The sequence below is a fragment of the Streptococcus sp. bf_0095 genome, from assembly GCF_004166885.1.
Taxonomy (GTDB): Bacteria; Bacillota; Bacilli; order Lactobacillales; family Streptococcaceae; genus Streptococcus.
Genome location: NZ_RCYU01000001.1, coordinates 171,558 through 286,900 on the forward strand (window position 1 = coordinate 171,558; position 115,343 = coordinate 286,900).

The 115,343-nt window shown below is 41.7% G+C and carries 106 protein-coding genes, 1 pseudogene, 1 riboswitch and 1 other annotated feature (2 of these 109 cut by a window edge); of the genes and pseudogenes, 97 read left to right on the top strand and 10 right to left on the bottom strand.

From position 1 onward, the window contains the following. From EAI95_RS00905 to EAI95_RS00960, 12 genes are all read left to right on the top strand, one after another. Nucleotides 1-393 carry the 3' end of an ABC transporter ATP-binding protein gene (locus tag EAI95_RS00905; RefSeq protein WP_129821918.1) on the top strand. The gene continues 1,476 nt to the left of window position 1, outside the view, so 393 of the gene's 1,869 nt are visible here — the last part of the coding sequence; its start codon lies beyond the left edge, outside the window; it ends in the stop codon at nucleotides 391-393. 393 nt (nucleotides 394-786) lie between these two features. Beyond that, nucleotides 787-1,164 carry a YbgA family protein gene (locus EAI95_RS00910; protein ID WP_129821919.1) on the top strand — a complete coding sequence of 126 codons (378 nt, stop codon included), beginning with the start codon at nucleotides 787-789 and terminating at the stop codon, nucleotides 1,162-1,164. After that, on the top strand, nucleotides 1,165-1,530 hold the full coding sequence (locus EAI95_RS00915) for a TIGR02328 family protein (protein WP_129821920.1): 366 nt from the start codon (nucleotides 1,165-1,167) through the stop codon (nucleotides 1,528-1,530). 196 nt (nucleotides 1,531-1,726) lie between these two features. After that, complete coding sequence (locus tag EAI95_RS00920) at nucleotides 1,727-4,795, top strand: DEAD/DEAH box helicase family protein (RefSeq protein ID WP_129821921.1); 3,069 nt, start codon at nucleotides 1,727-1,729, stop codon at nucleotides 4,793-4,795. Continuing rightward, entirely contained in the window at nucleotides 4,795-6,399 is a 1,605-nt protein-coding gene (locus EAI95_RS00925) for a class I SAM-dependent DNA methyltransferase (protein ID WP_129821922.1), read from the top strand. The genes EAI95_RS00920 and EAI95_RS00925 overlap by 1 nt, the downstream gene beginning before the upstream one ends. Beyond that, nucleotides 6,392-7,615, top strand: coding sequence for a restriction endonuclease subunit S (locus EAI95_RS00930; protein ID WP_129821923.1), 1,224 nt, complete (start codon nucleotides 6,392-6,394; stop codon nucleotides 7,613-7,615). The genes EAI95_RS00925 and EAI95_RS00930 overlap by 8 nt, the downstream gene beginning before the upstream one ends. 1 nt (nucleotide 7,616) lies before the next feature. Further along, a complete protein-coding gene (locus tag EAI95_RS00935; RefSeq protein ID WP_129821924.1) occupies nucleotides 7,617-8,594 on the top strand; it encodes a hypothetical protein in 978 nt (325 codons plus the stop codon). Next, the gene (locus EAI95_RS00940; protein ID WP_129821925.1) at nucleotides 8,594-9,169 is read left to right on the top strand and encodes a hypothetical protein; all 576 of its coding nucleotides are present in this window, start codon (nucleotides 8,594-8,596) and stop codon (nucleotides 9,167-9,169) included. Before EAI95_RS00935 ends, EAI95_RS00940 begins: the two co-directional genes overlap by 1 nt. 128 nt (nucleotides 9,170-9,297) lie before the next feature. Continuing rightward, the gene (locus EAI95_RS00945; protein WP_023027033.1) at nucleotides 9,298-9,636 is read left to right on the top strand and encodes a type II toxin-antitoxin system RelE/ParE family toxin; all 339 of its coding nucleotides are present in this window, start codon (nucleotides 9,298-9,300) and stop codon (nucleotides 9,634-9,636) included. Further along, a complete protein-coding gene (locus EAI95_RS00950; RefSeq protein ID WP_023027032.1) occupies nucleotides 9,629-10,711 on the top strand; it encodes a HigA family addiction module antitoxin in 1,083 nt (360 codons plus the stop codon). Before EAI95_RS00945 ends, EAI95_RS00950 begins: the two co-directional genes overlap by 8 nt. Nucleotides 10,712-10,908: 197 nt before the next feature. After that, nucleotides 10,909-11,760, top strand: coding sequence for a VOC family protein (locus EAI95_RS00955; RefSeq protein ID WP_023027031.1), 852 nt, complete (start codon nucleotides 10,909-10,911; stop codon nucleotides 11,758-11,760). A gap of 148 nt (nucleotides 11,761-11,908) precedes the next feature. Then, nucleotides 11,909-12,448 carry an NADPH-dependent FMN reductase gene (locus tag EAI95_RS00960; protein ID WP_023023759.1) on the top strand — a complete coding sequence of 180 codons (540 nt, stop codon included), beginning with the start codon at nucleotides 11,909-11,911 and terminating at the stop codon, nucleotides 12,446-12,448. Nucleotides 12,449-12,488: 40 nt separating this feature from the next. Here EAI95_RS00960 and EAI95_RS00965 read toward each other — a convergent pair whose 3' ends face one another. Then, nucleotides 12,489-13,184 (bottom strand): VIT family protein, encoded by a 696-nt coding sequence (locus tag EAI95_RS00965; RefSeq protein ID WP_129821926.1) that lies wholly within the window; start codon nucleotides 13,182-13,184, stop codon nucleotides 12,489-12,491. Nucleotides 13,185-13,413: 229 nt separating this feature from the next. Between EAI95_RS00965 and EAI95_RS00970 the strand changes: the two genes are divergently transcribed. The 12 genes and pseudogenes from EAI95_RS00970 (at nucleotide 13,414) to trxA (ending at nucleotide 27,886) form a co-directional block, all read left to right on the top strand. Then, complete coding sequence (locus EAI95_RS00970; protein WP_129821927.1) at nucleotides 13,414-14,022, top strand: hypothetical protein; 609 nt, start codon at nucleotides 13,414-13,416, stop codon at nucleotides 14,020-14,022. A gap of 325 nt (nucleotides 14,023-14,347) precedes the next feature. Then, the gene (locus EAI95_RS00980) at nucleotides 14,348-15,385 is read left to right on the top strand and encodes a M42 family metallopeptidase (protein ID WP_129821928.1); all 1,038 of its coding nucleotides are present in this window, start codon (nucleotides 14,348-14,350) and stop codon (nucleotides 15,383-15,385) included. 490 nt (nucleotides 15,386-15,875) lie between these two features. Then, nucleotides 15,876-17,231, top strand: coding sequence for an anthranilate synthase component I (gene trpE, locus EAI95_RS00985; RefSeq protein WP_129821929.1), 1,356 nt, complete (start codon nucleotides 15,876-15,878; stop codon nucleotides 17,229-17,231). Further along, entirely contained in the window at nucleotides 17,228-17,794 is a 567-nt protein-coding gene (locus EAI95_RS00990; protein WP_129821930.1) for an aminodeoxychorismate/anthranilate synthase component II, read from the top strand. The genes trpE and EAI95_RS00990 overlap by 4 nt, the downstream gene beginning before the upstream one ends. 64 nt (nucleotides 17,795-17,858) lie before the next feature. Then, nucleotides 17,859-18,863, top strand: coding sequence for an anthranilate phosphoribosyltransferase (gene trpD, locus EAI95_RS00995; protein WP_129821931.1), 1,005 nt, complete (start codon nucleotides 17,859-17,861; stop codon nucleotides 18,861-18,863). Continuing rightward, nucleotides 18,860-19,627 (top strand): indole-3-glycerol phosphate synthase TrpC, encoded by a 768-nt coding sequence (gene trpC, locus EAI95_RS01000; protein ID WP_129821932.1) that lies wholly within the window; start codon nucleotides 18,860-18,862, stop codon nucleotides 19,625-19,627. The genes trpD and trpC overlap by 4 nt, the downstream gene beginning before the upstream one ends. Continuing rightward, nucleotides 19,614-20,195, top strand: coding sequence for a phosphoribosylanthranilate isomerase (locus EAI95_RS01005; protein ID WP_129821933.1), 582 nt, complete (start codon nucleotides 19,614-19,616; stop codon nucleotides 20,193-20,195). Before trpC ends, EAI95_RS01005 begins: the two co-directional genes overlap by 14 nt. Beyond that, nucleotides 20,192-21,394: a tryptophan synthase subunit beta gene (gene trpB / locus EAI95_RS01010; protein WP_129821934.1), complete on the top strand. Its 1,203-nt coding sequence runs from the start codon at nucleotides 20,192-20,194 to the stop codon at nucleotides 21,392-21,394. Before EAI95_RS01005 ends, trpB begins: the two co-directional genes overlap by 4 nt. A gap of 2 nt (nucleotides 21,395-21,396) precedes the next feature. Further along, nucleotides 21,397-22,182: a tryptophan synthase subunit alpha gene (gene trpA, locus EAI95_RS01015; RefSeq protein ID WP_129821935.1), complete on the top strand. Its 786-nt coding sequence runs from the start codon at nucleotides 21,397-21,399 to the stop codon at nucleotides 22,180-22,182. A 109-nt stretch (nucleotides 22,183-22,291) separates the two neighbouring features. Beyond that, a complete protein-coding gene (locus EAI95_RS01020; RefSeq protein ID WP_129821936.1) occupies nucleotides 22,292-24,292 on the top strand; it encodes a peptide ABC transporter substrate-binding protein in 2,001 nt (666 codons plus the stop codon). A 114-nt stretch (nucleotides 24,293-24,406) separates the two neighbouring features. Next, a pseudogene (locus EAI95_RS01025) lies at nucleotides 24,407-27,477 on the top strand (CocE/NonD family hydrolase). Nucleotides 27,478-27,571: 94 nt separating this feature from the next. Further along, complete coding sequence (gene trxA, locus EAI95_RS01030) at nucleotides 27,572-27,886, top strand: thioredoxin (protein ID WP_006595996.1); 315 nt, start codon at nucleotides 27,572-27,574, stop codon at nucleotides 27,884-27,886. 364 nt (nucleotides 27,887-28,250) lie between these two features. Here trxA and EAI95_RS01035 read toward each other — a convergent pair whose 3' ends face one another. Further along, nucleotides 28,251-29,702, bottom strand: coding sequence for an alpha-amylase (locus EAI95_RS01035; protein WP_129821937.1), 1,452 nt, complete (start codon nucleotides 29,700-29,702; stop codon nucleotides 28,251-28,253). A 443-nt stretch (nucleotides 29,703-30,145) separates the two neighbouring features. On the opposite strand from EAI95_RS01035, the gene EAI95_RS01040 reads away from it, so the two are divergent. The 3 genes from EAI95_RS01040 to EAI95_RS01050 all read left to right on the top strand — a co-directional run bounded on the left by EAI95_RS01040 (nucleotide 30,146) and on the right by EAI95_RS01050 (nucleotide 34,206). Then, entirely contained in the window at nucleotides 30,146-31,720 is a 1,575-nt protein-coding gene (locus tag EAI95_RS01040; protein WP_129822340.1) for a M20/M25/M40 family metallo-hydrolase, read from the top strand. A 106-nt stretch (nucleotides 31,721-31,826) separates the two neighbouring features. Beyond that, nucleotides 31,827-32,570 carry an ABC transporter ATP-binding protein gene (locus tag EAI95_RS01045; protein WP_023027015.1) on the top strand — a complete coding sequence of 248 codons (744 nt, stop codon included), beginning with the start codon at nucleotides 31,827-31,829 and terminating at the stop codon, nucleotides 32,568-32,570. After that, the gene (locus tag EAI95_RS01050; RefSeq protein ID WP_129821938.1) at nucleotides 32,560-34,206 is read left to right on the top strand and encodes a hypothetical protein; all 1,647 of its coding nucleotides are present in this window, start codon (nucleotides 32,560-32,562) and stop codon (nucleotides 34,204-34,206) included. Before EAI95_RS01045 ends, EAI95_RS01050 begins: the two co-directional genes overlap by 11 nt. A 365-nt stretch (nucleotides 34,207-34,571) precedes the next feature. Here EAI95_RS01050 and EAI95_RS01055 read toward each other — a convergent pair whose 3' ends face one another. Continuing rightward, nucleotides 34,572-35,414, bottom strand: a complete 843-nt coding sequence (locus EAI95_RS01055) for a DegV family protein (RefSeq protein ID WP_129821939.1) — start codon at nucleotides 35,412-35,414, stop codon at nucleotides 34,572-34,574. A gap of 127 nt (nucleotides 35,415-35,541) precedes the next feature. Between EAI95_RS01055 and EAI95_RS01060 the strand changes: the two genes are divergently transcribed. Then, complete coding sequence (locus tag EAI95_RS01060) at nucleotides 35,542-36,120, top strand: TetR/AcrR family transcriptional regulator (RefSeq protein WP_006596003.1); 579 nt, start codon at nucleotides 35,542-35,544, stop codon at nucleotides 36,118-36,120. A 26-nt stretch (nucleotides 36,121-36,146) separates the two neighbouring features. Here the strand turns inward: EAI95_RS01060 and EAI95_RS01065 are convergent, their stop codons facing one another. From EAI95_RS01065 to coaA, 3 genes are all read right to left on the bottom strand, one after another. Then, entirely contained in the window at nucleotides 36,147-36,677 is a 531-nt protein-coding gene (locus EAI95_RS01065; RefSeq protein ID WP_129821940.1) for a DNA topology modulation protein, read from the bottom strand. Between the two features lie 65 nt (nucleotides 36,678-36,742). Then, a complete protein-coding gene (gene rpsT, locus EAI95_RS01070) occupies nucleotides 36,743-36,991 on the bottom strand; it encodes a 30S ribosomal protein S20 (RefSeq protein WP_023027010.1) in 249 nt (82 codons plus the stop codon). A 106-nt stretch (nucleotides 36,992-37,097) separates the two neighbouring features. After that, nucleotides 37,098-38,018: a type I pantothenate kinase gene (gene coaA, locus EAI95_RS01075; RefSeq protein ID WP_126404462.1), complete on the bottom strand. Its 921-nt coding sequence runs from the start codon at nucleotides 38,016-38,018 to the stop codon at nucleotides 37,098-37,100. A 95-nt stretch (nucleotides 38,019-38,113) separates the two neighbouring features. Here coaA and EAI95_RS01080 point away from each other — a divergent pair, with 95 nt between their 5' ends. From EAI95_RS01080 to EAI95_RS01115, 8 genes are all read left to right on the top strand, one after another. Next, entirely contained in the window at nucleotides 38,114-38,707 is a 594-nt protein-coding gene (locus EAI95_RS01080; RefSeq protein ID WP_129821941.1) for a class I SAM-dependent methyltransferase, read from the top strand. After that, nucleotides 38,704-39,981, top strand: a complete 1,278-nt coding sequence (locus tag EAI95_RS01085; RefSeq protein ID WP_129821942.1) for a pyrimidine-nucleoside phosphorylase — start codon at nucleotides 38,704-38,706, stop codon at nucleotides 39,979-39,981. The genes EAI95_RS01080 and EAI95_RS01085 overlap by 4 nt, the downstream gene beginning before the upstream one ends. A 23-nt stretch (nucleotides 39,982-40,004) precedes the next feature. Beyond that, complete coding sequence (deoC, locus tag EAI95_RS01090; RefSeq protein ID WP_129821943.1) at nucleotides 40,005-40,667, top strand: deoxyribose-phosphate aldolase; 663 nt, start codon at nucleotides 40,005-40,007, stop codon at nucleotides 40,665-40,667. Next, nucleotides 40,654-41,043, top strand: coding sequence for a cytidine deaminase (locus tag EAI95_RS01095; RefSeq protein ID WP_129821944.1), 390 nt, complete (start codon nucleotides 40,654-40,656; stop codon nucleotides 41,041-41,043). The genes deoC and EAI95_RS01095 overlap by 14 nt, the downstream gene beginning before the upstream one ends. A 78-nt stretch (nucleotides 41,044-41,121) precedes the next feature. Then, on the top strand, nucleotides 41,122-42,177 hold the full coding sequence (locus tag EAI95_RS01100; RefSeq protein ID WP_129821945.1) for a BMP family protein: 1,056 nt from the start codon (nucleotides 41,122-41,124) through the stop codon (nucleotides 42,175-42,177). A 137-nt stretch (nucleotides 42,178-42,314) separates the two neighbouring features. Further along, nucleotides 42,315-43,847, top strand: coding sequence for an ABC transporter ATP-binding protein (locus EAI95_RS01105; protein ID WP_129821946.1), 1,533 nt, complete (start codon nucleotides 42,315-42,317; stop codon nucleotides 43,845-43,847). After that, nucleotides 43,840-44,895: an ABC transporter permease gene (locus EAI95_RS01110; RefSeq protein WP_129821947.1), complete on the top strand. Its 1,056-nt coding sequence runs from the start codon at nucleotides 43,840-43,842 to the stop codon at nucleotides 44,893-44,895. The genes EAI95_RS01105 and EAI95_RS01110 overlap by 8 nt, the downstream gene beginning before the upstream one ends. A gap of 2 nt (nucleotides 44,896-44,897) precedes the next feature. Beyond that, nucleotides 44,898-45,854: an ABC transporter permease gene (locus tag EAI95_RS01115; RefSeq protein ID WP_006596014.1), complete on the top strand. Its 957-nt coding sequence runs from the start codon at nucleotides 44,898-44,900 to the stop codon at nucleotides 45,852-45,854. 58 nt (nucleotides 45,855-45,912) lie between these two features. Here the strand turns inward: EAI95_RS01115 and EAI95_RS01120 are convergent, their stop codons facing one another. After that, nucleotides 45,913-46,803, bottom strand: a complete 891-nt coding sequence (locus tag EAI95_RS01120; protein WP_238662878.1) for a polysaccharide deacetylase family protein — start codon at nucleotides 46,801-46,803, stop codon at nucleotides 45,913-45,915. A gap of 248 nt (nucleotides 46,804-47,051) precedes the next feature. On the opposite strand from EAI95_RS01120, the gene EAI95_RS01125 reads away from it, so the two are divergent. The 26 genes from EAI95_RS01125 (at nucleotide 47,052) to EAI95_RS01250 (ending at nucleotide 78,755) form a co-directional block, all read left to right on the top strand. Beyond that, a complete protein-coding gene (locus tag EAI95_RS01125; RefSeq protein ID WP_129821949.1) occupies nucleotides 47,052-48,338 on the top strand; it encodes a homoserine dehydrogenase in 1,287 nt (428 codons plus the stop codon). Between the two features lie 2 nt (nucleotides 48,339-48,340). After that, nucleotides 48,341-49,216, top strand: a complete 876-nt coding sequence (gene thrB, locus EAI95_RS01130) for a homoserine kinase (protein WP_129821950.1) — start codon at nucleotides 48,341-48,343, stop codon at nucleotides 49,214-49,216. Between the two features lie 156 nt (nucleotides 49,217-49,372). Beyond that, entirely contained in the window at nucleotides 49,373-50,299 is a 927-nt protein-coding gene (locus EAI95_RS01135; RefSeq protein ID WP_006596019.1) for a hypothetical protein, read from the top strand. Between the two features lie 134 nt (nucleotides 50,300-50,433). Then, nucleotides 50,434-51,336, top strand: a complete 903-nt coding sequence (gene murB, locus EAI95_RS01140; RefSeq protein ID WP_129821951.1) for a UDP-N-acetylmuramate dehydrogenase — start codon at nucleotides 50,434-50,436, stop codon at nucleotides 51,334-51,336. Nucleotides 51,337-51,541: 205 nt separating this feature from the next. Beyond that, the gene (locus EAI95_RS01145) at nucleotides 51,542-52,699 is read left to right on the top strand and encodes an ABC transporter ATP-binding protein (RefSeq protein WP_129821952.1); all 1,158 of its coding nucleotides are present in this window, start codon (nucleotides 51,542-51,544) and stop codon (nucleotides 52,697-52,699) included. Further along, nucleotides 52,680-53,486 carry an ABC transporter permease gene (locus tag EAI95_RS01150; RefSeq protein WP_048687974.1) on the top strand — a complete coding sequence of 269 codons (807 nt, stop codon included), beginning with the start codon at nucleotides 52,680-52,682 and terminating at the stop codon, nucleotides 53,484-53,486. Before EAI95_RS01145 ends, EAI95_RS01150 begins: the two co-directional genes overlap by 20 nt. After that, nucleotides 53,483-54,256 carry an ABC transporter permease gene (locus EAI95_RS01155; protein WP_048716861.1) on the top strand — a complete coding sequence of 258 codons (774 nt, stop codon included), beginning with the start codon at nucleotides 53,483-53,485 and terminating at the stop codon, nucleotides 54,254-54,256. The genes EAI95_RS01150 and EAI95_RS01155 overlap by 4 nt, the downstream gene beginning before the upstream one ends. After that, complete coding sequence (locus EAI95_RS01160) at nucleotides 54,253-55,323, top strand: ABC transporter substrate-binding protein (RefSeq protein ID WP_129821953.1); 1,071 nt, start codon at nucleotides 54,253-54,255, stop codon at nucleotides 55,321-55,323. Before EAI95_RS01155 ends, EAI95_RS01160 begins: the two co-directional genes overlap by 4 nt. Before the next feature lie 275 nt (nucleotides 55,324-55,598). Then, entirely contained in the window at nucleotides 55,599-58,586 is a 2,988-nt protein-coding gene (locus EAI95_RS01165; protein ID WP_129821954.1) for a CocE/NonD family hydrolase, read from the top strand. Nucleotides 58,587-58,734: 148 nt separating this feature from the next. Continuing rightward, nucleotides 58,735-59,445, top strand: a complete 711-nt coding sequence (locus tag EAI95_RS01170) for a glycosyltransferase family 2 protein (RefSeq protein WP_129821955.1) — start codon at nucleotides 58,735-58,737, stop codon at nucleotides 59,443-59,445. A gap of 1 nt (nucleotide 59,446) precedes the next feature. After that, nucleotides 59,447-59,776 carry a DUF2304 domain-containing protein gene (locus EAI95_RS01175; RefSeq protein ID WP_129821956.1) on the top strand — a complete coding sequence of 110 codons (330 nt, stop codon included), beginning with the start codon at nucleotides 59,447-59,449 and terminating at the stop codon, nucleotides 59,774-59,776. Beyond that, on the top strand, nucleotides 59,766-61,049 hold the full coding sequence (locus EAI95_RS01180) for an oligosaccharide flippase family protein (protein ID WP_129821957.1): 1,284 nt from the start codon (nucleotides 59,766-59,768) through the stop codon (nucleotides 61,047-61,049). Before EAI95_RS01175 ends, EAI95_RS01180 begins: the two co-directional genes overlap by 11 nt. Next, entirely contained in the window at nucleotides 61,039-61,821 is a 783-nt protein-coding gene (locus EAI95_RS01185; protein ID WP_129821958.1) for a glycosyltransferase family 2 protein, read from the top strand. Before EAI95_RS01180 ends, EAI95_RS01185 begins: the two co-directional genes overlap by 11 nt. Nucleotides 61,822-61,830: 9 nt before the next feature. Then, a complete protein-coding gene (locus EAI95_RS01190) occupies nucleotides 61,831-63,309 on the top strand; it encodes a DUF2142 domain-containing protein (protein ID WP_129821959.1) in 1,479 nt (492 codons plus the stop codon). 82 nt (nucleotides 63,310-63,391) lie between these two features. Further along, nucleotides 63,392-64,321 carry a glycosyltransferase family 2 protein gene (locus EAI95_RS01195; RefSeq protein ID WP_129821960.1) on the top strand — a complete coding sequence of 310 codons (930 nt, stop codon included), beginning with the start codon at nucleotides 63,392-63,394 and terminating at the stop codon, nucleotides 64,319-64,321. After that, the gene (locus tag EAI95_RS01200; protein ID WP_129821961.1) at nucleotides 64,318-66,219 is read left to right on the top strand and encodes a hypothetical protein; all 1,902 of its coding nucleotides are present in this window, start codon (nucleotides 64,318-64,320) and stop codon (nucleotides 66,217-66,219) included. Before EAI95_RS01195 ends, EAI95_RS01200 begins: the two co-directional genes overlap by 4 nt. Nucleotides 66,220-66,284: 65 nt before the next feature. Continuing rightward, nucleotides 66,285-67,136, top strand: a complete 852-nt coding sequence (gene rfbD, locus EAI95_RS01205) for a dTDP-4-dehydrorhamnose reductase (RefSeq protein ID WP_129821962.1) — start codon at nucleotides 66,285-66,287, stop codon at nucleotides 67,134-67,136. A 59-nt stretch (nucleotides 67,137-67,195) separates the two neighbouring features. After that, nucleotides 67,196-68,233, top strand: a complete 1,038-nt coding sequence (locus EAI95_RS01210; protein ID WP_173018593.1) for an acyltransferase family protein — start codon at nucleotides 67,196-67,198, stop codon at nucleotides 68,231-68,233. A gap of 154 nt (nucleotides 68,234-68,387) precedes the next feature. Then, nucleotides 68,388-69,536 (top strand): glycosyltransferase family 1 protein, encoded by a 1,149-nt coding sequence (locus tag EAI95_RS01215; RefSeq protein WP_129821964.1) that lies wholly within the window; start codon nucleotides 68,388-68,390, stop codon nucleotides 69,534-69,536. Continuing rightward, nucleotides 69,533-70,474: a glycosyltransferase family 2 protein gene (locus EAI95_RS01220; RefSeq protein WP_129821965.1), complete on the top strand. Its 942-nt coding sequence runs from the start codon at nucleotides 69,533-69,535 to the stop codon at nucleotides 70,472-70,474. The genes EAI95_RS01215 and EAI95_RS01220 overlap by 4 nt, the downstream gene beginning before the upstream one ends. Beyond that, nucleotides 70,474-71,280: an ABC transporter permease gene (locus EAI95_RS01225; RefSeq protein WP_048716888.1), complete on the top strand. Its 807-nt coding sequence runs from the start codon at nucleotides 70,474-70,476 to the stop codon at nucleotides 71,278-71,280. Before EAI95_RS01220 ends, EAI95_RS01225 begins: the two co-directional genes overlap by 1 nt. Then, the gene (locus EAI95_RS01230) at nucleotides 71,280-72,503 is read left to right on the top strand and encodes an ABC transporter ATP-binding protein (RefSeq protein ID WP_129821966.1); all 1,224 of its coding nucleotides are present in this window, start codon (nucleotides 71,280-71,282) and stop codon (nucleotides 72,501-72,503) included. The genes EAI95_RS01225 and EAI95_RS01230 overlap by 1 nt, the downstream gene beginning before the upstream one ends. Before the next feature lie 12 nt (nucleotides 72,504-72,515). After that, nucleotides 72,516-73,865 (top strand): glycosyltransferase family 2 protein, encoded by a 1,350-nt coding sequence (locus EAI95_RS01235; RefSeq protein ID WP_129821967.1) that lies wholly within the window; start codon nucleotides 72,516-72,518, stop codon nucleotides 73,863-73,865. Between the two features lies 1 nt (nucleotide 73,866). Further along, on the top strand, nucleotides 73,867-75,615 hold the full coding sequence (locus EAI95_RS01240) for a rhamnan synthesis F family protein (protein ID WP_129821968.1): 1,749 nt from the start codon (nucleotides 73,867-73,869) through the stop codon (nucleotides 75,613-75,615). Next, nucleotides 75,615-78,137: an LTA synthase family protein gene (locus EAI95_RS01245; RefSeq protein ID WP_129821969.1), complete on the top strand. Its 2,523-nt coding sequence runs from the start codon at nucleotides 75,615-75,617 to the stop codon at nucleotides 78,135-78,137. Before EAI95_RS01240 ends, EAI95_RS01245 begins: the two co-directional genes overlap by 1 nt. A gap of 129 nt (nucleotides 78,138-78,266) precedes the next feature. After that, nucleotides 78,267-78,755 carry an EbsA family protein gene (locus EAI95_RS01250; protein ID WP_006596041.1) on the top strand — a complete coding sequence of 163 codons (489 nt, stop codon included), beginning with the start codon at nucleotides 78,267-78,269 and terminating at the stop codon, nucleotides 78,753-78,755. On the opposite strand, the gene EAI95_RS01255 is transcribed toward EAI95_RS01250, so the two are convergent. Next, nucleotides 78,752-78,949 (bottom strand): ferredoxin, encoded by a 198-nt coding sequence (locus tag EAI95_RS01255; protein ID WP_129821970.1) that lies wholly within the window; start codon nucleotides 78,947-78,949, stop codon nucleotides 78,752-78,754. The genes EAI95_RS01250 and EAI95_RS01255 overlap by 4 nt on opposite strands. Before the next feature lie 45 nt (nucleotides 78,950-78,994). Here EAI95_RS01255 and EAI95_RS01260 point away from each other — a divergent pair, with 45 nt between their 5' ends. The 21 genes from EAI95_RS01260 to EAI95_RS01360 all read left to right on the top strand — a co-directional run bounded on the left by EAI95_RS01260 (nucleotide 78,995) and on the right by EAI95_RS01360 (nucleotide 96,238). Next, nucleotides 78,995-79,435, top strand: a complete 441-nt coding sequence (locus tag EAI95_RS01260) for an SAG1386/EF1546 family surface-associated protein (protein WP_129821971.1) — start codon at nucleotides 78,995-78,997, stop codon at nucleotides 79,433-79,435. Between the two features lie 10 nt (nucleotides 79,436-79,445). Further along, nucleotides 79,446-80,129 carry a (d)CMP kinase gene (cmk, locus tag EAI95_RS01265; protein ID WP_129821972.1) on the top strand — a complete coding sequence of 228 codons (684 nt, stop codon included), beginning with the start codon at nucleotides 79,446-79,448 and terminating at the stop codon, nucleotides 80,127-80,129. A gap of 20 nt (nucleotides 80,130-80,149) precedes the next feature. Then, nucleotides 80,150-80,280: a sequence feature (ribosomal protein L20 leader region), on the top strand. 15 nt (nucleotides 80,281-80,295) lie between these two features. Continuing rightward, complete coding sequence (gene infC / locus EAI95_RS01270) at nucleotides 80,296-80,826, top strand: translation initiation factor IF-3 (RefSeq protein ID WP_006597373.1); 531 nt, start codon at nucleotides 80,296-80,298, stop codon at nucleotides 80,824-80,826. 33 nt (nucleotides 80,827-80,859) lie between these two features. Then, a complete protein-coding gene (gene rpmI, locus EAI95_RS01275) occupies nucleotides 80,860-81,060 on the top strand; it encodes a 50S ribosomal protein L35 (protein ID WP_003003453.1) in 201 nt (66 codons plus the stop codon). A gap of 49 nt (nucleotides 81,061-81,109) precedes the next feature. Next, nucleotides 81,110-81,469, top strand: coding sequence for a 50S ribosomal protein L20 (gene rplT / locus EAI95_RS01280; RefSeq protein ID WP_000124834.1), 360 nt, complete (start codon nucleotides 81,110-81,112; stop codon nucleotides 81,467-81,469). Nucleotides 81,470-81,602: 133 nt separating this feature from the next. Continuing rightward, nucleotides 81,603-82,070 carry a cytidine/deoxycytidylate deaminase family protein gene (locus EAI95_RS01285; protein WP_129821973.1) on the top strand — a complete coding sequence of 156 codons (468 nt, stop codon included), beginning with the start codon at nucleotides 81,603-81,605 and terminating at the stop codon, nucleotides 82,068-82,070. Between the two features lie 310 nt (nucleotides 82,071-82,380). Next, nucleotides 82,381-82,809, top strand: a complete 429-nt coding sequence (locus EAI95_RS01290; RefSeq protein WP_023026979.1) for a hypothetical protein — start codon at nucleotides 82,381-82,383, stop codon at nucleotides 82,807-82,809. A gap of 135 nt (nucleotides 82,810-82,944) precedes the next feature. After that, nucleotides 82,945-83,436: a hypothetical protein gene (locus tag EAI95_RS01295; protein ID WP_023026978.1), complete on the top strand. Its 492-nt coding sequence runs from the start codon at nucleotides 82,945-82,947 to the stop codon at nucleotides 83,434-83,436. A gap of 407 nt (nucleotides 83,437-83,843) precedes the next feature. Further along, nucleotides 83,844-84,293, top strand: a complete 450-nt coding sequence (locus EAI95_RS01300) for a hypothetical protein (RefSeq protein WP_123160391.1) — start codon at nucleotides 83,844-83,846, stop codon at nucleotides 84,291-84,293. A gap of 192 nt (nucleotides 84,294-84,485) precedes the next feature. Beyond that, nucleotides 84,486-85,061 (top strand): hypothetical protein, encoded by a 576-nt coding sequence (locus EAI95_RS01305; protein WP_123160390.1) that lies wholly within the window; start codon nucleotides 84,486-84,488, stop codon nucleotides 85,059-85,061. A gap of 194 nt (nucleotides 85,062-85,255) precedes the next feature. After that, on the top strand, nucleotides 85,256-86,446 hold the full coding sequence (metK, locus tag EAI95_RS01310; RefSeq protein ID WP_129821974.1) for a methionine adenosyltransferase: 1,191 nt from the start codon (nucleotides 85,256-85,258) through the stop codon (nucleotides 86,444-86,446). Nucleotides 86,447-86,753: 307 nt separating this feature from the next. Next, nucleotides 86,754-87,188, top strand: coding sequence for a CopY/TcrY family copper transport repressor (locus EAI95_RS01315; RefSeq protein ID WP_117744382.1), 435 nt, complete (start codon nucleotides 86,754-86,756; stop codon nucleotides 87,186-87,188). Then, nucleotides 87,185-89,413 carry a heavy metal translocating P-type ATPase gene (locus tag EAI95_RS01320; RefSeq protein WP_129821975.1) on the top strand — a complete coding sequence of 743 codons (2,229 nt, stop codon included), beginning with the start codon at nucleotides 87,185-87,187 and terminating at the stop codon, nucleotides 89,411-89,413. Before EAI95_RS01315 ends, EAI95_RS01320 begins: the two co-directional genes overlap by 4 nt. 48 nt (nucleotides 89,414-89,461) lie before the next feature. Next, nucleotides 89,462-89,668: a copper chaperone CopZ gene (copZ, locus tag EAI95_RS01325; protein WP_042361420.1), complete on the top strand. Its 207-nt coding sequence runs from the start codon at nucleotides 89,462-89,464 to the stop codon at nucleotides 89,666-89,668. Between the two features lie 251 nt (nucleotides 89,669-89,919). After that, nucleotides 89,920-91,182 carry a UDP-N-acetylglucosamine 1-carboxyvinyltransferase gene (locus tag EAI95_RS01330; protein WP_129821976.1) on the top strand — a complete coding sequence of 421 codons (1,263 nt, stop codon included), beginning with the start codon at nucleotides 89,920-89,922 and terminating at the stop codon, nucleotides 91,180-91,182. A 12-nt stretch (nucleotides 91,183-91,194) separates the two neighbouring features. Continuing rightward, complete coding sequence (locus tag EAI95_RS01335; protein WP_117744379.1) at nucleotides 91,195-91,746, top strand: GNAT family N-acetyltransferase; 552 nt, start codon at nucleotides 91,195-91,197, stop codon at nucleotides 91,744-91,746. Continuing rightward, nucleotides 91,739-93,016: a CBS-HotDog domain-containing transcription factor SpxR gene (gene spxR / locus EAI95_RS01340; protein ID WP_123160387.1), complete on the top strand. Its 1,278-nt coding sequence runs from the start codon at nucleotides 91,739-91,741 to the stop codon at nucleotides 93,014-93,016. Before EAI95_RS01335 ends, spxR begins: the two co-directional genes overlap by 8 nt. Before the next feature lie 17 nt (nucleotides 93,017-93,033). Continuing rightward, entirely contained in the window at nucleotides 93,034-93,894 is an 861-nt protein-coding gene (locus EAI95_RS01345; protein WP_129821977.1) for a methionyl aminopeptidase, read from the top strand. Nucleotides 93,895-93,980: 86 nt separating this feature from the next. Further along, complete coding sequence (locus EAI95_RS01350) at nucleotides 93,981-94,949, top strand: YihY/virulence factor BrkB family protein (protein ID WP_129821978.1); 969 nt, start codon at nucleotides 93,981-93,983, stop codon at nucleotides 94,947-94,949. 120 nt (nucleotides 94,950-95,069) lie between these two features. Further along, the gene (locus EAI95_RS01355; protein ID WP_023026968.1) at nucleotides 95,070-95,534 is read left to right on the top strand and encodes a MarR family transcriptional regulator; all 465 of its coding nucleotides are present in this window, start codon (nucleotides 95,070-95,072) and stop codon (nucleotides 95,532-95,534) included. Continuing rightward, complete coding sequence (locus tag EAI95_RS01360; RefSeq protein ID WP_129821979.1) at nucleotides 95,531-96,238, top strand: phenylalanine--tRNA ligase beta subunit-related protein; 708 nt, start codon at nucleotides 95,531-95,533, stop codon at nucleotides 96,236-96,238. The genes EAI95_RS01355 and EAI95_RS01360 overlap by 4 nt, the downstream gene beginning before the upstream one ends. Before the next feature lie 201 nt (nucleotides 96,239-96,439). On the opposite strand, the gene EAI95_RS01370 is transcribed toward EAI95_RS01360, so the two are convergent. Further along, nucleotides 96,440-96,877, bottom strand: coding sequence for a GtrA family protein (locus tag EAI95_RS01370; protein WP_023023611.1), 438 nt, complete (start codon nucleotides 96,875-96,877; stop codon nucleotides 96,440-96,442). Between the two features lie 28 nt (nucleotides 96,878-96,905). Continuing rightward, a riboswitch (PreQ1 riboswitch) is annotated at nucleotides 96,906-97,042 on the top strand. Between EAI95_RS01370 and EAI95_RS01375 the strand changes: the two genes are divergently transcribed. The 4 genes from EAI95_RS01375 (at nucleotide 97,040) to pulA (ending at nucleotide 103,148) form a co-directional block, all read left to right on the top strand. Continuing rightward, nucleotides 97,040-97,549, top strand: coding sequence for a QueT transporter family protein (locus EAI95_RS01375; RefSeq protein ID WP_006596069.1), 510 nt, complete (start codon nucleotides 97,040-97,042; stop codon nucleotides 97,547-97,549). It overlaps the preceding riboswitch by 3 nt. A 289-nt stretch (nucleotides 97,550-97,838) precedes the next feature. After that, nucleotides 97,839-99,797, top strand: a complete 1,959-nt coding sequence (ligA, locus tag EAI95_RS01385; protein ID WP_129821980.1) for an NAD-dependent DNA ligase LigA — start codon at nucleotides 97,839-97,841, stop codon at nucleotides 99,795-99,797. A gap of 8 nt (nucleotides 99,798-99,805) precedes the next feature. Then, nucleotides 99,806-100,774 carry a diacylglycerol kinase family lipid kinase gene (locus EAI95_RS01390; protein ID WP_129821981.1) on the top strand — a complete coding sequence of 323 codons (969 nt, stop codon included), beginning with the start codon at nucleotides 99,806-99,808 and terminating at the stop codon, nucleotides 100,772-100,774. A gap of 76 nt (nucleotides 100,775-100,850) precedes the next feature. Next, on the top strand, nucleotides 100,851-103,148 hold the full coding sequence (gene pulA / locus EAI95_RS01395) for a type I pullulanase (RefSeq protein ID WP_129821982.1): 2,298 nt from the start codon (nucleotides 100,851-100,853) through the stop codon (nucleotides 103,146-103,148). A 451-nt stretch (nucleotides 103,149-103,599) separates the two neighbouring features. On the opposite strand, the gene EAI95_RS01400 is transcribed toward pulA, so the two are convergent. Further along, nucleotides 103,600-105,786 (bottom strand): LTA synthase family protein, encoded by a 2,187-nt coding sequence (locus tag EAI95_RS01400; RefSeq protein ID WP_129821983.1) that lies wholly within the window; start codon nucleotides 105,784-105,786, stop codon nucleotides 103,600-103,602. 243 nt (nucleotides 105,787-106,029) lie between these two features. Between EAI95_RS01400 and EAI95_RS01405 the strand changes: the two genes are divergently transcribed. The 10 genes from EAI95_RS01405 to pheA all read left to right on the top strand — a co-directional run. Beyond that, nucleotides 106,030-107,190: a class I SAM-dependent rRNA methyltransferase gene (locus EAI95_RS01405; protein WP_129821984.1), complete on the top strand. Its 1,161-nt coding sequence runs from the start codon at nucleotides 106,030-106,032 to the stop codon at nucleotides 107,188-107,190. After that, complete coding sequence (gene aroD, locus EAI95_RS01410; RefSeq protein ID WP_048716962.1) at nucleotides 107,190-107,867, top strand: type I 3-dehydroquinate dehydratase; 678 nt, start codon at nucleotides 107,190-107,192, stop codon at nucleotides 107,865-107,867. Before EAI95_RS01405 ends, aroD begins: the two co-directional genes overlap by 1 nt. Then, on the top strand, nucleotides 107,857-108,732 hold the full coding sequence (gene aroE / locus EAI95_RS01415; protein ID WP_129821985.1) for a shikimate dehydrogenase: 876 nt from the start codon (nucleotides 107,857-107,859) through the stop codon (nucleotides 108,730-108,732). The genes aroD and aroE overlap by 11 nt, the downstream gene beginning before the upstream one ends. Before the next feature lie 101 nt (nucleotides 108,733-108,833). Continuing rightward, the gene (gene aroB / locus EAI95_RS01420; RefSeq protein ID WP_129821986.1) at nucleotides 108,834-109,898 is read left to right on the top strand and encodes a 3-dehydroquinate synthase; all 1,065 of its coding nucleotides are present in this window, start codon (nucleotides 108,834-108,836) and stop codon (nucleotides 109,896-109,898) included. 20 nt (nucleotides 109,899-109,918) lie between these two features. Then, the gene (aroC, locus tag EAI95_RS01425; RefSeq protein ID WP_129821987.1) at nucleotides 109,919-111,085 is read left to right on the top strand and encodes a chorismate synthase; all 1,167 of its coding nucleotides are present in this window, start codon (nucleotides 109,919-109,921) and stop codon (nucleotides 111,083-111,085) included. A gap of 12 nt (nucleotides 111,086-111,097) precedes the next feature. Beyond that, on the top strand, nucleotides 111,098-112,204 hold the full coding sequence (locus tag EAI95_RS01430) for a prephenate dehydrogenase (RefSeq protein ID WP_129821988.1): 1,107 nt from the start codon (nucleotides 111,098-111,100) through the stop codon (nucleotides 112,202-112,204). A 99-nt stretch (nucleotides 112,205-112,303) separates the two neighbouring features. Beyond that, nucleotides 112,304-112,642 carry a YlbF/YmcA family competence regulator gene (locus EAI95_RS01435; protein ID WP_061564079.1) on the top strand — a complete coding sequence of 113 codons (339 nt, stop codon included), beginning with the start codon at nucleotides 112,304-112,306 and terminating at the stop codon, nucleotides 112,640-112,642. A gap of 117 nt (nucleotides 112,643-112,759) precedes the next feature. Then, nucleotides 112,760-114,043 (top strand): 3-phosphoshikimate 1-carboxyvinyltransferase, encoded by a 1,284-nt coding sequence (aroA, locus tag EAI95_RS01440; protein WP_129821989.1) that lies wholly within the window; start codon nucleotides 112,760-112,762, stop codon nucleotides 114,041-114,043. Further along, nucleotides 114,036-114,521, top strand: a complete 486-nt coding sequence (locus EAI95_RS01445) for a shikimate kinase (RefSeq protein WP_129821990.1) — start codon at nucleotides 114,036-114,038, stop codon at nucleotides 114,519-114,521. The genes aroA and EAI95_RS01445 overlap by 8 nt, the downstream gene beginning before the upstream one ends. After that, on the top strand, nucleotides 114,512-115,343 hold the 5' portion of the coding sequence (pheA, locus tag EAI95_RS01450; RefSeq protein ID WP_023026959.1) for a prephenate dehydratase. It continues 23 nt past the right edge of the window; 832 of the gene's 855 nt are visible here — the first part of the coding sequence; the start codon lies at nucleotides 114,512-114,514; its stop codon lies beyond the right edge, outside the window. Before EAI95_RS01445 ends, pheA begins: the two co-directional genes overlap by 10 nt.

The following is a 115,343-nucleotide window of genomic DNA, read 5'->3' on the forward strand; positions in this document are numbered from 1 at the left end:
GCTCGCATTGCCAATGTGGATTCCTTTGTCAAACATTTGGACCAAGGCTACGATACTGTCTTGAGCGATGATGGAGCTGGTCTATCCAACGGTCAACGTCAGCTGATAGCCATTGCGCGTGCTGCCTTGGCCAATGCGCCGGTCTTGATCCTTGATGAAGCGACCTCCTCGATTGACTCACGGACAGAGAAGATGGTTCAAGAGGGGATGGATCGTCTGATGGCCGGACGGACCGTCTTTGTCATCGCCCACCGTCTCTCTACCATTGTCAACTCGGACGTGATCATGGTCATGGACAAGGGACGCATCATCGAGCGAGGCAACCATGCTTCCTTGATGGCAGAACGCGGGACTTATTACCGCCTCTACACCGGTGGTCTTGAAATTGATTAACACAAAAAAAAGTCTGAGCGTTGGCTCAGGCTTTTTGCTTATGGATAATGTTGTCTTTGAAACTTTCCTTAGGTGAGATCAGACGTCAGCGAACTTCGAAGAAGTTCCATGACTTAGTTTTGAACCTGTAGTTTCAAAATTTCCGTGAGGCTGGGACAAAAGTTCTAGCCTCTAAATTGTCTTTGGATTGTTGATCAAGACGCAGTGGTTGAGTGGGCTCTACAACGCTGATTTCATCAGCTTTTATAGTCCTACTCAACTGTGCGGAGGTGGGACGACGAAATCGAATTCTAACGAATTACCGATTTCTGTCCCACTCTCTTTTTATGACTTCACTCATTTCCATGGTATAATGGGGGGACTATTCATAGAGAAGATCAAAAGGAGACAAGAGTGGATCAAAAACATCACTGTCAAGTCCTATGGGCGAAAAATAAATACCTGGTACTGAGTCGTTCTAGTAATATCTACAAGGAGATCCGAGAATACCTTAAGCAAGACCAGGTGGAGGTCAGCCACGTCGAGGACCTGATCCAGCAAGCTCTGGCCTTGCCGGAAAATCGTGGCCAGGTCTCCAATGCCTTTCAGCATATCTGGGGTTATTTCAAAAAGCAGGCGACTGCAGAGGAAAAGGCGGACTTTATGTTGCTACTTGAGAAGTACCAGCATGGGCAAGCTCGCCAAGAGGATCTTATCAAGGGAATCCAAAATCTCCTTGAGCGCTATCCTAATCGCTATTTACAAGATTCGACGCTACTAGGAGGTCAATAGATGAGACTCTGGCACCAAGACTTGATTCCCAAACTCCCTCGTCCCCAGCTCCTGGGCCAACACCGGGAATGCTGCGCCCTAAGGGGCAATGGCTGGGGCAAGAAGCACGCGACGGTCAACTATGTCTTTGACTACTCGCCTTATCGCCTCTATGCCTATCACCGTTTGATCATGGAGGAGATGACCATTCGTGGATACAAGGTCAGCCAAGAGTGGTGGGATCCGACCTACCGAGGCAAGACCTGCCCAGCCTATCCAGAACTGGAAAAGGAAGCTTTGAGTGCCCCCATCTATCCTGAGCACCAAGCTACTTACCTCCAAGAATGCTTGGAGAATCTAGCAGAAAAGGGAATTCAACTAGACTAAGAAAAACGAACCAGACCAGGTTCGTTTTTTTGCGCGAAAAACCAACAAAATGCTTTGAAAGCGTTAATTTCTTTCCCAAACATGCTATAATAATAGGAGATTATGCACAGGAAAAGGATAGACGGATGAAGGCAGTAGCAACTCCAGAACTTGAGATTGAAAGAGCGGAGTAGCACAGCTTTAATAGGATGATGATATGAAAAGACAAAAAGATTTTTCTGAACTAACCAGGGTACAAATCCCAGCAGCCCTGCACCTCATGCGTATGGGCTATACCTATCTTCCACGCAATGGGAAGGAGATTGCAGAAAGAGATCCAGATACCAACATTCTTGTATCTGTTTTTAAGGAGCAATTTTTAAAATTTAACAACTACTTGACAGAGGATGACTTTGAGAGAGAACTAGCCAATATCAAGTTGGAACTGGATCAAAACGACTTGGGACGTTCTTTCTTTAAACGTCTGCAAGGTCAGGAAGATGCCATTTATATTGATTGGGAGTATCCTGAAGCCAACACCTTCCATCTAGCCCTTGAAGTTACTTGCCAAAATGGTCAGGATGAATTTCGCCCAGATATCGTTATTTTTGTCAATGGTCTGCCTCTTTCTTATATCGAGGTTAAACAGCCCAACGCTATCCGTGATGGGAAGACTGGGATACAGTCAGAGCAGGACAGAACCAGATACCGTTTTGAAAACCGTAAGTTCCGTCGTTTTAACAATATCACCCAGTTGATAGCCCTCTCTGATAACTTGCCCTATATCAGTGGACAAGGTCAGCAAAAACAGGGTTCTTATTACGGTTCAAACGCCTATTCAAAAACCAAATTTAATGCTTTCAAGGAAGAAAGAGAAGAAGATTTCCTTCATTCCCTTACTACACTAACCGAGGAGCAAATCGACTTTGTTCTAGAAGACATGAATCGCTTTGCTCTCAAGTCCCAGCCAGAGTTTACTACAAACCTAAACTCTGATACCCCATGTAATGCTTTCCTGACTTCTTTATGCCAGAAGGAACGCCTGCTTTTTATGCTTCGTTTTGGTCTGGTCTATGTCGAAGAAGAAAGCAAGGATGGTCAGATACAGTTGCAGAAGCACGTCATGCGCTATCCTCAGTATTTTGCGACACGTGCCATCGAAGAAACGATCGCAAAAGGTGTTAAGAAGGGAGTTATCTGGCATACCCAAGGTTCAGGTAAGACTGCCTTGGCTTTCTTTAATATCCGCTATCTGACCAATTATTTCTCAAAAGAGGGAATCGTTCCTCAGTTTTACTTCGTCGTCGATCGTTTGGACTTGGCAGACCAGGCCTTTAAGGAATTCACCAAACGAGGCCTCAAGGTTAAGCGCATCAATAACCCACAAGAACTGAATCAAAAACAAGACGGTTATGATGTCGCTGTGGTCAATATTCAGAAATTCAAGGATGATTCGGATCTGACAGACCGATCTGGCTATGATCTCAATCGTCAAAATATCTACTTTATTGATGAAGCCCACCGTTCTTACAATGAACGAGGTTCCTATCTGCCAAATCTCTATCAGGCAGATACCAAGGCCATTAAGATTGCCTTGACGGGAACGCCATTGATCACCTATAAGAAAGATGGCAAGACCAAGGAAAGTCATGTGACCACGCGTGATATCTTTGGGGACTATATCCACAAATATTACTACAACCAGTCTATCGATGACGGCTTTACCCTACGCTTGATGCGAGAAGATATCGAGACTTCGTATAAAGATAATCTTAGATCTATCAACGAAGAAATTCAACGTGGCGACCTATCCAAGGAAGATATATTTGCCCATCCGCATTACGTAGAACCTATGTTGGACTTTATCATCGAGGACTTTAATCGTGCGCGTGATCTGGTCTTTGATGATCAGACTATTGGTGGCATGATTGTCTGTGATTCGTCCAAGCAGGCACGTGAGCTTGAAAAGCAATTGGAAGAACGTCGTCAAGCTGGTTCAACCAAGTTGACTTCGGCTCTTATCCTTCACGATGAGGGTGACAAGGAAGAGAAGAAAGATAAGGTAGACGCCTACAAGGAAGGCAAGATTGACCTTATCATCGTCTATTCCATGCTCCTGACAGGTTTTGATGCCCCTCGTCTCAAGCGCCTCTATCTAGGGCGCAAGATCAAGGCTCACAATCTTTTACAGACTCTAACCCGTGTCAATCGCCCCTACAAGGACTATCTCTTTGGCTATGTCATCGACTTTGCGGATATTTCCAAGGAGTTTGACAAGACCAACCGCGCCTATCTGGAAGAGCTCAATCAAGAGTATGATGTGACTCTGACAGGAGAAAAGGGTGAGGATGTTTTTGGCTCTCTCTTTGTGTCAGCAGAAGATATTTCTGAAGAGTTGAGCAAGACCGAGCATATCCTCATCGACTATCCAACGGACAATCTAGAGTACTTCTCCCAAGCCATCAACGATATCAAGGATAGGAAGCAGTTAATCGATCTTCGTAAGGCCTTGGAGTCTATCAAGCAGTACTACAATATCGCACGGCTCCTTGGCTACGAACACCTGCTCCAGCAGATTGACATCGCTCAGATTGCAATCCTGCTCAATATCCTCTCTAGACGGATGCTGACACTGTCTCTGATAGATAAACCAGATGATTTCTCAAGTCGGACACTCTTAAATCTTGCCATGTCTGAAACTAGCTTTAGCTTTGTTAAGATTGCAGAAGAAGAACTTCGCCTAGCAGCCAATGACCTAGAAGATTGGAGATATCGGGTAGCTGGTAGGATTAAAAAACAGCGTGATGAAAAGGATCCTGAGTGGGTCTCTCTCTACGAAGAATTCCAACGTATCATGCAAAAACATTTTATCTATGGTCAAGAAGGCTATACAATGGAGAATATCAAAGAAACCCAAAAAGACTACGAAGAACTCTTTAAGTCCGTGGAGGATTATCATACTCGTATGAGACGTCTAACCATGAACTTTAATGGAGATAAGATGGCGGCTCGTTCCTACAAACACGTGACCAAGTCGACTATGGTCAGTGAATTTCCAGCTATTTACCATGTTATCAAAGATTCTAAGGTTAAATTAGACCATAGAATCGGTCAAAATCAAGGGATTCTAGATAATGAGGAATATTTAAAGCGAATGATTCGTGAGCAAGCACGCAAAGAGATGAAAAGTACAGAATCAGCTGGAAACGAAAAGTTGACAAAACAAGACTTCAACAATCTTGTTGAAGCTTTATTTGAAGAATATGAACAGGAATACCAACACTAATGAATGAAACATACAAAGTCCAAGTCCAAGGCTTGGTAGATGATTTGAAAGCTGTCTTTACTCATGCGGGACTAGGAGGAGAAGCGGGTGAGTACAAACTCCTCACCCAGTCCTTCCTCTACAAATTTTTAAATGACAAATATTTGTATCAAGCCAAGGTCCTAGATGAGTCCAACACCTATGAAAACTTGTTGGCTATGAGTGAGGAAGACTACGAATGGCTCTTGGAGGATATCGGTACCAGCACGGCTTGGCTCAAGCCAGACCAGTTGATCGAAACCCTCCATCGTCAGCAAAATGAGCCGACTTTTTACGAAACTTTTGAAAATACCCTCAACCAAATCGCCATTGACAATAACGATATCTTCTCTGTGCATACAGAAGGAGACACAACTGTTCGTCTCTTTACGGAGCGTCTGATTACCGATAACATCTCAGATAGTAGTAAGCGCAACGAAGTTGCCAAATCCATCATCAATCTTCTTGCACGCGTCAAGTTTGATGAAGCTATTTTTTCACAAGGTTTTGACTTTTTCTCTACCCTCTTTGAGTATATGATCAAGGACTACAACAAAGATGGTGGGGGGACCTATGCTGAGTACTATACACCTCACTCAGTAGCTAAGATTATCGCGGATATCTTGGTGGGAAATGACCAACCGTCAAACGTGCGTATCTATGATCCGTCAGCAGGTTCGGGTACCTTGCTTATGAATCTAGCTAGTCGTATTGGTGTGGAAAAAACTACAGTCTATAGCCAGGATATCTCGCAAAAGTCCTCTAATCTCCTCCGTCTTAATCTGATTTTGAATGGATTGCAACACTCCATCCATAATATCGTTGAAGGAAATACCATTCTGCGGAATCGTCATCCTGAAAAGATGGACTATATCGTGTCGAACCCTCCTTTCAAGCTGGACTTTTCAGAGTGGCGTGACCAAGTGGAGATCTTGCCAGAAGCTAGCGAGCGATTCTTTGCAGGAGTGCCAAAGGTTCCAGCCAAGTCTAAGGACAAGATGGCTATCTATGAGCTCTTTGTTCAGCATATCATCTACTCCTTGAAACCAGATGGTAAAGCAGCTGTTGTCTTGCCGACAGGCTTTATCACTGCCCAGTCAGGGATTGATAAGGCCATCCGTCAACACTTAGTGGACAATCAAATGCTGGCAGGTGTTGTTTCCATGCCGTCCAATATTTTTGCGACGACAGGAACCAACGTTTCTATCCTATTTATTGATAAGAAAAATAAGGGTGATGTCGTCCTCATCGATGCTTCAAATCTCGGAACCAAGGTCAAGGAAGGCAAGAACCAAAAGACTGTACTGTCTCCTGAGGAAGAGCAAAAGATCGTCGAGACCTTTATCAAGAAAGAAGCCGTCGAAGATTTTTCTGTTACTGTCTCTTATGAGGATATCAAGGAGAAAAACTACTCTCTCAGCGCAGGTCAGTACTTTGACATCAAAATCGACTATGTAGATATCACAGCAGAAGAGTTTGAAGCCAAGATGACCGCCTTTCAAAACAAACTCTCAGACCTCTTCCAGCAATCGCATGCATTGGAGCAGGAGATTGAAGAGCAAATGAAGGGGATCAAGTATGAGTGAGTGGAAATCATTAAGTAGTATCACTTCTAAAATTGGAAGTGGATCAACTCCGAGAGGTGGGAATTCTGTCTATTCTGATAGTGGAATATCTTTTATCAGGAGTCAAAATGTTCTGGATATGGATTTTTCTACAGAAAATTTGGCTTTCATAAATGATGAACAAGCAGAAAAGTTAAATAATGTAATTGTAGAAAAGAATGATATATTATTAAATATCACTGGTGACTCTATTGCAAGATGTACAGTTGTTCCAGAAGAAATATTACCAGCTAGAGTAAACCAACATGTTTCGATAATTCGATGTAAGAATACAGAGGAATCTAAATATGTCATGTATTATCTTCAATACATGAAAAAGTACTTATTACAGATATCTAAAGTTGGTGGAACTAGAAACGCTTTGACCAAAGAAGCAATAGGGAAATTACCGATAAAAATATCTGATGATTGTAATAAAATTTCAAAAATATTAGATAATATTGACCAAAAAATCCAAACCAATAACCAAATCAACCAAGAGTTGGAAGCCATGGCTAAGGCACTCTATGACTACTGGTTTGTGCAGTTTGATTTTCCAGACCAGAATGGCAAACCCTACAAATCATCAGGCGGAAAGATGGTCTATAACCCAGAACTCAAACGCGAAATCCCAGAGGGGTGGGGAGTGGAGAAGTTGGGGGATATTACAATATGCCATGACTCAAAAAGAGTTCCATTATCTAGTAATGATAGAGAGCTTGTAAAAGGGAAAATACCGTATTATGGTGCAACTGGCATAATGGATTATGTCAATGATTATATTTTTGACGGAGATTATGTTTTAATGGCTGAAGATGGTTCTGTAATGACAGAGACAGGAACCCCTATTTTACAACGTATTTCAGGGAAAAATTGGGTAAACAATCACGCTCATGTTCTAGAACCAGTTAAGAATCATAGTTGTAAACTTCTTATGATGCTATTGAAGGATGTTTCAGTTATGAAAATTAAAACAGGTTCAATTCAAATGAAAATTAATCAAGAAAATATGAACAAAATTGTAGTCCCTGCAATTCCGTTGGAATTATTATTTGAGATTAATCAAAAATTAGAAGTAATTGATAAACAGCAACTTAATTTAATCGAAGAGAATAAACAACTCACCCAACTGCGCGATTGGCTCTTGCCAATGCTGATGAATGGACAGGTGAAGGTGGAGTGGGGGAAAGAGGCATAAATTGATTCCAATAAATATTAATGATGAAAAAAACGGGTTGGCTTCTTTTAGTCAACAACCAGATTTTGATGAATATGTTAAGATTTTTCTAATTAAAATTAAGAAAAATGAGATTTTTTTATATAAACAAGATGCTGATAAAAAAACTAAAGAAACTGTGATAAAATCAATTATTGAAAGTATGGGTCAATCTATTTTTAGTAATCGAGAAATAAAACCATATGATCCGGTCGTAACGCATAAGAATGTACATGAGCAAGTAGAGGTGTCGAACTACGGAAATATTCAATCTGTAATTTCAAAATTTAATGATGAACAACAACATCTACTTAGTTCGAGTAGTGAAACTGAAAAAACATTACACAATTATTTGGTTGTCATAAAAAAGGATGATTTAATTAATCTTAAATTCATTGGTTCGTTTGTAAATGCATTTCAGTTAGAAAAAAAGTGGATTATTGGTAATTTTACGGATAGTAAAATTGAATTAAGGGAACAAAATAATCTATTTGGTTTAAACAAGAAGATTGATTTGATGATCGTAAATGATGAAAAAATTTTAATCAATCAAGCAGAATCAAAATTTGATTCTATATTTGGAATGAATCAAAAATTTGCTGAGCAAGCAACAGAAATTCTAAATACTGATGCAAATATAAAAACTATATTTGAACAAGCTTCGATTAATTTTTTGAAAACAAAAGTGATCAATGGTAAAAGACTTGCTACGAGGTTAATTAAAATTGTTTCTGATACGAATCGTTTTACAGAAACAGTTAAACATATTGACAAAATACAAACTATAAAAAATGATCCTAATCATAAATTTTATAAAGAAATTGAAGATGTTACGTTCAGTAATGGAAAGTTAAGTATTACTGATGAGAAAAATTGTGTTCAATTGATTAATGCTATATCAGATGCATTTGTGAAAGCTTACATTTCTGAGATTGAAACTGTTGAAGAAGGACGTATGTAATGCAACGAGATCTTTTTTCTAAATGGTCATTGTTTATCACCTCATATCTACCACTATACTTATGGCTTCTTTTTAGTAATATTAATTATTCCAAATTCTCATTTGAGAGATTAATAGCTCTTGATTTCAATCATAAATTGATTCGTGCAGTTTTTGTTGTTCTAATTTTTATTTCAATTATTAAATTATGGAAATTATTTAAGTTTGACGGTAAGGAAAGTATCAAAATACCGAGAAAAATGGAAATATCACCGGAAAGTGATTCATTGATGAACTACATTGTTACGTATTTTACTCCGTTACTGTCTTTTGATATGAATAATACAACTAGTATTATCATGAATTTATTGTTATTTCTTTTGATTGGATTAATGTATGTTGGTAGTAATGCAAGTTATCTAAACCCTGTTCTAGGAGTTTTTGGGTTTAAGATATTTGGAGTTACAGGTTTTCCTCACGCTCATCATATCATAACAAATCTCTCGTTTGATGATATAGAAACAGCGAGAGCAACAGATGTAGAATTAACTAGTTATAGATTAGGTGATGGAATTTACATTTTAAAAAGAAAATAAGTAACATTTCTTATTCTAAATTAATAACTATAATCCCAGCCAAGTCAAGCTTTGGCTGGCTTTTATTGTTCATTCATGTTATAATTAAATTACCTAAAAGGTAATTTAATTATAACAGAAAGGAACTTATGAAGCTTATCTATACAAACAAAACTGTTAAAAAGCAGTGCACAGAGCTGAGACAGGCGAAAAAGGATTTTTCGGATAAGATTGCGGTAAAGTTGCATCAGTTGATTACCTTTTTGGAAGCAGCGGATTCTTTGGCCAGTGTGACAGCTTTTCCTAAATATCACTTTCACCCACTCAAGGGAAAGAGACAGGGGCAGTTCGCTTTAGATATAGATGGTCGAAAAAGTTCCTATCGTTTGATTGTCGGTTTTCTTGAAGAGGATCTAGAAAAGGTATTTCCTAGTCCTGTTGAAATCGAAATCCTAAAAATAGAGGAGGTCAGCAATCACTATGAGTAATAAAATTGTTGAATACAAAGACCTGATTGCTTTTCATCCAGGTCAGTATGTTGAAGAGTTGATTGAAGATTATAATGTAACGCAGAAAGAATTTTCGGAGCGTTTGGGAGTTTCAGCAAAGACTGTCAGCAAGCTAGTCAATGCTGAGGAGTCCATTAGTAAAGAGACAGCTCATAAGTTAGCCAAGCTAAGCGGAATTTCCATGCAAACTTGGCTTAATCTTCAAAATGCTTATGATGTAAAAGTTGCAGAGATTGTAGAACAAAAAGAGCTAGAAGAAGGTAGCGAGAAAGAAATCTGTGAGATGATTGATTTCAAATATTTTAAGGCAGAAGGCTACGTTCCAGATAAACGCTATAGCTTGAAGGAGAAGATTGTCGAGCTTCGCAAGATTCTCGGTGTGGCAAGTTTAGAAAACCTTACATCTTTTAACCATCTAGTCAGCTATCGGAATACGCGTGAATTCACGACCAAAAGTATAGTTAACTCCAATATCATGCTGGAGTTGGCGTCTAAAAAAGCGCGTGATGTAACGAGTACTAAGCTCAATCGCAGAAAGCTTGAGAGAAGCTTACCTGCTTTGAGAAAGTTGACCAGACAAGACCCAGAAGTCTTTCCTCAGTGCTTGTCTGATATCTTGTTAGACTGTGGTGTTGTTTTAGTCGGTCTACCTGCGTTGCCAAATGCTAATCTGAATGGAGCGACTAAAAAATTCAGTAATGGTAGTGCCTTGCTTTTACTCACTGATCGAAATAAAGTATCCGATATTTTCTGGTTCTCACTCTTTCATGAGATAGGACATATTCTGGAGAATGATTTTTCATCTGATGATGGAAATAGTGAATCCTACCGTCGTTCTGAGGAACGGGCAGACCAGTTTGCAAAAGATCTCTTGATTAGCCCAGAAGACTATCAAGTTTTTGTTGAAAAAGGAAACTTTGATAAGTCAGATATCCTTCGCTTTTCTGAGGAGATAGATATTCATCCTAGTATTGTTTTAGGAAGATTGCAGAAGGATCAGTATCTTGGATATGAGCAGTTCAGAGAGTTGAAGGTGAACTATTACTTTGTTTAAGTAAATGGTGACTGAATAGGATTTTGTGTCTTGATGTGACTGTAAACTGTTTAGTTAAGGATTATCATAACTCACCCTCCTTAGTTTTCTAAGGAGGGTTTTTTGTCGAGTTGTTTTTCTTGCTTCTTTTATGAAAGAGTGTATAATGATGTAATACAAAATATTACAACCAAAATAGAACCGAAAAGGAGAAACCTATGACCTACGCCTACAATAGTAAGATTTATTTGGCAGAAGTAGTGCTGAATGTGAAGGATCTGGCTCGCCAAACCGCTTTTTACACGCAGATTCTAGGTTTGGAGATCCAATCTCAGACGGAGGAGGAAGTCCTTCTTGGGGCTGGAGGCAAGCCCTTGGTGCGTCTCATCCAAACGGATCGGACTGAGGCTCTTAAGGCCAGTTATGGTCTCTATCACATGGCCATTCTCCTACCTAGTCGGGAGGACTTGGCGGATGTCTTCAAGCATATGGCTGAGCTGAACGTTCCCTTTGTCGGGGCTGCGAATCATGGCTACAGTGAAGCCCTCTATCTCGAAGATCCAGAGGGCAATGGCATCGAGCTCTATCGGGATAAGCCAGTGGCGGAGTGGGATATCCGTGAGGATGGTCGCATCATCGGGGTGACAGAAGAACTCTCTGCTCAAGAGATCTATGAAATGGGGCGCAAGGTGGAACCCTTCCAGATAGCGTCCGATACCCGCATGGGACATGTCCACCTCTCTGTTAGAGATAGCCGAGCAGCGTCCACCTTTTATCAAAAAGTGCTGGAATTAGCTGATAAGTTTACGGTTCCATCTGCCAGCTGGATTGCCTCTGGAGACTACCACCATCACCTAGCAGTCAATGAGTGGGCTGGCAAGCACTTGGCCAAACGGGAAGCCCACCTTCCTGGTCTTGCCTATTACGTCGTTCAAGTAGAAAAGAAAGAAGACCTGGTTGCCATCGCAGAGCGAGCAAAAGAGCAGGAGGCAGCTGTCAACTGGTTGACCTCAAGTGAGCTCGAGTTTACAGACCCGGATGGGATTGTCACCCGTGTCAGAAAGGGTTAGAAAACTTGATAAATCTGTCTTTTTGAGAGAAAAAATAAAAAAATAGTAATAACTAGTAATATTCAAGATGTAATTCTTGACTTTACATCTGGGTCGTGTAGAATAGTACTTGTAACAAATGATATTACAACAGAAAGAAGAAACATCTATGAAAAACATTTTATTTATCGTCGGATCTCTTCGTCAAGGATCATTCAACCAACAAATGGCTGAGAAAGCAGAAAGCCTTCTTGAAGGAAAAGCAACAGTGACGTACTTGGACTACAAGGACATCCCTATGATGAACCAAGATTTGGAAACTCCAACCTTGCCAGCAGTGCAAGCGGCGCGTGATGCAGTCCTTGCTGCGGACGCCATCTGGATCTTCTCACCAGTCTATAACTTTGCCATTCCAGGTGTGGTGAAAAACTTGATCGACTGGCTCAGCCGTGCCCTTGATCTTTCAGAAACTCGTGGCCCATCTGCTCTTCAAGACAAGATCGTAACAGTCTCTTCAGTTGCTAATGCTGGACACGAGCCAATGTTTGCAGCCTACCAAGCCCTCTTACCATTCGTTCGTACCCAAGTAGTGGGAGACTTCACAGGAACAACCGTTAACCCAGAAGCCTGGGCAACAGGCGAATTGGTCTTGACAGACGAAGCAATCGCAGGATTGGAAAAACAAGCCCAGGCCCTATTGGAAGCATAAAAAAAGTATAAAAAAAGTTGAGACAGAAGTCTCGGCTTTTTTAAATACTAAACAATTGTCCAAAGAGGTAGGTTACACCCATGGTAAGTAGTCCAATGACCAAGTTACGGATCATGGCTTGCTTGGTTGGGGCTTTTCCTAGCTTGGCGCTGGTGTAGCCAGTAAAGAGAAGGGAAAGGGCTACGATGATCACCGTTGCGGGAATTCGGATTTCTTTGGGAAAGAGAAGGATGGACAGCATGGGAGGAAGAGATCCGAGGACAAAGGCAACAAAGCTAGACATAGCCGCATGCCATGGATTGGTAAACTCTTCAAACTCTAGGCCATACTTTTCTTCCACCAAGGCCTTGAGAGGGTGTTTGAGAAAGGCCCGCTCGGTCATGATTTGAGCAGCTGTTTCGCATTCCCCATTTTGAATATAGGCTGCGTAGAGGGAGTCGCGTGCAGCTTTTGGATCGCGGTCCAAAAGGGCTTGTTCTCGACTCACAGCGGCTTCTTCTGTATCCTTTTGAGTCGATACAGACACGTATTCACCACCTGCCATAGAGAAGGCACCAGCTAGAATTGCAGAAAGGCCAGATAGAAAGATGATCCAGAGGTTACTGGTCGCACTGGCAACCCCAATGACAACTCCAGCGATTGAGATAATGCCATCATTGGCACCGAGCACTCCAGCCCGTAAGATATTTAAGCGGTCGTTAAAAGAGGTATCAACCCCATGTTTTGTTTCAGTCATACTTTTCTCCTGATTTCTTATTTAGAATGATTATAATTAAATGTTTATCAGTTTGCAAGTCTTTTGTCCCAAATGATAAAAGTCCGACAATTTAAGAAAAGTCTAATGACCATTTAATCCTGAGTTAATCCTAAGGTAAGAGAGGGAAATATAGATATTATAGTGTTTTGACATTCGAAATAATTTTAGATATAATTTACAAAAGTAAAAATATTTATAGGAGAGAACCATGAAAAAATTAGTCGCAAGTGGAATCACTTTGCTTTCAGTCTTGACCTTGGTCGCATGTTCGGGAAATCAAACTGCAAAACCAGAGGCTTCTTCAGAGAAATCTTCTAGCAAGGTGGAAAAGAAATCTTCTTCCTCTAAGAAAACATCCTCATCTAAGAAGAAATCATTTTCATCAAAGAAATTTGAATTGACGGATGATACAAGTAGCTCTTCCAGCCAGTCTTCATCAGGCTCTGGCGCTCAAGCAACAGCCCCAGAAGTTGTTTTGGTAACGGATCAAGAAATTGAAAATGCGAAAACCATTGGGGAAATCAAGGCGCTTTATGCTAAACTAGCTGAAAATTATAAGAAGCATGCCAATGAATTGGGAGAAAAGTTGCCAAAATCTGAACAAGAATCTTACTTCAAGACCATAGAACCTGGTATCAAGAAGATGGATGAAGAGTTGGCTTCTGTGAATGAAACACTTGCTCAATTTGGAGATGATACAACGCTATTCCCAGAAGAGCACCGTGCTGCCTTTATCGAGGCCTTCAAAGCAACCCGTGATACCATGACAAATGCTTTGGTAACTGCTTATAAGTTTGTTGGAGGTTTGAGTAGCTAAGGCCTCTGTCTTCTCTGTGGGGACTCAGTTTCCTCAGCTGTAGATTGGATCTGAAAAGAAATAAAGAAAGAGAGAGTGGGACAGAAATCGGTAATTCGTTAGAGTTCGATTTCGTCGTCCCACCTCCGCACAGTTGAGTAGGGCTGTAAAAGCTGATGAAATCAGCGTAGTAGAGCCCACTCAACCACTGCGTCTTGCTCGACAATCCAAAGACAATTGAGAGGCTAGGACTTTTGTCCCAGCCTTTTTTTGCTATCTATCTGAGCTAGTCTTTTAGGGGCAGTCGTGCTATAATCGTACTAGCAGATTATTGAAGGAGAAATTCATGAATCAAACAGTTGAATATCTAAAAGAACTCACAGCCATCGCATCACCGACAGGGTTTACAGAGGAAGTGGCCAACTACCTGGTCAAGACCTTGGCGGACATGGGCTACAGCCCTGTTCGGACAGCTAAGGGGGGTGTGACAGTCGTCCTCAAAGGGGAAAATGACGAGCAACACCGCTACATCACGGCCCATGTGGATACGCTTGGAGCGATCGTACGGGCAGTTAAGCCAGATGGCCGTCTCAAGCTGGATCGTATCGGTGGCTTCCCTTGGAACATGATCGAAGGGGAGAACTGTACCGTCCATGTAGCCAATACCGGTAAGACCCACTCCGGTACCATCCTTGTCCACCAAACCTCTTGCCACGTCTACAAGGATGCAGGAACAGTAGAGCGGACCCAAGACAATATGGAAGTGCGCTTGGATGAAAAAGTGACCTCTGAAAAAGAAACGCGTAACTTGGGGATCGAAGTGGGAGATTTTATCAGTTTTGATGCTCGGACTATCGTCACAGATACGGGCTTTATCAAGTCTCGTCACTTGGACGATAAGGTCAGCGCTGCTATCTTGCTCAACCTTCTCCGCATCTACAAAGAAGAATGCGTGACCCTTCCAGTAACGACTCACTTTGCCTTTTCTGTCTTTGAAGAAGTGGGACATGGGGCTAACTCTAGCATCCCAGCTCAAGCGGTTGAATATTTGGCAGTAGACATGGGAGCTATGGGAGATGACCAGCAGACAGACGAGTACACGGTTTCTATCTGTGTCAAAGATGCTTCTGGTCCTTACCACTATGGTTTCCGCCAGCACTTGGTGGCCTTGGCCAAGGAGCAAAACATCCCTTACAAACTAGACATCTATCCTTTCTATGGCTCGGATGCCTCTGCAGCCATGAGTGCAGGTGCAGAAGTCAAGCATGGTCTTCTCGGAGCAGGGATCGAGTCTAGCCACTCTTATGAGCGGACGCACGTGGATTCTGTGGTGGCGACAGAGCGTATGGTCGATGCCTACCTCAAGAGCGACTTGGTCAAATAAGCTTCGTTTTCAAGGTTAAAACATAGGATTGAATCTGCCTGGTCGAGTTGACTGGGTAGATTTTTTAGGATAAACTGTCAAAAAATTCTTGACAAGCCAAAAAAATGTAGTAAAATATGTAGTAAATCAGAAAGTAACTAGTCTAAGATTTTCAGGGAGCCTGCGGGTATTGTGAGCAGGTAGTCGGGGTTAGTGAACATTGGGCTGATTGTTTAGAGTAGGAGAAGATAACACATATTCTTCTCGGTAGGCACCCCTTATCGTGCGACTCCTTGTTAGAGGAGATAGAGATAATGGTCGCTTTCTACCCTTTTGACCATTAACTGAGGTGGTACCGTGTTAAACCCGATTTAATGCCCTCACAGAGTGTTACTCTGTGAGGTTTTTTGTATTCTGTTGAAGTTGGTCAGCTTGCTAACTTCGAAGAGGATTGGATGTGCTTGGATCAGGACTTGCATCGCTTCGTCCCTAGGAAAAGAAAGGAATTCCTATGAAAAAAATTTTACCAGCTGATACCTTAACCCCCATTCTAGCCTACATGCGTGTCAAAGGTGACCATAAGGTCATCCTTGAGTCGATCCCGCGTGAGAAGGAGAATGCCCGCTTTTCTATCGTGGCCTACAATCCAGTATTTGAGGTGACCTATCAGGATGGCATCCTTTATGAGAATGGCAAGGTGCTGGAGCAAGATCCTTTTGACTACCTCCACCAGGTAACGGTCAAGGGGCTGACGTCTGATCTTCCTTTCGCTGGTGGGGCCATCGGTTTTGCAGGCTACGATATGATCGGAGTCTATGAGGAGATTGGCTCCATTCCTCGGGATACCATCGGGACGCCAGATATGCATTTCTTCATCTACGAGTCCTATTTGATTTTTGACCACAAGAAGGAAAAAGTCTATGTGGTGGAAGACAATATCTACTCTGGTCGAAGCAATGATGCGGTCCGCCAATCACTGGGGCAAGTGGTGACCAATCTGCAAACCCAAGCACCCAACGAGTTCACCCCTCAGGCCTTGCAGGCCCTGCACTTCACCAACCATATCGAGAAGGAAGTCTTTATGGAGATGGTTGCTAAGGCCAAAAAGCTGATCCGTGAAGGCGATATGTTCCAGTGTGTCCTCAGTCAACGCTTCTCAGCAGACTTCGAGGGAGATCCCTTGGATTATTACCGAAATTTGCGCGTGACCAATCCGTCCAACTATCTTTATTTCTATGACTTTGGAGACTACCAGATCATTGGGGCCAGTCCGGAAAGCCTGGTATCGGTGAAAAAAGGAGAGGTGACGACTAATCCAATCGCCGGAACTCGACCTCGTGGAGCGACGGAAGAAGAGGACCAAGCTCTGGCTCATGAACTCCTTCACGATATCAAGGAAACTGCCGAACACCGTATGCTGGTGGATCTGGGACGCAATGATATCGGGAAAATCGCCCAAAATGGGACGGTCGAAGTGACCAAGTATATGGAGGTCGAGTATTTCCGCTATGTCATGCACCTGACCAGTGTGGTCAAGGGGCAACTCCTTCCTCACCTAACAGCCCTGGATGCCCTTAAGGCTACACTACCAGCGGGAACAGTCTCTGGAGCTCCTAAGATTCGGGCCATGCGTCGGATCTATGAGTTGGAACAGGAAAAACGTGGAGTCTATGCAGGTGCAATCGGCTATCTCTCCTCGACAGGGGACATGGACTTTGCTATTGCAATTCGGACCATGATCCTCAAAAATCAAAAGGCTTATGTCCAGGCAGGAGCAGGGATTGTCTATGACAGTGTTCCGGAGAATGAATTTTACGAGACGATTAACAAGGCAAAATCGATGACAAGAATAGGAGATGTTCAATGATTTTATTAGTGGATAATTACGATTCCTTCACCTATAATTTGGCCCAATACTTGGGAACTTTTACAGAGGTTGAGGTCTTGCGAAACGATGACGAGCGCTTGTATGAGCAGGCGGAGGTGGCAGATGCCCTCGTCTTCTCCCCCGGTCCAGGCTGGCCGGCAGATGCTGGGAAAATGGAAGCCATGATCAAGGACTTTGCAGCTAAAAAACCTATGTTGGGGATTTGCTTGGGTCACCAGGCCCTGGCGGAGACTTTTGGTGGCAAGTTGCGCTTGGCTAAGAATGTCATGCATGGCAAACAAAGCCAGATTACCTTTGAAACGCCATCTCCCATTTTCAAAGATATTGAGAATGATGTACCCATCATGCGTTACCATTCTATCGTCGTTGACCAAATGCCAGAAGAATTTGAAGTTACGGCCATTACCACGGACGACCAAGAAATCATGGCCATTCAACACAAGAGCCTGCCCATCTACGGACTTCAGTATCATCCTGAGAGTATCGGCAGTCCAGATGGTCTAAAAATGATCGAAAATTTTGTGAAGCTCGTCCTAGACTAGACCGGCAGTTCCAAGCAGATAAAATTTCAATTGAATCGTGTAGAAAAGACAAGAGGAAACCCTTATGAAAGAATTATTCTTACAAATCTCTAATCGCCAAGACTTGACGCAAGAGCAGGTCCAAGAAGTCTTTGATCAAATCTTGCAGAACCAACTATCAGAAAGTCAAATCGCTGCCTTTTTGATGGGACTCAAAACCAAGGGGGAAACAGCGGACGAAATTACGGGGATCGTTCGCGCCTTAAAGGCCCATGCGACGGTATTGCCCGAGACTTTTTCAGATGCTATGTGCAACTGTGGGACTGGTGGCGATCAATCCTATAGCTTTAACATTTCGACGACCGTTTGCTTCGTTTTGGCTGCTGGAGGGATCCGCATGGCTAAGGCCGGCAATCGCTCTGTTTCTTCTAAGTCAGGGTCTGCAGATGTCCTAGAAGCGCTGGGCATCAACGTGGCTGCCTCACCAGAGACTCTCTCTAAAGCCTTGGACGAGGTTGGCTTGGCCTTTATCTTTGCGCAGACCATGCATCCGGCTATGCGCTTTATTGGCCCTGCTCGTCAAGCTATGGGGATTCCAACTATTATGAACCTGGTTGGTCCGCTGGCCAATCCACTGGATCTTGAAACCCAACTCATGGGGCTCTATCGTGTTGAGTTGCAAGAGATTGTCGCGCGTGCCATCCAGCAGTTGGGACGCAAACGTGCCGTCGTCATCACAGGTCCTGACAATATGGACGAAGCGGCTCTTTATGGAACCAATACCTACACCCTGCTAGAAAATGGCAAGATCAGCCAGCATACATTCACCTATGAAGATCTGGGGATGGACAAGGTGGAGCTGTCTGAAATAACTGGTGGCGATGCCAAGGAAAATGCAGAAATTCTCCTCAGTGTCTTGAAGAATGAAGCCAGCCCTTATCTGGAAACAACAGTTCTCAATGCTGGTCTTGGCTTTTATGCCAATGGAAAAGTCGCAAGCATCAAAGAAGGTGTGGAGTTTGCGCGTCAATTGATAGCTGATGGTTCTGCCCTTGCTAAATTGCAACACTTACAAGAGGTTCAAGTATGAGTAAAGCCTTTCTACCGACGATCCTAGAACAAAAAGAAAAAGAAGTGGCGCAACTGGTCATGGAAGACCTCCAGCCTCTTCGTCAGACCTACCGTCTCTATGATTTTCTCAAGAGCCATCAAGAGCACTTGCAGATTATCGCTGAGGTGAAGAAAGCCAGCCCTAGTATGGGGGATATTAACTTGGATGTGGATATTGTCGCTCAAGCCAAGACCTATGAAGAAAACGGGGCAGCCATGATCTCAGTCCTGACGGACCAAGTCTTCTTCAAGGGAGATCTAGACTACCTTTGTGAGATTTCTTCCCAAGTGTCGATTCCAACCTTGGCCAAGGATTTTATCATTGATGAGAAACAAATCGTCCGCTCTCGTAATGCCGGAGCGACGGTCATTCTCTTGATTGTCGCAGCATTGCCAGAAGTCCGGATTAAAGAACTTTACGACTTTGCGACGGGGCTAGGTTTGGAAGTGCTTGTAGAGACCCATAACTTAGCTGAGCTCGAAATCGCCCATCGGATCGGGGCGGAGATTATCGGGGTCAATAACCGGAACCTGGTCACCTTTGAAACGGATCTAAATACCAGTCTTGAATTGTCCACACATTTCAAAGACCAGCCGGTTTATATATCGGAGTCCGCTATTTTTAATGGGTCAGATGCGGCTCTAGTCGCTCCCTACTTTAATGGGATTTTGGTAGGGACTGCCCTCATGACAGCAGGAGATGTAGCAGAAAAGGTCAAGGAGTTACAAATTGACAAAGGTTAAAATATGCGGCCTGTCTACAGCGGAAGCCGTGGAGACGGCTGTCCTAGCAGGAGCAGACTATATCGGCTTTGTATTCGCTAAGAGCAAGCGGCAAGTCAGTCTGGAGCAAGCCCAGGAATTGGCAAAACGGGTGACTGGTAAAACCAAAATTGTCGGAGTCTTTGTCTCACCGAGTCTAGAGGACTTAGAGTTAGCGATTGGTCGGGTTCCCTTAGACATGGTTCAGATTCATGGAACCTTTGATGAAGCGCTGATACCAAAGACTTCAGTTCCCGTCATTCGCGCGATCCAGCTCAGTGCTCAGGAAGCCCAAGTGTCAAGCCAGGCAGATTATCTACTCTTTGATGCTCCAGTAGCTGGGAGTGGGCAAACCTTTGATTGGGACTTGCTGAAAGATCAGAAGATCCGGCAGGACTTCTTTATTGCAGGGGGCTTGACAGTGGACAATGTCCGCCAAGCTCGAGAGACCTTTCAGCCCTATGCCCTGGATGTCTCTTCAGGGGTCGAAACAGACGGACACAAAGATATAGAAAAGATAAAAGCATTTATAGAAGGAGCGAAAGCATGAACTATCAACTACCGGATGAAAAAGGGTTTTATGGAAAATTTGGGGGCCAGTTTGTCCCAGAAACCCTGATGACAGCCGTGATCGAACTGGATAAGGCGTACCGAGAAGCCAAAGCAGATCCAAGCTTTCAAGCGGAATTGGATGACTTGCTCAAGAATTATGTAGGACGGGAGACTCCTCTATACCACGCCAAAAGCCTCTCCAAGCACATCGGAGGAGCACAAATCTACCTGAAACGAGAAGACCTCAACCATACAGGGGCCCACAAGATTAACAATGCCCTTGGTCAGGTCTTGCTGGCTAAACGGATGGGCAAGAAGAAGATCATCGCGGAGACAGGGGCTGGTCAACACGGAGTTGCGACAGCGACGGCAGCAGCACTCTTTGAGATGGAGTGTACCATTTATATGGGAGAAGAAGATGTCAAACGCCAGGCCCTCAATGTCTTTCGGATGGAGCTCTTGGGAGCAAAAGTCCATAGTGTGACAGACGGATCGCGCGTGCTGAAAGATGCGGTCAATGCGGCCCTTCGTGCATGGGTAGCTGGGATTGATGATACTCACTACATCATGGGATCTGCCCTTGGACCAGCTCCTTTCCCAGAGATTGTCCGAGATTTTCAATCTGTGATTGGTAAGGAAGCCAAACGTCAGTTTGCAGCAATCTCAGGTGGAAAACTTCCTGACGCGGTCCTAGCCTGTATCGGTGGGGGCTCCAATGCCATTGGCATGTTCTATCCTTTCGTAGAAGATGAATCAGTAGCCATGTACGGAGCAGAAGCTTCTGGTCTTGGTTTGGATACGGACAAACACGCGGCGACCTTTGCCAAAGGTCGTCCAGGAATTCTTCACGGAGCCTTGATGGAAGTGCTTCAAGATGCCCATGGACAGATCATGGAAGCTTTCTCTATCTCTGCTGGATTGGATTATCCTGGTGTGGGTCCAGAACATTGCTATTTTAATGAAATTGGCCGGGCAAGCTATGATTCCATCACGGATGAAGAAGCCCTCGAAGGATTTAAGTTGCTTTCTCGTTTGGAAGGGATCATTCCAGCATTGGAGTCCAGTCATGCTATCGCTCTAGCGCAAAAAGTCGCAGCAAAAATGACTCCGGACCAACATCTCATCATCTGTCTATCTGGTCGTGGAGACAAGGATGTCATGCAGGTGAAAGAACGGTTTGAAGCAGAAGGGAAGTAGAGATGACCAAAACACTAACTCAGCATTTACAAGCTATTAAAGACAGCAAGCGTGGAATTTTTGTCCCTTACATCATGGCGGGGGATCATGAGAAGGGACTAGATGGGCTTTTTGAGACAATTCAGCTCTTGGAGGAAAGTGGGGCATCGGCTATTGAAGTGGGGATTCCCTGGTCGGACCCTGTAGCGGATGGGCCAGTCATCGAGATGGCTGGGCAACGCAGTTTGGCCAAAGGAGTGACCTTAACCGCTATTGTAAAAAAACTCCAAGAACAAGAGACCAAGATTCCCCTGGTCATCATGACCTATATCAATCCAGTCTACCAATATGGGATTGAAGCCTTTATAAAAGAATTGGCTTCTACCTCCGTCAAAGGCTTGATCATTCCCGACTTGCCAAATGAGCATGCGGATATGATAGCACCTTACTTGGAAGGGAGTGATATTGCCCTTGTTCCCTTGGTCAGTTTGACCACAGGCATCGAACGCCAAAAGGCCTTGATCCAAGAAGCAGAAGGCTTTATCTATGCGGTAGCCATCAATGGGGTTACTGGAAAGATGGGCAACTACCGGGACGACTTGGATCAGCACTTAGCGACCTTGAGAGACTTGGCCACTATTCCAGTTCTGACAGGATTTGGGGTCTCCACCCAAGAAGATATCCAACGCTTTAATCAGGTATCAGATGGTGTCATCGTGGGGTCAAAAATTGTTCGGGACCTTCATGAGGGCAAAACCAGCGATGTTAAGGCTTTTGTAGACTATGGTTCACACTTTAATAAATGCTAAGGATAAGAAAAATTACAAAATTTAATAAATTTTCAGAAAATTACTTCTCTTCTGAAAATCTTTGTGGTATAATCTTAAGACAACCTTAAAAATTTATTAGGAGTAAACAATGAAAAAAAGAAATGTCATTGCTCTTGCAGGAGTAGCTCTTCTTTCAGCAGGTATTCTTGCAGCATGTTCTGGTGGTTCTAAATCATCAAGCTCAAGCTCAAAATCAAGTGAGTCAGGTCAAAAATTCTCTTACGTCTATGAGACAGAACCTGAAAACTTGAACTACATCACATCTGGTAAAGCTGCAACCCACGAAATCACAGGAAACTTGATTGATGGTTTGTTTGAAAACGACAAGTATGGGAATTTGATTCCTTCACTTGCTAAAGATTGGACAGTTTCAGAAGATGGCTTGACTTATACTTACAAACTTCGTGATGATGCCAAATGGTATGATTCAGAAGGGGAAGAGTATGCGGATGTGACAGCAGATGACTTCGTTGCAGGGATCAAGTATGCCGCTGACCACAAGTCTGAAATGCTCTACATCATTCAAAACTCTATCAAGGGCTTGAATGATTATGTTGAAGGTAAGACTTCAGACTTCAAAAATGTAGGCATTAAAGCAGTTGATGATCATACCCTTCAAATCACTTTGAACCAAGCAGAGCCTTTCTGGAATTCTAAGTTGACTCTTGGAATCACTTTCCCAATCAACGAGAAATTCGTTGAATCAAAAGGGGATAAATTTGCCCAAGCAAGTGATACTAGCTCTCTTCTTTACAATGGTCCATACATCTTGAAGAGCTTCACTTCTAAATCATCTATCGAGATGAGCAAGAATGAAAACTACTGGGATAAGGACAATGTTCACATCACAGATGTTAAGCTCGAGTACTATGATGGTCAAGACCAAAGTAAATTGGCGAACTCATTTGAGGACAACGCTCTTAGCCTTGCTAAATTGTTCCCAACTGGACCTGGATTTACAGACCAAGCTAAGAAATTTAAAGATGAAATCATCTACACTCCTCAAGATGCCAGCACCTTCGTTATCGGTGTGAATATCGACCGTCAGTCATACAAGTACACTGCAAAAACAACAGATGAAGAAAAATCATCTACTAAGAAAGCTCTTTTGAACAAAGACTTCCGTCAATCCATCAGCTTTGCCTTTGACCGTGAAGCCTATGCTGCCCAAGCAAATGGGAAAGATGGAGCAAGCAAACTGATCCGTAACTTGTACATCCCACCTACATTCGTTCAAGCTGATGGCAAGACCTTCGGTGAGATGGTTAAATCTGAGTTGGTGACTTATGGAGACGAGTGGAAAGATGCAAATCTTGACGATGGTCAGAATGGTCTTTACAACGAAAAACAAGCCAAAGAAGAGTTTGCCAAAGCGAAATCTGCACTTGAAGCAGATGGCGTGAAATTCCCAATCCACTTGGATATGCCAGTAGACCAAACGACTCAATCTAAGGTTCAACGTGCTCAATCCTTCAAACAATCGGTTGAAAGTACGCTTGGAAAAGAAAATGTCGTTGTCGATATCCATATGGTATCCAAAGAAGACCTCTTGAACGTAACCCTCTTTGCTGCTAAAGCAGAAGACGAAGACTGGGATATCTCAGATAACGTTGGATGGAGCCCTGACTATCAAGACCCATCAACTTACCTTGATATCTTGAAAGCTTCTTCTGGTGAAAACACTCGTACCTTCCTTGGATTTGACCCAAGCGAAAACAATGAGGCAGCTAAGAAAGTTGGCTTGTACGACTTTGAGAAGATGGTAACAGAAGCAGGAGCTGAAACACAAGACCTTAACAAACGTTATGAGAAATATGCTGCAGCTCAAGCTTGGTTGACAGATAGTGCTTTGGTCATCCCAACCACTTCTAAGACTGGTCGTCCATTCTTGACTCGTGTTGTACCATTCTCAGCACCATTTGGCTGGACCGGTGGTAAAGGGAAGGACAACGTTGTCTATAAAGGTATGGAACTTCAAGACAAGGCTGTAACAACCGAAGACTACAACAAAGCTCTTGAAAAATGGAAGAAAGAGCAAGCAGAGTCTAACCAAAAAGCTCAAGAAGAATTAAAAGATCATGTGAAATAAACATCTTTTGATCGAGGCAAATTTGCCTCGATTTTTTTCTTGTTTAGAATTTGCTATAAAAGCGCTTACATAGTATAATAGCTGTATTGATTACAAAATAGTGAGGTCTCTTTTATGAAAAAGAAAACAGTGGTGTCCATGGTGGCTTCAAGCCTGCTACTAGCTCCCTTTGTCTTAAATCAAGTGGTGGCAGCAGATGAGAACCTGCCAGAGCTTGCTCCAACGAAAGAAGTCGTGACTCAGGTGGCTCCTGAGCCTGTAGCATCTGAAGGAGTAGCTTCCCAGAGTCAGGCAGATCCGTCTGCATCCGCTCCAAGTGTGGATCCTAAGAAGGAAGTAGAGACTTCTGAAGCTGCAGGACCGAGTCCAATTGCTCCGGCAGAGACGGAGAAGGCTGACCAGCCAGTTGGACAAGAAAAGACCGTGACGGTAACTGAAAAAACAAACCTCTCACAGGCACCTCAGGGGGCAGGTGTCCCAGCTAGTCCGGCGGCTTCGACGGGAACATCAACTCCAGCAACAGGACAAGCTTTAACCTCGTACACAGGAAGCTTGGCAAATAGTGAGCTCAAGGATAAGGAATTAACGGTTCAAAATGCTGTTGATGAATTGCTTCAGTGGGCTGCGACGGATTCCAAACAGGTCGGTCAATCGGTGCGGATCGGGAACGCTTTGCTAAGAGTCTAGGAATGATCAGTACTCAAGAGGACTTGAACCGCAAGGTCAGTCAAGAAGAGCTGACCAATATGTATAGCATTGCTAAGAAACTCTATGATGCCTATCGCTCTGAAAAGAAAGCTCCTCTCTTTTTAAATGGGCGGGCTCAACCCATCTTCCCTTATACAAGTGGGGAAAAATCAGATGAAAACTATCACTATGAGGATAGCGAAATCGTCCGCTTCCCAGTCTATGTGGAGACCGATTACGATACAGATGCAGATGGCAAGCTGGACCTAGTCAAGGCTATTGTCCAGTTGCCTAAGGCAGTTGCCAGGGGAGACTTTAAGGCGGCGACCATTCTGGAAGCACGTCCTTATGTAGCAGGAACCTTGGATGAGAACTATGTGACCCTTGAAAGCTTGGGCTTGCCGACAGATGGCTCCTATGATATGAAGAAGCTGCGGGAGCAACCAGCTAAACGACAAGCTGTAGGAAACTCATCAACTGTAGATGCGGCTAAGAAGGCTAAGGCTTCGGATTGGTATTACTACAGTCCCTACGAGTATATCTATGACTACGAAAATCTCAACTGGTACGACTATTTCTTGGTCAGAGGCTATGCCTTTATCTCTAGTGCAGGACTTGGTACCAAGGGATCAGAAGGATTTAACACCACAGGGTCTGACCTCGAAATCAATGCCTTTAAGAATATTATCGAGTGGGTCAATGGCAAACGCAAGGCCTACACCGATAAGACCAGCAATGTCGAAATCAAGGCAGACTGGGCTACAGGAAATGTTGCCATGACCGGTCTATCTTGGGCTGGAACCACGACCTTTGGTGTGGCAGGTACAGGAGTCGAAGGTCTAAAGACCATCGTACCAGCTGCTGGGATTGCTTCTTGGTATGATTATTTCAATAGTCAAGGAACAGCCTATGGGAACCCACCATATAGTGATTTATCTTGGTTATCCCTCTATGTCGGGACTCGGATTCTAGATGAAAAAGACTGGGCTGGTATTTGGCAAAATTATGCCAACTATATCAACCAGCTCAACAAGGATCAAAATGCGCACGAACGCAATTACAGCGATGTCTGGAAGGAACGGGATTATACCCTTCATCCTGAAAAATTCAAGACCAGCGCCCTCTTGGTTCACGGCTTGAATGATGACAACGTTAAAACCAAGCATTTTGAACTCATGTACGATGCCCTCAAGAAGGCAGGCCAAGATGTCAAGCTCTATCTCCACCAGGGAGACCACGTCTATCCAGCAGCCATGTCTCGTGGTTATGGTATCCAGGCCAATGGCCAAGATTTCTATGACCTGCTCAATACCTGGTTGACCCATTACCTCTATGGCGTGGACAATCACGTCGAAAACTTGCCAGCGGTTCTAGCTCAAAACAACTATGACCCAAGCAAGTGGACTACTTATGATAACTGGAAGACTTCGCAACGCCTCTTCCTTAATGCCCAGTCGAAACGCTTGGAAGAGACGATTTCAAGCGATTACGCAGGAGCTGGCATAGAGATTGCTAAACGCAACGAAACTGTGAGCCAAGGATCTTCAAAAGCCAACATGACCTTTGTGTCAGAGGTGACAGAAGATACTACTATCAAAGGGCATATCCCTGTACACTTCAAGGCAGCCCTGGCTAAGGGGAAAGGCAAAAACTTCCAGATCAATGCCCTTTTAGTCGACGTTTCGGATGAAGAATTTGATGTGGTTGGCAACGGTGGCGTCAAAGCAGATAAAAAAGCAGATGGCTTCTGGATGGGAAGTAACCTTTCTAATCTCTCTGTAGCAGAGTTTGAGACCATTAAGACCAAATACAAGGTCATTGCCAAAGGATGGATCAACCTGGCCAACCCTGAGTCTGGCTATGATTCAGCCAGCTCAAGAAATAGTATCGAGCCAAAAGTTGGAGAATTCCACGACTATACGGTCCATCTCCAACCAAACCTCTATACAGTTAAAAAGGGCCACAAATTAGCCCTAGTCTTTAACACCTATGATCCATCAGACTTAACTGTTGAAAATCCTTATGAAGTCACCTTCAAGACAGATTCGATCCGTGCGACCATTCCGATTGTAGAAGGGACGCGTTCGCAAGTAGCTACTTATCTTCCTAACGCAGCTGATACAGCATATGCTGCCCTTCCAGAGATTCAAGGAGCCAAATTGGTAGAACCAGCAGTTCATTACATCGAAGAATACCATCTGCCAGTCCTTCCAGATCCTGAAAGATATGGTAAATCAGAGATTCCTGCTAGTACAAATCTTCGTCCTCTCGTCAAAACGGCTGAGAAAGAAACTGCAAAACCAGAATCTCTATCTGTTGCTTATGGACAAACATTTGTCTATGAGACGGGTAAAGCAGTTGTTGCAGCGCAAGAAAAAGCAGGTCAGATTCCTCAAACAGGCACTGAAGAGGAATGGATAGGATTCTATGGGTTAGGTACCCTCCTCTTGTCTAGCCTTCTTTTCTGGAAGAAAAAGAAAGAAGATGTCCAAGGCTGAGGAACGTAGCAAATATTTCTAAAAACTTGAATTTTGGTGTAGAATAGAACTATCAATGAGAGATTAGTGGAAAGCACTGATCAAAGGAGGAACTATGGTACATGTACTAACAGATGCAACATTTGAACAAGAAACTAGCCAAGGCTTGGTCTTGGTGGACTTTTGGGCAACTTGGTGTGGTCCTTGCCGGATGCAGGCACCAATCTTGGAACAGTTGGCAGAAGAGATCCATGAAGATGACTTGAAGATCTTTAAGATGGATGTGGATGAAAATCCAAACACTGCTCGTAACTTCGGCATCATGTCCATCCCAACACTTTTGTTCAAGAAAGATGGCCAAGTGGTGAAACAAGTCGCTGGTGTTCATACCAAAGAACAACTCAAAGCGATTGTTGCAGAATTAAGCTAAGTTAAAAGAAGCCCTTGCTTCTCAGCGAATCAAACTCGTTCATTTCCGATGATGGAAGTGGGCGAGTTTTTTCTTTTTATGAATTTGTTAACAGAATAAGATAAGGAATTGACAGCGCTTTCCTAAGGTGTTAGAATGAACCTGTGGTTTGCCATGAAATATAAGAAAGAGAGTGGGACAGAAATCGGTAATTCGTTAGAATTCGATTTTGTCGTCCCACCTCCGACAGTTGAGTAGGACTGTAAAAGCTGATGAAATCAGCGTAGTAGAGCCCACTCAACCACTGCTTTTTGCTCGACAATCAAAAGACAATTAAAAGGCTAGAACTTTTGTCCCAGCCTCTTCAGTCAATTAAATTTTCTAGTTAGTCTGCTAAAATCCATACGCTGACAGAGCGTTCTGAGACTGGGAAATCAGCCCAGCCGTCTTCTTGGATTTGAACGGGTTCTTGGTAATTTCCTAGGGCATCGTAGTAGGTCTGTCCTGCATATGCTTGGCCGATTTCCATGCGTTTGGCAGATGCAGCCGCATTTGAAATGACGCAGGCGATAGGAGCAGACTCTTCCGTTCCAGAGCGAGTCCAACCAATGCAGTTAGGATCGTCAAAGTAGTCTTTTTGTTCACCGTAGGATAAGTCTTTTCGGATACGAAGGAGTTGATCAAGCTCGGCTTGGAAATCCTGCTGGGCAAAGTCCCCTGAAATCCCGTAATAGTCTCCGTAAAAGATACATGGAAGTCCGGCCTCGCGGAGGAGAATGAGGGCGTAAGCGGCAGGTTTGAACCATTCACTAACGGTGGATTCTAAGGCTTGTCCTCTTTGGGTGTCGTGATTATCGACAAAGGTTACAGCACTTTCTGGATGATTGCTTGCTAGAGTACCATTGAAAATAGTGGTTAAATCAAAGTTTTCCCCTTCTTGGCTAGCTCTAAAGAGATTTTGGTGGAGGGCAACGTCGACTAAGTCGAACTGATAGTCAATGCTAGCTAGGTAGTCATTGTTGCTTTGTTCATCCCCATTCCAAAACTCGCCAAATACATAGAAATCTTCTCCATATTTGTCTGTGATTTGTTGGATGAAGTTCTTCATAAAGAAGGAGTCGATGTGTTTAACCGCATCGAGACGGAAGCCTTCTACCCCAGTTGTTTCAATAAACCATTCAGCCCATTGGTTGAGGTTTTCGACCACTTCTGGGTGTTTGAAGTCGATATCGGCATACATGAGGTAATCGTAGTTGCCGTTTTCGCTGTCGACCAGATCATCCTGAGCCCAGCCTTTGTTGTCCCCTTGGATCTGGTAAATCCCACTCTTATTGCGGGAAGCATCGTAGTCGGTACCGGTGAAGTGGTACCAGTGCCAGTGGAAGTCATTGTAGGCTCCATTTCGACCATCAAAGGTAAATTTGGTCCATCCTTTGATAGTAAAAGGCTCAGTCAAGACGATGGTCCGATCGTTAGGGTCCACTTCGACCACTTCAAACTTTTCAAGGCCATCGGCTGCTGCCTTATGGTTGAGGACCACATCAGCCATAGGCTGGATTCCAGCTTCTTTTAAGGCCTGAATGGCTTGCAAGTAGTCCTCTTTGAATCCATACTTGGTGCGGACAGTCCCTTTTTGGTCAAATTCTCCAAGGTCAAAAAGGTCATAAACGCCGTAGCCGACATCATTGGCAGATGTCGCTTTAAAAGCAGGTGGCATCCAGATTTTACGAATGCCCAAATCTGCCAGGTGAGGAGCATCTGCAGCTAAGCGGGACCAGTGTTGACCATCCGAAGGTAAGTACCATTCAAAATATTGCATTAAGGTTTGATTTTCCATTTTGTTCTCATCTTTCGTGAATAATGCCTTATTTTACCAAAAATGACAGGATAGGGCAAAGGTTTGCACTCTCGAAAACGCTGTCTTTATTGGATTAAGGATAAATGGGCTGGAAACGAGCTCTCGCATGGGAAAAATGGGGATTTTGCCTTCATGAATAGGAACTATTTTTTTCGGTTTTGTTCAAGTTGGCTCAATCTGTCTAAAAAGGGACTATAAGTCGAAGAAGTGTCTCCATCATTTGATTGACAGGAAGGAATGTCTGTAGGATCTTCCTTGCTGTCAGTTAAGTTGTTATCCTGTTTGAATGCTGGTTGAAAGTCCCAGAATTCAGGTCTTATAGACTCATTCTAGGAGAGATATCTATTATTACTAAAAGGAGGCTTCCATTGAGATCCATAGAACATTTCCAAGAACAAATTGCCACCATTTTTCAAGAGGCAATGTCCATACCGAGCTTTACTAATACCGAGACAGAAAGGGAGATAGAAGACTATCTAGACCAACGAATTGGGTCTATTCCATATTTCAAGAGTCACCCCCAGCACTTTGGTCGCTCCCCTCTTCCCAATGACCATCTTCATCGCAGTGTCAATTGGGCCTTGGTCGATAAGGGCAAGAAAAAGACAGTGATCCTTTTTCACCACCACGATACGGTAGATCTAGAAGATTACGGTCCCCTAGCCCCTATAGCTTTGGATTCCGAGGCACTGGTTCAAGCCTTGAAGGGCATTGATTTTCGATCAGAAATGCAGGAGGACCTAGATTCTGGCCAATGGCAATTTGGACGAGGTTCTTGTGACATGAAGGCGGCCTTAGCTCTCCAGTTGGGAGTCCTAGAAGCCTATGCCTCAGATCCAGCTGGGGGCCAGGTTAATTTACTATATCTATCTGTGGGAGATGAGGAGTCTTATTCACGCGGGATGAGAGGAGCCTTGAATCTACTCTGTCAGTTAAAAGATGAGTTTGACTTGGACTATGTGTTAGCAGTGGATTCAGAGCCCTTTGAAGCAGGGAGTGACAAGGAGAAAGTTCTTCATATCGGAACGGTTGGCAAGCTGATGCCAGTCGTTGTCGCCCAAGGAGTTTTGTCTCATATGAAGGAGCCCCTCAAAGGAATCAACGCCCTCTCTCTCCTAATAGCAGTTGCATCAAAATTGGACCTTCACCCAGACTTATCTGATCATGCTCTGGGTGAGCGGTCTCCCCTTCCTTCTTGGTCTTATCTGAGGGATTTGAAGGATCAATATGACGTGTCGACTGTCCTCCATGCTGCCGGCTATTTCAGCGTTCTGCATCTGAAAAAGACCCCTCAAGAATTGTTGCAACGCATCAAAGAGTTGAGCCAGGAAGCGGTTGATCAATTTTATGTCAAATACCTGTCCCTTCAGGACCAAGCAGGGCAAGAACATGTGATCTCTCAGCCAAGAGTCATCAGCTATCAAGAATTGCTGGATCGTTGCCAAAAGAAGGAAGGATTTTTAAGCTTTCAAGAGCAGTGTGAGCAAAGAGCCTATCAAGATTTCTTATCAGGAGTCAGCTATCAGACTATTGCCATCCAGCAGATTCAAAGTTTCTTAGAGTTTTTGAGTGAGAAAAATCCTCTGGTGGTTATTGGCTTTGCTCCACCTTATTACCCTTCTATGAATTGTCGGTCTTTACCGAATACCAGTCTAAAAATTGATAACCTAATAGATGATTATCGCTACTATTTAGCAAGCAGGGGCTTGTCACTGAAGGTGGAAGAGTACTTCATGGGCATTTGCGACACCAGTTATTGTGCCTTGGAGAGAGAGCTAGAAAGCTATCAAGTCGTATTGGATAGTTTAGCTATCCCCTCTCAAGTTTACGAGTTGGATCTTGCAAACATTGCACAGATTCAAGTGCCTGCGGTCAATTTAGGGCCTTGGGGCAAGGAACTCCACCAAAGAGGGGAGCGGGTCTTTACGGAGGACCTCCTAGATACCATTCCTAGTTATCTATTTGGCCTTCTCTACCGCTTTGATGAATTACTTTAATACTTGAGTTTTCCATTGACAAAAGAGGAAAAATGGAATAAAATATTGGCAAAACAAGTAAACCGTTTTCTTTCATCAGGGAAGTGGGATAGAAGAAGGAGAATCTATGATTGAATTTCAAGGAGTCACAAAAGATTACGATGGGCATCTGGCATTAAACCACTTGAATTTGACCATTGAAGATGGGCAAATTGTCGGCTTGATTGGCCATAATGGTGCCGGAAAATCAACGACCATTAAGAGCTTGGTCAGTGTCATCACACCGACGACAGGCAGCATTCTAGTCGATGGGAAGGATCTCTACAGCAATCGATTAGAAATCAAAAAGAAAATTGGTTACGTAGCTGATTCGCCAGATCTTTTTCTACGTTTGACAGCCAATGAATTTTGGGAGTTGGTTGCCACTTCCTATGATATGAGCCAGCAGGAATGTGATGAGCGTTTGGAACATTTGCTCAACCTTTTTGACTTTACAAGTCATCGATATGAGGTCATTGAGTCTTTCTCACATGGGATGCGCCAGAAGGTCTTTGTTATCGGAGCTCTCCTATCTGATCCAGACATCTGGGTTCTAGATGAGCCAATGACTGGTTTGGATCCACAAGCTTCCTACGACCTGAAGCAGATGATGCGGGAGCATGCGGACAAGGGCAATACCGTCATCTTCTCAACCCATGTCCTCGAAGTGGCAGAGCAACTCTGTGATAAGATTGCCATCCTGAAAAAGGGAAACCTCATCTTTTATGGAACCATCGAGGAGCTGAAGGGACAACACCCAGAACAAAGCCTAGAGTCCATCTATCTTGGACTTGCTGGTCGAAGAGAAGAGGTGAGTCCAGATGCGTCTTAAGATGGTTCGTCGCCTAGTGGATGTCAATATCATCTACGCTACTCAGCCTGCCCAATTAGCGAAATTTCGTAAGAAGCAGGAGAAGGATCCGACTAGGAAGGTCAATGTTTCCGCTCAGTCCATTCGGACCTATATTTTTATCGGTCTCCTTTATCTTTTCCTTTTTGGGATTCTCTCGAGTGCCAATGATTTTGTCTCTAGCCCTGGTCCCTTTGTCAATATGATTACGCTCTTTGCGCTCTTAGCCATATCCCAAGGTTTGATGAGTTTTTACAATGTCTTTTACGAGAGCAAGGATTTGCAATTTTATCGTCCCTATGCCTTTTCGGATGCAGAAGTGATTGCAGGAAAGAGCATCTCGGTCATTTTAGTGCTCTTGATGGCCCTGCTTCCAATGATCAGTTACTTCATCATTCTGCCCATCCAAGCAGGGGGAAATATTCTGGTAGGGCTTCTTTTTGGCCTTCTTTGTGCCATGATTCTCCTCTCCATCCTCTTCTTGGGCACCTTGTTCCTATCCCATCTGATTACCAAATCAGCTATCTTTAAGAAGCACACGAGTTTGGTGTCTAACCTCATCATTGGCTTGAGTAGTCTCATTTCCATTGGAGCTTACCTCTATATTAATATGCTCCAATCAGAGCATTCGGTGGCTGGTGATCTGGTTACTCAACCCAGTATTTTTCCTCCGATAGAGGTCTTTCATAGCTTTATCTTGAATCCTTTGGATTCAGGTGCTCTGCTTGGGATCTTGGCTTGGATTCTGCTTCTAGCGGTTCTCATTTGGCTGGTCAAAAGTCAGGTCTTGCCTCATTTTTATGATGCTGCCCTTGAGGTTTCTTCCAGCCATGCGGTTAAGGAGCGGGTGAGTCAGATGAAGGTGGGAGATCAGAAGGCCTTCCATCGCTTTACTGTTTCCTATCATAAACGGCTTCTAAGTGATGGTACCTTGCTGACGCAAGTCATCTTCATGATGGCGATTTTCCCTTATCTTTTCACATTTGGCTTGTTTTTAGGGGCGTCGCGAGCTTCCCTTCAAATTGAGAACTACCTCACACCCCAATATTTACTTCCCTTATCCCTCATCGCTTTCATGATCGGAGTCTTCAACTCTGTGGAAAGCTTGACCAGTATTGGGATCTCTTTGGAACGGGAAAATTTCGCTTATCTTCGTGCCCTTCCGATTGACTTCAAACGCTATTGTTTGAAGAAATTTTGGATTCTCTTTTCGGTTCAGTCTGCTTTGCCGATCGTGCTCTTAGTAGGGGTATCTTGCTACTTTGGGGTCCATCCCCTCTCCCTTCTAGCCATGCTTTTGATTTGGTTTTTGACCAGTTTGAGTTTGAGTGTGATCGCTTTTAGACGTGACTACAAGCTCTTAACGACCAATTGGTCGACTGTAACAGATTTGATGAACCGTAATAGAGGAAATGCTGCCCTGAGAGGCTTATTGATCTTTATCTTTATTATCGTTATGCTGATTCTGATAGGTTTTGCTTTCTATCTATCCGCTGTGGCCTTCACCACCTTGATTGCTAGTGCGATTTATCTTCTCATTGCAGCTATAGGAGCTCTTGCAACTGTTTATATCTATAAACGTACTTTTTATAAATTTAACCAAGAAATTGGTGAATAAAAAAGATTCCCTTTGGTCCTGACCGAAGGGAATCTGTATTTTAAAATACTGGAATGAGTTCTAGCCTTTCAGATTGAAGACAAAGTCATATTAAAAACTTTCCTTAGGTGAGTACGGACGTCAGCGAACTTCTTCGAAGTTCCAAGACTAATTATTGAGCCTAAGGTCTCAATAATTCCGAGTGCCTGAAACGTTATTGTTTCAGGCACTTTTCTCACAGCGGAAAGTTTTGGTATTTTTTTGAATCGATTTAAAAATTGGAACTCATTTCTATTTCTGTAGAATCGCTTAACTTATTTTACTTTAAAATAGTTTGTCTACATTATAAAAGACTGGAATGAGTTCCAGTCTTTTATAATTTGTTGTTACATTTCATAGCCGATCAAGAGCCCACCTTCTTCAGCGTAGAAGCTGCAGAGGCCAGAGGTCGGAAGAACTTCAATATCCGCATTGGCGAATTTTTCATGGACCAAGGCAGAGAGTTGTTCTACGAATTTCTCGTTGCGACGGTGAGCAATGGTGATATGCCCTCCTTTGTAGCCGGCTTTAAGCATTTCTTCAAAAGTAGTGGTAATAGCTTTCTTTTGGCCACGGGCTTTATGGAGGAGCTCAAGGGTTCCAGTATCGCTTGCTTGGCCGACCATACGGATGTTTAAGAGGCCGACAACTGTTCCGATAATTTTATTGAGTCGGCCATTTTTGACTAAATTATCGACTTTAGCAAGGACAAAGATTAGTTTGGTTTTTTCTTGGTATTTGGTGATGACTTCGACCACTTGATCAAAGTCAAGGTCTTGAGCGATGAGTTGGTGAAGTTTACGAACGAGTAGATCCACTTCACCACCAGCTGATAAGCTATCAATCACGTGAATGTTGGTAGTCGGATGATCTTCTTGATAAAGCTTTTTAGCGACTTGAGCACTATTGTGGCTACCAGACAAAGTACCAGTGATGGTAACAACGATAATATTGTCAGCTCCCTCAAAGGCTCTCATATAGTCATCAGGACTAGGACAAGCTGATTTGGAAGCAGTAGTCGTTGCATACATATCTTCCATCATTTTATCTGTATCCAGATTAGCGTCGTCTGTATAAATGGTCTCACCAATCTGAATGGTAAGGGGCACTGAAACAAAGCTAGTATCTGGTGCAGCACTTTCGTAAGTACGATAATCACAGCCAGAATCTGCAATAATTTTCCATGTCATTTTTATTACCTCAAAATGTAAATAATTGTTCATTGACAAGTGGTTAGTCTTTTTTTACAATTATATCATGAAGTTGCATTCTCTGAAAGCAGATACATTCAGATGATACAGATAGAAAGTAAGTGTTATGGCAGAAAGAAAGATATCCGAAAAATCCTTAGAAAATTTGAAACGATCTAACCAAGAAAGCAATGCCATCACACGGGAGTCCTTGGAGATTTCCTTGCTTCAGTTGTTGGATAAAAAGGACTTGAAAAAGATTACCATTTCAGAATTGGTGGAGAGAGCAGGAGTTTCTCGCGCAGCCTTTTACCGAAATTATGAGTCGAAAGAAGAATTGCTGGAATCCATCTTCCAATCAACTGTTTCGAAAATTACCAAGTCTTTAGAGGGGTATAATTTTAAGACCGATTTGTACCAGATTTGGGTTTATCTCTTTAAAGAGGCCAAGAAGGAAGCGCGCATTATCAGCTTAGCCGTTGATTATAATTTTGAGAAATTGCTTACCAAGGCTGTTTATGAGTTTCTGGAAAAGAGAAGTAAAAGTCAAAAATCCTCACAAGGACCGGCTAGTTATTTGAATTCCTTCCTCAGTTCAGCCATTGTCTCTGTCCTAGCCAAATGGATCAAGGATGGCATGAAGGTGCCGGCGGAGAAGATGGCTTCTTTAGGACTTCCCTTGTTTCCTCAAAAGAAAAGAAAATAAGAAAAATGATCTACTAGATCGAATATTTACTTCGATTCCAGTAGATCATTTTTGATGTTATTGAGGAAACGGTCTAGTTCCTTTTGGTTTTTGAGAGTGATGAATTTATCGGGATAGGTGGAACGGATATTTCGATACCTTTCTTTGGCATTCTTAGTTCGACCGTCCCAGAGAATCCAACGGATGAATTCCCAGTCAAAGCGTTCTGGGCAGCCTGCTGCCATACTCTCACGGACTCGGCCTTTATAGCGACGGTATCTTTTCCATCCTCTATAGAGGCAGTTCCAACGGGAGAAATTCAGGAAGATAATCTGGTCGGCTTGCTCCATTCTCTCCTCATAGCAGCACCAAGAGTAATTGCCATCAATGACCCAGTCTCTATGATTACTGAGAAACTGTTTCATTTCTTCCTCCATCCAATCCCGGTCACTGTCTATCCAACCCGGTTGAAATTGAAGGGTATCCATGTGGAGTTTGGGAATGGAGTAGTAGCGGGCTAAGGTTTCAGCCAAAGTTGACTTGCCAGAACCTGAATAGCCGATAATCGAAATTTTCATCGTATCCCCTCATATCGAAGCAACAAAAAAAGCTCCGGAGAGCTCATTTTGTATGCAATTCTTGATTAACCAAGTTTCGCTGCAAGACGTGCTTTATCACGGCTAGCTTTGTTTTTGTGGATCAAACCTTTAGTTTCTGCTTTATCGATAGCTGAGCTAGCAGCGCGGTAAAGTTCTTCAGATGGGTTTGCTTCAAAAGCTTTGATTGCAGTACGCATAGCTGATTTTTGAGCTGAGTTTTTTTCGTTGTGTTTAACGTTCAATTCAGCGCGTTTGATAGCTGATTTAATGTTTGCCAATTTTTTCACCTCCAATGATATTCTAACTCTCTTATTATATCTGAAAACTTTTCTTTTGACAAGCCCAAACTAATTTTTCTTCGAATCGCCATCTTTTGGGGGTCGTTTTGTTACAATCTCTTTACCTCTTGAGATAGATTTCATCGATTTCATGGTTGGCAGCTTTGTGCAGAATCAGTTCGGCTCGGTTTCGAGTGGGTTCGATATAGTCTTTTAGATTTAAGAGATTGATCGACTCCCATACCTGATGAGCGAAGGCTAGGACTTCAGCTTCTGGTTGCTGGGTAAAGCGGTGGTAGTAGTTGCTTGGGTCATCCTTTGCACGGTCCAACAACTTTTTAAAGCGATCAATATACCAAGACTCAATGTTGGCAACCTCAGCATCCACATAGATGGAAAAGTCAAAGAAGTCCGTCATATAGAGACGATCATTTTGAGGATTCTGAAAAACATTGATCCCTTCTACGATAATGAAGTCTGCAGCTTGGATGGTTTGCTTCTGGTCAGGGACGATATCATAAATCTCGTGAGAATAAACGGGAATCTGGTAACTCTGACCATTTTTAAGCTGATTCAAGAAATCTAAGAGAAGTTCCATATCATAACTTTCAGGGAAGCCCTTGCGATTGAGAATGTTTTGTTCAATCAGGGTCGCATTGGGATATAAGAAGCCATCTGTCGTCACTAGCTCCACTGTAGAACCGGAAAAGGTTCGAGAAAGAAGGATTTGAAGGAGGCGACTAGTCGTTGATTTGCCGACAGCCACAGACCCTGAAATTCCAATCATAAAAGGCTGTTTTTTGCTTTCCTGTTGGAGAAAGATGCCTTTAGAGAAAGCTAAGTCTTCTTTCGCTTTTTTGTAGATTTGAATTAAGTGTGTCAGGGGTAAATAAATGTCTGTTACATCTTGTAAACTAATGAGGTCATTAAAACTCTTGATTGAATTCAATTCCTCTTCAGATAGAGGAGGAGTTGATTTCCGGTGGAGATTTTGCCAAGTTTGTCGATTGATCTTTTCGAAGTGTAGAAATTCTTTATCCATTTCAAGCTTTTCCTCCATAGTGACCTTTAGTATATCAGTTTTAAGATCTTCTGTAAACGATTTAAAAATAGGTTAAATTATGCTATAATGCTAGTATGAGTAAAATGTACTATGATGAACATCCAGATGCTCAACATGATATCCATGAGTTACATGTGGTCCTTCTAGGAGAGCGGATGAAATTTTTGACGGATGCCGGTGTTTTTAGTAAGAAAATGATCGATTTTGGCAGCCAGGTCCTCTTGTCTTGTCTGTCTTTTCAGCAAGGAGAGATGGTTTTGGACGTCGGTTGCGGGTATGGTCCTCTTGGTCTCTCTTTGGTTAAAGCGCAAGGGGTTCATGCTACTATGGTAGACGTTAATACACGTGCCCTTGATCTAGCTCAGAAAAATGCGGCTTTAAATAAAGTCGAAGCTAAGATCTTCCAATCCAATGTCTATGATGAGGTTGAGGGGTGTTTTGACCATATTATCAGTAACCCTCCCATTCGGGCTGGGAAAAAGGTAGTTCATGAAGTACTTTCTGGAAGCTTTGACCATTTGAATCCTGGTGGAGACCTAACCATTGTCATTCAGAAAAAACAAGGTGCTCCCAGTGCGAAAGCAAAAATGGAAGAAGTCTTTGGAAACTGTGAAATCCTCAAAAAAGACAAAGGTTATTATATTTTAAGGAGTGAGAAAGTTACATGAGAGCTGTAGATATCATTCAGAAAAAACGTGATGGCATTGAGTTGAGTAAAGAAGAAATTCACTGGCTGATTGAGGGCTATGTAGCGGGAACAGTACCGGACTATCAAATGGCTGCCTTTGCCATGGCGGTTTATTTCAAGGGAATGACGACTCGAGAAATATCAGATTTGACCATGAAGATGGTGGAAACAGGGGAGCAATTCGACCTCTCTGCTATTAAAGGCATCAAGGTGGACAAACACTCAACAGGTGGTGTAGGGGACAAAGTAACGATTGTACTGGCCCCTCTAGTAGCCAGCTTTGGAGTTCCAGTAGCCAAGATGAGTGGTCGTGGTCTTGGACATACAGGGGGGACCATTGATAAATTGGAATCGATTAAAGGATTCCAAATTGAGCGGACCCAAGAAGAGTTCATCAAACAAGTACAAGACATTGGTCTTTCTGTTATCGGCCAATCTGATCAATTGGTCATGGCGGATAAGCTTCTCTATGCACTTCGAGATGTGACGGCAACAGTTGACACGATTCCCTTAATTGCCAGTTCCGTCATGAGTAAGAAGATTGCGGCTGGAGCAGATGCTATCCTTCTCGATGTTACCGTTGGAGAAGGGGCCTTTATGAAGACCATCGAAGAGGCGCGTGAATTGGCCCGCACTATGGTGGACCTTGGAAATGCTGTCGGGCGCAAGACCATTGCTGTCTTGACGGATATGAGCCAACCTTTGGGAACCAGCATTGGGAACCGTTTGGAAATTCATGAAGCCTTAGATATTCTTCAAGGCAAAGGCAGAGAAGATGTCACCCACTTTATTTGTGAATTGGCTCAAATTATGTTGGAGCTTGGCGGAGTGACGGCTAGCTTGGAAGAAGTCAAGCAACATTTGACAGCCGGCAAAGCTCTGAAGAAATTTGAAGAAATGGTCCTCGCTCAAGGTGGCGATTTAGAAGATCTCTACCGTCCAGTTCAGGTAAAAAAACAGGTGCCTGTCTATGCAGAAGAGGATGGCTATATTGCAGCCTTGCCTGCCATGGAACACGGACTCTTCGCTATGCGTCTGGGGGCTGGCAGAGCAGTAAAATCAGATGATTTAGACTATGAAACAGGAATTGTTTTTGCTAAGAAAGTCGGTGATCCTGTTCAAAAAGGGGAGCTTGTTGCAACTATTTATACAAATCTAGAAATTTGTCAAAAAAACATTGCAGAATTCCAAAAAAATGTTAAAATACTAGACGAGGTTGTAAGCGTTTCAGAGATTATTGAAATCGTTTCGTAATTCGTTTGGGGGGAGATTTATTAATGAAATTAAACAAATATATTGACCACACATTATTAAAACCTGATGCACAACAAGAACAAATCGAGGCTTTGATCGAAGAAGCGAAAGAATATGATTTTGCGAGTGTTTGTGTCCAACCGACCTGGGTTAACTTCGCTGCAGAAGGACTTCGGGATTCAGATGTAAAAGTGTGTACGGTGATTGGTTTTCCTCTTGGCGCGAACACACCAGTTGTTAAAGCATTTGAAACTCAAAATGCCATCCAAAATGGAGCCGATGAGATTGACATGGTCATCAATATCGGTGCCTTGAAATCAAAAAATCTGACATTAGTAGAAGAAGATATTCAGGCCGTTGTGGATGCTAGTGGCGATCGCTTGGTAAAAGTGATTATCGAAACTTGCTTATTAACTGAAACTGAAAAAGTAGTGGCTTGTCAGATTGCCAAATTGGCAGGAGCAGATTTTGTGAAAACTTCGACTGGCTTCTCTACTGGTGGAGCAACTGTTGAGGATGTAGCTCTCATGCGCGAGGTTGTTGGACCGGATATGGGAGTGAAAGCATCTGGTGGCACTCGTAGCTATGAGGATGCTCAAGCCATGATCCAAGCGGGTGCTAACCGAATCGGTACTTCCTCTGGAGTAGCCATCATGAAGGGAGAAGTAGCCCATGGCGACTACTGAGTTGATTGACCTAGCTGTAAAAACAAGCGAGAATGCTTACGTGCCTTATTCTCGTTTTCCAATTGGTGCTGTCTTAGTTACAGCAGAGGGGAAGATTTATACAGGCGTCAATGTTGAAAATGCGAGCTTCGGCTTGACCAATTGTGGTGAGCGAACAGCTATCTTCAAGGCTGTTTCAGAAGGTGAGCGTTCATTTAAGGAATTAATTATTTATGGTCAGACGGAAAAACCAGTTTCACCCTGTGGTGCTTGTCGCCAGGTGATGGCTGAATTTTTCGAGCCAGACCTACCGGTTACTCTGGTAGCCAAAGATAAATCGACGGTCGTGATGACGGTCAAGGAATTGCTTCCATATTCCTTTACAGATCTTACCTAGTAACTTCTGTAAAGGCGGTCTATTGACCCTTTCATTAATCCGCAACTTAGTTGCATATCTTATTTAGGAGGTTCAGAAATGAACAAGAAACAATGGTTAGGCCTAGGTCTAGTAACTGTCGCTGCAATCGGACTTGCTGCATGTGGAAATCGTGCGTCTCGCAAAGATTCTTCAGATGCAAAAACTGATTTGAAAGCTGCTATCGTTACTGACACAGGTGGTGTTGATGACAAATCATTTAACCAATCTGCATGGGAAGGTCTACAAGCTTGGGGTAAAGAAAACGGTCTTTCTAAAGATAACGGATTCACTTATTTCCAATCTACAAGTGAAGCAGATTTTGCGAATAACTTTAGCCAAGCTGCTACAAACGGCTACAAATTAGTTTACGGTGTTGGTTACAAACTTGCTCCAGCTGTTACAGCAGCTGCAGATGAAAATGCTGATATCAACTATGTTATCATTGACTCTGTTGTTGGTGATAAGAAGAACGTAGCATCTGCTGTTTTTGCAGATAATGAAGCTGCTTATCTTGCAGGGGTTGCTGCTGCCAAAACTACGAAAACAAACAAAGTTGGTTTCATCGGTGGAGCACGTGGTGAAGTTATCACTCGTTTTGAAAAAGGATTTGAAGCAGGCGTGAAGTCTGTAAACAAAGACATTTCAGTTGATGTACAATATGCTGAAGACTTCAACAACCCTGAAAAAGGTAGAACAATTGCAGCAACACAATACGCTGCAGGAGCTGACGTTATTTACCAAGCTGCTGGTGGTACAGGAGCTGGTGTCTTCAAGGAAGCAAAAGACTTGAACGAGAAGAAAAACGAAGACGAAAAAGTTTGGGTTATTGGTGTAGACCGTGACCAAGTTGATGAAGGTAAATACACTTCAAAAGATGGTAAAGAATCTAACTTCGTATTGGCTTCTACTTTGAAACAAGTTGGTAAAACTGTTCAAGAAATCGCAACTCAAACTGCTGACGGTAAATTCCCAGGTGGAAAAGTAATTACATTTGGTTTGAAAGATGCTGGTGTTGATTTGACAACTTCTAATCTTTCAGAAGATGCTAAAAAAGCAGTAGAAGATGCTAAAAAACAAATTATTGATGGTAGTGTAAAAGCACCTGAGAAATAAAACCTTCCAGAAGCGATCCATCCTTCTTGGGTCGCTTTTTTATGAGGTGTTGAGACATTTTGTCTCAATAGAACTTACTAACTCGTTTAGCAGGTCCTACTGAAATAAAATATAGTTTTCTAGAAAGGAATATTCGAATGGCACACGAAAACGTCATTGAGATGCGTGAAATTACCAAAATCTTTGGTGAATTTGTCGCAAACGACAAAATCAACCTCGAATTGCGTAAAGGTGAAATTCATGCACTTCTTGGTGAAAATGGAGCTGGGAAATCAACCCTGATGAATATGTTGGCTGGTCTTTTGGAGCCAACGAGCGGAGAAATTGTGGTCAATGGGAAATCTGAAAAACTAGATTCCCCTTCAAAGGCTGCTTCTCTAGGGATCGGGATGGTTCACCAGCACTTCATGTTGGTAGAGGCTTTCACTGTTGCAGAAAATATCATTCTTGGTAGCGAAGTAACGAACAAGGGTGTATTAGATTTGAAAAAAGCTAATGCAGATATTCTAGAGTTATCTGAACGCTACGGCTTGGCTGTGGATCCTACAGCAAAAGTTGAAGATATTTCTGTTGGGGCTCAACAACGTGTAGAAATCTTGAAGACACTCTATCGCGGAGCTGATATTCTGATTTTCGACGAGCCTACAGCAGTGCTAACTCCTGCTGAAATTTTGGAGTTAATGGATATTATGAAAACCCTCGTTAAAGAAGGCAAATCCATTATCCTCATCACTCACAAACTGGACGAAATTCGTGCCGTCGCAGACCGTGTCACAGTTATTCGTCGTGGGAAATCCATTCAAACAGTTGGCATCGAAGGTGCTACCAATAAAGACTTGGCGGAAATGATGGTTGGGCGCTCAGTGTCTTTCGTAACAGAAAAGGAAGAAGCGCAACCTAAAGAAGTGGTTCTGCAAATTTCTGACTTGGTCGTGAATGAAAACCGTGGTGTTCCTGCGGTCAAAGAACTATCTCTTGATGTTCGTGCAGGCGAAATTGTCGGAATTGCAGGGATTGACGGAAATGGTCAGAGTGAATTGATCCAGGCTATTACCGGACTTCGCAAAGTCAAATCAGGCAGTATCAAAATTAAGGGACAAGAAGTTGTTGGCCTTTCCCCACGTAAGATTACTGAAATGAATGTCAGCCACGTGCCTGAAGATCGTCATCGCGATGGTCTTGTGCTTGAAATGATGCTTTCTGAAAACATCGCACTTCAAACTTACTACAAAGAACCTCTTAGCAAGAATGGTGTGTTGAATTACAATCAAATTAATTCCTATGCTCGCAAGTTGATGGAAGAATTTGATGTTCGTGCAGCCAATGAGATTGTTCCAGCAAGTGCTCTATCAGGAGGAAATCAACAAAAAGCCATCATTGCTCGTGAAGTTGATCGGAATCCAGATTTGTTAATCGTTAGCCAACCGACACGTGGATTGGACGTTGGTGCGATCGAGTACATCCATAAACGTTTGATTGGTGAACGTGATAAAGGAAAAGCCGTCCTCGTTGTCAGCTTCGAATTAGATGAAATTCTAAATCTATCAGACCGGATTGCTGTTATTCATGATGGAAAAATCCAAGGTATTGTGAAGCCGTCTGAGACCAACAAACAAGAGCTTGGTATTCTAATGGCTGGTGGAGAAATCAAGGAGGCTTCAAATGAATAAAAATACAAGACAAATTGCTATTCCTTTTATTTCTGTAATCCTAGGAATCATCCTCGGAGCCATTATTATGTGGATCTTTGGTTATGATGCTCTTTGGGGTTATGAAGAACTCTTCAAGACAGCTTTTGGTTCCATAAAAAATGTGGGTGAAATTTTCCGTACTATGGGGCCACTGATATTGATTGCTCTCGGATTTGCGATAGCCAGTCGAGCTGGATTTTTTAATGTCGGCTTACCTGGACAAGCTTTGGCAGGTTGGATTGCGGCTGTATGGTTCGCTCTATCCTTCCCAGATATTCCTCGCGTTCTAATGATTCCTTTGACCGTCCTTGTGGCTGCAATTGCCGGTGGTCTCATTGGATTGATTCCAGGACTCCTACGAGCATTTTTGGGAACGAGTGAAGTGATCGTTACCATTATGATGAACTACATCGTACTGTTTGCTGGAAATGAAATCATCCGGAACTTCCCTAAAAAGTTCATGGTCGATTCTGAATCTAGTATCACAGTAGGAGCAAATGCAAGTTACCGCCTAGGGTTCTTGACAGAATTGACTAAGTCACGGATGAATATCGGGATCTTCATTGCTTTGATTGCCGTTGCAGTGATTTGGTTCATTATCAAGAAAACAACACTTGGATTTGAAATTTGTTCTGTTGGTCTTAACCCCAATGCTTCAGACTATGCAGGGATGTCAGCTAAACGGACCATCATCCTTTCCATGGTGATTTCAGGTGCCCTCTGTGGGATCGGTGGAGCAGTAGAAGGAATTGGTACCTTCCAGAACGTTTATGTTCAAGCTGGTTCCTTGGCTGTTGGATTTAATGGGATGGCAGTTGCTCTCCTTGCTAGCAATTCTCCTATTGGAATTGTCTTTGCGGCCTTCTTGCTTGGAACCTTGCAAACAGGTGCGCCAGGTATGACCACAGCGACTATTCCACCAGAACTTGTCAATATTGTGACAGCTTCGATTATCTTCTTTGTAAGTGCTCATTACATTATTGAAAAATACATCAAGCCTAAGAAACAAATGAAAGGAGCAGAGTAAGAATGAATACTGTTGCTATACTAACGATTCTTGTATCGAATATGCTGGTCTATGCTGCTCCCCTCATTTTCACTAGTATCGGAGGAGCCTACTCCGAACATGCTGGTGTCGTTAATGTCGGTTTGGAAGGTATCATGGTTATGGGAGCTTTCACAGGGGTTGTGTTTAACTTGACTTTTGCTAGCTCTCTTGGTGGCATGACAATCTGGTTGTCTCTCCTTGCAGGTGGTTTGGTTGGTCTTATTTTCTCTGCCATCCATGCGGTAGCGACTATTAACTTCCGTGCTGACCATGTGGTGAGTGGTACGGTGTTGAACTTGTTGGCTCCTGCCTTAGCCGTCTTCTTGGTAAAAGCTATCTACGGAAAAGGCCAAACCAACAACATCGATTTGTCATTTGGTAAATTTGATTTTCCTTTCTTGTCTGATATCCCTGTCATTGGTGATATCTTCTTCAAGAATACAAGTTTAATGGGATATGTCGCGATTGGATTTTCATTTGTAGCATGGTTTATCATGTTTAAAACGAAATTTGGTCTTCGCCTTCGCTCAGTCGGTGAACATCCACAAGCTGCGGATACCCTAGGGATTAATGTTTACCTCATGCGTTACTACGGTGTGCTCATCTCTGGATTTTTAGGAGGAGTTGGGGGTGCCTTGTATGCGCAATCTGCTTCTGTCAATTTCTCTGCCACTACCATTGTGGGACCTGGATTTATCGCCCTAGCGGCTATGATCTTTGGTAAATGGAGCCCAATCGGTGCCATGCTATCAAGTCTATTCTTTGGTCTTTCACAAGCCTTGGCGGTCGTATCTACGCAGATTCCTTTCCTTGCCCATATTCCTGGAGTATACCTCCGTATTGCTCCGTATGTGTTGACTATCATCGTACTAGCAGCCTTCTTTGGTAAGTCGGTTGCACCAAAAGCAGATGGTGTGAACTACATCAAATCCAAATAAAAGCCTCCATTATGGAGAAAGAAAGCACGAGTCATTCGGACTCGTGCTTTTTGTATGTTTATGGATTAGGTTGCATTTCGGCAAGTAGGTTTTCTGCTGTTGTAGTTGGTAAGATCCGCAGGCGTTTTAGTGAGTAGAGGCCATCGTCTAGACTAGCTAGTCCATTGTTGGTCGTTAAGCCCATTTTGTAACCATTGTTTTCTGCTAGTTCCATGGTGACATCAGAGTAGCGGCCGGCAGGGTAAACAATGGTAGTAGTAGTTTGATGGAGTTTCTTGTCTAGTACTTGTTTGGAAGTTGCCAATTCAGATTCCTGACGAGAGCTATCTGATTTGGCCAAGTCTGGGTGAGATACCGTATGACTCTCAAACGTCATACCTTGCGCTTTCATTTCTTTGATCTGATCGAAGGTTAAAACACTAGGTCTTTCTTCGTCAGAAAAGGAAGTAATGATATTGTTGGTTGCGGTCATTTGGTATTTTTTTAGGAGAGGATAGACTATGGTATAAAAGTCAGCGATTCCATCATCAAAGGTCAACCAAACGACTTTGCCACCTTCCGGCAGTTCGTTTTTTGTGAGTGCCCGATAAGCTTCTTCAGGAGTTAAAGTGTAGTAACCGGCCTCTTTTAAGGCTTTGAGATGACTCTCGAAAGTTTCTGGTGCTACAATAAGGTTGGCATTGGCTTCTTCTGAAGGGGCCATCGTGTGAACGGCGTGGTACATGAGGATCGGTATTTTTACAGGTTGATCTTGTTTTACCCATTTAGTGGTAGCTCCTGGCTGTTTCATCGTCTGACTTGTATTTGTTTCCTGCTTGTCAGCAACAGGAGTGCTAGCCCCCCGTTTTAATAAGAGAAAACCTAAAAAGAATATGCAGGTTAGCAGAAAAGCATTTAAAATAAGTAATAATCGTATTTTCTTTGGGACGCGTCTTTTTCGGTGATTCATAGAGACCCCTTTCTTATTTCTTATCATTATATCACAGGGATAGGAAATCATTTAAAGACAAAGTTACAATTGGGGAAAAATTTCAGGGAATCTCGCCGGCTTTTGTAGGAATGAGTTGCTAGTTGCTTTTAAGAGGAGGTCTAAATCCCAAAAGGTAAAGTTCTTGTAGAGGATGAAGGCCAAAGAACTAGTCAGAAGGGCCTAGTTTTTGATATAATGGAATATATTAGATTTTTAAGGAGACCAACATGTCTGTAAAAATTGCCTTACTAGGATTTGGTACTGTTGCCAGTGGCGTACCATTTTTATTAAAAGAAAACCATGAAAAAATCAGCCAGGCTGCTCAGGATGACATTGAGATCGCTAAGGTCCTTGTTCGTGATGATGCGGAAAAGCAAAGCTTGCAAGCGGCTGGCCATGACTACAACTTTGTGACCAATGTCGATGAGATCATTGAAGACAAAGAGATTGCCATCGTAGTTGAATTGATGGGCCGGATTGAGCCAGCGAAGACCTTTATCACCCGTGCTCTGGAAGCAGGTAAGCATGTGGTCTCTGCGAACAAAGACCTTCTAGCTGTTCATGGAAGTGAATTGCTAGAGATTGCTCAAAAACACCAAGTAGCTCTTTATTATGAAGCGGCTGTAGCGGGTGGGATCCCAATCCTTCGAACCTTGGTGAATTCCTTGGCTTCTGACAAGGTGACCAAAGTACTCGGTGTGGTCAATGGAACATCCAACTTCATGATGACCAAAATGGTCGAAGAAGGCTGGACTTATGAAGATGCTTTAGCAGAAGCGCAACGCCTTGGTTACGCTGAAAGTGACCCAACCAATGACGTCGAAGGGATCGATGCCGCCTACAAGATGGTGATCTTGAGCCAATTCGCCTTTGGGATGAACATCCAATTTGACCAAGTGGGGCACAAAGGGATCAGCCAGATCACTCCTCAAGATGTCTCAGTCGCTCAAAGCCTTGGCTATGTGATTAAGCTTGTCGGATCCATTGTAGAAACAGAGTCAGGGATTGCAGCAGAAGTGACACCAACCTTCCTTCCAAAACAACATCCACTTGCTGGTGTGAACGATGTCATGAATGCGGTCTATGTGGAATCGATCGGGATTGGTGAGTCTATGTACTACGGACCAGGTGCAGGCCAAAAACCAACTGCGACTAGTGTCGTAGCCGACATCGTTCGCATTGTCCGTCGTCTGAAAGAAGGAACGATCGGTAAAGCCTTCAATGAATACAGCCGCCCTCTTCAATTGGCTAAACCAGAAGATGTGAAGAACAATTATTACTTCTCAATCAAGGCACCAGATGCGACTGGTCAAATCTTGCGTCTCGCGGAGATCTTTAATGCAGAAGGAGCTTCCTTCAAACAAATCCTTCAAGAAGACACAGATGGTCAATTTGCAAGTGTGGTCATCATTACCCACCAAGTCAACCAAACCCAATTAAAGAACTTGGTTGAAAAACTGGATTCAGAGCCGAATTTCGAACTCTTGAATACCTTTAAGGTCTTGGGAGAATAAGCATGAAGATTATTGTTCCAGCAACCAGTGCCAATGTAGGGCCCGGATTTGATTCTGTTGGTATCGCTGTTTCTAAGTATTTGACCATTGATGTGCTAGAAGCGCAAGAAAACTGGTGGATTGAACACGATTTGGGTGAGGAGATTCCAAGCGACGAAGAGAATCTCTTGCTTCAAACTGCTCTCCAAGTCGCAGCCGATTTGCCTCCTCATCGTCTCAAGATGACCAGTGAAGTGCCTTTGGCGCGTGGACTTGGTTCCTCTAGCTCTGTTATCGTAGCGGGGATTGAGTTGGCCAATCAACTGGGCAAGCTAGCTCTAAGTGATGAAGATAAACTAGAAATTGCTACAAAAATCGAAGGGCATCCTGATAACGTAGCCCCAGCTATTTTTGGAAATCTGGTCGTAGCGAGCTATGTGGATCAGCAGACCAATCATTTGGTCCTTCCATTCCCTGAGTGTGCTTTGGTAGCCTTTGTTCCCAATTACGAACTCAAGACCAGCGATAGTCGAAATGTCCTTCCAAGTGAGTGGACTTATAAGGAAGCTGTGGCAGCTAGTTCAATTGCAAACGTGGCCATTGCTGCCCTTGCTAAGGGAGACTTGAGAGTTGCAGGAAAAGCTATCGAAGCAGATCGCTTCCATGAACGCTACCGCCAACAGTTGGTTGCAGAGTTCCCTCAGGTTAAAGAAGTTGCACATCAACACGATGCTTATGCCACTTACCTTTCTGGTGCAGGTCCAACTATTATGACCTTGCTTCCAGTTGAATATGCAGAAACCTTTGCCAAAGACTTGGAGTCTAAGTGCTTAAATGGTCAGGTCTTCTCACTAAAGATTGACACAACTGGTGTAAAAGTAGAGGCCAGTGAATCTTGATTCAATAAAAAATGATTAGATAGGCTAAATTAGTCTATCTAATTTTATTTATCTATGATAAAATAGTTCTATAAATCATTTGTCTATCAAATTATTTTAGGATAATAAACAATTATTCGAAAGATAGATAGAATTGTAAAGGAGATTGTAATTCTAATGAAAGACTTTGAACGTCATCAACTTGCTACGGAACTTGGATTCCAGTATGATCCGGAAACCTCATCTATTTATGGAGAAAACTCTGGCTATTTCTTCTTAATGAAAGAAACCGACACAAAAAATGTTTTTACCATTGCTCTTTCTGTCTCACGTGATGATGCAGAGGAAGCAGCAGCTCAATTGCATCAAATGGTCAAAGAATCTTCTGTTCTAAAGAGCATTAGCCTCAACCAATATGTCACAACTTTCACTGTAAAAGCTGGGATGACCAAAGCAAAAACGATTGAAAACATTCACCAAGCCTTAACAGAAATCCTGGAATTTTTACAAACCAATGGCTTCTACACTGTTTGTGGCTACTCTGGTGAAAAAGGACCGGTTGGTCTCTACCAAATTGGAGATTCCCTTTTCTTGATGAATGAAGAAAACTATCAAATTGTGAGTTCCCAATTAAAAATTGAAACAGATTCATATAATAGTCAGAAAGAAAATGTCCTTCTTGGAACAGTCGGTGCCTTTATTGGTGCCATTATTGGAGGGGCTGTTACTCTTTTTATTGCCCGTCTCGGCTACGTAGCTTTTTATGCTGGTTTTATCCTTGGGATCTGTGTTGTCAAAGGCTATGAGATCTTAGGGAAGAAATTTAGCAAACTTGGTGCAGTTATTTCTAGTATCCTCTTGTTGGTGACTATTGTTCTCGTTCACCAATTCGACTATGCCTTAGAAGCAGTTAAACAGCTTGGACTCGACTTTAGTGATGGATTTGATTTGATCAATTCCCTTGTTCTAAATGGTGAAGCACCTGAAAAATACTTCTTTAACTTCTTTATGTTGGCAGTCTTCACTATTATTGGGGGTGGTGTTGCCATTAGCTCAGCCTTGTCTACTCAAAAAACACGTGGGATTGCACGTAAGATTGGCTAATTCAATTAACCCTTGTTTAAAAAAATTAAAACAGAATCGGTCCTTTGGCTGTTTCTGTTTTTTTACTTCTGGGTCGAAAAGTGGGCTGGTTTTTGTTATAATGGATAAGATAACGTATAGAAGAGAGTTGTGAGATGGAAATCGTAAAGCAAATCAAAGAGGAATTGGCTGGTATTGAGATTTTGTTCAATGAGCCACTCAAACAATACACCTATACCAAGGTTGGAGGGGCGGCAGATTATTTAGCCTTTCCTCGCAATCAATATGAATTAAAACGAATTGTTACCTTTGCAAATGCCCAGGAAATCCCTTGGATGGTCTTGGGGAATTCTTCCAATATTATCGTCCGTGACAGTGGGATTGAAGGCTTTGTGATCATGTTTGATCATTTTCATGATATCCGGGTCAATGGGTATGTGATTGAAGCAGAGGCAGGTGCTAAGCTGATCGATGTGACTCATGTAGCCCGCTACCATAGCTTGACAGGTTTTGAATTTGCCTGTGGGATTCCAGGTAGCATCGGTGGAGCTGTCTATATGAATGCTGGCGCCTATGGTGGTGAAATTGCCCACATTCTCCAATCGTGTAAGGTCTTGACGCCAGAAGGAGAAATTAAAACCTTAACAGCAGAAGAATTAGCCTTTGGCTATCGTCATTCCAAGATCCAAGAGACAGGAGATGTGGTGATTGCTGCTAAGTTTGCTCTAGCGCCAGGCAACTATGATCAGATCAATCAAGAAATGGCTCGCTTGACTCATTTGCGTGAGCTTAAGCAACCCCTTGAGTATCCATCTTGTGGTTCGGTCTTTAAACGGCCAGTGGGTCACTTTGCTGGACAATTGATTAGTGAAGCTGGATTAAAGGGACACCGGATTGGTGGTGTAGAGGTTTCAGAAAAGCATGCTGGCTTTATGATCAATGTCGATCATGGTACTGCCAAAAATTATGAAGACTTAATCGCCCATGTCATTGCGACAGTTGAAAAATCAGCTGGGGTGACCTTGGAGCGCGAAGTCCGTATTATTGGGAAAAATTAACGGTTCGAGATGGAATAGGGGCTACTCTAGGGTAGACCTTTCCTACTTTAGAAGGGGGGTGAGTGCCTATCGATACCGAAAATAGGTGGGGCAGTCTTATAAGTCCCCGAGAGGTGTTGGTGGTCTGACGGGTCCGCTCGTCAGCCTATGAGACTAATGGTTGGTCTCAGAAGGAAACGCATGAAAAAGAAGGAATTTATGTGAATTGAAAAAACCAATTATTGAGTTTAGAAATGTCTCAAAAGTATTTGAAGACAGTGATACAGTGGTTCTCAAAGACATCAACTTTGAGTTGGAAGAAGGGAAATTCTATACCCTCCTCGGTGCTTCAGGATCTGGTAAATCAACGATTCTGAACATCATTGCTGGTTTATTAGACGCTTCGACAGGAGATGTCCTCTTGGATGGTGTTCGGATCAATGATGTACCGACCAATAAACGGGACGTCCATACCGTCTTCCAATCCTATGCCCTTTTCCCACATATGAATGTGTTTGAGAATGTTGCTTTCCCTCTCCGTTTGAAGAAAGTTGACAAGTCTGAAATCGAGAGACGAGTAACAGAAGTCCTCAAGATGGTGCAATTGGGAGGCTTTGAGAAACGGTCCATCCAGAAACTTTCTGGTGGTCAACGCCAGCGGGTAGCCATTGCACGGGCGATTATCAATGAACCGCGAGTTGTCCTCTTGGATGAGCCCTTGTCTGCCCTTGACTTGAAGTTACGGACTGACATGCAGTATGAGCTCCGTGAATTGCAACAACGCTTGGGTATTACCTTTGTTTTTGTAACCCACGACCAGGAAGAAGCGCTAGCGATGAGTGACTGGATTTTTGTCATGAACGAAGGAGAAATCGTCCAATCAGGAACGCCAGTTGATATCTACGATGAGCCCATTAACCATTTTGTTGCGACCTTTATCGGTGAGTCCAATATCCTTCCAGGGATCATGATCGAAGACTACTTAGTAGAATTCAACGGTAAACGCTTTGAGTCAGTCGATGGAGGGATGAGACCAAACGAACCGGTCGAAGTCGTCATTCGTCCCGAAGACTTGCGAATCACCCTGCCCGAAGAAGGTAAGCTCCAGGTAAAAGTGGATACCCAACTGTTCCGTGGGGTACACTATGAGATCATTGCCTATGATGAATTGGGCAATGAGTGGATGATCCACTCAACCCGTAAGGCTATCGTGGGTGAGGAAATCGGTCTGGACTTTGAGCCAGAAGATATCCACGTCATGCGTCTCAATGAAACGGAAGAAGAGTTTGATGCTCGGATCGAAGAATACGTAGAAGTGGAAGAGCAAGAAGCCGGATTGATCAATGCCATCGAGGAGGAAAGAGATGAAGAAAACAACCTCTAACCTCTTTGTGGTTCCCTACTTTCTCTGGATCCTCCTCTTTGTCTTGGCTCCCGTAGTTTTGATTATTTGGCAATCCTTTGTCAATGTCCAAGGACAAGGTTCCTTAGAGAACTACCAAACCTTTTTTACAGCGCAGAATTGGACCTACCTCAAGATGAGCTTCAACTCCATTCTCTATGCTGGGATCGTTACTTTTGTGACGCTTTTGATTTCTTACCCGACAGCTTATTTTTTGACCCAGCTTAAGCACCGCCAACTCTGGCTCATGCTGATTGTCCTTCCAACCTGGGTCAACCTCTTGCTCAAGGCTTATGCCTTTATCGGGATTTTTGGTCAAGGGGGATCTATTAACCAATTCTTGAGCTTCATCGGAATCGGTCCGCAACAGATCCTTTTTACGGACTTTTCTTTCATCTTTGTTGCTAGTTACATTGAGTTGCCTTTTATGATTCTTCCTATCTTCAATGTATTGGATGATTTGGATCCAAACCTCATCAATGCTAGCTATGACCTAGGAGCTAACAAGTGGGATACCTTCCGTCGAGTTGTCTTCCCACTGTCTATGAACGGGGTTCGCTCCGGTGTCCAATCAGTCTTTATTCCAAGTTTGAGTCTCTTCATGTTGACGCGTTTGATCGGAGGAAACCGGGTCATTACCCTTGGGACTGCCATCGAGCAGCACTTCCTTACGACGCAAAACTGGGGAATGGGATCCACCATTGGGGTGGTCTTGATCCTTGCTATGCTCTTAGTCATGTGGGTAACGAGAGAAAGGAGTGAACGATGAAAAAGATTTCACGTATCTATTTAGGATTGATTTTCTTGCTCCTTTATCTACCAATCTTTTACTTAATTGCCTATGCCTTTAATGCTGGCGGGGATATGAATGCTTTTACAGGCTTTACCTTGGAGCATTTCCAAAGTCTCTTTGAGGATACGCGTCTCATGTTGATCCTCTCACAGACCTTCCTCTTGGCCTTCTTGTCAGCCTTGATTGCGACCATTATTGGGACCTTTGGGGCAATCTACATTTACCAGTCTAAGAAGAAGTTTGAAGGACCATTTTTGTCCGTCAATAATATCCTTATGGTGGCACCTGACGTTATGATTGGGGCTAGCTTCCTGATCCTCTTTACGACCATCAAGTTCCAGCTGGGCTTTGCTTCTGTCTTGATGAGTCACGTGGCCTTTTCTATTCCAATCGTGGTCTTGATGGTCTTGCCGCGCTTGAAGGAAATGAACCGTGATATGGTCAATGCGGCCTATGACCTAGGAGCTACTCAGGTACAGATGTTGAAGGAAATCATGCTTCCTTATTTGACACCTGCCATCATTGCTGGTTACTTTATGGCCTTTACCTATTCCTTGGATGACTTTGCGGTGACCTTCTTTGTTACAGGAAATGGGTTTACGACCTTGTCTGTTGAGATCTACTCACGGGCTCGTCAAGGGATTTCGTTGAATATCAATGCCCTTTCTGCCTTGGTCTTCCTCTTCAGTATCTTACTGGTGGTCGGCTATTACTTCATCACTAGAGAGAAGGAGGAGACAGTATGAAAAAACTCTATTCATTCTTGCTAGGGATTGTCGTGGTTATCCTCGTGTTAGCGGGACTAAGTGCCCGTCTTGAAGCCAAAACCAATCCAAAAGACAGTGACAAGCTAGTCATCTACAACTGGGGAGACTATATCGATCCAGAATTGCTCAAGGAATTTACCAAGGAGACAGGCATTCAAGTCCAATACAATACCTTTGATTCCAATGAAGCCATGTACACCAAGATCAAGCAAGGGGGGACGGCTTACGATATAGCGATTCCAAGTGAATACATGATCGCCAAGATGATGGACGAAAACTTGCTTGAAAAATTAGATAAGTCTAAACTGAAAGGCTTAGACAATATCGACCCACGCTTCTTGAACCTGGATTTTGATCCGGACAATCAGTACTCAGTTCCTTACTTCTGGGGGACCCTTGGTATCATATACAACACCAAGATGGTCGACAAAGTTCCAGAACACTGGGCTGATCTATGGAGACCAGAGTACAAGAATGACATCATGATGTACGATGGGGCGCGTGAGGTCATGGGGATTGGACTCAATAGCTTAGGCTACAGCCTCAACTCCAAGGATCCTCAGCAATTACAAGAGTCTGTTGATAAGCTCTATACCTTGATGCCCAATATCAAGGCTCTTGTAGCCGACGAAATGAAAGGCTACATGATCCAAAACAATGCGGCTATTGGGGTGACCTTCTCCGGTGAAGCCAGTCAAATGCTAGAGGCCAATGAGGACCTCCGCTATGTCGTCCCATCAGAAGCTAGCAACCTTTGGTTTGACAACATTGTCATTCCAAAAACCGTGAAGAATAAAGAAGCAGCTTATGCCTTTATCAACTTCATGCTTCGCCCAGAAAATGCATATAAGAACGCTCTCTATGTCGGTTATTCCACACCGAACAAAGTAGCTAAGAAGATGCTACCAAAAGAGGTCCAAGAGGACCAGGCCTTCTACCCAAGTGATGACACACTAAAGAACTTAGAAGTCTATGAACAACTTGGTAAGAAGTGGTTGGGCATCTATAACGACCTCTACCTACAAGTGAAGATGTATCGGAAGTAGGAGAGGATATCTATAAAAGTTAAAGCAAGTTTCTACCGGTTAATAGTCGGTTCGAAACTTGCTTTTTTGTGTGAAAAGAAGAATTGAAAACGAAAATACCTTTCTCATAGGTTCTTTCAATTATCTCAACTTTCAGAAAGATTATATTTTTATGATGCCTTTTTATTTGATTTGACTATAAAGTGTAGAGAGACTACAATGAAGTCGTAAACGCTATCATTTTATTTGAAGGCCTTCCTTCTTTCAAATCTCTACAATTTTTAAGGAGTTTCATTATGAGGAAAAAGAAGCTTACTTTTATTCTTTCTGCTTTATTACTATCGCCTATAGTAATAGCCAATCAGGTTCAAGCTGAGGAGCAGGCTGAAAAGCCGACCGAAGCAGTTTCTGAGCTAGTTCGTTCTCCAGAAGCTATTTCTACTGAGAATTCACAAACAAATGCCCAGTCTGAAACTGCAAGCCTTGAGTCAGTAGTGGAGGCAGATGCTGAGATAGAGCGCCCAGTGGAGGGGGACGCTAGCAAGCTAACTGAAACTGACGTTACTTTAGGAGGATTACCGAAACCTTTATCGGTTTCAGAAACGTCTGGAAAACTCTCTAGTTTGATTGAATATCCAAATGTGGCAAATCAAAATTTGACCATAGGGGAAACAGCAGACGAGTTGCTGAAATGGGCGGAGTCCAAACCGGACCAAACAGGTGCAACGCTTGAAGATCGACTTGAGTTTGCAAAGAGCTTGGGGATGATTCCAGATGGAGTAGGCAAGGATGAGCCGGTCCAGAATCTAAACCATATGATTTCAATCGCTAAGAAATTAAAAGAGGCCTATCGTGCAGAGAAAAAAGAACCTCTCATCCTTAATGGAAAGACCCAGCCTATTTTTCCTTTTACTCCAGGTGATGTAGAAACTGGTTATTCCAATGAAAAGAGTGATATTGTCCGCTTTGTTGTCTATGTTGAGTCAGATTATGATACAGATGGTGATGGGAAAAGGGATCTCATTAAAACATTTGTCCAACTTCCGAAAGCAGCTGCCAATGGAGATTATAAGGCTTCGACCATCTATGAAGCAAGTCCTTATGTGGCGGGAACGACCAATAAGGAAACCCTTGGAGAAATTGGTCTAAAAGAGGAGGGCGAGTTTGACAACAAGAAACTCTATCGTTATATAGATCCTCGTCGTCAAACTGGTTCTACCACAACTTTAGAACATGCTAAAAAGGCAGATTCCAAAGATTGGTACTATAAAAATCCAAACGAAAGTGATGCAACCTTCACACGCTACGATTATGAAAATATTAACTGGTACAACTATTTCTTGGTGAGAGGCTATGCGGTCGTTACCACATCAGGTTTGGGAAGCTATCAGTCGGAGGGAATCAATACAACAGGAAGTGACTTGGAAGTAGCTGGTTATAAGAGTGTCATTGAATGGCTAAATGGAAAACGGGTTGCTTATACAGATAAGACATCGAATATTGCCATTAAAGCAGACTGGTCGAATGGAAAAGTCGGTATGACGGGATTGTCATGGGCAGGTACCTCTACCTTTGGAGTGGCTGCGACAGGAGTCGAGGGATTGAAGACTATCGTCCCTGCGGCTGGAATCGCGAGTTGGTATGATTATTACAACAGCCAAGGAACGACCTTTAACGTCGGTCCCTACAGAGATTTATCGCATTTGTCTGTCTATGTATCCAATCGGATTCTAGATCCGGCTGACTGGTCTAAGATTAAAGAGGACTATGCCCGCTACATCACTCAATTGAATCGTGACCAGCATAAACATGGCTATAATTATAGCGACATCTGGAAGAATCGTGATTATACCCTTCATCCAGAAAAATTCAAGGCTAGTGCCCTAGTCATGCATGGGTTGAATGATGATAATGTCAGAACCAAACATTTTGACCTGATGTATGAGACTCTGAAAAAGGCTGGCCAGCCCGTGAAGCTCTATCTCTATCAAGGAGATCATATCTATCCTGTCAATAAACACTTCGGAATTAAAGAGGGGCAACAAAGTGTCAGTGACCTTCTCAATCTATGGTTTAGTCACTACCTATATGATGCAGAAAATCAGGTAGAGTCTTTACCAGAAGTAACCGTGTCTAATAACTATGATCCATCTAAATGGGAACATTATTCTAGCTGGAAGTCTAGCAATCAATTGACCTTGAAGACACTTTCTAGACGTGAGGAAGAAACCATTGATAATGATTACTATGGTGCAGGGATGGATTGGACCAATCGTGATTCTCATACCACCAAGCAATCCTCTACTGCCAATGCTTTGTTTACAGCAGAAGTGACAGAAGATGTGACCATTAAAGGGCATGTTCCTGTCCATTTCCAAGCTGCCTTAGCCAAGCTGACTGATCAAAAGCACAAAGACTATCAAGTTAATGTGCAACTGGTCGATCTCTCTGATGAGGAATTTGATGTTGCATCCAATAAGATCACTTATGATGAAGCAGGCTACAAGTACCAAGAAATGCCTCTAAATACCCTTTCTGAAACAGGCTACTGGATGGGAAGTAATTTGAAAAACATTCCTAACAAGCAATTTGGAACCATTAAAACCAAGTATAAGGTCATCTCTTCTGGTTGGATCAACCTAGCCAATCCAGATGCAAGCTATGCCTCCGCTAGCTCAAGTAGTAGCATCGATCCCAAGCTCGGAGAGTTTCGGAACTACTCCGTCTATCTACAACCAAACCTTTACACGGTTAAGAAGGGACATAAACTGGGTTTAGTCTTTACTACCTTTGATAGTAACTATGTCTGGACGGATGATCCGTATTCCTATCGCTTGAAAACACGGTCCATCGTAGCAGAAATACCAACTGTTCAAAAAAGTAGTCTTCGCTATGCTTGGTATGTTCCAAATGAGAAGGATGAAACTTATCAGGTACTTCCACTGGTTGAAGAACCCCTACCAGAGTATCCACTGGATACCCTCTTGCATACTGTGGATCAGAAAGAGCAAACACCAAACAAGGATTATACACCATACGAGTCAGGTTCATTAGCAGTTGATTCTAGCAAGAAGAATACGCTGGTACCACTAGCTGTTAACTACCAACAAGAAACATCAGAGACGGTGGATGAAAATCTCCCTCAAGTAAGCAGTACTCGTAAGGAAGGACTTTATTTGCCGCAAACTGGAATGACCACCAACTTTGAAGTCATTTCAAGTGTGTTGGGAATCGTTCTTTTAGTCGGAATGGGAATCGTACAACTAAAAGAAAGAGAAAATTAGTCATATAGATTGAATCACCAGCTTTCCTATTTTTTAGGGGAGCTGATTTTTTAGTAGTTTGCGTGCTTCTAAGCATTGTCCTGAACTAGAAAAAAAGCCTTAAATATAGTATAATGAAGTAATATGCTTAGAAGGGAATGTAGAAGTATTGAGAACTTCAGAATTGCTAATTATTATTCCTGCTTATAATGAAAGTGGTAATATAGAAAAAACAATCAAGATGATTGAGGAACATACGCCAGAATTTGACTATGTCATTATCAATGATTGTTCCACAGACAATACTCTGGAAATTTGTAAAAGGAATCAATTTAATGTCATTGATTTACCCATCAATTTAGGAATTGGTGGTGCCGTACAAACAGGATATCAATATGCAGTTAGACACAGCTACCAATACGCTGTCCAAGTAGACGGAGACGGCCAACACAATCCTGAATTTATTAAAAAAATGTTAGAAGTTCTTCAAGAACAAAAAGTCAACATGGTGATTGGTTCTCGTTTCATTGAAAATCAAGGTTTCCAATCCTCATTCGCGCGGCGGATTGGCATTTCATTTTTTGAAAAATTAATCAAGGTTTTGACGGGGCAAAAGGTAACAGATCCAACTTCTGGTTTACGAGTTGCTGACCGAAAAGTGATTGTGGAATTCGCCAAGCAATATCCAAGTGATTATCCAGAACCAGAGACGATTGTGTCCCTGTTAACCTCAGGATATTCAGTTGCAGAAGTGCCTGTACTAATGAACGAACGAGAGCACGGGGAATCATCTATCACATTAAGCAAATCTGTTTACTATATGATTAAAGTAACAATGGCTATGTTATTGGCTAGAATCGGTGGAGGATATAAGAAATAAAATGCTAAATATTTGGTTGACCATTATTGTAATTGTTTTTATGCTTTATATTCTACGCCTGGTTACAAAGAAGCTCGTTGAAATGAGAAATGTCATCTCTTGGCTTATTCTTTGTATTGTCTCGCTACCAGTCATTTGGTTTCCTAATTTGATTGGACAACTTTCGAAGATGTTAGGAATTCAAGTTCCAAGCAATCTAGTCTTCTTCTTAGGTTTCTGTTTACTTGTCTATTTAAACTTCTCTTTGACTCGGATTACCTCTAAACAATCCGTTCAAATTCGACAGTTGTCTCAGAAAATTGCATTACAGGTTAAAGAGCATGAAGAATAATCAGCCTATTTCAACTGAAAAGGTATATTTTTGGAATCTGTTAGGAAATTTAGCATTCGCTGGATCATCTGTACTATTTACATTAATCGTTACACGAATGACCTCTCCAATGGAAGCAGATTCCTTTAGTCTTGCTTATGGAATTGCTGCGATTCTTGTGGTGGTAGGGATGTTTCAGGTTCGAAGCTACCAGGGGACAGATGTCCATTATAGACATTCCTTTACAAGCTATAGTATTGCCAGAGGTCTTTCTCTCCTACTTATGGTGGCTGTCTTCTTTCCTTATTTATTTATTTCGGGGATTGATTTTCATGAGAGTTCAAAAATTACCATTATCGCTTTATATGTTCTCTTTCGAATGTGTGAGGCAATTTCTGATCTTTTTCAAGGGATGTTTCAGCGTCATGAACGATTGGATATTGCTGGCAAATCAATGACGATTCGTTATTCTTTTAGCACGATCCTTTTATTGGTATTTTTACTTGTCACAAAATCATTGACCCAGTCCTTGCTTTATTTAGTTCTTTTAAATTTCATTTTTGTATTCTCTTATGATTACGTAAAATCAAAAGAATTTGAGTCCATTGATTTCTCAGTGAAAAATCTCAAAAGTAACTTGTTTGATGCAATTGCTATTTTAAAAAATTGTATTCCTCTTTTTATTAGTGGATTTTTACTAGCTTATATTTTCAATGAGCCTAGAATCGCCATTGACTCTGAAATCAGACTGGGACATTTTATTGCAGGTACACAACGGGATTATAATATTTTGTTTATGCCTGTCTTTTTTATGAGTCTCTTTATTTTAATCCTTAGACCCTTAACAACTCAGTTAGCGATCTTATGGAAGAATAAAGACTTGAAAAAATTCGATGCTATTATTAAGAAATTGTTTGTGATTGTCTTGGGAGTTGGCTTGATTTTGAGTGTACTAGCCTATTTGATTGGGACTCCAATTTTAAGTCTTGTTTTTGGCTTACCTTTATATCAACATAGTAGTACTCTAGCTATCCTTGTTTTCTCTGGTATCTTGTATTCTCTTGGGATCGTTTTTGGCGATGTCATGACAGTTATTCGCAAACAAACTTATTTATTGCCTATATATTTGTTCATGTTCATAACTTCCAAACTGACAAATGACTATTTAGTACATAGATTAGGGCTTTTGGGAGCTTCTTTAAGCTTTTTAATCGTGATGTCTGTTTATTTTAGTGGAAGTTTACTTGTTTATTTTGTTGCAAGAAAAGTAGAAAGGATGAGCTATGCTCGTTAATCAACAACACACCTGGGTGATTTGTGCTTATGGAGAGAGTGAATATCTAGATGATTGTATTCAATCCTTGAAAAAACAAACTCTCCAATCGCAAATTATTTGTTATAGTTCAACACCATTGGATTCGATCAAAGAACTTTGCCAGCGTTATGATATTCCATTTTATACGAAGCAAGGTGGGGGAATTGGCAAGGATTGGAACAATGCCCTGTCTTTTGTAGAGACAAAATATGCAACCATTGCCCATCAGGATGATTATTATGAGCCGGAATATGCTGAAAAGGTATTGGCTAAGATGGAGAAACATCCAGATGTGTTAATTGCCTATTCTGATTATTTTGAAGAAAAAGACGGCCATAAAATTCCTGCTAATACGAATCTGAAGATCAAAACCTTGATGTTAAAAACCATGAATCTTTTCCCAGCAAGTCATTTCTGGCGCAACCGTGTGATGGCTTTTGGAAATCCGATTTGTTGTCCAGCTGTAACCTATCATCTTGAAAATCTGAAGAATTTCTTTTTTGATGAAGGAATGAGAGTGAGTTTGGATTGGTACGCATGGTATAAGATCAGTGAGTATAAAGGTCGTTTTGCTTATGTATCTGATAAGCTTATGTGCCACCGTATCCATGGAGAGTCAGAAACATCAAAAACTATTGCAGACAACACTCGAAGTAAAGAAGATCTATATATGTACGAACTCTTCTGGCCCAAATGGATTGCTAAGTTGTTGATGAGACAATATGTGAAGAGTCAAAATTCGAATAAGTAGGAGAAACTGATGGGATATTTTGTTGATAGTTATGAGCGAAATAAAAAGTATTTAGTAGCTTTCGCAGTTCTGGCCTTTTGTATGACAGTCATTTATACAAAGCGTTTAGTAGATTTTCCTAAAATTGGTGTGCTGCTATTTGTAGTATTTGCTTTTCTCATTTTTCTTTTACCGAAGAAAAATATAGGGACCTTCATTGCTATGCTCATTGGTGGTCTTTCCTTTGCTTTCATTACACCTGTTTTGAATACGCCCGATGAACAAGTTCACCTATCAAGAACCATTCATATTGTTGAAGGTGACGTAAATATGGGAAATAAAAATATCCATATTACGGAAGATTACTTTGATGTATATAAGAACTTCAAAAAGCCGTTTACTAAATCTTCTTTATTTGAAGAAGGGCAGACGACCAAACAAGTGAAATTTGGGAAAGAAACGGACTACAGGGCAACCAACTCGTATTGGTTTATTGGTTATATCCCTCAGGCTCTTGGATTCGGGATTGGAAAATTTTTGAACTTGAGCGTAGGAGTCTCCTATTACTTAGGTCGAATTTTTAATGTCATCGCTTACTGTATTTTAGCTCTCATTGCCATTAAATTAAGTGGAAAAGCGAAGCAGTTGATGACAATGGTTGCGATGTTTCCAATGAATCTGGTTCTAGCTGCTTCTTATAATCAAGATAGCGTAGCCTTAGGTTTAACCTACATCATTATTGGATTGTTCTTGAACTATGTAACAGATGATGAAAAAGTTGTTAGCATCAAGGATTTATTGCTGTATGCTTTGCTTTGTATCATCCTTGTTACAATGAAACTTCCTTATGTCCTGCTTGTGGGATTATTGCTATTTATACCGAGAAAGAAAACGAAGTGTAAAAACTACTATCTCATTTCTCTCGCTTTGATTGCCGCAGTCTTTCTATTTACGATTTTTTGGTACGTTCTTACCCAGCAAGTTCGAATTGAGAACTTTAAACTGGAAGGTGCAGATGTAAAAGCTCAAGTTATTAGCATCATTTCAAAACCTCATTGGTATTTACCAGTGATTTTGAAGGAGATGTTATTATCAGTCAGTCATTTAAATCAGCTTTATACCTTTGGTTGGTTAGATTTATCGATGTCAGAGGTTCTTATTCCAATCTATGCTCTTTATACCTTGATTACTTTTTCAAATTTTGGGAAGATCAAACTTCCGAAAGTATCAGTAGTAGGAGCAAGTTTGGTTTCTTTTGCAATTGTTGGGTTAATCTCTTTAACTTTGTATCTAACCTGGACACCAGTTGGAAATTTTGAAGTTTTAGGAGTTCAAGGTAGATACTATTTAGGAGTTGTCGCTCTGTCTCTACCAGTTATTTGCAGTTTGTTTAAGCAAAGAATTTCAGATGAACAAAAGTTCACGGATCATTTTGTAGTAGAAAGTAGTCTCATTATTATAGGTTTAACTATACTACAAACAATCTCTGTTTTATATGCTGTTGTATAATTGAAAGACTAAAATAAGTTATTACTAGGGGAAACCCTAGTTTTTTGTTACAATAGAGAGTGAATAAGTCAAGGAGTAAGATATGACATTATCAGTTGTAGTCCCATGTTTTAATGAAGAAGAATCAATTCCATTGTTTTATAGGGAGATGGAGCGTGTTCGGATGGAGATGGGAGAAAAGTTTGAATATATTTTTATAAACGACGGTTCATCCGATCGAACACTATCTGTTCTTCGAGAGTTGCATCTTAAAGATTCAAATGTGCATTATCTTTCTTTCTCTCGTAATTTTGGAAAAGAAGCAGCATTGTATGCAGGACTTGAGCGTGCCAAGGGTGAATATGTAACTGTTATGGATGTGGATCTTCAGGATCCTCCTGAACTATTGATCGAAATGAAAAAGAAGTTGGATGAACAGCCAGATTTGGACTGCGTCGGAACCCGACGCGTAACTCGGGTAGGTGAACCCCCGATTCGTTCTTTCTTTGCACGCATGTTTTATAAATTGATCAATCATATTAGCCAAGTAGAAATGGTCGACGGGGCGCGTGATTTCCGTTTGATGCGTCGCCAAATGGTTGATGCGATACTTGAACTATCTGAGTACAATCGATTTTCTAAGGGGATTTTCGCCTGGGTTGGATTTGAGACGGTATACTTAGAATATAAGAATGTAGAGCGTGTGGCAGGAGAGACTTCTTGGAATTTTTGGTCCCTTTTCAAATACTCTATTGAAGGGATTGTAAACTTTTCGGATGCTCCACTAAACATTGCCTTTATCGGTGGACTCCTATCCTGGCTCTCAGCCTTTATCATGGTGATTTTGATTGTAATTCGTACTTTAGTCTTTGGGGATCCAACTTCTGGATGGCCATCATTAATGACTGTGATTCTCTTCCTAGGAGGATTCCAATTATTGACCATTGGGATTCTAGGGAAATATATCGGTAAAATCTTCATGGAAACCAAGAAACGTCCTATTTACGTCATAAAAGAGAAAAGTGAAGAATGAAAAATATCATTAGTTTGAAAGTTTCTATCAAGCAAAAAATAGATACATTTTACGAGGGAGTTGATCAACTCCTAGAAAGAATATATCAGTTTGATTTGATAAAAGTGATACGCAGTCATATCGACCAATTTGTCAATACTTTCAATCAAATCAGCAATAAGATGATCTATTTATTATTAACAACGTATTCGGTCATCTTTACCTTTGTATCTTTTAATCTAATCAATTTTCAAAGTCGCTCATATGACTACGTGTTTCATTTAACTCGAATTGTCGGCTTAGCAGAATCGATTGAACACTGGGATTTACTCCCTAATCTGAATTTTTTATTTGCATTTGGAACGGGCTACGCTTCACCAATGTTTTATGGCAATTGGCAGTTCTATCCATCTGCCATTGTTTATATGATGACTAACGATGGGAATTTTGCTTATTCTATATTTGCATTTTTGATCACTCTTGGTACAAGCCTAGCAAGTTATATTGTTGTTTCAAAAATATTAAAAAACAAGATAACTGGGTTGGTAGTGGCTTTAACAATACCGTGTTACTACACCTTATTTGGTTTTGGAATGACCATGGTAATGCCACTGGTCCCAATTCTTATTTATTCTCTTTATCGTGTGCTCTACCTAAATAAAAAGAACCCACTCTATTTAGGGATTGTAGTAGCGCTTTTAATCCAAACTCATATCTTATCTACTATCATACTTGCCATTTCTTCCGCAGTATTTTTATTATTAAATTATAAAAAATTGACACTTGATAAGGTAGTCTCCTTTGTGATTTCAATCTTATTTGCTTTATTTTTGTCAGCAGGCTACATTTTTCAATATCTTGAACAGGTTTCATCGCAAAAGTTTTTCTTCACCTGGATAGCGAGGAGTTTTCCTGTGAATGTGAAAGATACTTTTTTTGTTCCATTCCCATTTCAGGCAGATAGATATGGTTTTTATAAACCCTTTACACCATTAGAGTGGCCAATCCATCAGTTTATAAGAGATGGACTATTTTATACGAGTATAATCGTGTTCTTATTCTATCGTCGGCTAGGAAGTTTAAGTAAGACCATATTTTGGTCCTGCTGGATTTTATATTTTTCTGCGACGAGTCTTCTACCTTGGAATTCGATATTGAAATATACTTTTTTAGGTAGTATGCAGTATTCAGGACGTCTATTATTTTTCATTCCACTTTTTTTCCTGTTTTTTCTTGCCTTTACAAATAGAAATGGTTTCTTTTCTATCGTCTTATGTATCTTGAGTCTATCTTTCTATTTCAATCAAGTTATCCCTCAATTTGATTCATCCTCAAAAAATTATAAGCAGATGCGTGAGGATAACATTAAAAATGAGAATTTACTAAAATCTGTTTACAAAGGAGACAAATCGAAATATATCGATCCTGTAGGTGATGAATACTACAACCTTGATATTAATAATCAAGATGTACGCTTGCCTCAATTTACAGAATTTAATACTGAAAAAGGCGTAAAAATATCAAATATTAAAAAGAAATACAACATTTTAGAATTTGATATAATGCTTTCTGATGATATAAATGAAAGTACCATTTCGGTACCGCTTATTTGGTACAAAGGATACCGTGCGGAGTATTCTAAGGGTGCTGAAGGTTCGCAACCTATGCTGGGCCAGCGTGCTTTTACTGAATCGGAGTTAAAACAAAATAAAAAATCTCGTAGACCAGCTGTTCCTGAAAAAGCATTAAATAATGGAAAAATTCATCTATCAATTAGAAAATCAGGTCATGTAAAAGTTTCATATCATAAGACATTTCTTCAGTATCTTGGTTACTTTATTGAATGGATTTCCTGGATATTTGTGTTCTTAATTTTCAAGAAAAAGCACTCAAAAAATAGGGAACAATTCCCATCCTAAAAAGCAGAAAACTTCTGCTTTTTTTGCTATAATGAAAGGGAAAAAGCATTTGAAAGGATATTACTATGATTTTAATTACAGGTGCAAATGGTCAACTTGGAACGGAGCTTCGCCATTTGTTAGATGAACGAAATGAAGAATATGTAGCTGTTGATGTAGCTGAAATGGACATCACAAATGCAGAGAAAGTAGACGAGGTATTTGCGCAAGTGAAGCCAACTCTAGTCTATCACTGTGCTGCCTATACAGCCGTTGATGCTGCTGAAGATGAAGGGAAAGAGTTGGACTATGCTATTAACGTGACTGGTACGGAAAATGTAGCGAAGGCGTCTGAAAAACATGGGGCAACCCTAGTCTATATTTCTACGGACTATGTGTTTGATGGGAATAAGCCAGTTGGACAAGAATGGGAAGTAGACGATCAACCAAATCCCCAAACAGAGTACGGTCGTACAAAACGCATGGGAGAAGAATTGGTTGAGAAGCATGTTTCGAACTTCTACATCATCCGTACAGCTTGGGTCTTTGGAAATTATGGTAAAAACTTCGTCTTTACGATGCAAAACCTAGCGAAGACTCACAAGACTTTGACAGTTGTTAATGACCAACATGGTCGTCCAACCTGGACACGTACTCTTGCAGAATTTATGACCTATTTGGCTGAAAATCGTAAAGAATATGGTTATTACCACTTGTCTAACGATGCGAAAGAAGATACAACTTGGTATGACTTTGCAGTTGAAATCCTCAAAGATACGGATGTTGAAGTGAAACCAGTGGATTCTAGCCAATTCCCAGCTAAGGCAAAACGTCCCCTTAACTCAACGATGAGCTTGGCTAAGGCTAAGGCTACAGGGTTCGTCATTCCAACTTGGCAAGATGCCTTGAAAGAGTTTTACAAACAAGAAGTGAAATAATTAAAATGAAAAGATGGTGATCTGCCATCTTTTCATTTGCTAATATGATAGGGAGAGTTATGAAAGAGAGAAAATTAAATATAGATATACTTAAATGTATTGCAATCGTATTTGTCGTAGGAGTGCATTTTTTCCTTCATACTAATTATTATGGTCGGTCCTTTTCTTTTAAAAGTATTTTTTTGTCATCTTTTATTTGGATGATTTTGATGACCTGTGTTCCTTTATTTATCATGACTACAGGCTATTTAATGAAAGATAAGACCTATAGTGAAACCTACTTTATAAAACTACTTCCAGTAATTGGAATTTATGCTCTCGCGGCAGCAGTTTATACTTTCTTTGATATGAGAGTTGTCAATGAAGAATATTTTGCGAAGTTATTAGAAAATATTTTTTCCTTTAGTCACTATGCATGGTATGTTAACCTATATATTGGCTTATACCTGTTAATCCCTTTCTTGAATGCAGGTTTCAATTCGTTAACTAGCCGTAAGAATCAAGTTGTAGTTTTAGCTATTTTAGTTTTACTAACTATTGTTCCACCTACTCTTTCATTGTTGAACAACAATGAACAAAATTTTTTGATTTTACCGCACATCATTCCAGATTATTGGAAAGGGCTCTGGCCTATCACATACTATCTTCTTGGAGCTTTTCTCGCTTCATCAAATAAGAAGTTGAGTTTCAAGGAACTTGTTATTGTTATTTTCATTCTAGACGTTTTAAGTGTTTTTGGGTTAGCAGCAATATCTGAAACTAGTTTCGGAATCGAATATAGAATTCTTCCGGTATTCCTATTGTCTAGTTTAATCTTTTATTCAGTTATACACTTAAAAGTCTCTATAAAAAATGAGTGGTTGAAAAGAGTTATTCTATTTATCTCAAAGAACACTCTTCCAATTTACTTACTATCTGTGATTGGAGATTATTATTGGTATCCTAAAATAGTTGATAAATGGGGGGATTTTACAAACATCTTACCGAAATTTCCTTTGATTGTAGTATTCTTGTTGTTACAATCTATCTTTATAACTTTCATTTTAACTATACTACTAAAATTTATTAAAACAATAATTTTGAAATTTGCTAAGTAAACGGCTTGTTGAATGAATACATCTTATTGAGTTATTCATATTAAATCAAGATTATGATAGCGACCCTCAAGGGTCGCTTTTCTGTTTGAATTAGGCAAAAAGCCTAGAAAATGGTATAATTGAATAGACTGTAAATTGTTAGAAAGGGAATATTATGCAACACGTTTTTATTATCGGAAGTCGTGGGCTTCCGGCTCAATATGGCGGTTTTGAGACTTTTGTAGACCAGTTGGTCTCCCATCAAGTGTCTTCGGAAATCCAGTACCATGTTGCTTGCCTTTCTAATGATCAAGCCTATCATCATTTTGACTACAAGGGTGTCGATTGTTTTACGATTAAAGCGCCTAAGCTTGGGCCAGCTCGCGTCATTGCCTATGATATGATGGCCATCGACTATGCCTTGAAGCTTATTAAGAAACAAGGAATTGAACAGCCGATTTTTTACGTCTTGGGCAATACAATTGGAGCCTTTGTGGCACCCTTTGCGCGTAAGATTCATAAGATGGGTGGGAAATTCTATATCAATCCAGATGGACTGGAGTGGAAGCGGGCCAAGTGGGCTAAACCGATTCAAGCCTATCTCAAGTATTCTGAAAAAATCATGACACGCCACGCTGACTTGGTAATTTCAGACAACCCAGGTATTGAGTCCTATATCAAGGAAGCCTATCCTTGGTCCAAGACGACCTATATTGCCTATGGGACGGACTTATCTCCGACCAGCTTGACCCGTCAGGATAATAAGGTCAGAGAATTCTATCAGAAATGGCAGACTCAGGAGAAGAACTATTACTTGATCTTGGGTCGCTTTGTCCCAGAAAATAATTATGAGACCGCTATTCGTGAATTTATAGCCTCTTCCACCAAGCGGGATTTGGTGATTATTTGTAATCATGAAGGCAATCCCTATTTTGAAGAACTCCGAGCTCGAACTGGATTTGATCAGGATCCTCGCGTTAAGTTTGTAGGAACGGTCTATGATCAAGACCTCTTGAAGTATATCCGTAAAGAAGCCTTTGCCTATATCCATGGTCATGAAGTGGGCGGAACCAATCCTGGTCTCTTAGAAGCACTTGCTCACACAGACCTCAATTTGGTTTTAGGAGTCTCCTTTAACCAAACGGTTGCCAAGGACACAGCTCAATATTGGACCAAAGAAGCTGGGAATTTGGCGCATCTGATCGACCAGGTTGATTCTTTAGAAGATGTATCTGAACGGGGTCAACGTGCCAAGGACAATATGAAGCAAAACTTTACCTGGGAAAAAATTGTAGGTGAGTACGAGGAATTATTCTTATCATGAAAGTAAATATCTTGTTGTCCACCTATAATGGTGAACAGTATCTAAAAGAGCAGGTCAAAAGTATCCAAGACCAGACTTATCAAGACTGGCAACTCTTGATTCGAGATGATGGGTCAACCGATGGTACGGTAGAGATTATCCAAGAGCTGGTGGCTCAGGATGAGCGCATTCGCTTTATCAATCAAGGAGCTATCGAAAATCTTGGTGTTATCAAGAGCTTCCACGCCCTCTTGAAATATGAAAAAGCAGATCTTTATTGCTTCAGTGATCAAGATGATGTTTGGCTTCCTGAAAAAATTGCTCTTCAAGTAGCAGAAGCGGCCAAGCACCCTCAAGAAGTCCCTTTGCTGGTCTACACAGATTTAAAAGTGGTCGATGAAAACTTGAACGTGCAACATGAGAGTATGATTCGCACCCAGTCTGATCATGCCAATACAGAACTGATTCAAGAGTTGACGGAAAATACAGTAACTGGTGGGGTAGCCATGATTAACCACGCGTTGGCTGACTTATGGACAGGCCAAGAAAAACATGCGCTTCTCATGCATGATTGGTATTTAGCATTACTAGCAACTGCCTTTGGAAAGTTGATCTATATCGATCAGCCGACAGAATTGTACCGGCAGCACAGTAGCAATGTTCTGGGTGCTCGTACACTTAGAAAACGGGTTAAAAACTGGGTTCGCCCTCATATTCTTTTTGCTAAATATTGGAATCTCATCGAGTCCAGTCAAGAACAAGCAAAAAATTTATTGGATCTGCCAGTCAGTCCCCAAAATAAAGAAATTATTGAAAACTTTGTGACCATCATGGACGTTCCACTAAAAGAACGTTTGAGACGGATTCGTCAGTATGGTTATCGGAAGAACCGGGCTTTTCACACCTTTGTGTTTACCAGCTTGATTCTGACAAAGTTTGCATATCGAGGTAAAAAATAATGTTTGACGTTTTTAGTCAGAAAAATCGAATTTTATTACGAGAATTAATTAAAACAGACTTTAAATTACGCTACCAAGGATCAGCGATCGGTTATCTTTGGTCGATTTTAAAGCCCTTGATGACCTTTACAATCATGTATGTCGTCTTCATCCGCTTCTTACGTTTGGGTGGAGATGTGCCCCATTTCCCAGTTGCCCTCTTATTGGCCAATGTAATCTGGGGCTTTTTCTCAGAAGCAACATCTATGGGGATGGTGTCGATTGTTAGTCGAGGCGACTTGCTGCGAAAATTGAACTTCTCCAAACACATCATTGTCTTGTCTGCGATTTCAGGAGCAGCCATTAACTTTGTCATTAACCTTATTGTTGTTTTGATTTTTTCATTCTTTAATGGGGTGACATTCTCTTGGACAGCTTTGATGGTGATTCCGCTATTCTTTGAGTTGTTCTTGATGGCGACAGGATGTGCATTGATCTTAGCGACATTTTTTGTCCGTTTCCGTGACCTAGGTCAAGTCTGGGAAGTACTCTTGCAAGCTGGATTGTATGCGACGCCAATTATCTACCCAATTACCTTTATTGCAGACCGCAATCCATGGGCGGCTAAATTGGTCATGATGAATCCATTAGCACAAATTATTCAAGACATGCGGTATTTCTTGATTGATAAGGCCAACACCCCTGTCTGGCTTTTGGTGGAAAATAAGTTCTTGGTTCTGATTCCTTATGTTTTACCAATTCTTATTTTTGTCGCTGGCTTTGCTTACTTTAACAAACATGCTAAGAAATTTGCGGAGATTCTCTAATGACAGATAAACAAATTGCAGTAAAAGTAGACCATGTCAGCAAGTACTTTAAGTTGCCAACAGAGGCAACCAATAGTCTTCGAACTGCCCTGGTCAATCGCTTCAAAGGTATTAAAGGTTATAAAGAACAGCACGTTCTCAAGGATATTTCTTTTGAAGTTGAAAAGGGAGACTTTTTTGGGATCTTAGGTCGAAATGGTTCTGGGAAATCAACCCTCTTGAAAATTATTTCTGAAATTTATGTGCCGGAAAAAGGTACCGTCACTATTGATGGGAAACTGGTGTCCTTTATTGAGCTTGGAGTGGGCTTTAACCCAGAACTGACAGGTCGAGAAAATGTCTATATGAACGGGGCCATGCTGGGCTTTTCAACAGCTGAGATTGATGCCATGTATGATGACATCGTAGACTTTGCCGAGTTGCATGAATTCATGAACCAGAAACTCAAGAACTATTCATCAGGGATGCAGGTTCGTCTAGCCTTTTCGGTTGCCATTAAGGCCCAAGGGGATATCTTGATTTTGGACGAGGTCCTCGCAGTAGGAGATGAAGCCTTCCAGCGCAAGTGTAACGATTACTTCCAAGAGCGCAAGAAATCAGGGAAAACAACGATCCTGGTTACCCATGATATGGGAGCCGTCAAGAAATATTGTAACAAAGCTGTTTTGATTGAAAATGGTTTGGTGAAAGCAATTGGTAGTCCTGAAAATGTTGCCAACCAGTATAGTTTTGACAATACAGCTCCTTTGCAACAGGGGGGAGAAGCTAGTGGAGGTGCTAATCCCAACCATGAAGAACAAGTATTGGTTGAAAACTTTCAGCTTCAGTTGTTAAGCTCGAACAAGTTACGCCCCCAAGATACGATTCACTTCCAAATTGATTTTGATGTACTTGAAGATATCCAGACCTATATCGCACTGTCTTTAACAGATATCGATCGGAATATTTGGATCTATAATGATAATTCGATGGATCAGCTGATGAGTGGGGCTGGACATAAAACGGTTCACTACACTTGTTCCCTTCCAGCAGTGAATGACTTAAAAATGAAATTAGAAGTGACAGTGCGGGATGCCGAAGGACAGATGCTGGCCTTTTCAGATGCTACGCAAACCCCACTAATCTTTATCAATCGAGATGATATAGCTTTGGATGATAAATCAGCAATGGATGCAGCAAGTGGCTTAATCCAACGCAATGGAACATGGTCAATAACTGACTAGACTGAGGGAGATATGGAAACGACGCCTTTTGTTTCGATAATTTGTACAGTTTTTAATAAAGAACCCTGGCTTAAGAAGACAATCGATAGCTTCTTAGTGCAACAAACAGAGTTTGCTATTGAGATTATCTTGGTGGACGACGCCTCAAGCGATGGATCTCGCTCTATTATTCAGGACTATCAAGCAAACTACCCTAATCTGATTCGGGCTTTTTATCAGGATGAAAATCAGGGAATCGCCAAAACCTGGGTCTCTATCTGTAAAGAAGCGCGTGGAAAGTATATTGCCCGCTGTGACGGAGATGATTTTTGGTTGGAGCCTTTAAAACTGCAGAAACAGGTTGACTTATTAGAAAGTAAACCGGATTGCAAATGGTCCAATACTGATTTTGATATCTATGATGAGCGTGGTAATTTTGTTTCTAAGGCTGGCTTTGCTAATCATACGATTCCATTAGCAGATACCTACGAAAAAATGCTTGCGACTAGAGGCTTTACCATGGCCTCTACATGGCTAGTAGATAGAGATCTGATGCTAGAAGTCAATCAAGAGCTAGATCTTACGACATCAGACGATACCTTTAATCTACAACTGGAACTCTTTCAACGGACTTCTTTAGCGTATCTGGATGAAGCAACGGTTGCCTATACTATCAACCAAGGATCGGATTCTCGTCCTTGTGATTTTAGAAAATTGGAACGTCGCTTCCATAAGCTACTGCAAACTCAATTAGCCTATCTTGATAAATATCCAAATGCAGATTTTAAAGAGATGACAAAAATTCTCTTAGATCGTACTAATACTTATGAGATTCGCTTGTCTAAACCAATGGACTCCCTTTCACATATTGGGATGGAATCTGTTACGATTTATTTGGGAGATGAAGAAAACACCTATTCGGAAGATCGTACCTTGACCAAACTGCTTCAAAAAGAAGATTGCCTGACAATCGAAATTCCGAAAGGAACATCAGTCATTCGAGTGGATCTTTCGGAACGTCCAAGTTATTATTCTGATGTTGAATTGAAAGATTCGTCAGGTAAGGTTTGTTCAGCTGTTTATAGTAATGGCGTTGTTGTTGATAATTTGTATTTGTTTAGCGAACCGGATCCTCAATTGATTTATGAAGTTGAAGAAGAAGGGGTGTATCAACTGAGCTATAAAATGATTTCTATAGATAATCCCTCTGCACCGGATTATATCGGAAAAGTTTTTGCTGCCGAAATGTTAGATTGTCAAAATAGTTTGAAAAATCTTGAGGCAGAGTTACAAGCTACGAAAGAAGCATATAATACAGTCATCCATTCACGCCGTTGGACCATTCCAACAAAGATCTTGAAATTCTTAAGAATAAGGAAATAATATGCAACGTTTACTTTTATATGTTCACTACAATAAGTTTAATTTTATTAGTGGGCATGTACTCTACCAATTAGAAAAAATTCGTCCCTTGTATTCACGGGTGGTCTTTATCTCTAATAGTCAGCTACCAGAAGATGTGAAGGATCATTTGTCTTCCCAACAGTTGGTGGATGATATTCTTGAGCGCCAAAATAGTGGCTTTGACTTCGCTGCTTGGCGGGATGGAATGAAGAAAGTCGGCTTTGATCAACTGTCTCACTTTGATTCTGTTACCCTCATGAATGATACCTGCTTTGGACCGCTTTGGGATTTAGAATCAATTTATCAGCAGTTTGAAAATGACCCTGAAGTAGATTTTTGGGGGATGACCAATTATCGGAAAGACAAGGATTTTAACGAGCATATTCAAAGTTATTATCTTAGCTTTAAAAAACAGGTTATTGAATCAAGTACTTTCCATGAGTTTTGGCAGGGCGTTCAAGACTTTACCAATGTCCAAGATGTGATCGATAACTACGAGACTAAGGTCACAACGAATTTCTTGGATGCTGGTTTTCGCTATAAAACTGTCTTTAATACCATCCATGAAGATACAACGGGGATGCTCTATCCAGACTTTTCTTACTACAATCCTACAGCGATTCTCAAACATAAGGTTCCTTTCATCAAAGTCAAAACCATTGCGAACAATGAAGGAATCATGCCTTATATTTTTGATGAATTGGAGCGTGTATCGAACTATCCATTGGATTTGATTCTTAACCACATGTCTATGATTGACCGTCCGGACTATCCTTATCTCTTATCCCGTAAGTATTTGAAGGATCAAGACTTAGGAGACACATTTGATAAAAAAGTTGCGGTTCATCTCCATGTCTTTTATGTGGACCTCTTAGAAGAATTTCTAGATGCTTTCCAAGCTTTTCATTTTGCTTATGACTTGTGGATTACGACAGATGTAGAAGAGAAGAAGCAGGCTATTGAGGAGATTCTTTCTAATCGGGCCCAAGTTGCGACAGTCGTGGTGACTGGAAACATTGGACGAGATGTGTTACCAATGTTGCTCTTAAAAGAGCAACTCTCTCACTATGATTATGTCGGCCATTTTCATACCAAGAAATCCAAAGAAGCAGATTTCTGGGCTGGTGAATCTTGGCGGAAAGAATTGATTGATATGTTGGTTAAACCGGCAGATCAAATCCTTGCCAATATGGAGGCCAATCCAAAAGTTGGAATCACCATCGCAGATATTCCAACCTTCTTCCGATACAATCGAATAGTGGTTGCCTGGAATGAAGCTCTCATTTCACCAGAGATGAACAAGCTCTGGCAACGGATGGGAGCGACCAAGACTATTGATTTCAAAAATCTCAATACTTTTGTTATGAGCTATGGCACCTTTGTTTGGTTTAAGTATGATGCTTTGAAACCACTCTTTGATTTGAATTTGACAGCAGCAGATGTTCCAGCTGAACCTCTTCCTCAAAATTCAATCCTTCATGCGATTGAACGCTTATTAGTCTACATTGCCTGGGATCAAAAATATGACTTTAGGATCTCCCAAAATCCACACGTTCTCACACCATTTATCGATAATAAGCAATTGAACAATCGAGAGGATCTCCAACCACATACCTTCGTGGACTTTAATCAAATTGGTGGGATTAAAGGAGCCTTAAAGTATATCGTGATCGGGCCAGCAAGAGCTGTGAAATATATAGTGAAAAGAATAGTTAAGAAAGTGAAATAATGAAACGGAAAAAGAAGTTTAATTTTTATACGTTTTTAAATAACTTGAAATCCAAAATTTCAAGGACTCAATTTTATTATGTAATCACCTTTGTCTTATTTTTCTTTTTTAATTTTTATTTAGCGCAAAATAATTTAGCCATACATAACAAAGCGACAGGGACTGTACTTAAGTACGTCAACTATTTGGGAATATTGTTTGGAATTAGTTTTTTATTGTTAATTGTATTAATGTCACATTTTAACTTTAAGAAATGGTTTCCTCTGAAATTACTGATTAGTTACTTAATTTATAATGTACTTTCTTATATTACAGAAATTTCTCTGTTTCTAAATAATCCCAAATATAAGGTTTGGAACTTTCAAAAAAATCCTTTTTTTAGAACGGATTCCTTTGTAGTTATTGGTACCCTATTTTTATTAACAATGATGCTTGTTCTGTATAGGTATCATTCGGATGGATTATTTTCTAGAAAAAAGAATTTAGAAGAAATAAAAGATAACTATCAATACATTATACTGTCACAGATTTTGATAACATTTATCGTAACGGATAAGAATTTTTCGTTATTAATATACAGAACAGATAATTTTTTGTATAAAGCATTAGAAATTGGTAAATATTCTGCTCAACAGTTTTGGATGACAAATGAATTTTTAATGCTTGCTTTTCCGATTCTTTCCATATTTGGTTTTTTCTATACGAAAGGCCAAAGAGATTTCGTGAAAAATAAACCCAGTTTATCATTAGCATTTTTCTCAAGTGTAACTATTGCAATCGTTCTAAATTATTTCTTCCAATTTAGTTTAGGAAGAACAGAACCATTTTTAGGAATACATTATACAATCCCAGATGCGATCTTGTTCCAAATTTTAGTGTTGACAGCTATAATCTTCTTTGTTTATATTGCTATCAACCAGTATTGGATAGCCTCTTGTTTGATTTTACTGGTATCTGTATCTTTTGTCATTGCGAATTTTATCAAATTTGGAATGAGAAATGAGCCAGTATTGCCGAGTGATCTAACATGGTTAACAAAGCCAGCTACCTTACTCGGTTTTGTTGATGCTTCTCAAATACTATATACAATTGGTGGATTAGTAGCAATTGTGGTTCTTTCTCTTCTTGGAATGAGGTACTTTTTCAAAGGAAAAATTATTTCTTCTTGGAAAGCACAAGTTCTACTTGTATTATCAATGTTTCTCTTATTTATAAACGTAGCATCTGTTTTTTCTGATAAAGAAAATGGGAAAATTAAATCGAATGTTCCGATTATAAGCACCCTCAATAATTATCAAGACATCGATTGGTTAGGGAATACCTCCAATGCTCGCTATAAAGGACTTACATATGTTTGGATGAACCAATTGACGACGGAAGTTATTCAGAAGCCTGAAGGTTATTCAAAAGATCGTATAGCTAAGATTGAAGCGAAGTACAATGAATTAGCGAATGGTATAAATAAGGAGAGACAAAACTATTTGAATGATCAGACGGTTATTTACGTCTTAAGCGAAAGTTTTTCAGATCCGAGAAAAATTGAAGGAGTTGAATTAACTCAAAATCCAATTCCTAATATTGAGAACGTTATGCGTAACCACACGAGTGGCCAAATGCAATCAGATGGCTATGGTGGTGGAACTGCCAATATGGAATTTCAAACATTGACGGGGCTACCTTTTTATAATATTTCTCAAACAGTATCTGTTTTGTATACAGAAGTATTTCCAAAAATTCATAATGTTCCCTCAATTAGTAATTCTTATGAAACGAAGAACAAAATCGCGATCCATCTCGCTGGGAAGTCAAATTACTCTAGAGATATCGTCTATTCTCGACTAGATTTTAAGGATTTTATCACGACGAATACAAAGGGAATCAAATATAGAAAAGAAGGGATTAGTCCAAGTGACGAATCTACCTACAATTTAGTACTAGAAAATATAATTCCTCAAAAGGGACAATTCTTTTCAGTAATGACTATGCAGAATCATTCACCTTGGTTAGAGGCTAATCCAGAAACTTTGGATGCAAAAGGAAATGGATTTAGCGACGAGGAGAACTCTAAACTAACCTTCTACAGTCGTCTACTATACCAAACTGATAGCGCCACCCAAGATTTCCTAGAAAAGCTATCCAAAATCGATAAAAAGATTACAGTTGTTTTTTACGGAGATCATTTGCCTGGTTTGTATCCAGAATCTGCCTTTAAGAACTATCCAGAAGGTCAATACCAAACAGACTACTTTATTTGGAGTAATTTCGATGCTCCTAAATTAGACTATCCTTTAGTCAACTCGAGTGATTTCTCTGCTATAGTCTTTGAACAGACCAACTCTAAAGTCTCACCTTACTATGCTCTTTTGACTGAGGTTTTGAAGAAAGCAAGTGTTGACAAAAAAGCTTTAGAAGGAGAAGCGTTGGAAATCGCTGAGGATCTCAAAATGGTTGAGTATGATCTGATAAGTGGTAAAGGATACCTTTCCCAAGATTTCTTCAAGGTACCATCGGCAAAAAATTAATGGAAAGAGACCAGCTTTCATCAATCTGTCATTCAGTGATTTGATTGCTAAAATTATTAAAAATAGAACAGGCTTTCCTGTTCTATTTTTGTTGATTTTATGCTAAACTAGTAGGAGGGGGTTCCGCATATGATTAAGATTTTTGGGAAAATCCGATACCATTGGCAGCCTGATTTATCCATGCTGATTACCTATTGGTCATTATCGGTTATACCCGTCTTTATTGGACTAGCTCTGATGTATGAGAGTTCCAGTATCCCGACGGTGGTACTCTTTTCATTCTTTCTCTTTATGGCCTTGCTGGCTGTAGGAGTGCATCGCTATTTTACGATCTACGATGATGGGATTTTACGGATTATCACGGCGAATCCATTAACTCCTATAAAAGTTCCGATTTCATCGATTGAAAAAGTGGAAGTTACAAAGAATTCTATCAAGTTAATTTTTAACGATGGATCAAGAAGTCGGACCTTCTGTATGCGTAAGTGGCCCAAAAAATACTTTATCAATGCCTTAGCCTTGAATGATCATTTTAAGGGTGAGATTGAGTTGACAGATAACTTTATCCATGTGGACTATTATCAACTCTACTATGCAGATAATGAAAAAAGCTCTTAATCTTTGATAAGAGCTCGGGTTGGACAATTTTTAACCGCTTCTTGGATAGAAGCATCGGTAGGAAATTCCTTTTCCAATCGTTCATCCTCAGAGGTGAACTTAACGATGCCATTATCGTGATAGTCAAAAATGTCCGAATATGTTTGGCAAAGGCCACATGCGATACAACGTTCAGGTATTAAGGTTATTTTCATATCTATATTGTAATGATTTTAACAGGAAAACACAAGGAGGAAGTTATGCCGAAAGAGCCATGGGAAGAAGAAATTTATGATGACGGAGAAGAAACATTGAAACGAACAAACAAATTAAATGGGATAAAAGCTGATCGCTTGTTGACCATCTTGGCGATTATTTTCTTTATTATTATTGTAGCGATGGTCTGCTTCTTAGTTTACCTTTCTACAGGTGGAAGCGATAAGAAGAAACAAATGAGCGGTTTCTACAATGGTGAAACAACAGTCGTTGCAGCAAGCAGTGCTCCAGCTGCAGAAAAGACAGAAGAAGCAAGTGCAGAAGAATCTGAAGAAGGTACGATTACAGTCCTAGCTGGTGAAGGAGAAGCAGCAATTGCGGCGCGTGCTGGCATTTCGATCGCCGAATTAGAGCAACTGAATCCATCTCACATGTCTACTGGATCATGGTATGCAAATCCAGGAGATGTCGTCAAGATTAAATAAAGGATAAGCTATGAAACAGATTCAAATCGCGATTGATGGCCCTGCATCTAGCGGGAAGTCAACTGTTGCTAAGATTATTGCTAAAAATTTAGGCTACACTTATCTCGATACGGGTGCCATGTATCGCGCAGCGACCTATCTGGCTCTTCGTCATGATCTGACTGAAGCAGATGTTGACCAGTTGGTTGATTTGCTGAACCAATATCCTGTGAGCTTTGGGCGCTCTGAAGACGGGCAGCAATTAGTCTTCGTAGCTGATGTCGATGTGACTCATCCAATTCGTGACAATGAAGTGACCAATAATGTCTCTTGGGTATCTGCCTTGGCTCCTGTGCGTGAGCGCTTGGTAGCCCAGCAACAACAGATTGCTGCTCAAGGTGGGATCGTCATGGACGGTCGTGATATTGGGACGGTTGTCTTACCAGATGCAGAATTGAAGATTTTCCTAGTGGCTTCTGTAGAAGAACGTGCAGAACGTCGCTATAAGGAAAATTTGAGCAAGGGCATTAAAACAGATTTAGAAGTATTGAAAAAAGAAATTGCTGAGCGGGACTACAAAGACAGTCACCGAGAGGTTTCGCCATTGAAACCAGCAGACGATGCCATTCATTTTGATACGACTGGTGTCGGAATTGATCAAGTGGTTGCATTTATTGAAGAAAAAGCAAAAAAAATCCTTGACAATCCATCATAAACTTGATATCATATAAAAGTTGAGAAAAGCAGAAGTGAGAACTTCTCGCCTTGCGACTAACGTTGTCTGGCCCCTACGGATCAAGTTTCAGAAATGAACTATAATCATGTAGTGCGGGTTTGCGTTAGCAAGTCCGCTCTTGTTTTTCTCTAAAATAAAAAAAGAGGTGAAAACCATAGCAAAGCAAGACTTATTCATCAATGATGAAATTCGTGTACGTGAAGTTCGCTTAATCGGTCTTGAGGGCGAACAATTGGGTATCAAACCACTTGGTGAAGCGCAAGCACTTGCGGACGACGCTAATGTGGACTTGGTTCTCATTCAACCTCAAGCTAAACCTCCTGTTGCGAAAATTATGGACTACGGTAAGTTCAAATTTGAGTACCAGAAGAAACAAAAAGAACAACGCAAAAAACAAAGCGTTGTGACCGTGAAAGAAGTTCGTTTGAGCCCAGTTATCGACAAGGGTGATTTCGATACAAAACTTCGCAATGCTCGCAAGTTCCTTGAAAAAGGGAACAAAGTGAAGGTTTCCATTCGCTTTAAGGGTCGTATGATCACCCATAAAGAGATTGGGGCAAAAGTTTTAGCCGACTTCGCTGAAGCAACTCAAGATATTGCTATCATCGAACAACGTGCTAAAATGGATGGTCGTCAAATGTTCATGCAGTTGGCACCAGCAACTGACAAGAAATAATCTGTCAGAAAGTTAAAAAAAGGAGAAAATATCATGCCAAAACAAAAAACACACCGCGCATCAGCTAAACGTTTCAAACGTACAGGTTCTGGTGGACTTAAACGTTTCCGTGCTTACACTTCTCACCGTTTCCACGGAAAAACTAAGAAACAACGTCGTCATCTTCGTAAAGCATCTATGGTGCATGCAGGAGATTTCAAACGTATCAAAGCAATGCTTACTCGCTTGAAATAATCGCGTATTTGTAAGTAAAGAATTCTAGGAAATATTGGAGGAAATATAAATGGCACGTGTTAAAGGTGGCGTTGTATCACGCAAACGTCGTAAACGTATTCTTAAATTAGCTAAAGGTTACTATGGAGCTAAACACATCTTGTTCCGTACTGCAAAAGAACAAGTAATGAACTCTTACTACTATGCATACCGTGACCGTCGTCAAAAGAAACGTGACTTCCGCAAATTGTGGATCACGCGTATCAATGCGGCAGCTCGTATGAACGGACTTTCATACTCACAATTGATGCATGGTTTGAAATTGGCTGAGATCGAAGTTAACCGTAAAATGCTTGCTGACTTGGCTGTTAACGATGCAGCAGCTTTCACAGCTCTTGCAGATGCAGCTAAAGCAAAACTTGGTAAATAATTAATAAAGAGATCCGCATGGATCTCTTTTTCTTTGAGTGAAGGAATCGGCTGTGACAGTGTCATCTTTTTTTCTTGCTGATTTCGTGCTATAATGAAAAAAATTTAGAATGTTCATGAAGGAGGACAAGACTGTGGGACATAAACGATTAGCTTGGGATGAGTATTTTGCAGCACAGGCTTTGTTAATATCAAATCGAGCAACTTGTAAGCGGGCCAAGGTGGGTGCTGTATTGGTCAAGGATCATAAGGTGGTTGCGACGGGTTACAATGGCTCTGTCTCTGGTACGGAGCATTGCTTGGATCATGACTGCCTCATGGTGGAGGGACACTGTGTTCGGACCCTCCATGCAGAGGTCAATGCCATTTTACAGGGAGCGGAACGGGGGATTCCCAAAGGTTTCACAGCCTATGTAACCCATTTCCCCTGCCTCAATTGTACCAAGCAGCTGCTTCAAGTTGGCTGCAAGCGGGTGGTTTATATCCATCAATACCGTATTGATGAGTATGCTGAGTACCTCTACCGTGAAAAAGAAGTAGAACTAGTCCACCTCCCATTGGACGTTGTGAAAGAAGCCATTGCAGAGGCAGATTTTATTTAAAAAAGAAACTTTGTTTTTGAGATCACGCTTCACTGATTCGTCTAGAGAAAAGAGATTGTGATGACATGTCAAATTTGCTACCAAATTATCTTGCTTGTTTAGGGTTTTGGTGCTCTTTATCAAGTAGTCATACTCTTATCCGGACAGCCTGAAAATGGAGAGAATCTCCCTGTCATCGTGCTGTCATTGCTTTTGCTTCTTTTATGGCTGACATTTCAAGTCATCTTAACAGTAAGTATCATGAAAAGAATGATGAAATCATGTATAATGGTGTTAAAAGAAAATATAAAAAAGAAGGGTAGGGAAAGCTATGACAGACCAAGAGAAACATTTTGAAGAAAATAAAGAACATAGCAGTATAAGTGAAGATGGTTTTACTTCTGCATCTATTCAGAATCATCCAACAAAAATCGGATTTACATCCATTCTTCTTTCAGCGGCCTTTTACTTATCCATTATCTATCTTGTATTGTTTATCTATTACTTTAATATCGCGGTACTTTTCATGTTGATTTTTCTATCACCAAACTTCTTAGGTGTTGCTATTGGTGCCATTTTACTTCGACTAGGGATGAAGAGAAGAAACAAAAACTTGCTCTATACAAGTTTCGTACTTTATCTGCTGTCTATCATCTTGGGTATTGATCTAGACTTGGAATTTTTTCGAATTGCACAGTTACTGCTAGTTATTCTGGTTTTAATTGGAAACCTCTTAGTTGAAGACGAAAATAGCTATTAATGAAAAGATAGGGATGGACAACTCTACTCAATAAAAAGTATTCGGGCCGATCCAAGCTATAATTAAATCAATTCTTCCTGTCGATTTTTGAGTGCTATTCTTTGAAAGAATAAGGAAGTACTTTAGGAGAAAGTTATGACAGATCAACAAAATTCTGAATCAAACCAAGAGCACCAAAGTGTGCCTGAGGGGGCTGTTCTGCCCCCCATGGTGGGGGAAGAGCAGAATCCCCAAAATAATAAAGATAAAGAGGCATCTGTTTTAGGAGATAGTCTCCTTACTAACAATGAGATGAAGCCAGAAAAAAGAGTCGGAAGTACTCTAGTACTATCTATTGCACTTGTTTTGGCAACTATATACCTAGGATGGTCTCTACTCGGCGCAATCGTACTTATAGAATGGACAATTATGCAACAGCTCCATTTTCTCTGTATTATCATTGCGACCCTCCTGCTTTGGATCGGAAAAACGATGGGGAATAGAACAACTCTCTATACATCCGCAGTTTTTTATTTTGTTTCGATGATTCCAACGTATGACCCAGCTGGGGGATTATTTTTCCTTATGCCTCTTATAATAGCTGTAGTGGTTTTTTTCGGAACTGTAATGTTTGAAAATGGAGAGTAATTATAGAAGATAGGGCGAAAAATCCTATCTTTTTTATATAGCGAGAAAACATAGAGAAAGCGATTACAAATTGTGGTATAATGAGAGGTAATAAATCAATTTATACTTTACTTTGAAAGTGGAGTGAAATAAATGGTATCAGGGCTCATTTATTTTATAACCTTTCTTTATATTTCGACTGTTTGGATAGCAGGTAGGGAAAAGGGATCGTGTACGATTATGTTCTTCAATTATTAAAGAAAACACCTGGTATCCAATCGTTCCGTTGGCTTCTTTGAGCGTCACTATCCTGCATATGCTAGATCGGATTCCTCTTGTCTTACGGTTAATGAAAAAAAGATGGAATTGTGTATAATTGATTTAAGAGAAAACATAAATAAAGTAATAAGAAAAGGTAGGAGAATGCTATGGAAAATCAGCAGAATAATTTTGAAGAAACGAAAGATACGATTAGGATAAGTGGAGATGGTTTTTATTCGGCACCTATCCAGAATTATCCAACAAAAATCAAATTTACTTCCATTCTTCTTTCAGTCGCCTTTTACTTATCCATTATCTATCTTGTATTGTTTATCTCTTACTTTGCACTTTCGGGTAATGCTTGGGGACTTTTCATTTTGATTTTTCTAGGACCAAACTTATTAAGTATCGCTATTGGGGCCATCTTTCTTAGAATAGGGATGGAGAAAGGAAATAAGGCGCTACTCTATACGAGTTTCCTACTTTATATGCTCTCGATTATTTTGGCATATGATCCAGACTGGGGAGTTTACCGAATTGCACCGATAGTTTTAGGTATTCTTGTTTTAATAGGAACACTCCTAGCGAAAGAAGATAAAGAAGTATTGAGATATTAAGAAGGGGGAACTCTTTTAAATAAGTATTGCTTGCTCAATGATCTTATCGAGTTAAGAATTTCTGCCAAGTTGTATATTTTTGAAGTATCAATAGATGCATGGAAGAATTCAGTGAATATCATTTAGAAAATCGTTTATTCCAGTTTTTTTAAAAAAAAGTAAAATATTATAGAAAAATGTTAGGAGAAAATTATGACAGATCAAGATTCACAATATCAATCAAACCAAGAGCATAATAATGTGACTGAAGGTACTGTTCAGCCACCAATGACGGAACAAAGCCTAGAAAATCCTGTTCAGCCACCAATGACGGAACAAGGTTTAGAAAATTCTGTTCAGCCACCAATGGAGGATCAAGGCCTAGAAAATCCTGCTCAGCCACAAATGGGAGATCAAGCCCCAGAAAATCCTGTTCAGCCACCAATGGCGGATCAAGCCCCAGAAAATTCTGTTCCTAATAGGGGCCTTCTAACTCTTGTATTTTTCGTAAACATGGGCTTACTGATGCTTTTTATAGGTAGTGCTTTGATAGCAGGAGGATGGGCGATTGTCTTTTTGTTCTTTTTGGGCTATTACCTTACTTGTTATATTGCTGCGACAGTCTTACTTGGTATTGGAACAAAAACGGCTAATAAGACGATGCTATTTGTTTCAGTAGCTCTCTATTTTGCCTCCATACTTTTTGCTGGTGATCCAGCTTGGTTAGCTATTCAAATTCCATCTATGATTTCAACTGTCCTAGTATTAATAGGGACCTTGCTACTGTAAGGATTAGAGCTAAATTATTGTTACACTAAAAAAGATATAGTTTCAAACTATATCTTTTTCTTTTGATAAAAAAAGGATACTGGTGCAAAATCGTGTTATAATAGTTAAGTTATATGGTCCCGATAAGGTGGTAGAATGCATCTACCAGTTCTTTGTAACTCTATAACGAATATTTTTTAAGGGGGGACATTTTTATGTCAGAACGTAAATTATTCACGTCTGAATCTGTATCTGAGGGGCATCCAGATAAGATTGCAGACCAAATTTCAGATGCTATCTTGGATGCTATTTTAGAGCAAGATCCAGAAGCCCACGTTGCTGCTGAAACAGCTGTTTATACTGGTTCAGTACATGTTTTCGGTGAAATTTCGACAACTGCTTATGTAGACATTAACCGTGTGGTACGTGATACAATCGCAGAAATTGGCTATACCAATACAGAATATGGATTCTCAGCGGAAACTGTAGGAGTACACCCATCATTGGTAGAACAATCTCCTGATATCGCCCAAGGGGTTAATGAAGCCTTGGAAGTTCGTGGAAATGCCGATCAAGATCCACTTGACTTGATCGGAGCTGGAGACCAAGGTCTCATGTTTGGTTTTGCGGTGGATGAAACTGAAGAACTCATGCCGTTGCCAATTTCCTTAAGCCATAAGTTGGTCCGTCGTTTGGCTGAACTTCGTAAGTCTGGTGAGATTAGCTATCTTCGTCCAGATGCTAAATCTCAAGTTACGGTTGAGTATGATGAAAATGACCAGCCAGTGCGCGTGGATACAGTCGTTATTTCAACCCAACACGATCCAGAAGTCAGCAATGAACAAATCCATGAAGATGTGATTTACAAGGTGATCAAGGAAGTGATTCCTGCTTCTTATCTGGATGATGAAACGAAGTTCTTTATCAATCCAACAGGTCGTTTCGTTATCGGGGGGCCTCAAGGAGACTCAGGTTTGACGGGGCGTAAGATCATCGTGGATACCTATGGTGGTTATTCACGTCACGGTGGTGGTGCTTTCTCTGGTAAGGATGCGACTAAGGTAGACCGCTCTGCTTCTTATGCAGCTCGCTACATTGCCAAGAACATTGTAGCTGCAGGTCTTGCTAAGAAAGCAGAAGTGCAATTGGCTTATGCGATTGGGGTGGCTCATCCTGTATCTGTGCGTATCGATACCTTTGGTACTGGTACGGTAGCTGAAAGCAAGCTTGAACAAGCAGCGCGTCAAATCTTTGACCTACGTCCTGCAGGAATTATCCAAATGCTGGACCTCAAACGTCCGATTTACCGTCAAACAGCAGCATATGGCCATATGGGACGGACGGATATTGATCTTCCATGGGAACGCTTGGATAAGGTAGAAGCCTTGAAAGAAGCAGTTAAGTAAGTAGATAGAAAGAGAGAGTGGGACAGAAATCGGTCATTTGTTAGAATTCGATTTCGTCGTCCCACCTCCGCGTAGTTGAGTAGGGCTTTAAAAGCTGATGAAATCAGCGTAGTAGAGCCCACTCAACCACTGCGTCTTGCTCGACAATTCAAAGACAATTGAGAGGCTAGGACTTTTGTCCCAGCCTCTTTTTTGTAAAATAAATCTACAAATGTAAACAAAAGTATTGACAAGAAAAATAGGAAGTGTATAATAAAACTACAAACGTAAACCAATTATCCATGATAGGAGATAGAAAGGAAAATGAATGGCTAAGATTTCAAGTGCTGAATGGGAAGTCATGAGAGTCCTTTGGACCAAGGGAGAAACGACTTCTACAGAAATAACTAAGATTCTTTCCACCAAGCAAGACTGGTCAGCTTCAACGGTAAAAACTCTTTTAGGACGATTGGCTGATAAGGGCTATTTGACGAGTCGAAGAGAAGGTCGAACCTATCTGTATCAGGCTGTCCTCAATGAAGAAGAGGCAAATTTAAGAGCTGTCTATGAAGTTTTAAGCAAGATCTGCTTGACCAAGCATAGTCACATATTGGAGCAACTGATCCAGCAAACACCAATGATGAAAGAACAGATCAAAGACTTGCAAGAGATTCTCGCATCCAAAGAGAGCGTGGAGCGGGTTCAATGTGATTGCCAACCTGGGCAATGTCACTGTGTCAGTCATGTGGAGGAAGATCAATGAAAGAAGAAACCTTTGTCGTCAATGGGATGACTTGTGCATCCTGTGTGATCAATGTGGAGAAAGCTGTCAATCATCTGGACGGTGTTGAAAAAGCGACGGTAAATTTGACCACTGAAAAAATGACAGTGGAATATCAAGGGGAGCCCTTGAGTCCAGAGGCTATTTCAAAGGCGGTAGCGGATGCTGGCTATGAGGCAGTACTTTACAATCCAGATACAGCTAAGAGTCAAGAGGAACGGGAAGGAGACAAGCTACAATTAATCCGAAACCGGCTCCTTTGGTCTTCCATCTTCACCCTGCCACTCTTTTATCTAGCAATGGGTCCCATGATTGGCCTGCCTGTACCTGCTTTTGTCTCACCTGATCGAGCACCCGTAGCTTACACCCTTGTTCTTTTGGCCTTGACTATCCCCGTGATAGTCTTCGGACGAGCTTTTTATCGAAATGGTTTCCGAACTCTTCTAAAAGGTCATCCAAATATGGATGCCTTAGTAGCTTTGGCTACCAGTGCAGCTTTTCTTTATAGTCTCTATGGAACTTATCATATCTTGCTTGGTCACCATCATCATGTTCACCAGCTTTACTATGAGTCTGTAGCCGTGATTTTGACCCTAATTACGCTAGGTAAATATTTTGAAACTCTGTCAAAAGGACGTACTTCTCAAGCCATTAAAAAACTCATGCATCTGGCTGCCAAGGAGGCGACGGTCTTACGGGATGGAAAAGAAGTGAAATTGCCTGTAGAAGACTTGGTCATTGGAGATCACATTCTGGTCAAACCAGGTGAAAAAATAGCCGTTGATGGTCAAGTGGTTTCCGGACAATCAGCTATTGATGAAAGCATGCTAACGGGTGAATCGATCCCAATCCAAAAAACTGAAGGAAGTCCAGTTTATGCTGGCTCCATCAATGGTCAAGGAAGCTTGGTCTATGAGGCTGAGAAAGTTGGTCGGGATACCTTACTAGCACAGATCATTCAGCTGGTGGAAGATGCCCAACAAACCAAAGCACCGATTGCCAAGATTGCCGATCGAGTGGCCGGAGTCTTTGTTCCTGTAGTCATGGTGATTGCCCTCTTATCTGGACTGTTTTGGTATTTCATCATGGGCGAAACCTTTACCTTTGCTATGACGGTAACGATTAGTGTCTTGGTGATTGCCTGTCCATGTGCTCTAGGCTTGGCGACTCCAACCGCTATCATGGTGGGAACTGGATTAGGAGCAGAGCATGGGATCCTCTACAAGAGAGGGGACGTCCTTGAGTTAGCTCATCAAGCGCAAGTAGTGGTCTTCGATAAAACAGGGACCATCACTCAAGGAAAACCTCAATTGTCCTCATCCTATCTCTATAGTCAAACGAAGGATGCCTTACAAATCCTGGCATCTCTGGAAGCCAAATCCGAGCACCCGCTGGGACAGGCTATTCTGGATGCTGCAAAAGAAGTACCTGTAGACTTATTAGAGATGGAGAACTTCTCCAGTCTAACAGGAAGGGGCCTCACTGCTAGATATGCAGGGAAGGTTTATCTAGCTGGGAATCAAACTCTAATGGAAGAGGAAGGAATCGATGTTCGTCTTGCCAAGGCTGACTTGGAAGTCTTGACCCAGGATGGACAAACCCCGATTTTCTTAGCTGAAGATGGGCAATTAATGGCTCTATTTGGGGTAGCAGACCGCATCAAGGAAGATAGTCTAGAAATGGTTGCTAGTCTTGAAAAAATGGGCAAGAAGGTGATCATGCTAACTGGGGATAATGAACGAACTGCTCAAGCGATTGCTAAGAAGGCTGGAATCCGGCAGGTCATCAGTCAAGTCCTTCCTCAAGAAAAATCACGAGTGATCCAAGAATTGCAAGCAGAAGGCAAGTCTGTGATCATGGTGGGGGATGGGATCAACGATGCACCAGCCCTTGCAACTGCAGATATCGGGATTGCCATGGGGTCTGGAACTGATATTGCCATGGAAAGTGCAGATATCGTAGTTATGAAACCCCAATTGATGGATGTAGTCCGGGCCTTGGAAATTAGTCGCTACACGATTCAAACGATTAAGGAAAACTTGTTCTGGGCCTTTATCTACAATGTTTTAGCTATTCCGGTGGCGATGGGCCTTCTCTATCTATTTGGTGGTCCCCTCTTAAATCCTATGCTAGCGGGTCTAGCCATGAGTTTTAGCTCAGTATCCGTCGTCGTCAATGCTCTAAGATTAAAGCGAAAAAAATTATAAAATCTAGGAGAAAAAATGCTCTCCTTATGCGAAAGAAAGGACAAAAATATGTCAAAAACATATGAAATTACTGGAATGAAATGCCAAGGTTGTGCCAATGCTGTCACTGAAAAATTATCCGCAGTAAAAGGTGTAGAAGAAGTAAGAGTTGATTTAGAGAAGAATCAAGTAACCATTGAAGGGAAACCTTGGAAATGGTCCTTGATCCGAGCTCTAAAAGACAGTAAATATGAACTAGGAAATGAAGTAAAATAAGCTCAAAAAAGGTGGTCTGAAAAGAACTGCCTTTTTTGATAAAATACACATACAGCGAATGAGTATATAGCATAGATAAACTAGGTAAGGAACTGAAAATATAAAAAAATAGTAAAACATATAGTTGAAGTTTTCTAGGAATTGGATGGACCGATCAAAAGATAAGAATGAGTGGAAAATGAAGCGTTTTTATGATATAATAGATGCGGTAATTTTTTACTGAATGATTGAAAGAGCTTATACAAATTAACATGAAAAAAATTATAATTAATGGTGGTCGCCCTTTAAAAGGAGAGGTGACCATTAGTGGTGCAAAAAATAGCGTAGTGGCCCTTATTCCAGCTACTATTTTAGCAGACGAAATTGTGACACTTGATGGTGTTCCAGATATTTCAGATGTTGCTAGCTTGATTGACATTATGACTCTGATGGGAGCAAAAGTGGAGCGAGATGGGGAGACTCTTGTCATCGATCCACGTGGTGTCAAAGATATGCCAATGCCATTTGGAAAGATCAATAGTCTTCGTGCTTCTTACTATTTCTATGGAAGTCTTTTGGGACGTTATGGCCAAGCAACGGTAGGTCTACCAGGGGGATGTGACTTAGGTCCGCGTCCAATTGATCTACATTTGAAAGCCTTTGAAGCGATGGGGGCTAAAATGACCATGGATGGTTCTAGTATGAACCTTTCCACTAATGGGAAGCTTCTTCGTGGAGCAGTCATCTATATGGATACGGTAAGTGTTGGGGCAACGATTAATACTATCCTAGCTGCTGTCAAAGCGGAAGGTCGTACCGTTATTGAGAATGCCGCTCGCGAACCTGAGATCATTGATGTCGTGACCCTTCTCAATAATATGGGGGCTCACATCAGGGGAGCTGGTACAGATATCATTACGATTGAAGGAGTAGACTATCTTCACGGAACGCGTCACCAAGTGATCCCAGATCGCATCGAAGCAGGGACTTATATCGCTCTTGCTGCAGCTGTGGGAGAAGGAATTCAAATTACGAATGTTCTCTATGAACACCTGGAAAGCTTTATTGCTAAGCTAGAAGAAATGGGAGTTCGCATGACCATTTCTGAGGATAGTGTTTTTGTTGAAAAGCAAGAGAATCTAAAAGCTGTTCACATTAAAACCTCTCCTTACCCTGGATTTGCAACTGATTTGCAGCAACCCTTGACCCCCTTGCTCTTGACAGCTAATGGAAAGGGAAGCATTGTAGATACTATTTATCAAAAGCGGGTCAACCATGTGGCTGAACTGATGCGGATGGGGGCTAGGATTGAAACAGTTGGTGATCGCATTGTCTACCAAGGACCAAATCAATTAACGGGTGCTCCAGTTAAAGCGACAGACCTTCGTGCAGGAGCTGCCTTGGTGATTGCAGGCTTGATGGCACAGGGGAGAACAGAGATTACCAATATTGAGTTTATCCTTCGTGGCTATTCGCACATCATTGAAAAATTGCAACAATTGGGCGCTGACATCAAGTTAATTGATGAAGCATAACGAACGATTTTTATGAACATTTGGACGCAACTAGCAGCATATTCATGTTTCGAAACAGAGCGCCTCTTCTTGAGGCCCTTTCTATATAGTGATGCAGCTGACTTTTACAAGATATCCTCCAATCCAGAAAATTTGCCTTTTATTTTCCCGGCACAAACTTCCCTAGAGGAATGCCAGTATGTCTTGGCTAATTATTTTTTAAAGAATCCTCTGGGAATATGGGCGATTTGTGATAAGGAAACCGGTCATGTGATTGGATCGATTAAATTTGAAAAATTGGATGAAATTAAGAAAGAAGCAGAACTTGGTTATTTCTTACACAAGGATTATTGGGGCAAAGGCCTCATGACAGAGGTTGTAAAAGAAATTACCTTCTTGTCCTTCCAGGAATTTCATCTCAAACAAGTCCGAATTATTACCCATGTTGAAAATTTAGCCAGCCAACAGGTTGCTTTACATGCCGGTTATACGTTAAAACGACAATTCAAGGGAAGCGACCGCTATACGCGAAAGATGCGGGATTATTACGAGTTCTGCATAGATAGAGGAGATCTCAATGAGTAAACACCAAGCGATCTTAGATTATTTGGAGAAACTACCAATTGGCAAGCGTGTCAGTGTGAGAAGTATCTCGAACTATTTACAGGTAAGTGATGGGACCGCCTATCGGGCCATTAAAGAAGCCGAAAATCGTGGAATTGTTGAAACGAGACCTCGTAGTGGGACTGTTCGTGTTAAGTCCAAAAAGGCTGTCCTGGAACATCTGACTTTTCGAGAGATTGTAGAAATAACCGGTTCGGAAGTCTTGGCAGGTAAAGAAGGACTGGAACGAGAGTTCAATAAGTTTTATATCGGTGCCATGACAGAAGAGCATATTTTAGATTATGTATCTGAAGGTGGGCTCCTCATTGTTGGAGACCGGACCAATATCCAACGTCTGGCCCTCAAACACGACAATGCTGTTCTTGTAACTGGTGGTTTCGATGTCGATCCTTCTATTTTGGAACTAGGTAACAGTGGTCAAACTCCTATCTTACGTACCAAGCATGATACTTATACTGTGGCGACCATGATCAATCGCGCTCTCGCCAACATGCAAATCAAAACAGACATTTTAACGGTTGAACAAGTCTATTCACCTATGCATGAATATGGTTTTTTACGGGAAACAGATACCGTACGTGACTATCTAGATTTGGTAAGAAAGAGCCGTTTTAGTCGCTTTCCTGTCGTTAATCAACACCAAATGGTTGTTGGAGTGGTGACTATGCGGGATGCCGGCGATAAGGCACCCCAGACAACTCTGGACAAGGTCATGTCACGTACCGTCTTTACGACAAACCTTTCTTCTAGTATCGCCAATGTCAGTCAACGCATGATTGCAGAAGACTTTGAGATGATCCCTGTTATTCGGAGCAATCAGACCTTGTTAGGTGTCATTACCCGTCGTGCAGTCATGGACCGGATGAGTAAGGAACAATTGTCTGGATTACCAACCTTTAGTGAACAAATCAGTCAAAAAGTGGTTCTGCAAGCCAATCATTTTGAACTGACGGTTGAACCAAGCATGTTAGAAAAAAGTGGCGTTCTCTCGAATGGCGTTCTCACTGAAGTTTTAACAACGGTCACTCGCCAGCTCATGATGAATTCTGGAAAAAATTTAATTATCGAACAGCTGTTGGTCTATTATCTTCAAGCTGTTCAAGTGGACGATACCTTGCGGATTGAAACGCGTATTGTTCGCCAAACAAGACGATCGGCTATTATAGATTTTGATTTGTATTTGAATCTGCAGCTGGTCACGAAAGCCACCGTTACTTTGAAAATTAATTAGAATGGAAGTAGGAATAGATGATTACATTGAAATCACAGCGTGAGATCGAAGCCATGGACCGTGCAGGAGATTTTCTTGCCAGTATCCATATTGGCCTTCGGGATTTGATCAAACCGGGTCTTGATCTTTGGGAAGTAGAAGAGTATGTTCGACGTCGCTGTAAAGAAGCCAATGTCTTGCCCCTACAGATCGGTGTGGAAGGAAGTCTGATGGACTATCCCTATGCAACTTGTTGTGGGATCAATGATGAAGTGGCTCATGCCTTTCCTCGCCACTATCTGTTAAAAGACGGTGACCTCTTAAAGGTGGATATGGTCTTGTCAGAGCCATTAGATAAGTCTGTTGTTGATGTTTCAAAACTAGACTTTGATAATGTAGCTCAGGTGAAAAAATATACAGAAAACTACTCTGGTGGTTTGGCAGATTCTTGTTGGGCTTATGCAGTCGGGAATGTATCCCAAGAAGTAAAGGATCTCATGGATGTCACCAAGGAGTGTCTCTACAAGGGGATTGAGCAAGCAGTTGTCGGAAATCGCCTAGGAGACATTGGTGCAGCTATTCAGGAATATGCTGAAAGCAAAGGATATGGAGTGGTCCGTGACTTGGTCGGTCATGGAGTCGGTCCAACTATGCATGAAGAACCTATGGTTCCCCACTACGGACGTGCAGGACGTGGGTTGCGCTTACGTGAAGGTATGGTCTTGACCATTGAACCAATGATTAATACCGGAACTTGGGAAATCGATACAGATATGAAGACAGGTTGGGCCCATAAAACCCTTGATGGTGGTCTTTCTTGTCAGTACGAACATCAGTTTGTGATTACGAAAGATGGTCCGGTTATTTTAACCAGTCAAGGTGAAGAAGGAACCTATTAAAAAAGTAGAGAGGAAAGAATGGAGCTGAATAGATAAAACGGTTTCGCTCTTTTCTCTTTTTATGATTTTTTTAGGGAGGGGAAGATATGAAAAAGTTTCTAAAATGGCTAGGCCAACGACCGTTTATTAAGGGATTTCTGCGCTTTTATATGGCCTCTGAATCGGATATCACTAGTATAGCAGTAGCCTATTATTTATTGATTTCGATTCTCCCTTTATTGTTGATTGCAACCAATATCCTCCCTTACTTTCATATTCGTCCGACTCAGATTTTGCTGACCTTGCGTGAAGTCTTACCTGCTTCCATGTACCGCATTGTTTTGCAAGTTATTTCATCGGTGCTTACCAAGCCGTCTACTGGTTTGCTGAGTTTCTCCATCATTTCTGCTTTATGGGTCTCTTCACAGTGTATCGCTTACCTGCAAAGGGCCTTCAATAAAAGTTATGGAGTGGAGAAGGAGAGGGGGATTATCTGGGCGAGAATTTTCAGTATCTTGATTAGTTTTGCTCTACAAGGTCTGTTTGGTCTATCTCTCGTTTTGACTATGTTTGGCCGTATGATTATTCGTACCGTCTACCAGATTTTCAAGTTTGATGAAAGTATCTACCTTCGCCTTCTAAATATTTCCGGCCCTTCGGTTTACTTCCTTCTCTTTTTGACCTTGCTCTTGCTCTATTACACCCTGCCCAATATCAAAATTCCTAAGTTTCGCTATGTCTTTCCAGGAGCCATCTTTGTGACAGCAGTCCTTTATTTGACCTTGAATATCTTCTGGAAATATGTCGATCACTATATCACGAGTTTCTTAGATGCTCGTTTCTTCGGATCTGTCCTTTTAGCAGTCATTATGTTCTGGTTTATCTTGGTAGCCAAGGTGTTGATTATTGGTTGTATCTTAAATGCTAGTATTCAGTATGCGATTGAAGCACGATTCGAGACAAAAGACGGGGATGTGGTAGCCAAGTATAAGATAGGTCAAGTAGCTTTTCACCAAAAGGAAGCTTCACTCAAGCGTCGTTTTCATCTTAAAAATTTGAGAAAAAATCAAGAATAATCTTAAAGAAATAAAATAGGAAAAAGCCGGTTTTCATCCGGCTTTTTTGTTATTTCTGAATAGTTTGTTGCAAATGCAACAAAAATGTGATAAACTCCATTTAAAGGAAAGGAGGAGCAAATGAAGGTTTTAAGAGAGATTGGCATCATAGCCCGAGCCTTAGATTCGATTGCTAATATTGAGTTCCGAGATTTGGAGCTAGCAAGAGGCCAATACCTGTATTTGGTGCGGATTGGAGAGCACCCAGGGATTATTCAAGAGGAGTTATCCGATTTATTAAAAGTGGACCGTTCAACAGTAGCTCGCTCTGTCAAAAAATTAGCGGATAAAGGATTTATCCGAGAATTAAACGATCATTCAAATCAAAAGATAAAAAAATGGGTCCTAACGGAAAAGGGACAAGCGCTTTATCCTTTCATACTTGCTGAGCATACTTATTCTGAGAAGGCTGCCTTAAAAGGTTTTTCACAGACAGAAATTCTTCAATTAGAAAAATGGCTGGCAAAAATGAGTGAAAACGTCGCAGCGGATTGGGAGCTAGTGAAAAAAGGCCAAAAAAGAAATTATAGTGAGGAAAAGAAATGAAAGTTACAATAGATCAAGAGTTTTGGGATTTGTTTCCCCAAGCACAAGTAGTGGTGATGACTGTAGAAGGAATCGACAATCATGTCGACGAGAGCAAGGATTCCTATTTTAAGGATTTACTCGACAAGGGAGTCGCACGATCAAAAGCCTTCATCGATGATGAACAATTCACTGCCAGCCCGGTTGTTCAGGAATGGCGTCAGGCTTTTAGCAAATTCAAGACCAAAAAAGGAGCCCGCTCTTCCATTGAAGCCTTATTGAAACGTGTTTCGCAAGGACGGGAGTTTTATCCCATTAATCCTTTAGTTGATTTGTATAATAGTGTCTCTCTTGCCTATGCTATCCCATGTGGTGGTGAGGACATGGAAAAGTTAGCTGGAGGCTTATCTTTAGGAAAAGCAAAGGAGGGAGAGCCATTCTTCCCATTAGGAGCTGAGGAAGATGCTCCAGCTTTGCCGGAAGAGATCATCTATTATGACCAAGAAGGGGCTGTTTGCCGTTGTTTAAATTGGCGGGAAGCTAAAAGGACGATGTTGACAGAAGAAACTCGTCAAGCTATTCTTGTTATGGAAGCAGTGACTGAAGAGCAAGGAGAACGTGCTAAAGAAGCAATGGACGAATTAAAAGGCTTAGTCAAGGACTATTTTGGTGTAGAAGGAAAGATTTCTTATTTAAGCGCCCAAACATCTAGTTTAGAAGTTTAAAAAAATGAGAGTGGGACAGAAATCGGTCATTCGTTAGAATTCGATTTTGTCGTCCGACCTCCGCACAGTTGAGTAGAGCTATAAAAACTGATGAAATCAGCGTAGTAGAGCCCACTCAATCACTGCGTCTTGCTCGACAATCCAAAGACAATTGAGAGGCCAGGACTTTTGTCCCAGCCTCATTTTGGTTTTCCACGGAAGTTACTTTTTATTTCGGAAGACAAAAAGTTTGCTGAAGACATAGTTCAAAATGACAATCATAACTTGGGCAGCAAACGTTTCGATGGTATTGATAGCCGTACGATTCATATTGACAAACTGACCAATGATTTGCGGATACTGGGTCACAAAGATGGTAGTCATCAGGAGATCCAGAACGAGAGTGCCCATTCGAGCGAAAGAGAAGACAATTAAGCGTTTGAACCAGCCTTTTCTTTCTTGTTTAAAGACAATAGTATCGTTGGTAGCAAAGGCAAAGAGAATCCCTGCAATATTTCCAATCAAGGTAGCTAGTTGTTCCTGGTCCGTCAGTTGGAAAACAATCAGCCGGGTAGCAACAGAGACAATAGTAGTAGCAACACCAAAAATCAGGTAGGCTAAAATTTCATTATTAAAGATGCGATGGACTAGTTTTTTCATACAATTAGTCTATCATAATTCCCTTATTTGTGCTATACTTATAAAGTTGGTTTGTGGAATGCAACTCTATCAAGAGGGGTTCATTGGCAAAGATCAACCCTTGGTGCTTAGCTTCTTTCACCAAGCATATTAGACGCGGAAAAACCGCTAAAGGAGAAAACGATGAAAAACTATACTGTTCGTGACTTGGCACAGATTGCTCTAGTTGCAGCTCTCTATGTGGCCTTGACCATTACTCCCCCATTGAATGCCATCGGAAGCAATGAGATCCAATTCCGTGTTTCTGAAATGCTCAATTTCATGGCTTTCTACAATCGGAAATACATTTGGTCGGTGACAATTGGCTGTATGATTTCTAACTTCCTGAGTTATGGGATTGTCGACGTGGTCGTTGGTGGCGGATCTACTTTGGTCTTCGTCACACTTGGAGTATATCTCTTTAAACGTTACGAAAAGACAGATCTCTTTAATGGATGGATTCGCAAGGATCATTTCTTATTCTCAATTTTCTTTGCCCTCTCTATGTTTACGATTGCCTTAGAATTGCATATCTTGAACAAAACACCATTCTTCTTGAATTGGTTGACAACTGGTTTGGGTGAATTTGCTTCCCTGATTGTCGGAGCTATTTTGATTAAAAAGATTGCCCAACGTATTGATTTGACTCAATAGTCTACTAGAGAGTGGAACAGAAATCGGTAATTCGTTAGAATTCGATTTCGTCGTCCCACCTCCGCACAGTTGAGTAGGGCTGTAAAAGCTGATGAAATCGGCGTAGTAGAGCCCACTCAACCACTTCGTCTTGCTCGATAATCCAAAGATAATTGAGAGGCTAGGACTTTTGTCCTAGATCTTTTTTTGTTGCCATTGCCGAATCCGATTCATTCAAATAATAGATATTTTTCGCTAATGGAGTAGTCAGAAAGGCCCCAGTAAAGCGTTTTTATGGTAAAATAGGGATATGGAAACCAGAATAAAAGAGCTAGTGACACTCCTGAATCACTATGCAGAAGATTATTATACAAAAGATGCTCCGTCCGTATCGGATTATGAGTACGATCAACTTTATCGGGAATTAGTCACCTTAGAGGAAGCCCATCCGGAGTTGGTCCAGCCCAATAGCCCAACCCATCGGGTCGGAGGAACTATTCTTAAAGGGTTTGAAAAATACCAGCATACCTACCCGCTTTATAGCTTACAGGACGCCTTTTCTTATGATGAATTAGTGGCCTTTGATCAACGGGTTCGCAAGGAATTCCCTGCTGTCACCTATGTATGTGAATTAAAAATTGACGGCCTGTCTATTTCACTTTCTTATGTTGATGGAGTTCTTGAAACGGGTGCTACACGTGGGGATGGGAGCATTGGAGAAAATATCACAGAAAACCTTAAGCGAGTTCGTGATATTCCTCTAGTCTTGCCAGAACCTCTTACATTAACAGTTCGCGGAGAATGTTATATGCCCCGTGCATCTTTTGATGCTGTCAACTTGTCTCGCCAAGAAAATGGGGAAGCAGAGTTTGCGAATCCTCGAAATGCGGCAGCCGGTACTCTTAGACAGTTGGATACAAAGATTGTTGCGGAGCGAAAACTCGCGACCTTCCTCTATCAAGAAGCTAGTCCAACTGACCAAACGAGTCAAGAGAAGGTGTTAGCCAAGTTAGATCGACTCGGTTTTGTCGTCAATCCGCATCACAAGACAGTGACTAGTATCGAGCAAGTCTGGGACTATATTCAAGAAGTGGCAACCATGCGTGACCAGCTTCCTTATGATATCGATGGGGTCGTGATAAAAGTGAATGACCTGGCTGTCCAAGAAGAACTTGGCTTTACTGTCAAAGCTCCCAAATGGGCAGTGGCTTACAAGTTCCCAGCTGAGGAGAAGGAAGCAAAACTCTTGTCAGTTGATTGGACTGTTGGTCGGACAGGAGTTGTGACACCAACTGCTAATTTGACTCCCGTTCAACTAGCAGGGACGACTGTCAGTCGGGCTACTCTCCATAATGTAGATTACATTGCTGAGAAAGATATTCGCAAAGACGATACCGTCATTGTCTATAAAGCAGGGGATATTATTCCAGCTGTTCTACGGGTTGTTATGGATAAGCGCGTATCAGAAGAAAAATTAGAGATTCCTAGTCACTGTCCAAGTTGTCAGAGTGAGCTCCTTCATTTTGAGGATGAAGTGGCCTTGCGTTGTATCAACCCCCGTTGTCCTGCTCAAATAAAGGAAGGGCTCGCTCACTTTGCCAGCCGGGATGCCATGAATATAACAGGGTTGGGGCCAGCTGTGGTGGAAAAACTGTTTGCCAAAAAACTGGTACAGGATGTGGCAGGTATCTACCGGCTGACAGTTGAGGATCTTTTGCAATTAGAAGGTTTTAAAGAAAAATCTGCCCAGAAGTTAGTAGATGCTATTCAAGCATCTAAGGGGAATTCTGCTGAAAAACTATTGTTTGGACTGGGAATTCGTCATGTAGGAAGTAAGGCCAGCCAGCTCTTGCTCCAAGAGTTTCATTCCATTCCAGCTTTAGCAGAAGCAGAGGTTGAAACGATTGCAGCGATAGACAGTTTAGGAATGGTCGTTGCAGAAAGTCTCCAGCGTTATTTTGCTCAGGAAGGCTCTCGGCTTCTTTTAGAAGAGCTTAAGGATGCTGGGGTAAACTTAGAGTACCTAGGACAAAAGGTTGCAGCAGACGCACCATTGTCCGGTAAAACAGTCGTCTTAACAGGTAAACTGGAACGTCTGACTCGTTCTGAAGCTAAGGCTAAATTAGAAGCCTTAGGGGCTAAAGTCACAGGCTCCGTGTCCAAGAAAACTGACCTGTTGGTTGCAGGTAGTGATGCGGGCAGTAAATTAAGCAAAGCGCAGGAATTATCGATTGAAATACAGGATGAAGCCTGGCTTGAGAGTTTATAGAGGCATGTATGGAAAATAAGATTAAAAAAGCACGAGTGATATATAATCCGACCTCTGGTCAGGAAATCATTAAAAAGAACATCGCAGAAGTCTTAGATGTTTTAGAGGATGTCGGCTACGAAACAAGTGCCTATCAGACCACTCCAGAGCCCTTATCAGCCCAATTAGAAGCAGAACGGGCTGCTAAAGCAGGATTTGATTTGATCATTGCCGCTGGGGGAGATGGAACCATTAATGAGGTAGTTAACGGGGTTGCTAGTCTCGAACACCGTCCAAAAATGGCTTTTATCCCTACGGGAACAACCAATGATTACGCGCGTGCTCTGAAGATTCCAATGGGAGATCCTGTAGCTGCTGCAAGGATTATTGAAAAGAACCAAACCATCCAAATGGACATTGGACGGGCATACGGAAGTAAATATTTTATCAATATTGCTGCTGCAGGGACCTTGTCTGAATTGACCTTTAGTGTGCCGAGTGAGGTGAAGTCGCGCTATGGCTACTTTGCTTATGTAGCGGAGGCAGTGAAGAAGTTCCCTAAGAATAAAACCCGCAAGGTGCGGATTGAGCACGACAATGGGGTCTATGTTGGACCAGTTTCGCTTGTCTTCGTGGCTCTGACCAATTCAATCGGTGGCTTTGAAAGTGTGGCACCAGATGCTAAACTTGATGATGGGAATTTCACCTTGATTTTAGTGAAAACCGCTAAATTATTTGATATGTTGTCCCTCATTATGCAAGCTGTTAATGGTGGAAAACACGTCAACGATTCAAATATTGAATACCTCAAGACTTCTAAATTGAAGATTGAAGTTTTGGATAACAAGGAAGAGTTTAAAATCAATTTAGATGGTGAATATGGTGGCGATACGCCAGTAGAACTGGAAGTCTTCCACAATCACTTGGAATTTTTTGCCAACATCGATGAAATTAATGACGATGCTCTGGTTCATTCAGAATATAAATTAGAAGAATAATGGAGAAACATTGCTGAGAGTGGGCAATGCCAGTTTCTTCTTACTTAGTTAATTAGGAAATAGGAAATACAAGAGGATGCATCAGTATCAAGTAAAAATCCACTACCATCATCCCGTCGGTGATTATTTCGCCCGTGATATGTGGAAGTGGCATGAAGGAGTATGGGGAGAGGAAGTGTCTTTCTCCAAGCTCGATTATTTTGGAGTTGAGGGGCTCCTAGTTTATAACTGTGAGACACCTCAACACATTGGCCATGTCATCATCAAGGAAGGAAACTGGCTTAGTCAGTCGGATGAATACCATATTGAGCTTTTGCCAGAAGGGAAAGTGCGGGAAGTCTGGTTGATTCAAGGAGATGACACCGTTTATTATTCCTTACAGGCTGCAATGACCAGTCATGAATACAGCCGTCGGAAGCCACACGCTTTTGATATGGCGACTCATTACCAGGAATTTGATGCCAAATGGGGCTATCAGGGTTGGTTGGGATATCGCCAGCAAGATGATGATTACCGCTTTAAACTTTGGGCACCTACTGCCAATAAAGTAGACCTTCTTATCTATGATTCTGTCGCCAATGACAGCAAGGTCTGGAAGGTTGTCCCAATGGTTCGTGGTCAGAGAGAATCTAGCGACCATGTTCGCAATAACTGTGGTGTCTGGTATGCAGATGTCATGGGAAACCTCAGTGGACTAGCCTATCAGTATAAGGTTTATTTTGATTACCATACAGAGGTTGCGCGTGATCCTTATACGATCGCTACCAGTGAAAATGGTAAAAAATCTGCCATTCTTTCTCATCAGGATTGCATCTTCCCTGCCTTTCAGTCAGAAGCTTATGAAAAGGCTGACTGGCGTCTGGATAATCCTTGTCAGGCGGTTGTCTATGAAATGCACGTCCGGGATTTGACCATCTCTCCGACTTCTGGTGTGGATGAAGCCTATCGAGGAACCTACCGAGGAGCTCACCAGACTGGGACGAAGAACGCCCAAGGCGATGTCACAGCCTTTGACTATATCAAGGAATTAGGGGTCAATGTGGTTCAACTGCAACCAGTGACCGACCGCTATAAGACCTATGATGAAGACGGGAATGTCCTCTACAATTGGGGCTACGATGTGCAGAATTACTCTGCTCCAGAGACTAGTTACTCGACCAAACCTCACGATCCTAAGACTACCATGCGCGAGTTAAAAGAAATGATACACGCCTATCATGAAGCGGGTATTTCGGTCGTCATGGATGTGGTCTATAATCATATCTATTCGACAGAAGATGGAGCCTTCCAAACAACCGTTCCTGATTATTACTACCGGATGAATCCAAATGGATCCTTCCAAAATGGTACAGGAGTTGGGAATGAGACGGCCAGTGAGCATGAGATGTACCGCAAATTCATGATTGATTCCTTGACTCATTGGGTAACAGAATATAAGATTGACGGTTTCCGCTTTGACTTAATGGGGATTCACGATGTGGATACTATGAATGAAATCCGTGAAGCCATGGACGCAATTGATCCACGGATTCTCCTTTATGGAGAAGGTTGGGATATGGGGACAGGATTGGCTCCAGAAGATAAGGCCAAAAAGGACAATGCTTATCAAATGGCCCAAGTCGGTTTCTTTAATGATACCTCTCGAGATGCCATTAAGGGAGCTGAAGTCTTCGGATCCATCAAACGTGGCTATGTTAGTCGGAAGTCTACAGAAGACATCATTGCGCGTTCCGTTCTGGGAAGTGCAGAGTTGGGATCCTTCCTAACTCCAAGTCAGGTCCTCAACTATGTTGAAGCCCATGACAACTACAACCTCTACGATTTACTTTCTTATGTCCACCCAAATGATTCTCAGGAAAAAATTAAGAAGCAGGTAGAAATGGCGACAGCCATGAATCTCCTCTTCCAAGGGATGGCCTTTATGCAGGTTGGACAAGAGTTTCTACGAACCAAACTAGTTGCAACGGGCGAAGATGGTGAAGTGACACATGAAGATCGAGAACGGGCTATGAATTCCTATAATGCGCCAGATGCCGTCAACCAAGTCGATTGGGATTTAGTATCTGTCAACAAGGATACAATCGAATATGTGCGTCAAATCATTCATTTGAAGAAGACCCTACCTGCCTTGTCCCTCGAATCTTATGAGGAGATTTATCAACATGTCTTTGTCCATACTGCCGATATGGGTAGTGGTGTTGTGGTCTTTGAATTGACCTGGGATAAACACTATTATGTTATCTTTAACACCAGTGGACTACCATTCTATCTCCAGAACGCAAATCATCTTGAGCTCCTTGTTGGAAATAGCCGAAACAAACGTCCATTCTATGTAGAGAATTTAACAGCATCTGTCTTTGAATGGAAGAAATGAGAGTGGGACAGAAATCGGTAATTCGTTAGAATTCGATTTCGTCGTCCCACCTCCGCACAGTTGAGTAGGGCTGTAAAAGCTGATGAAATCAGCGTAGTAGAGCCCACTCAACCACTGCGTCTTGCTCGACAATCCAAAAATAATTGAGAGGCTAGGACTTTTGTCCCAATCTTATTTCAAATAGAAGATAATGCTCTCTTAAAAACTTTCCTTAGGTGAGTCCGGACGTCAGCGAACTTCTCTGAAGTTCCAAGACTTAGTTTTGAACCTAAAGTTTCAAAACTCCCGAGTACTTGAAACATAGTGTTTCAAGTACTTTTCTCACAGCGGAAAGTTTTAGATTTGCTTTAATAATCCAAGGTAATAGAAGTTTATTTTGAAAAACAGTCCAGCTTCCTTAAAGTAAAAACAGTTTGTCTATATTCAAAAATAAGATTGGGAGGTCCCAATCTTATTTTTTTTCTGATGAAGATGAGCTTGAGCTACTTGAGCTGGAATCCTCACTTGAAGAAGATGAACTGAACTGTTCAGGGTGGAGCTCCTTATAGCTTGGTGCTTTGAAGAGATCAACCGTTGATTGATTGCCTTTTTGGCTATAGAGGCTGGTTGATGCATCACCTTTTTCTTTTTCAATTTTCTTCAATGCTTTCATCGAGTTGTTGTAGGAGTAGTCATCCGGGTTGACTTTACCAAGATCATTTCCTGTATAGAATCGTAAGAGATCTCCTGTTTGGATACTATCACTAATCTTGAGTTGTAGATTCGCTGCCTCACGGATTTTATCCAGTTGCTCTTTCGTTGATTCGTCTGGATTGGTGATTTCTTCACCAGTCTTGGTGTAATAGGTCCGGCCACTGTAACTTGTATACTCAGGAGTCACAAAGTAGTTAGCAGAACGGAAAGCTACGATTTGGCTATGATTTGGAGATAACAAGTCTTGACCAACTTGAAGGAAGTTCTTAGAATCAATTCCTAACAAGTGTTCTAATGTTGGAAGCATATCAATCTCTCCACCATAGGTCTCAATCACTTTCCCCTTGTCCATACCAGGAATGACCACCATATACGGTACGCGTTGCAACATGGCATTGTCATAACTAGACCAAGTTTCAGAGTTCTTATCTAGCAAAGGAGCCAGAGTTGGATTTCGAGAATTAGAAATACCGTAGTGGTCCCCGTACAGAACAATAATGGAGTTCTCATAAAGACCAGAAGCTTTGAGATAATCGAAGAAGGCCTTGATGGAAGCATCCAAGTAGTTGGCTGTTGCGAAATAGCCATTAATGGTTTCATCTTGCGTCTCTGCAAGAGGGAAGCCAATTTCGTCACCAATCAGACTGGTTGTATAAGGATAGTGGTTAGAAACGGTAATGAACTTAGTATAAAACGGTTGTTGCATGTGTTCCAAGTACTTGATGGAATCCTTCAACATGATCTTATCATTAAGTCCATACTGGAAAGAGTTGGTATCATCTTGCTTGGTAAAATAAGAGGCATCAAAGAAGTAATGGTAGCCCCATTGTTTGTAGGCTGTATTACGGTTCCAGAAGCTTCCGGCATTTCCGTGGAAAACAGCACTGGATTGGTAGCCATTCTTAGAAAGAATGAAAGGAGCTGCTTGCTGGGTATTGGTCCCACCGTAGTTCACCATAAAGGAACCTTGGTTCAAACCGAACAAGCCAGTCTCAATCATGGTTTCTGCATCCGATGTTTTACCAGCTTTTACCTGGTTGAAGACATTGGCAAATGCAAAGGTTTCGTTTGAATGGTAGAGCGAGTTGATAAAAGGGGTCACTTCGTATTCTTTGCCATCGACTTTCAATTTATAGTCGATCAAGAATTGTTGGAAGCTTTCCAAATGGATATAGATAACATTACGACCTTTAGCAAGTCCAAAGGTTTCTGGGTTTGGTTGAGCATAATGGCTAGCAATATACTCTTCAACTGGCTTCAAATCAACCTCAGAAGCCTTTGAGCGTTCTTTATTGGCCATGTAAGTCTGGTTGGCACTGTAACCCAAAAAGGCAGGTAAACCAAGCGCACGAACTACATAGTAGTTGGAGAAGCCACGCGTTAACAATTCCGGACGGTCAATCTCTGCCAAGAAAAGGTTGGCAGAGAAGAGCATAGCAGAGAGCGAAGTCACTGCAAAACTTGCCCGTTTGTTAAAGGGACGGTGATCTAGTTTGACCAATTTCTTTAAGAAGAGGAAAGCTAGAATCGGGAAGTCTAAAATATAGATAATATCCCAGGGACGGAATAATTCTAAGGCTGCAGCTCCAAGACCGGCGGAAACCTTACTAGAGGCCAGCATGGTATTAACCGTTACAAAGTCTGTAAACTCACGATAATAAATCGAGTTGGAAATCAACCAGATAAATAAAATGACATAGATGCTAAAAGATAGCAAATAAAAGAGTTTGGTTCTCTTAATATAAAAAGCGAGACCGATCAATAAGAGGCTTAACGGTATCGGGTTAATGACTGCGAGAAAAACCTGATAGAAGCCTTGAATATCTAAATTAAAGTCTACTGTATAGGCCCACATGGTTTTAAACCAATATAGCAACAGTAGGGTAAAGACAAATCCTAGTCTGGTACTCATAGCATCGAGTATCGTTTTGGTAATTTTTTTCACAAAAATATACTTCCTTGCCTTATTTCCTAAAAATTTTCTTACAACAGTATACCATAATTTAAAACGTTTTGAAAATAAAGCAAGTGTTTAATTCGGGACAAAACGCTAAAGTCTAAGATGATGAATCAATTAGTCAACAAAAGCTAGGAGAATGTCAAATAAGAGTTTTAAATCTTCAATGTTAATCGTATTTTTAAGGAAGAGACTTTGTGAATTTTTGAAAATTTTGATACAATAGAGAGTATGAAAAAGCTGACAATTAACCGACAAGTTGAGAAGAAAATCCATAAAGGTTATAAGATTTTAGAGAAGATTGATTTTGGTCAACTCCCCTTTGACAATGAGGTGGTTGAGCTGGTCACAGCTTCAGGTCATTTTCTAGGGACAGGCTATCTTTCAGAGCAAAACAAGGGTCTTGGTTGGGTCATTTCCACCAAGAAAATCACCTTGGATCAGGCTTACTTTAGTCAGCTATTTGCTAAGGCCAAGTCCAAGCGCCAGTCTTATTATCAGTCGGAATTGGATACAGCTTTTAGAATTTTTAATCAAGAAGGCGACGGATTTGGTGGCTTGACCATTGATCTCTATGGAGATTATGCTGTCTTTTCCATCTACAATGCCTTTGTTTATCAAATCAGAGAGTTGCTTGTTGCGGCTTTTCAAGAAGTCTTTCCAGAGGTCTTGGGAGGATATGAAAAAATCCGTTTCAAGGATCCAGGTTATGAGTCAGCCCATCTTTTTGGTCAAGAAGCTCCAGAGCAGTTTTTGATTTTGGAAAATGGTGTTCGCTACCAAGTCTTTCTGAATGATGGCTTGATGACAGGGATTTTCTTAGACCAACACGATGTGCGTGCTAGCTTAGTAGATGGCTTAGCTGCAGGTAAAAGCTTGCTCAATATGTTTTCTTACACAGCGGCTTTTTCGGTAGCAGCGGCTATGGGAGGAGCAGTAGAAACAACCTCTGTTGATTTGGCTAAGCGGAGTCGTGAACTATCTGAAGCTCATTTTGTGGCAAATGGTCTAGCATTGGACCAGCACCGCTTTATCGTCATGGATGTTTTTGATTATTATAAGTATGCTAAGCGTCATGGCTTGACTTATGATGTGATCGTTTTAGATCCGCCGAGTTTTGCTCGCAATAAGAAGCGTACCTTCTCAGTTGCGAAGGATTACCACAAACTAATCGAGCAGTCCCTAGAAATCTTGAAACCAAAAGGAATTTTGATTGCTAGTACGAATGCTGCAAATGTCAGTCGGGATAAATTTAAGAAAGAAATTGAAAAGGGCTTTAAAGGCCGGAAACATCGGTATATCAGTGAGGTCGGACTTCCAGCTGATTTTCGATATAACGAAAAAGAAGAAAGTAGTAATTACTTAAAAGTATTTACGATTAGGGTGGATTAATGAAATTAGTCGTTTCTGTAATGCCAAGAAATTTTGAAGAAGCACAGGCCATTGATGCCAGTCGTTATCAAGATGCAGATGTGATTGAATGGCGTGCGGATTACTTGGACAAAAATGATATCTTACAAGTGGCGCCTGCCATCTTTGAAAAATTTGCAGGTCGTGAGATTTTATTTACGCTACGGACCCGGGAGCAGGGAGGAGAAATTGAGCTTTCTGGTGAAGAGTACGTAGCTCTTATCCATGATATCAACAACATCTACCATCCGGATTATGTCGATTTTGAGTACTTTGGTCATCAGGCCGAATTTAATCAGATGATGGATTATTCCAATCTTTGCTTAAGCTACCATAATTTCCAGGAAACCCCTGAAAATATGATGGAAATTATGTCAGAGTTAACCAGCTTTACACCGAAATTGGTCAAGGTATCTGTGATGGCTCATACCGAGCAGGATGTTCTGGACCTAATGAACTATACACGTGGCTTTAAGACGCTAAATCCAGAACAAGAGTTCGTTACCATTTCTATGGGGAAAATCGGCCGAATCTCTCGCATTGCTGCCGATTTAACCGGTTCTGTTTGGTCCTATGCTAGTGTAGGAGTGGAAAGTGCACCAGGTCAAATTAGCTTATCCAGCATGCACAAGATTCGGGAGATCTTAGATGAAGATTGATGGCTATACGCGAATGGCGGCCGTGATTGCCAAGCCCATTCGTCATAGTATCTCACCCTTTATTCACAATCAGGCTTATCAACTAACCGCGACCAATGTAGTCTATCTTGCTTGGGAAGTGGAAGAAGAACAAGTCGAACAAAGTCTTCAACAGTTACGGGTACTGGATATGTTGGGCGCTAATATTTCCATGCCTTACAAGAAAAAGGTCTTGCCATTTTTAGATCAGGTAGATGGAAGCACACAACTTATTGGTTCGGTCAATACGATTGTTCAGAAAGATGGTCGTTTAACAGGCTACAACACAGACGGACTTGGTTTTCTAAAGAGTCTCCCTAAGACTTTTTCGATAAAGAATAAGAAACTTGTCCTTTTAGGAGCGGGTGGTGCTGCGACTGCTATTGTTGTAGAGGCTATTCGGCAAGGAGTTGGCGAGATTCATTTATTTGTTCGTCCAGAAAGTTTAGATAAGTATCAGGCTATCTTTGCTCCACTATCCGAAACTCTTGATGTTTCAATTGTCCTTCATGACTTATCCAGTCGGGATCAGTTGAATGCAACGATAGAGGGGACGGATTTATTGATCAATGCTACAGGACTTGGAATGGACGGGTCTTCTCTCCCTATTCCGAAAGAGTTTAACTTTCCTAAAGAATGTCTAGTGGCTGATTTAGCTTATTTTCCTGCCAAGACACCATTTCTTCAATTAGCAGAAGAACAAGGGGCAAAAACCTTAAATGGCTTGGGAATGCTCTTCCATCAAGCTGCCGTTGCCTTCGAACTGATGACGGATAAAACTTTCCCGGAAGAGGAAGTCTGGCAAGCTTTGAAATTGGAATACCCAGATTATGTATTAGAAAAATGATGGAAGAAAACAGAAAAACTTAATCAAGTATGCTCTGTTTTCTATTTTTATACAATAGTGAAATTGTAATCTTTTTCACATGGATTTGAAAGGAGATTCTTATGAAGGTGAATGTTGATCTACCAAAGAATGGTTATGAGATTGTCATTGAGAATGGAGCGATCCAAAAGGTTGGAACCTGGCTCAGTCATTTATGGGAAGCTCAAAAAGTAGCAGTCATTACAGACAATCATGTAGGGTCTCTTTATGCAAGTCAGGTGGTAAAAAGCCTTGAAAGTGAAGGATTTACAGTGATTAGCTTTGAGTTCCTAGAAGGAGAAGCTAGTAAAAATCTGACGACCGTTCAAAAAGTCTATGAATTCTTAGCCAAGAATGGGATGACACGATCAGATGGCATCCTCGCTCTTGGTGGTGGTGTTGTTGGTGATCTAGCTGGCTTTGTAGCATCCACCTATATGCGGGGAATCCATTTCGTCCAAGTACCGACTAGTTTGACAGCGCAGGTTGACTCCTCTATCGGAGGTAAGACCGGAGTCAATACACTCTATGCTAAGAACATGGTAGGAACCTTTGCCCAACCGGATGGGGTTCTGATCGATCCTGAAGTGTTGCGGACTCTTGGCCAGCGCGAGTTGATCGAGGGCATGGGGGAAGTCATTAAGTACGGTCTCATCGAAGATCCTGCCTTATGGGAAGAACTGGATCAAATGGATGGCACCATTGAGTCTATTTATGAGCATGCAGAATCCTTGATTGCCCATTCCTGTCAAGTCAAGCGCAAGATGGTCGTCGAAGATGAGTTAGACCAGGGCATTCGTCTTTATTTGAATTTCGGTCATACCCTTGGTCATGCGATCGAAGCAACAGCCGGTTATGGCCAGATCATGCACGGAGAAGCCGTAGCGATAGGAATGGTGCAAGTCACTAAGGTGGCAGAAGCCAAGGGATTGGTTCAAGCTGGTTTAACGCAGGCTATTCGTCAAATGTGTCAAAAATTTGGCTTACCAGTAGAATTCCATACTTGGGATAAGGAAAAGCTTTATCAGGCCTTGACCTTAGACAAGAAGGCCAGGGGCAATCAATTGAAACTTGTTTTGGTACCTGAAATTGGAACTTGTCAGATCCATCCAGTCCTATTGGAAGAAATGAGAGACTTCTTACAGTAAGAATCGATAAAGGAGATACCATGCGTTATTTAACAGCAGGAGAATCACACGGACCACGACTTACAGCTATTATCGAAGGAGTGCCAGCAGGGCTCCCTTTGACAGCTGATTATATCAACGTCGAATTAAAACGTCGCCAGGGTGGCTACGGTCGTGGAGCACGGATGAAGATTGAAAGCGATCAGGTCGAGATCACCTCTGGTGTTCGCCATGGCTTGACCATGGGAGGTCCTATCACCTTGAATGTCACCAATCTAGACCATCAAAAATGGTTGGAGATCATGTCTGTCAGTGATGTGGAGGAAAAGAAAAAGGGGCTCCGGAAAATTACCAAGCCTCGTCCAGGCCACGCTGATTTGGTTGGTGGGATCAAGTACCGCTTTGATGACTTGAGAAATTCTTTGGAACGGTCATCCGCTCGGGAAACAACCATGCGGGTAGCAGTAGGTGCAGTAGCCAAACGTTTATTGGAAGAGATTGGGGTTCAAGTAGCTAGTCATATCGTCAATTTCGGAGGAATCGAAGTAAAGGTTCCGGAAAATCTAACAGTTTCCCAAATCAAGGAAGCGGTCGCTCAATCAGAAGTTTCCATCGTTAATCGAGAGCGAGAAGAGGAAATCAAGGCCTATATCGATAGTGTGAAGAAAGAAGGGGAAACCATCGGAGGGATCGTCGAAACGATTGTAGGTGGTGTGCCTGTCGGTCTGGGATCTTTTGTCCAATGGGACAAGAAATTGGATGCCAAAATCGCTCAAGGGGTTGTCTCTATCAATGCCTTTAAAGGTGTAGAGTTCGGTCTAGGCTTTGAAGTAGGTCGTCGAAAAGGCAGTCAAGTCATGGACGAAATTCTCTGGTCTGAGCAGGATGGGTATACTCGTCGAACCAATCATCTGGGCGGATTTGAAGGCGGCATGACCAATGGAGAGCCGATTATCGTCCGTGGAGTAATGAAACCAATCCCAACTCTTTATAAACCCCTCATGAGTGTCGATATTGAAACGCACGAACCGTATAAGGCAACGGTGGAGCGGAGTGACCCAACAGCGCTTCCAGCTGCAGGGGTTGTCATGGAGGCTGTGGTGGCAACGATCTTAGCCACAGAAGTCTTGGACAAGTTCTCTTCTGATAATCTGGAAGAATTGAAGGAAGCTGTCGAGCGTCATCGGGCCTATACCAAAGCTTTCTAACTGGAGAAATAGATGGAAGAAAAGGTTGTTTATATTGTAGGTCTAGGACTAATTGGCACTTCGTTAGCCATGGGGATCCGGAAAGCTCATCCGCAAGTGACTTTACTAGGCTATAATCGTAGTCAAGCCTCACGAGATATTGCTCTAAAGAAGGGAATTGTTGATGAGGTGACGGCTGATTTGGAAGAGTTTGCTTCTCGAGCTGATGTCATCATCGTCTCCCTACCTGTCAAGCAAACCATTCAAACCTTTCAGCAACTGGCGAGAATGCCACTGAAAGAAGGAGTCATTGTGACGGATGTGGGCTCCACCAAGGGGGCCATTGTAGAAGCTGGCGAAAATGCTTTTAGACATCTCCCAGTCAGTTTTGTCGGCGGGCATCCCATGGCGGGGAGTCATAAGACGGGAGCTGCCTCAGCTGACTCCACCCTCTTTGAAAATGCCTACTATATTTTTACGCCAACAGCTACGACAGACCCAAGTGCTGTCTTGGAATTGAAGGATCTCCTCTCAGGGCTTGGAGCCCGTTTCATCGAGGTAGATCCAGTGGAACACGATCGGGTTACTTCTCAGATCAGCCACTTTCCTCACGTATTGGCAGCTACCCTGATGGGACAAGCAGCTGCTTATACAGAAGAGCATGCCTTAGCAGGTCGCTTTGCTGCAGGAGGATTTCGTGATATGACGCGGATTGCGGAGAGTGAGCCCAGTATGTGGACCTCCATTCTGCTATCTAATCCAGCTTCGGTTCTCGATCGGATAGCGGATTTTCAGGATCGTCTTGACCAAGTTGCTGAGATGATTCGCCAAGGACAAGAAGATGCCATTTGGTCCTTCTTTGACCATAGTCGAGAGCAACGGCAACATATGCAGATCCATAAGAGAGGAGGGGTGGAAAGCACCTTCGATATTTTTGTGGATGTCCCAGATGAAGAAGATGTCATCCTTCGGATCCTCGAATTGCTTCGTGGTACCTCCTTGGTCAATATTCATATTAATGAAGAAAACCGAGAAGATGTCTACGGGATTCTCCAGATTTCCTTTAAGACGGCTGCAGATCAAGCGCGGGCTGAAGCCCTAATCACCGAGCAAACGGATTATAGTGTGGTGATTAAATAGGTCCCAAGTAGGATTTTTACAAAAATAGCAGTTTCTAACACAAGATCTACCAGAATCTTTGTATAATAGAACAAAATCAAATTGTTAAGGAGAAATCACATGTCAAATATTTATGATCTAGCCAATGAGTTGTCACGCGGAATTCGTGACTTACCAGAATACAAGGCTGTCCTTGCTAGTAAGGAAGCCATTGATGCCGATGCCGATGCAAAAGCGTTATTCGGAGACTACCTGGCTTTCCAACAAGAAATTCATGGAGTCATCCAGTCTGGACAAATGCCAACTGAAGACCAACAAAAGAAAATGCAGGACTTTGCTGGGAAGTTACAAGGAAACCCAATTGTAAATGAGTTTTTCACCAAACAACAGCAATTGTCTGTTTATCTAGGAGATATTGAACGGATTATTTTTGATCCAGTTCAAGATTTATTTAAATAAGGGAGAGGTGGAGAGCCCACCTCTTTTTCTTTCCCATCTTAGAGGACCTTCCAAGTGAACGTTGAAAATGGCTGTTTTTTATGGTAAAATTTTTAGAAAAGCTTGAAGGGGTAAGCAATGAAATTACAAACGAATTGTAAGGGTTTAAATGGAATCATTCGTGTTCCAGGGGATAAATCGATCAGTCATCGTTCGATTATCTTTGGAAGCCTTGCGCATGGAACCACTAAGGTCTATGATATCTTACGTGGTGAAGATGTCTTATCCACTATTCAAGTATTTAGGGACCTAGGCGTCTCTATCCAAGATGATGGTCAAGTGATCACCATTGAGGGGAAAGGCTTCGAAGCCTTTCAACAACCTAAAAATGATCTGGATATGGGAAATTCAGGCACCTCTACTCGATTGATAGCGGGTGTCTTAGCAGGAAGTCCCTTCCCAGTTACCATGGTTGGAGATGATAGCTTGTCCAAACGACCAATGGACCGAGTAGCGATCCCCCTTCGAGAGATGGGAGTCACTATTCAGGGCCAAACAGATCGAGACATGTTGCCCCTTCATCTGCATGGATCAAAAGAGTTACAACCAATCCATTATTCATTACCGGTAGCTTCTGCGCAGGTCAAGTCAGCTCTTCTTTTTGCAGCTATGCAAGCAGAAGGGGAGTCAGTCATTCTAGAGAAGGAACTGACACGGAATCATACCGAAGATATGATCCAGCAGTTCGGTGGCCGGATCAGCGTGAAGGGCAAAGAGATTCGCTTACGTGGGCCCCAGAGCTTCCAAGCCTGTGAGGTGACGGTACCAGGTGATATTTCCAGTGCGGCCTTTTGGTTGGTAGCTGGTTTGATTGTTCCTGATAGCAAGATTCGTCTGGAGAATGTCGGGATCAATGAGACCCGTACAGGCATTCTAGAGGTTATTGAAAAAATGGGTGGCAAGCTTCAAATCTTGGATCTTGATCCAGTTGCTAAGGCTGCGACCCTTGTCGTAGAGACTTCTGATCTCCATGGAACGGAAATTTCAGGTGATTTGATTCCTCGCTTGATTGACGAGCTTCCTATCATTGCTCTTTTAGCAACGCAAGCTTCTGGCAAAACCATTATCAAAGATGCTGAAGAATTGAAAGTTAAAGAAACAAATCGCATTCAAGTCGTGGCAGATAGTCTAAATGCCATGGGAGCGTCCATCACTCCAACAGAGGATGGTATGATCATTGAAGGGAAAACGCCCTTGCATGCTGCTAGTCTGCAAACTTTTGGAGACCACCGGATCGGCATGATGGGGGCGATTGCAGCCCTGCTTGTAAGAGAGGGTGAAGTGGAACTCGAGCGTGCAGAAGCTATTAATACCAGCTATCCTTCCTTCTTTGCAGACTTAGAAAAGGTGTTTTATGCCTAAAGTACTACTCGGCTTTATGGGAGCAGGGAAAACGACCATTGGCTCTTTATTGGATCCAGCTTTTGCAGATATGGATGCACTTCTAGTTCAACGCTTAGAAATGTCGATTTCTGACTATTTTGCTCGCTATGGAGAAGACAGTTTTCGCCAGCAAGAGTCGCTTTTGTTGCATGAGTTACTTAATCAAGAGAGATCGGTCATTTCAACTGGTGGGGGCATCGTCCTGAAGCCAGAAAATCGTGAGCTTCTCAAGAAGAATCCTTGTAATATTTATTTACAGATTGATTTTGAGCGGCTTTATCAAAGACTGGCTGCCGATCCTGCAACTAAGCGCCCTCTCTTTCTTAATAAAAAACCAGAAGAGTTTCGTGCCTTGTATGAGCAACGCCTGCCCCTATATGAAGAAGTAGCCACACATGTGCTTGATGTTGCTGATAAGACACCTGAAGAAATTGTGGAGATGATTCGATGCTTGTAGCTTATCTCGGTCCTAAGGGATCCTTTACCCATCATGTAGCTCTAGAAAGTTTTCAAGACGCTGCATTGTGTCCTTATGGTTCTATTACTGAGGTATTGAAAGCCTATGAATCCCATCAAGTAGACTATGCAGTCATCCCTGTTGAGAACTCCATTGAAGGCAGTGTCCATGAGACCATTGACTATCTCTTTCACCAGGCCAGTTTCCAGGCTATCGCAGAAGTGGTTTATCCCATTAAGCAACAACTCTTGGCCGTTAAGCAGGATCAAGTCATTGAAGTCATCTATTCGCATCCACAGGCATTAGCCCAGGGAAAAGCCTATGTCCAAGAGCATTTTCCTCAAGCCAGACTGGAGATGACAACTTCGACTTCCTATGCAGCTCGCTATGTCTCACAACATCCCGAACTACCTATTGCAGCCATTGCGCCTTTGGAGGCCAAGGATGAATATGGTCTGGAAGTTGTAGCCAGTAATATTCAAGAGATGGATCAGAATTATACCCGCTTTTGGATTCTTGGTCAGCGGCCTTTTGAAGGCAGTCGCTCCTTAAAGAGTGTTGCCTGCAAGGACAGTCTGGCCATTACCTTACCAAGTAATATTGCAGGTTCCTTATGCCAGGCCCTATCTACATTTGCTTCAAGAGAATTAAATTTAACAAAAATTGAGAGCCGTCCTTTAAAGACGGCCCTAGGGGAATATTTTTTTATCATCGATGTGGTGGATGCTGACGAATTACTGTTTGCTTCTACCTATCAAGAACTGGAGTCCCTAGGAGTTTCCATCAAAACCTTAGGCCACTATTCGGTCTATGTGCTAAAAG

What these genes read in the sequence shown, in the direction of transcription:
- EAI95_RS00915 (WP_129821920.1), top strand. Translation starts at nt 1,165, where the DNA reads ATGAGACTCTGGCACCAAGACTTGATTCCCAAACTCCCTCGTCCCCAG.
- EAI95_RS00920 (WP_129821921.1), top strand. Translation starts at nt 1,727, where the DNA reads ATGAAAAGACAAAAAGATTTTTCTGAACTAACCAGGGTACAAATCCCA.
- EAI95_RS00925 (WP_129821922.1), top strand. Translation starts at nt 4,795, where the DNA reads ATGAATGAAACATACAAAGTCCAAGTCCAAGGCTTGGTAGATGATTTG.
- EAI95_RS00930 (WP_129821923.1), top strand. Translation starts at nt 6,392, where the DNA reads ATGAGTGAGTGGAAATCATTAAGTAGTATCACTTCTAAAATTGGAAGT.
- EAI95_RS00940 (WP_129821925.1), top strand. Translation starts at nt 8,594, where the DNA reads ATGCAACGAGATCTTTTTTCTAAATGGTCATTGTTTATCACCTCATAT.
- EAI95_RS00945 (WP_023027033.1), top strand. Translation starts at nt 9,298, where the DNA reads ATGAAGCTTATCTATACAAACAAAACTGTTAAAAAGCAGTGCACAGAG.
- EAI95_RS00950 (WP_023027032.1), top strand. Translation starts at nt 9,629, where the DNA reads ATGAGTAATAAAATTGTTGAATACAAAGACCTGATTGCTTTTCATCCA.
- EAI95_RS00955 (WP_023027031.1), top strand. Translation starts at nt 10,909, where the DNA reads ATGACCTACGCCTACAATAGTAAGATTTATTTGGCAGAAGTAGTGCTG.
- EAI95_RS00960 (WP_023023759.1), top strand. Translation starts at nt 11,909, where the DNA reads ATGAAAAACATTTTATTTATCGTCGGATCTCTTCGTCAAGGATCATTC.
- EAI95_RS00965 (WP_129821926.1), bottom strand. Translation starts at nt 13,184, where the DNA reads ATGACTGAAACAAAACATGGGGTTGATACCTCTTTTAACGACCGCTTA.
- EAI95_RS00970 (WP_129821927.1), top strand. Translation starts at nt 13,414, where the DNA reads ATGAAAAAATTAGTCGCAAGTGGAATCACTTTGCTTTCAGTCTTGACC.
- EAI95_RS00980 (WP_129821928.1), top strand. Translation starts at nt 14,348, where the DNA reads ATGAATCAAACAGTTGAATATCTAAAAGAACTCACAGCCATCGCATCA.
- trpE (WP_129821929.1), top strand. Translation starts at nt 15,876, where the DNA reads ATGAAAAAAATTTTACCAGCTGATACCTTAACCCCCATTCTAGCCTAC.
- EAI95_RS00990 (WP_129821930.1), top strand. Translation starts at nt 17,228, where the DNA reads ATGATTTTATTAGTGGATAATTACGATTCCTTCACCTATAATTTGGCC.
- trpD (WP_129821931.1), top strand. Translation starts at nt 17,859, where the DNA reads ATGAAAGAATTATTCTTACAAATCTCTAATCGCCAAGACTTGACGCAA.
- trpC (WP_129821932.1), top strand. Translation starts at nt 18,860, where the DNA reads ATGAGTAAAGCCTTTCTACCGACGATCCTAGAACAAAAAGAAAAAGAA.
- trpB (WP_129821934.1), top strand. Translation starts at nt 20,192, where the DNA reads ATGAACTATCAACTACCGGATGAAAAAGGGTTTTATGGAAAATTTGGG.
- trpA (WP_129821935.1), top strand. Translation starts at nt 21,397, where the DNA reads ATGACCAAAACACTAACTCAGCATTTACAAGCTATTAAAGACAGCAAG.
- EAI95_RS01020 (WP_129821936.1), top strand. Translation starts at nt 22,292, where the DNA reads ATGAAAAAAAGAAATGTCATTGCTCTTGCAGGAGTAGCTCTTCTTTCA.
- trxA (WP_006595996.1), top strand. Translation starts at nt 27,572, where the DNA reads ATGGTACATGTACTAACAGATGCAACATTTGAACAAGAAACTAGCCAA.
- EAI95_RS01035 (WP_129821937.1), bottom strand. Translation starts at nt 29,702, where the DNA reads ATGGAAAATCAAACCTTAATGCAATATTTTGAATGGTACTTACCTTCG.
- EAI95_RS01040 (WP_129822340.1), top strand. Translation starts at nt 30,146, where the DNA reads ATGTCCATACCGAGCTTTACTAATACCGAGACAGAAAGGGAGATAGAA.
- EAI95_RS01045 (WP_023027015.1), top strand. Translation starts at nt 31,827, where the DNA reads ATGATTGAATTTCAAGGAGTCACAAAAGATTACGATGGGCATCTGGCA.
- EAI95_RS01050 (WP_129821938.1), top strand. Translation starts at nt 32,560, where the DNA reads ATGCGTCTTAAGATGGTTCGTCGCCTAGTGGATGTCAATATCATCTAC.
- EAI95_RS01055 (WP_129821939.1), bottom strand. Translation starts at nt 35,414, where the DNA reads ATGACATGGAAAATTATTGCAGATTCTGGCTGTGATTATCGTACTTAC.
- EAI95_RS01060 (WP_006596003.1), top strand. Translation starts at nt 35,542, where the DNA reads ATGGCAGAAAGAAAGATATCCGAAAAATCCTTAGAAAATTTGAAACGA.
- EAI95_RS01065 (WP_129821940.1), bottom strand. Translation starts at nt 36,677, where the DNA reads ATGAAAATTTCGATTATCGGCTATTCAGGTTCTGGCAAGTCAACTTTG.
- coaA (WP_126404462.1), bottom strand. Translation starts at nt 38,018, where the DNA reads ATGGATAAAGAATTTCTACACTTCGAAAAGATCAATCGACAAACTTGG.
- EAI95_RS01080 (WP_129821941.1), top strand. Translation starts at nt 38,114, where the DNA reads ATGAGTAAAATGTACTATGATGAACATCCAGATGCTCAACATGATATC.
- EAI95_RS01085 (WP_129821942.1), top strand. Translation starts at nt 38,704, where the DNA reads ATGAGAGCTGTAGATATCATTCAGAAAAAACGTGATGGCATTGAGTTG.
- deoC (WP_129821943.1), top strand. Translation starts at nt 40,005, where the DNA reads ATGAAATTAAACAAATATATTGACCACACATTATTAAAACCTGATGCA.
- EAI95_RS01095 (WP_129821944.1), top strand. Translation starts at nt 40,654, where the DNA reads ATGGCGACTACTGAGTTGATTGACCTAGCTGTAAAAACAAGCGAGAAT.
- EAI95_RS01100 (WP_129821945.1), top strand. Translation starts at nt 41,122, where the DNA reads ATGAACAAGAAACAATGGTTAGGCCTAGGTCTAGTAACTGTCGCTGCA.
- EAI95_RS01105 (WP_129821946.1), top strand. Translation starts at nt 42,315, where the DNA reads ATGGCACACGAAAACGTCATTGAGATGCGTGAAATTACCAAAATCTTT.
- EAI95_RS01110 (WP_129821947.1), top strand. Translation starts at nt 43,840, where the DNA reads ATGAATAAAAATACAAGACAAATTGCTATTCCTTTTATTTCTGTAATC.
- EAI95_RS01115 (WP_006596014.1), top strand. Translation starts at nt 44,898, where the DNA reads ATGAATACTGTTGCTATACTAACGATTCTTGTATCGAATATGCTGGTC.
- EAI95_RS01120 (WP_238662878.1), bottom strand. Translation starts at nt 46,803, where the DNA reads ATGAATCACCGAAAAAGACGCGTCCCAAAGAAAATACGATTATTACTT.
- EAI95_RS01125 (WP_129821949.1), top strand. Translation starts at nt 47,052, where the DNA reads ATGTCTGTAAAAATTGCCTTACTAGGATTTGGTACTGTTGCCAGTGGC.
- thrB (WP_129821950.1), top strand. Translation starts at nt 48,341, where the DNA reads ATGAAGATTATTGTTCCAGCAACCAGTGCCAATGTAGGGCCCGGATTT.
- EAI95_RS01135 (WP_006596019.1), top strand. Translation starts at nt 49,373, where the DNA reads ATGAAAGACTTTGAACGTCATCAACTTGCTACGGAACTTGGATTCCAG.
- murB (WP_129821951.1), top strand. Translation starts at nt 50,434, where the DNA reads ATGGAAATCGTAAAGCAAATCAAAGAGGAATTGGCTGGTATTGAGATT.
- EAI95_RS01150 (WP_048687974.1), top strand. Translation starts at nt 52,680, where the DNA reads ATGAAGAAAACAACCTCTAACCTCTTTGTGGTTCCCTACTTTCTCTGG.
- EAI95_RS01155 (WP_048716861.1), top strand. Translation starts at nt 53,483, where the DNA reads ATGAAAAAGATTTCACGTATCTATTTAGGATTGATTTTCTTGCTCCTT.
- EAI95_RS01160 (WP_129821953.1), top strand. Translation starts at nt 54,253, where the DNA reads ATGAAAAAACTCTATTCATTCTTGCTAGGGATTGTCGTGGTTATCCTC.
- EAI95_RS01165 (WP_129821954.1), top strand. Translation starts at nt 55,599, where the DNA reads ATGAGGAAAAAGAAGCTTACTTTTATTCTTTCTGCTTTATTACTATCG.
- EAI95_RS01175 (WP_129821956.1), top strand. Translation starts at nt 59,447, where the DNA reads ATGCTAAATATTTGGTTGACCATTATTGTAATTGTTTTTATGCTTTAT.
- EAI95_RS01180 (WP_129821957.1), top strand. Translation starts at nt 59,766, where the DNA reads ATGAAGAATAATCAGCCTATTTCAACTGAAAAGGTATATTTTTGGAAT.
- EAI95_RS01185 (WP_129821958.1), top strand. Translation starts at nt 61,039, where the DNA reads ATGCTCGTTAATCAACAACACACCTGGGTGATTTGTGCTTATGGAGAG.
- EAI95_RS01190 (WP_129821959.1), top strand. Translation starts at nt 61,831, where the DNA reads ATGGGATATTTTGTTGATAGTTATGAGCGAAATAAAAAGTATTTAGTA.
- EAI95_RS01195 (WP_129821960.1), top strand. Translation starts at nt 63,392, where the DNA reads ATGACATTATCAGTTGTAGTCCCATGTTTTAATGAAGAAGAATCAATT.
- EAI95_RS01200 (WP_129821961.1), top strand. Translation starts at nt 64,318, where the DNA reads ATGAAAAATATCATTAGTTTGAAAGTTTCTATCAAGCAAAAAATAGAT.
- rfbD (WP_129821962.1), top strand. Translation starts at nt 66,285, where the DNA reads ATGATTTTAATTACAGGTGCAAATGGTCAACTTGGAACGGAGCTTCGC.
- EAI95_RS01210 (WP_173018593.1), top strand. Translation starts at nt 67,196, where the DNA reads ATGAAAGAGAGAAAATTAAATATAGATATACTTAAATGTATTGCAATC.
- EAI95_RS01215 (WP_129821964.1), top strand. Translation starts at nt 68,388, where the DNA reads ATGCAACACGTTTTTATTATCGGAAGTCGTGGGCTTCCGGCTCAATAT.
- EAI95_RS01220 (WP_129821965.1), top strand. Translation starts at nt 69,533, where the DNA reads ATGAAAGTAAATATCTTGTTGTCCACCTATAATGGTGAACAGTATCTA.
- EAI95_RS01225 (WP_048716888.1), top strand. Translation starts at nt 70,474, where the DNA reads ATGTTTGACGTTTTTAGTCAGAAAAATCGAATTTTATTACGAGAATTA.
- EAI95_RS01230 (WP_129821966.1), top strand. Translation starts at nt 71,280, where the DNA reads ATGACAGATAAACAAATTGCAGTAAAAGTAGACCATGTCAGCAAGTAC.
- EAI95_RS01235 (WP_129821967.1), top strand. Translation starts at nt 72,516, where the DNA reads ATGGAAACGACGCCTTTTGTTTCGATAATTTGTACAGTTTTTAATAAA.
- EAI95_RS01240 (WP_129821968.1), top strand. Translation starts at nt 73,867, where the DNA reads ATGCAACGTTTACTTTTATATGTTCACTACAATAAGTTTAATTTTATT.
- EAI95_RS01245 (WP_129821969.1), top strand. Translation starts at nt 75,615, where the DNA reads ATGAAACGGAAAAAGAAGTTTAATTTTTATACGTTTTTAAATAACTTG.
- EAI95_RS01250 (WP_006596041.1), top strand. Translation starts at nt 78,267, where the DNA reads ATGATTAAGATTTTTGGGAAAATCCGATACCATTGGCAGCCTGATTTA.
- EAI95_RS01255 (WP_129821970.1), bottom strand. Translation starts at nt 78,949, where the DNA reads ATGAAAATAACCTTAATACCTGAACGTTGTATCGCATGTGGCCTTTGC.
- EAI95_RS01260 (WP_129821971.1), top strand. Translation starts at nt 78,995, where the DNA reads ATGCCGAAAGAGCCATGGGAAGAAGAAATTTATGATGACGGAGAAGAA.
- cmk (WP_129821972.1), top strand. Translation starts at nt 79,446, where the DNA reads ATGAAACAGATTCAAATCGCGATTGATGGCCCTGCATCTAGCGGGAAG.
- rpmI (WP_003003453.1), top strand. Translation starts at nt 80,860, where the DNA reads ATGCCAAAACAAAAAACACACCGCGCATCAGCTAAACGTTTCAAACGT.
- rplT (WP_000124834.1), top strand. Translation starts at nt 81,110, where the DNA reads ATGGCACGTGTTAAAGGTGGCGTTGTATCACGCAAACGTCGTAAACGT.
- EAI95_RS01290 (WP_023026979.1), top strand. Translation starts at nt 82,381, where the DNA reads ATGACAGACCAAGAGAAACATTTTGAAGAAAATAAAGAACATAGCAGT.
- EAI95_RS01295 (WP_023026978.1), top strand. Translation starts at nt 82,945, where the DNA reads ATGACAGATCAACAAAATTCTGAATCAAACCAAGAGCACCAAAGTGTG.
- EAI95_RS01300 (WP_123160391.1), top strand. Translation starts at nt 83,844, where the DNA reads ATGGAAAATCAGCAGAATAATTTTGAAGAAACGAAAGATACGATTAGG.
- EAI95_RS01305 (WP_123160390.1), top strand. Translation starts at nt 84,486, where the DNA reads ATGACAGATCAAGATTCACAATATCAATCAAACCAAGAGCATAATAAT.
- metK (WP_129821974.1), top strand. Translation starts at nt 85,256, where the DNA reads ATGTCAGAACGTAAATTATTCACGTCTGAATCTGTATCTGAGGGGCAT.
- EAI95_RS01315 (WP_117744382.1), top strand. Translation starts at nt 86,754, where the DNA reads ATGGCTAAGATTTCAAGTGCTGAATGGGAAGTCATGAGAGTCCTTTGG.
- EAI95_RS01320 (WP_129821975.1), top strand. Translation starts at nt 87,185, where the DNA reads ATGAAAGAAGAAACCTTTGTCGTCAATGGGATGACTTGTGCATCCTGT.
- copZ (WP_042361420.1), top strand. Translation starts at nt 89,462, where the DNA reads ATGTCAAAAACATATGAAATTACTGGAATGAAATGCCAAGGTTGTGCC.
- EAI95_RS01330 (WP_129821976.1), top strand. Translation starts at nt 89,920, where the DNA reads ATGAAAAAAATTATAATTAATGGTGGTCGCCCTTTAAAAGGAGAGGTG.
- EAI95_RS01335 (WP_117744379.1), top strand. Translation starts at nt 91,195, where the DNA reads ATGAACATTTGGACGCAACTAGCAGCATATTCATGTTTCGAAACAGAG.
- spxR (WP_123160387.1), top strand. Translation starts at nt 91,739, where the DNA reads ATGAGTAAACACCAAGCGATCTTAGATTATTTGGAGAAACTACCAATT.
- EAI95_RS01345 (WP_129821977.1), top strand. Translation starts at nt 93,034, where the DNA reads ATGATTACATTGAAATCACAGCGTGAGATCGAAGCCATGGACCGTGCA.
- EAI95_RS01350 (WP_129821978.1), top strand. Translation starts at nt 93,981, where the DNA reads ATGAAAAAGTTTCTAAAATGGCTAGGCCAACGACCGTTTATTAAGGGA.
- EAI95_RS01355 (WP_023026968.1), top strand. Translation starts at nt 95,070, where the DNA reads ATGAAGGTTTTAAGAGAGATTGGCATCATAGCCCGAGCCTTAGATTCG.
- EAI95_RS01360 (WP_129821979.1), top strand. Translation starts at nt 95,531, where the DNA reads ATGAAAGTTACAATAGATCAAGAGTTTTGGGATTTGTTTCCCCAAGCA.
- EAI95_RS01370 (WP_023023611.1), bottom strand. Translation starts at nt 96,877, where the DNA reads ATGAAAAAACTAGTCCATCGCATCTTTAATAATGAAATTTTAGCCTAC.
- EAI95_RS01375 (WP_006596069.1), top strand. Translation starts at nt 97,040, where the DNA reads ATGAAAAACTATACTGTTCGTGACTTGGCACAGATTGCTCTAGTTGCA.
- ligA (WP_129821980.1), top strand. Translation starts at nt 97,839, where the DNA reads ATGGAAACCAGAATAAAAGAGCTAGTGACACTCCTGAATCACTATGCA.
- EAI95_RS01390 (WP_129821981.1), top strand. Translation starts at nt 99,806, where the DNA reads ATGGAAAATAAGATTAAAAAAGCACGAGTGATATATAATCCGACCTCT.
- pulA (WP_129821982.1), top strand. Translation starts at nt 100,851, where the DNA reads ATGCATCAGTATCAAGTAAAAATCCACTACCATCATCCCGTCGGTGAT.
- EAI95_RS01405 (WP_129821984.1), top strand. Translation starts at nt 106,030, where the DNA reads ATGAAAAAGCTGACAATTAACCGACAAGTTGAGAAGAAAATCCATAAA.
- aroD (WP_048716962.1), top strand. Translation starts at nt 107,190, where the DNA reads ATGAAATTAGTCGTTTCTGTAATGCCAAGAAATTTTGAAGAAGCACAG.
- aroE (WP_129821985.1), top strand. Translation starts at nt 107,857, where the DNA reads ATGAAGATTGATGGCTATACGCGAATGGCGGCCGTGATTGCCAAGCCC.
- aroB (WP_129821986.1), top strand. Translation starts at nt 108,834, where the DNA reads ATGAAGGTGAATGTTGATCTACCAAAGAATGGTTATGAGATTGTCATT.
- aroC (WP_129821987.1), top strand. Translation starts at nt 109,919, where the DNA reads ATGCGTTATTTAACAGCAGGAGAATCACACGGACCACGACTTACAGCT.
- EAI95_RS01430 (WP_129821988.1), top strand. Translation starts at nt 111,098, where the DNA reads ATGGAAGAAAAGGTTGTTTATATTGTAGGTCTAGGACTAATTGGCACT.
- EAI95_RS01435 (WP_061564079.1), top strand. Translation starts at nt 112,304, where the DNA reads ATGTCAAATATTTATGATCTAGCCAATGAGTTGTCACGCGGAATTCGT.
- aroA (WP_129821989.1), top strand. Translation starts at nt 112,760, where the DNA reads ATGAAATTACAAACGAATTGTAAGGGTTTAAATGGAATCATTCGTGTT.
- EAI95_RS01445 (WP_129821990.1), top strand. Translation starts at nt 114,036, where the DNA reads ATGCCTAAAGTACTACTCGGCTTTATGGGAGCAGGGAAAACGACCATT.